Source organism: Clostridium sp. AF29-8BH (assembly GCF_003478145.1).
Lineage (GTDB): Bacteria > Bacillota > Clostridia > Lachnospirales > Lachnospiraceae > Otoolea > Otoolea fessa.
Window position 1 is genome coordinate 115,344 of record NZ_QUEL01000001.1, and the last position, 115,343, is coordinate 230,686.

At 46.5% G+C, this 115,343-nt stretch carries 101 protein-coding genes, 4 tRNA genes and 6 pseudogenes (2 of these 111 cut by a window edge); 105 read left to right on the forward strand and 6 right to left on the reverse strand.

Features of this window, described 5'->3' with window-relative positions:
- The 7 genes from DWZ16_RS00475 to addA form a co-directional block, all read left to right on the forward strand.
- Positions 1-571, forward strand: partial view of a TRAP transporter large permease subunit gene (locus DWZ16_RS00475; protein WP_118472093.1) — the 3' portion only. It extends 2,792 nt beyond the left edge of the window; 571 of the gene's 3,363 nt are visible here — the last part of the coding sequence; its start codon lies beyond the left edge, outside the window; it ends in the stop codon at positions 569-571.
- A gap of 221 nt (positions 572-792) precedes the next feature.
- The gene (locus DWZ16_RS00480) at positions 793-1,413 is read left to right on the forward strand and encodes a cob(I)yrinic acid a,c-diamide adenosyltransferase (RefSeq protein ID WP_333489812.1); all 621 of its coding nucleotides are present in this window, start codon (positions 793-795) and stop codon (positions 1,411-1,413) included.
- Between the two features lie 14 nt (positions 1,414-1,427).
- On the forward strand, positions 1,428-1,961 hold the full coding sequence (locus tag DWZ16_RS00485; RefSeq protein ID WP_118467928.1) for a hypothetical protein: 534 nt from the start codon (positions 1,428-1,430) through the stop codon (positions 1,959-1,961).
- 298 nt (positions 1,962-2,259) lie between these two features.
- Positions 2,260-2,598 (forward strand): DUF1292 domain-containing protein, encoded by a 339-nt coding sequence (locus tag DWZ16_RS00495; RefSeq protein ID WP_022358993.1) that lies wholly within the window; start codon positions 2,260-2,262, stop codon positions 2,596-2,598.
- Positions 2,599-2,688: 90 nt separating this feature from the next.
- Positions 2,689-4,191, forward strand: coding sequence for an RNA polymerase factor sigma-54 (gene rpoN, locus DWZ16_RS00500; RefSeq protein WP_118522071.1), 1,503 nt, complete (start codon positions 2,689-2,691; stop codon positions 4,189-4,191).
- A 34-nt stretch (positions 4,192-4,225) separates the two neighbouring features.
- The gene (locus DWZ16_RS00505; protein ID WP_412694255.1) at positions 4,226-7,597 is read left to right on the forward strand and encodes a PD-(D/E)XK nuclease family protein; all 3,372 of its coding nucleotides are present in this window, start codon (positions 4,226-4,228) and stop codon (positions 7,595-7,597) included.
- 161 nt (positions 7,598-7,758) lie between these two features.
- A complete protein-coding gene (addA, locus tag DWZ16_RS00510) occupies positions 7,759-11,586 on the forward strand; it encodes a helicase-exonuclease AddAB subunit AddA (RefSeq protein WP_118522072.1) in 3,828 nt (1,275 codons plus the stop codon).
- 234 nt (positions 11,587-11,820) lie between these two features.
- Here the strand turns inward: addA and DWZ16_RS00515 are convergent, their stop codons facing one another.
- Positions 11,821-12,606 carry a MerR family transcriptional regulator gene (locus DWZ16_RS00515; protein WP_181357168.1) on the reverse strand — a complete coding sequence of 262 codons (786 nt, stop codon included), beginning with the start codon at positions 12,604-12,606 and terminating at the stop codon, positions 11,821-11,823.
- 525 nt (positions 12,607-13,131) lie between these two features.
- Here DWZ16_RS00515 and rsmH point away from each other — a divergent pair.
- From rsmH to DWZ16_RS00550, 7 genes are all read left to right on the forward strand, one after another.
- The gene (rsmH, locus tag DWZ16_RS00520; protein WP_107000320.1) at positions 13,132-14,190 is read left to right on the forward strand and encodes a 16S rRNA (cytosine(1402)-N(4))-methyltransferase RsmH; all 1,059 of its coding nucleotides are present in this window, start codon (positions 13,132-13,134) and stop codon (positions 14,188-14,190) included.
- 309 nt (positions 14,191-14,499) lie between these two features.
- Complete coding sequence (locus DWZ16_RS00525) at positions 14,500-15,345, forward strand: tyrosine-type recombinase/integrase (RefSeq protein WP_118472132.1); 846 nt, start codon at positions 14,500-14,502, stop codon at positions 15,343-15,345.
- 245 nt (positions 15,346-15,590) lie between these two features.
- Positions 15,591-16,256, forward strand: coding sequence for a hypothetical protein (locus DWZ16_RS00530; protein WP_118522073.1), 666 nt, complete (start codon positions 15,591-15,593; stop codon positions 16,254-16,256).
- 48 nt (positions 16,257-16,304) lie between these two features.
- Positions 16,305-18,161, forward strand: coding sequence for a VWA domain-containing protein (locus DWZ16_RS00535; RefSeq protein WP_182427271.1), 1,857 nt, complete (start codon positions 16,305-16,307; stop codon positions 18,159-18,161).
- Positions 18,077-20,524: a VWA domain-containing protein gene (locus tag DWZ16_RS00540; RefSeq protein ID WP_147353395.1), complete on the forward strand. Its 2,448-nt coding sequence runs from the start codon at positions 18,077-18,079 to the stop codon at positions 20,522-20,524. Before DWZ16_RS00535 ends, DWZ16_RS00540 begins: the two co-directional genes overlap by 85 nt.
- Positions 20,525-20,723: 199 nt before the next feature.
- On the forward strand, positions 20,724-21,524 hold the full coding sequence (srtB, locus tag DWZ16_RS00545) for a class B sortase (protein WP_182427272.1): 801 nt from the start codon (positions 20,724-20,726) through the stop codon (positions 21,522-21,524).
- A 34-nt stretch (positions 21,525-21,558) separates the two neighbouring features.
- Positions 21,559-25,773, forward strand: a complete 4,215-nt coding sequence (locus DWZ16_RS00550; protein ID WP_182427273.1) for a Cna B-type domain-containing protein — start codon at positions 21,559-21,561, stop codon at positions 25,771-25,773.
- 105 nt (positions 25,774-25,878) lie between these two features.
- Here DWZ16_RS00550 and DWZ16_RS00555 read toward each other — a convergent pair whose 3' ends face one another.
- Positions 25,879-26,703, reverse strand: a complete 825-nt coding sequence (locus tag DWZ16_RS00555) for an EFR1 family ferrodoxin (protein WP_117796381.1) — start codon at positions 26,701-26,703, stop codon at positions 25,879-25,881.
- 362 nt (positions 26,704-27,065) lie between these two features.
- Between DWZ16_RS00555 and DWZ16_RS00560 the strand changes: the two are divergent.
- The 21 genes and pseudogenes from DWZ16_RS00560 to hgdB all read left to right on the forward strand — a co-directional run.
- Positions 27,066-28,040, forward strand: a pseudogene (locus DWZ16_RS00560) (FAD-binding protein); the annotation flags it as partial.
- A 204-nt stretch (positions 28,041-28,244) separates the two neighbouring features.
- Entirely contained in the window at positions 28,245-29,096 is an 852-nt protein-coding gene (gene nadC / locus DWZ16_RS00565) for a carboxylating nicotinate-nucleotide diphosphorylase (protein ID WP_107000312.1), read from the forward strand.
- 47 nt (positions 29,097-29,143) lie between these two features.
- Complete coding sequence (locus tag DWZ16_RS00570) at positions 29,144-29,683, forward strand: transcription repressor NadR (RefSeq protein WP_333489813.1); 540 nt, start codon at positions 29,144-29,146, stop codon at positions 29,681-29,683.
- 187 nt (positions 29,684-29,870) lie between these two features.
- Positions 29,871-29,944, forward strand: a tRNA-Arg gene (locus DWZ16_RS00575).
- A 27-nt stretch (positions 29,945-29,971) separates the two neighbouring features.
- Positions 29,972-30,044, forward strand: a tRNA-His gene (locus DWZ16_RS00580).
- A 22-nt stretch (positions 30,045-30,066) separates the two neighbouring features.
- Positions 30,067-30,135: transfer RNA gene (locus DWZ16_RS00585), tRNA-Gln, on the forward strand.
- A gap of 11 nt (positions 30,136-30,146) precedes the next feature.
- Positions 30,147-30,219, forward strand: a tRNA-Lys gene (locus DWZ16_RS00590).
- A 138-nt stretch (positions 30,220-30,357) separates the two neighbouring features.
- Entirely contained in the window at positions 30,358-31,161 is an 804-nt protein-coding gene (locus DWZ16_RS00595) for a YitT family protein (protein WP_412694256.1), read from the forward strand.
- A 266-nt stretch (positions 31,162-31,427) separates the two neighbouring features.
- A complete protein-coding gene (locus DWZ16_RS00600; RefSeq protein ID WP_118522078.1) occupies positions 31,428-31,997 on the forward strand; it encodes a DUF3793 family protein in 570 nt (189 codons plus the stop codon).
- Positions 31,998-32,038: 41 nt separating this feature from the next.
- Entirely contained in the window at positions 32,039-32,467 is a 429-nt protein-coding gene (locus DWZ16_RS00605; RefSeq protein ID WP_022359957.1) for a flavodoxin, read from the forward strand.
- Positions 32,468-32,726: 259 nt separating this feature from the next.
- A complete protein-coding gene (locus tag DWZ16_RS00610; RefSeq protein WP_118467955.1) occupies positions 32,727-34,427 on the forward strand; it encodes a glutamine--tRNA ligase/YqeY domain fusion protein in 1,701 nt (566 codons plus the stop codon).
- A gap of 466 nt (positions 34,428-34,893) precedes the next feature.
- The gene (locus tag DWZ16_RS00615) at positions 34,894-35,190 is read left to right on the forward strand and encodes an OadG family protein (protein WP_022359955.1); all 297 of its coding nucleotides are present in this window, start codon (positions 34,894-34,896) and stop codon (positions 35,188-35,190) included.
- Between the two features lie 46 nt (positions 35,191-35,236).
- On the forward strand, positions 35,237-35,656 hold the full coding sequence (locus DWZ16_RS00620; protein ID WP_118467957.1) for a biotin/lipoyl-containing protein: 420 nt from the start codon (positions 35,237-35,239) through the stop codon (positions 35,654-35,656).
- 183 nt (positions 35,657-35,839) lie between these two features.
- The gene (locus DWZ16_RS00625) at positions 35,840-36,286 is read left to right on the forward strand and encodes a biotin/lipoyl-containing protein (RefSeq protein ID WP_118522079.1); all 447 of its coding nucleotides are present in this window, start codon (positions 35,840-35,842) and stop codon (positions 36,284-36,286) included.
- Between the two features lie 11 nt (positions 36,287-36,297).
- A complete protein-coding gene (locus DWZ16_RS00630) occupies positions 36,298-37,437 on the forward strand; it encodes a sodium ion-translocating decarboxylase subunit beta (RefSeq protein ID WP_022359952.1) in 1,140 nt (379 codons plus the stop codon).
- A 141-nt stretch (positions 37,438-37,578) separates the two neighbouring features.
- The gene (locus DWZ16_RS00635) at positions 37,579-38,634 is read left to right on the forward strand and encodes a CoA-transferase (RefSeq protein WP_412693818.1); all 1,056 of its coding nucleotides are present in this window, start codon (positions 37,579-37,581) and stop codon (positions 38,632-38,634) included.
- Between the two features lie 65 nt (positions 38,635-38,699).
- Entirely contained in the window at positions 38,700-39,509 is an 810-nt protein-coding gene (gctB, locus tag DWZ16_RS00640; RefSeq protein ID WP_107000305.1) for a glutaconate CoA-transferase subunit B, read from the forward strand.
- Positions 39,510-39,654: 145 nt separating this feature from the next.
- Entirely contained in the window at positions 39,655-41,421 is a 1,767-nt protein-coding gene (locus DWZ16_RS00645) for an acyl-CoA carboxylase subunit beta (protein WP_107000304.1), read from the forward strand.
- A 436-nt stretch (positions 41,422-41,857) separates the two neighbouring features.
- Positions 41,858-42,652, forward strand: coding sequence for a (R)-2-hydroxyglutaryl-CoA dehydratase activase HgdC (gene hgdC, locus DWZ16_RS00650; RefSeq protein ID WP_107000303.1), 795 nt, complete (start codon positions 41,858-41,860; stop codon positions 42,650-42,652).
- A gap of 34 nt (positions 42,653-42,686) precedes the next feature.
- Positions 42,687-44,126, forward strand: a complete 1,440-nt coding sequence (hgdA, locus tag DWZ16_RS00655) for a (R)-2-hydroxyglutaryl-CoA dehydratase subunit alpha (protein WP_107000302.1) — start codon at positions 42,687-42,689, stop codon at positions 44,124-44,126.
- A gap of 2 nt (positions 44,127-44,128) precedes the next feature.
- Positions 44,129-45,280, forward strand: a complete 1,152-nt coding sequence (hgdB, locus tag DWZ16_RS00660; RefSeq protein WP_107000301.1) for a (R)-2-hydroxyglutaryl-CoA dehydratase subunit beta — start codon at positions 44,129-44,131, stop codon at positions 45,278-45,280.
- A 102-nt stretch (positions 45,281-45,382) separates the two neighbouring features.
- Here the strand turns inward: hgdB and DWZ16_RS00665 are convergent, their stop codons facing one another.
- From DWZ16_RS00665 to DWZ16_RS00675, 3 genes are read right to left on the reverse strand one after another with little or no spacing between them, the layout of a single operon-like run.
- Positions 45,383-46,060, reverse strand: a complete 678-nt coding sequence (locus tag DWZ16_RS00665) for a choline-binding protein (protein WP_107000300.1) — start codon at positions 46,058-46,060, stop codon at positions 45,383-45,385.
- 15 nt (positions 46,061-46,075) lie between these two features.
- On the reverse strand, positions 46,076-46,840 hold the full coding sequence (locus DWZ16_RS00670) for an IclR family transcriptional regulator (RefSeq protein WP_107000299.1): 765 nt from the start codon (positions 46,838-46,840) through the stop codon (positions 46,076-46,078).
- An 18-nt stretch (positions 46,841-46,858) separates the two neighbouring features.
- Positions 46,859-47,317: a hypothetical protein gene (locus DWZ16_RS00675; RefSeq protein ID WP_107000298.1), complete on the reverse strand. Its 459-nt coding sequence runs from the start codon at positions 47,315-47,317 to the stop codon at positions 46,859-46,861.
- Between the two features lie 239 nt (positions 47,318-47,556).
- Here DWZ16_RS00675 and DWZ16_RS00680 point away from each other — a divergent pair, with 239 nt between their 5' ends.
- The 58 genes and pseudogenes from DWZ16_RS00680 to DWZ16_RS00955 all read left to right on the forward strand — a co-directional run bounded on the left by DWZ16_RS00680 (position 47,557) and on the right by DWZ16_RS00955 (position 102,380).
- Positions 47,557-49,671 carry a diguanylate cyclase gene (locus DWZ16_RS00680; RefSeq protein WP_333490942.1) on the forward strand — a complete coding sequence of 705 codons (2,115 nt, stop codon included), beginning with the start codon at positions 47,557-47,559 and terminating at the stop codon, positions 49,669-49,671.
- Positions 49,672-49,683: 12 nt separating this feature from the next.
- The gene (locus tag DWZ16_RS00685; protein ID WP_107000297.1) at positions 49,684-50,040 is read left to right on the forward strand and encodes an Hpt domain-containing protein; all 357 of its coding nucleotides are present in this window, start codon (positions 49,684-49,686) and stop codon (positions 50,038-50,040) included.
- Between the two features lie 184 nt (positions 50,041-50,224).
- Positions 50,225-50,509: a co-chaperone GroES gene (locus DWZ16_RS00690; RefSeq protein ID WP_022359940.1), complete on the forward strand. Its 285-nt coding sequence runs from the start codon at positions 50,225-50,227 to the stop codon at positions 50,507-50,509.
- 74 nt (positions 50,510-50,583) lie between these two features.
- Positions 50,584-52,208: pseudogene (gene groL / locus DWZ16_RS00695) on the forward strand (chaperonin GroEL).
- 381 nt (positions 52,209-52,589) lie between these two features.
- Positions 52,590-54,044, forward strand: coding sequence for an IMP dehydrogenase (gene guaB / locus DWZ16_RS00700; RefSeq protein ID WP_022359938.1), 1,455 nt, complete (start codon positions 52,590-52,592; stop codon positions 54,042-54,044).
- 429 nt (positions 54,045-54,473) lie between these two features.
- Complete coding sequence (gene nusB, locus DWZ16_RS00705; RefSeq protein WP_107000295.1) at positions 54,474-54,917, forward strand: transcription antitermination factor NusB; 444 nt, start codon at positions 54,474-54,476, stop codon at positions 54,915-54,917.
- 3 nt (positions 54,918-54,920) lie between these two features.
- Positions 54,921-56,132 (forward strand): exodeoxyribonuclease VII large subunit, encoded by a 1,212-nt coding sequence (gene xseA / locus DWZ16_RS00710; protein WP_118522080.1) that lies wholly within the window; start codon positions 54,921-54,923, stop codon positions 56,130-56,132.
- A gap of 109 nt (positions 56,133-56,241) precedes the next feature.
- Entirely contained in the window at positions 56,242-56,451 is a 210-nt protein-coding gene (gene xseB / locus DWZ16_RS00715; protein ID WP_107000293.1) for an exodeoxyribonuclease VII small subunit, read from the forward strand.
- Positions 56,452-56,456: 5 nt separating this feature from the next.
- The gene (locus DWZ16_RS00720; protein WP_117796477.1) at positions 56,457-57,347 is read left to right on the forward strand and encodes a polyprenyl synthetase family protein; all 891 of its coding nucleotides are present in this window, start codon (positions 56,457-56,459) and stop codon (positions 57,345-57,347) included.
- Between the two features lie 61 nt (positions 57,348-57,408).
- A complete protein-coding gene (dxs, locus tag DWZ16_RS00725; protein ID WP_118522081.1) occupies positions 57,409-59,289 on the forward strand; it encodes a 1-deoxy-D-xylulose-5-phosphate synthase in 1,881 nt (626 codons plus the stop codon).
- Between the two features lie 42 nt (positions 59,290-59,331).
- A pseudogene (locus DWZ16_RS00730) lies at positions 59,332-60,179 on the forward strand (TlyA family RNA methyltransferase).
- Entirely contained in the window at positions 60,176-60,319 is a 144-nt protein-coding gene (locus DWZ16_RS15730) for a hypothetical protein (RefSeq protein WP_243021873.1), read from the forward strand. Before DWZ16_RS00730 ends, DWZ16_RS15730 begins: the two are co-directional and overlap by 4 nt.
- Positions 60,316-61,044, forward strand: a complete 729-nt coding sequence (locus tag DWZ16_RS00735; protein WP_243021874.1) for an NAD(+)/NADH kinase — start codon at positions 60,316-60,318, stop codon at positions 61,042-61,044. The genes DWZ16_RS15730 and DWZ16_RS00735 overlap by 4 nt, the downstream gene beginning before the upstream one ends.
- 14 nt (positions 61,045-61,058) lie before the next feature.
- On the forward strand, positions 61,059-61,508 hold the full coding sequence (argR, locus tag DWZ16_RS00740) for an arginine repressor (RefSeq protein WP_022359930.1): 450 nt from the start codon (positions 61,059-61,061) through the stop codon (positions 61,506-61,508).
- Positions 61,509-61,567: 59 nt separating this feature from the next.
- Positions 61,568-63,235, forward strand: a complete 1,668-nt coding sequence (gene recN, locus DWZ16_RS00745; protein ID WP_107000289.1) for a DNA repair protein RecN — start codon at positions 61,568-61,570, stop codon at positions 63,233-63,235.
- Between the two features lie 675 nt (positions 63,236-63,910).
- Positions 63,911-64,687: a hypothetical protein gene (locus DWZ16_RS00750; RefSeq protein WP_147353396.1), complete on the forward strand. Its 777-nt coding sequence runs from the start codon at positions 63,911-63,913 to the stop codon at positions 64,685-64,687.
- Positions 64,688-64,770: 83 nt separating this feature from the next.
- A complete protein-coding gene (locus tag DWZ16_RS00755) occupies positions 64,771-65,547 on the forward strand; it encodes a CpsB/CapC family capsule biosynthesis tyrosine phosphatase (protein WP_107000287.1) in 777 nt (258 codons plus the stop codon).
- 153 nt (positions 65,548-65,700) lie between these two features.
- Positions 65,701-66,489 (forward strand): YveK family protein, encoded by a 789-nt coding sequence (locus tag DWZ16_RS00760; protein ID WP_118522083.1) that lies wholly within the window; start codon positions 65,701-65,703, stop codon positions 66,487-66,489.
- A 6-nt stretch (positions 66,490-66,495) separates the two neighbouring features.
- The gene (locus tag DWZ16_RS00765; protein ID WP_118522084.1) at positions 66,496-67,215 is read left to right on the forward strand and encodes a CpsD/CapB family tyrosine-protein kinase; all 720 of its coding nucleotides are present in this window, start codon (positions 66,496-66,498) and stop codon (positions 67,213-67,215) included.
- Positions 67,212-68,240 (forward strand): LCP family protein, encoded by a 1,029-nt coding sequence (locus DWZ16_RS00770; RefSeq protein ID WP_118522085.1) that lies wholly within the window; start codon positions 67,212-67,214, stop codon positions 68,238-68,240. Before DWZ16_RS00765 ends, DWZ16_RS00770 begins: the two co-directional genes overlap by 4 nt.
- A gap of 41 nt (positions 68,241-68,281) precedes the next feature.
- The gene (locus tag DWZ16_RS00775) at positions 68,282-68,920 is read left to right on the forward strand and encodes a hypothetical protein (protein WP_118522086.1); all 639 of its coding nucleotides are present in this window, start codon (positions 68,282-68,284) and stop codon (positions 68,918-68,920) included.
- Positions 68,921-69,232: 312 nt separating this feature from the next.
- On the forward strand, positions 69,233-70,693 hold the full coding sequence (locus tag DWZ16_RS00780) for a sugar transferase (RefSeq protein WP_118522087.1): 1,461 nt from the start codon (positions 69,233-69,235) through the stop codon (positions 70,691-70,693).
- A 473-nt stretch (positions 70,694-71,166) separates the two neighbouring features.
- A complete protein-coding gene (locus DWZ16_RS00785) occupies positions 71,167-72,291 on the forward strand; it encodes a glycosyltransferase family 4 protein (protein ID WP_118522088.1) in 1,125 nt (374 codons plus the stop codon).
- Between the two features lie 299 nt (positions 72,292-72,590).
- Positions 72,591-73,172: an acyltransferase family protein gene (locus DWZ16_RS00790; RefSeq protein ID WP_118522089.1), complete on the forward strand. Its 582-nt coding sequence runs from the start codon at positions 72,591-72,593 to the stop codon at positions 73,170-73,172.
- Entirely contained in the window at positions 73,169-73,600 is a 432-nt protein-coding gene (locus tag DWZ16_RS00795; protein ID WP_243021880.1) for a hypothetical protein, read from the forward strand. The genes DWZ16_RS00790 and DWZ16_RS00795 overlap by 4 nt, the downstream gene beginning before the upstream one ends.
- 11 nt (positions 73,601-73,611) lie before the next feature.
- Entirely contained in the window at positions 73,612-74,661 is a 1,050-nt protein-coding gene (locus DWZ16_RS00800; protein ID WP_118522090.1) for an NAD-dependent epimerase/dehydratase family protein, read from the forward strand.
- 21 nt (positions 74,662-74,682) lie between these two features.
- Positions 74,683-75,932, forward strand: a pseudogene (locus DWZ16_RS00805) (nucleotide sugar dehydrogenase).
- Positions 75,933-75,936: 4 nt separating this feature from the next.
- A complete protein-coding gene (locus tag DWZ16_RS00810) occupies positions 75,937-77,178 on the forward strand; it encodes a glycosyltransferase (RefSeq protein WP_118522091.1) in 1,242 nt (413 codons plus the stop codon).
- Positions 77,175-77,702: an acyltransferase gene (locus DWZ16_RS16405; protein WP_118522092.1), complete on the forward strand. Its 528-nt coding sequence runs from the start codon at positions 77,175-77,177 to the stop codon at positions 77,700-77,702. Before DWZ16_RS00810 ends, DWZ16_RS16405 begins: the two co-directional genes overlap by 4 nt.
- 55 nt (positions 77,703-77,757) lie before the next feature.
- Positions 77,758-78,936 carry a radical SAM protein gene (locus DWZ16_RS00820; protein WP_118522093.1) on the forward strand — a complete coding sequence of 393 codons (1,179 nt, stop codon included), beginning with the start codon at positions 77,758-77,760 and terminating at the stop codon, positions 78,934-78,936.
- A gap of 4 nt (positions 78,937-78,940) precedes the next feature.
- Positions 78,941-80,107 (forward strand): glycosyltransferase, encoded by a 1,167-nt coding sequence (locus DWZ16_RS00825; RefSeq protein WP_118522094.1) that lies wholly within the window; start codon positions 78,941-78,943, stop codon positions 80,105-80,107.
- Between the two features lie 15 nt (positions 80,108-80,122).
- Positions 80,123-81,085 carry a deacetylase gene (locus DWZ16_RS00830; RefSeq protein ID WP_118522095.1) on the forward strand — a complete coding sequence of 321 codons (963 nt, stop codon included), beginning with the start codon at positions 80,123-80,125 and terminating at the stop codon, positions 81,083-81,085.
- A 262-nt stretch (positions 81,086-81,347) separates the two neighbouring features.
- Positions 81,348-82,481, forward strand: coding sequence for a hypothetical protein (locus DWZ16_RS00835; RefSeq protein ID WP_118522096.1), 1,134 nt, complete (start codon positions 81,348-81,350; stop codon positions 82,479-82,481).
- Positions 82,482-82,670: 189 nt separating this feature from the next.
- The gene (locus tag DWZ16_RS00840; RefSeq protein WP_182427274.1) at positions 82,671-83,783 is read left to right on the forward strand and encodes a glycosyltransferase family 4 protein; all 1,113 of its coding nucleotides are present in this window, start codon (positions 82,671-82,673) and stop codon (positions 83,781-83,783) included.
- A gap of 32 nt (positions 83,784-83,815) precedes the next feature.
- A complete protein-coding gene (locus DWZ16_RS00845) occupies positions 83,816-84,823 on the forward strand; it encodes a kinase (protein ID WP_118522098.1) in 1,008 nt (335 codons plus the stop codon).
- Positions 84,820-85,440, forward strand: a complete 621-nt coding sequence (locus DWZ16_RS00850) for a hypothetical protein (protein ID WP_243021875.1) — start codon at positions 84,820-84,822, stop codon at positions 85,438-85,440. The genes DWZ16_RS00845 and DWZ16_RS00850 overlap by 4 nt, the downstream gene beginning before the upstream one ends.
- A gap of 18 nt (positions 85,441-85,458) precedes the next feature.
- On the forward strand, positions 85,459-86,100 hold the full coding sequence (locus tag DWZ16_RS00855; RefSeq protein ID WP_118522099.1) for an SIS domain-containing protein: 642 nt from the start codon (positions 85,459-85,461) through the stop codon (positions 86,098-86,100).
- A 25-nt stretch (positions 86,101-86,125) separates the two neighbouring features.
- Positions 86,126-87,379 carry a hypothetical protein gene (locus tag DWZ16_RS00860; RefSeq protein WP_118522100.1) on the forward strand — a complete coding sequence of 418 codons (1,254 nt, stop codon included), beginning with the start codon at positions 86,126-86,128 and terminating at the stop codon, positions 87,377-87,379.
- A complete protein-coding gene (locus DWZ16_RS00865; protein ID WP_118522101.1) occupies positions 87,360-88,439 on the forward strand; it encodes an acyltransferase family protein in 1,080 nt (359 codons plus the stop codon). The genes DWZ16_RS00860 and DWZ16_RS00865 overlap by 20 nt, the downstream gene beginning before the upstream one ends.
- Before the next feature lie 84 nt (positions 88,440-88,523).
- On the forward strand, positions 88,524-89,624 hold the full coding sequence (locus DWZ16_RS00870; protein WP_118522102.1) for a WavE lipopolysaccharide synthesis family protein: 1,101 nt from the start codon (positions 88,524-88,526) through the stop codon (positions 89,622-89,624).
- Between the two features lie 12 nt (positions 89,625-89,636).
- Complete coding sequence (locus DWZ16_RS00875; protein WP_118522103.1) at positions 89,637-91,286, forward strand: capsular biosynthesis protein; 1,650 nt, start codon at positions 89,637-89,639, stop codon at positions 91,284-91,286.
- Entirely contained in the window at positions 91,286-91,681 is a 396-nt protein-coding gene (locus DWZ16_RS00880; RefSeq protein WP_118522104.1) for a capsular biosynthesis protein, read from the forward strand. Before DWZ16_RS00875 ends, DWZ16_RS00880 begins: the two co-directional genes overlap by 1 nt.
- 14 nt (positions 91,682-91,695) lie before the next feature.
- Positions 91,696-92,415 carry a glycosyltransferase family 2 protein gene (locus DWZ16_RS00885; RefSeq protein ID WP_118522105.1) on the forward strand — a complete coding sequence of 240 codons (720 nt, stop codon included), beginning with the start codon at positions 91,696-91,698 and terminating at the stop codon, positions 92,413-92,415.
- Between the two features lies 1 nt (position 92,416).
- On the forward strand, positions 92,417-92,659 hold the full coding sequence (locus DWZ16_RS00890; RefSeq protein WP_118522106.1) for a hypothetical protein: 243 nt from the start codon (positions 92,417-92,419) through the stop codon (positions 92,657-92,659).
- Positions 92,640-92,963: an acyltransferase gene (locus tag DWZ16_RS00895; RefSeq protein WP_118522107.1), complete on the forward strand. Its 324-nt coding sequence runs from the start codon at positions 92,640-92,642 to the stop codon at positions 92,961-92,963. The genes DWZ16_RS00890 and DWZ16_RS00895 overlap by 20 nt, the downstream gene beginning before the upstream one ends.
- Positions 92,964-92,992: 29 nt before the next feature.
- On the forward strand, positions 92,993-94,438 hold the full coding sequence (locus DWZ16_RS00900; RefSeq protein ID WP_118522108.1) for a lipopolysaccharide biosynthesis protein: 1,446 nt from the start codon (positions 92,993-92,995) through the stop codon (positions 94,436-94,438).
- 246 nt (positions 94,439-94,684) lie between these two features.
- A complete protein-coding gene (locus tag DWZ16_RS15365; RefSeq protein WP_182427275.1) occupies positions 94,685-94,822 on the forward strand; it encodes a hypothetical protein in 138 nt (45 codons plus the stop codon).
- A 145-nt stretch (positions 94,823-94,967) separates the two neighbouring features.
- On the forward strand, positions 94,968-95,849 hold the full coding sequence (locus DWZ16_RS00905) for an acyltransferase family protein (protein ID WP_118522109.1): 882 nt from the start codon (positions 94,968-94,970) through the stop codon (positions 95,847-95,849).
- Between the two features lie 38 nt (positions 95,850-95,887).
- Positions 95,888-97,219 (forward strand): D-glycero-beta-D-manno-heptose 1,7-bisphosphate 7-phosphatase, encoded by a 1,332-nt coding sequence (gene gmhB, locus DWZ16_RS00910; RefSeq protein WP_118522110.1) that lies wholly within the window; start codon positions 95,888-95,890, stop codon positions 97,217-97,219.
- Positions 97,220-97,277: 58 nt separating this feature from the next.
- Positions 97,278-98,179 (forward strand): annotated as a pseudogene (locus tag DWZ16_RS00915) (sugar phosphate nucleotidyltransferase).
- 3 nt (positions 98,180-98,182) lie between these two features.
- Complete coding sequence (locus DWZ16_RS00920; RefSeq protein ID WP_412694257.1) at positions 98,183-98,797, forward strand: VanZ family protein; 615 nt, start codon at positions 98,183-98,185, stop codon at positions 98,795-98,797.
- 197 nt (positions 98,798-98,994) lie between these two features.
- On the forward strand, positions 98,995-99,783 hold the full coding sequence (locus tag DWZ16_RS00925; protein ID WP_118522111.1) for a TIGR04255 family protein: 789 nt from the start codon (positions 98,995-98,997) through the stop codon (positions 99,781-99,783).
- A gap of 2 nt (positions 99,784-99,785) precedes the next feature.
- The gene (locus DWZ16_RS00930; protein WP_118522112.1) at positions 99,786-100,274 is read left to right on the forward strand and encodes a hypothetical protein; all 489 of its coding nucleotides are present in this window, start codon (positions 99,786-99,788) and stop codon (positions 100,272-100,274) included.
- Between the two features lie 2 nt (positions 100,275-100,276).
- On the forward strand, positions 100,277-100,714 hold the full coding sequence (locus DWZ16_RS00935) for a hypothetical protein (RefSeq protein ID WP_118522113.1): 438 nt from the start codon (positions 100,277-100,279) through the stop codon (positions 100,712-100,714).
- Between the two features lie 38 nt (positions 100,715-100,752).
- On the forward strand, positions 100,753-101,082 hold the full coding sequence (locus DWZ16_RS00940) for a hypothetical protein (protein ID WP_118522114.1): 330 nt from the start codon (positions 100,753-100,755) through the stop codon (positions 101,080-101,082).
- Between the two features lie 140 nt (positions 101,083-101,222).
- Positions 101,223-101,606, forward strand: a complete 384-nt coding sequence (locus DWZ16_RS00945) for a VOC family protein (protein WP_118522115.1) — start codon at positions 101,223-101,225, stop codon at positions 101,604-101,606.
- Position 101,607: 1 nt separating this feature from the next.
- Positions 101,608-102,027 carry a hypothetical protein gene (locus tag DWZ16_RS00950; protein ID WP_118522116.1) on the forward strand — a complete coding sequence of 140 codons (420 nt, stop codon included), beginning with the start codon at positions 101,608-101,610 and terminating at the stop codon, positions 102,025-102,027.
- A complete protein-coding gene (locus DWZ16_RS00955) occupies positions 102,024-102,380 on the forward strand; it encodes a hypothetical protein (RefSeq protein WP_118522117.1) in 357 nt (118 codons plus the stop codon). Before DWZ16_RS00950 ends, DWZ16_RS00955 begins: the two co-directional genes overlap by 4 nt.
- A 346-nt stretch (positions 102,381-102,726) precedes the next feature.
- Here DWZ16_RS00955 and DWZ16_RS00960 read toward each other — a convergent pair whose 3' ends face one another.
- Positions 102,727-103,002 carry a hypothetical protein gene (locus tag DWZ16_RS00960; RefSeq protein ID WP_118522118.1) on the reverse strand — a complete coding sequence of 92 codons (276 nt, stop codon included), beginning with the start codon at positions 103,000-103,002 and terminating at the stop codon, positions 102,727-102,729.
- A gap of 210 nt (positions 103,003-103,212) precedes the next feature.
- Between DWZ16_RS00960 and DWZ16_RS00965 the strand changes: the two genes are divergently transcribed.
- From DWZ16_RS00965 to DWZ16_RS01015, 12 genes and pseudogenes are all read left to right on the forward strand, one after another.
- Positions 103,213-103,740: a VanZ family protein gene (locus DWZ16_RS00965; RefSeq protein ID WP_118293292.1), complete on the forward strand. Its 528-nt coding sequence runs from the start codon at positions 103,213-103,215 to the stop codon at positions 103,738-103,740.
- A 39-nt stretch (positions 103,741-103,779) separates the two neighbouring features.
- A complete protein-coding gene (locus tag DWZ16_RS16410) occupies positions 103,780-103,848 on the forward strand; it encodes a hypothetical protein (RefSeq protein ID WP_333489826.1) in 69 nt (22 codons plus the stop codon).
- Positions 103,849-104,102: 254 nt separating this feature from the next.
- Positions 104,103-104,432: an MATE family efflux transporter gene (locus DWZ16_RS16415; protein WP_347475003.1), complete on the forward strand. Its 330-nt coding sequence runs from the start codon at positions 104,103-104,105 to the stop codon at positions 104,430-104,432.
- Complete coding sequence (locus tag DWZ16_RS00975; protein WP_412694258.1) at positions 104,414-105,463, forward strand: MATE family efflux transporter; 1,050 nt, start codon at positions 104,414-104,416, stop codon at positions 105,461-105,463. The genes DWZ16_RS16415 and DWZ16_RS00975 overlap by 19 nt, the downstream gene beginning before the upstream one ends.
- A gap of 148 nt (positions 105,464-105,611) precedes the next feature.
- Positions 105,612-106,627: pseudogene (locus DWZ16_RS00980) on the forward strand (alpha-hydroxy-acid oxidizing protein).
- A 49-nt stretch (positions 106,628-106,676) separates the two neighbouring features.
- The gene (locus DWZ16_RS00985) at positions 106,677-107,864 is read left to right on the forward strand and encodes a phosphopentomutase (protein ID WP_118522119.1); all 1,188 of its coding nucleotides are present in this window, start codon (positions 106,677-106,679) and stop codon (positions 107,862-107,864) included.
- A 43-nt stretch (positions 107,865-107,907) separates the two neighbouring features.
- Entirely contained in the window at positions 107,908-108,690 is a 783-nt protein-coding gene (udp, locus tag DWZ16_RS00990) for a uridine phosphorylase (protein WP_118293288.1), read from the forward strand.
- Positions 108,683-109,105 (forward strand): cytidine deaminase, encoded by a 423-nt coding sequence (cdd, locus tag DWZ16_RS00995; RefSeq protein ID WP_118293287.1) that lies wholly within the window; start codon positions 108,683-108,685, stop codon positions 109,103-109,105. Before udp ends, cdd begins: the two co-directional genes overlap by 8 nt.
- A 231-nt stretch (positions 109,106-109,336) precedes the next feature.
- The gene (locus DWZ16_RS01000; protein WP_118522120.1) at positions 109,337-111,313 is read left to right on the forward strand and encodes an RsiV family protein; all 1,977 of its coding nucleotides are present in this window, start codon (positions 109,337-109,339) and stop codon (positions 111,311-111,313) included.
- A gap of 236 nt (positions 111,314-111,549) precedes the next feature.
- Entirely contained in the window at positions 111,550-111,876 is a 327-nt protein-coding gene (locus DWZ16_RS01005; protein WP_118522121.1) for a cupin domain-containing protein, read from the forward strand.
- A gap of 186 nt (positions 111,877-112,062) precedes the next feature.
- Positions 112,063-113,247, forward strand: coding sequence for an exonuclease SbcCD subunit D (locus tag DWZ16_RS01010; RefSeq protein WP_118522122.1), 1,185 nt, complete (start codon positions 112,063-112,065; stop codon positions 113,245-113,247).
- A protein-coding gene (locus DWZ16_RS01015; protein WP_118522123.1) for an AAA family ATPase crosses the window boundary here: on the forward strand, positions 113,244-115,343 show its 5' portion. The gene runs 702 nt beyond the window's last position; only the first 2,100 of its 2,802 coding nucleotides appear in the window; it begins with the start codon at positions 113,244-113,246; the stop codon falls past the right edge of the window. Before DWZ16_RS01010 ends, DWZ16_RS01015 begins: the two co-directional genes overlap by 4 nt.

The window sequence follows — 115,343 nt, forward strand, 5'->3', positions numbered from 1 at the left end:
GGAAAATGGTTTCCGTCAGCTCACTAACGGCGTGCGCCCGGTTCGTTCCGTGGAAGATATGAAGAACCTGAAAGTGCGTGTGGCTGGTTCAAACCTTCTGATGAAGTGCTACGAGCTGTGGGGCGCAGATGCGACCAACATGAACTGGTCCGAGACTTACACGGCATTGCAGCAGGGGACGGTAGACGGACAGGAGAACCCGCTTCCGGCGATTGATGCGGCAAGCGTACAGGAAGTACAGAAATACGTTTCCATGTGGAATGCAAACTATGACTGCCTGTTCTTCTGCATCAACCAGGATATTTACGACAGCCTGACACCGGAGCAGCAGGAGGTAGTCGATGAGTGCGGCAAACTTGCCGTTCAGTACGAGCGCGAGATCAACCGCGCAGGCGACGATGAGATCCTCTCCAGATGGCAGTCCAAGAATGGTGTCGAGGTCATCCCGTATGAGGATCTGGATATCGATTCCTTCAAGGCGATTGTAGAACCGGTAACCGAGTGGTATATCGGGGAATTGAAAAAACAAGGTTATAAGGATGCGGAAGAGCTGGTTGCTGCATTCAAATAGGAAAATTAGAAGTTTGAAGTTAGAAGTTTGGTAAAATTGAATCATTGAGTTTGGTTTTCTGGCGGTTCTGGTCCTTGGGATCAGACCGCCAGATTGCGTATATGGGGAAATTTACGTTACTGGGCACGTATGCGTGAACAGTAAGATGCCAAATATTTCAATGTAAATTTTCAATCGGGCAAATATTGTGGTTGGCAGTTTGATATGATAAGATAGTTGGTATGAGTGCGATGAAAAGCGAGATAAATAAGGAAGAAAAGGAAAAATATATGGGATGTGTACATCTGTACTGCGGCGATGGAAAAGGAAAGACGACGGCGGCGATCGGTCTGGCGGTCCGGGCGGCAGGAACGGGAAAACAGGTAGTTGCTGCCCGCTTTTTAAAAACGGACCAGTCTGGGGAGGTGGAGATTTTAAAGCGGCTCCCGGAGGTGACGTTGATTCCCTGTGAAAAAACATTTGGATTCACGTGGAAAATGACCGATGAAGTGAAGCAGGAGGCAGCGGATTATTATAAAAGTATGTTTGAGACAGCGTGCCGTGAGGCAGTGAAGCGGTGTGGGAAAACGGAGGATTCAAGAAGCAGGAAAATACAGAATAATGAAACCTGCGATGTTCTGCTGGTGTTGGATGAGGTCTGCGCTTCTCTTTCTTCGGGACTTTTGGAGCTGGTGGATATAGTGGATTTTCTGGATCACAGACCAGCGGGGCTGGAGGTTGTGATGACGGGGCGGAAACCGCCGGAGGAGCTGCTTTTGCGGGCTGATTACGTGACAGAGATGGAAAAAATCAAGCATCCGTTTGACCGGAAAATCCTGGCGCGGCGGGGAATTGAATATTAGAGAGGGGACTCTGAATGGGATTTATAAAGAGAAAGCATCGTCCGGAGTACGCTGCAGTGCAGCGGGAATGGGCAATGTGGGTAAAACAGATGGAAAAAACACTTCCGGGTTACGGGGAGCAGAATGAGGCATTGCACTGGATGGTACGGATTCTGACGGGGGTGCGGGTTCTGTACTGCCTGTTTTATCTGATTATGACATTTGTCTATGGAATGGAGAAAACAAATGCGGTCATGACGCTTTTGGGACCGTTTATTTTTTATGGCTGGTATATGCTGATGCTGCGGGAGAGCCCGGTGCTTACGGTGTTGATGCTGATCGGGCGTGGGGCGAGTATCGTGTGGGGCGGCGTATCGCTGCTTCAGATGAGCTGGTGGCTGCCATTTCCGCTGGTTTTCATGCTGGTGACGGCGGCGGCAATCGAATTTATCGAGGCGGTATTCTGCATCTATATGCTGTTTAACCCGCTGGCACGGCACACAATCCGCTTAAACCGGGCATTTGCACGTGGAATGCGCGTACAGGTGCCGGATGAGGGGCTGGAATAGATGGCGGCGTATCGGAATGAAGCGGCGATACTGTACACGGGTAGGCACTTTTGGAACCGAAAGTGCCGTAAGAAAACGTGGCGGCAGCAGGAATTTTCCGTATTTAAATGCGAAGCCACGGCAAATTCCGTTACTGGGCACGTATGCGTGAACAGTAACGAGGCGGCAGATGAAGAGGACAATGAGGAAGTCAAGTCTTGATTTTTACAGAATACTCTGATACAGTGGAGTCAAGACAGGATTCCGCCAACGGATCTTGTGGGACGTAGAAAAGGCATAGAAAAGAAAGAGGTAAAATATGGCAGATAATAAGAATATGACGCAGGAAGAGATCGACAACGGCGAGGAGATGACCGTGACTCTGACATTGGATGACGGCAGAGAGATTGAGTGTGTTGTTCTGACGATTTTCCCGGCAGGCGGCAAGGATTATATTGCCCTTCTTCCGATGGATGACATCGAGGCAGAGGACGGAGAGGTATATCTGTACCGTTACAGCGAGGATGAGAACGGACAGCCGAACCTGGAAAACATCGAGGACGACGATGAGTATGAGATCGTGGCAGATGCGTTTGACGAGCTTCTGGACGAGCAGGAATATGATGAGCTGGTCGGCGAGGACGAGCTGGATCAGTAATTAGGCAGGCAAAAGACAGGACGCCCAGGTACTTCGCAGGCAGAAACGGCGAGGCATCTGGGCGTTTTACATCTTTTCAGGGGTGGTACGATGGAACTGAAACAGGAGTTAAAGCTCAAACAGACCTTGTCCCAGAAAATGATACAATCCGCAAATATTCTTCAGATGGGGCAGATAGAGCTGAAAGAGTACATAGAAGAGATGGCGCTGGAAAATCCAGTGGTGGATCTGGAAGAGCGGGAGCCGGAGAACGGACGGCTGGAAGAAAATGGAGAGCTGAACGAGAAAATCCGCAGATTTGAAGAACTTGCCAGCCTTGACCGCCAGAACCAGACCTATTATCAGGATGAGGAAGAAGAGGCGGGGCGATTAGAGCCGGGACGAAGCCAGGATGGGCTTTTGGAATCGCTTCTGGAACAGGCGTGTATGCTGCATCTGACGAAAAGAGAAGAAAAAATATTCCGCTATATGATCAAAAATCTGGATGCAAGCGGATATCTCAGCGTGAATTTTGGAGAACTCTGCGCTGGGCTGGGAATTGAGGAGACAGAAGGGGAGCGTATCTGGAAAAATTTTGGCAGGCTGGAACCGCGCGGGATCGGGGCGCGGTCGCTGAAGGAGTGCCTGTTGATGCAGTTGTCTTACCTGGCAGAGGACGGCAGCGTGGTGATTGATATTGTTCAGAATGAAACGATGCGAACCGAAATGCTGGCAGCACATATCATTTCCAACCATCTGGATCTGCTTGGAAAAAACCAGATGAAGCAGCTTGCCCGTGTATGCTCCTGCAATCTGGAGGAAGTGCTTCTGGCAGCAGCGCGGATCCGGGAGCTGAATCCCAAACCAGGAAGCGGATATGGGGATGAGAGCTATGATAAATATATCGTACCAGATATAATTATTACCCAGACGGAACACGGATTTGAAATGCAGCTTTCCGATGAGACACTGCCGCAGATTGCCATCAATCCGTATTATCTGTTATTGATGAAGCAGAAAGATACCGAGACGGAGGCAAAGGACTACATTGAGGAGAAAATCCGGCAGGCTGAATGGGTCTGCCAGTGCATTGGGAAGCGCAACCAGACATTGTTGCGGCTGGCAGAAGAGATTTTGTGCGTACAGGGGGAATTTTTCGCAAAAGGAAGTGGAAAACTGGCTCCGTGGACGCAGAAACAGGCGGCTAAATCGCTGGGGGTCAGCGAGCCGACGCTGAGCCGGACAGTGCGTGAAAAATATCTGCAATGCCGCTGGGGGATCTTTCCGCTGTCATATTTCTTTTCAAGACACATGGCTGCGGGGGGATTCGGGATGACGGATAAGGGAAGACTGGCAGATCGGGAAGAGGCGGCGAATCAGGAAGAAACGGCGGTTCAGGCAGAAGTGGTGAATCGGATGGAAACAGGCAAAGATCCGCGGGAGGCAATCCGCCATCTGATCAAAACGGAAAATCCGAGAAAGCCGTTCAGCGACCGCGTGCTGTCAGAAAAACTGGCGGAAGCGGGGATCACGCTGTCGCGGCGGACCGTGGCGAAATACCGGGAAGAAATGGGAATCCGGGATGCATCCGGGCGGAAGTGCTTTGGTATCTGACAGAAAACATAGACAGAAAGACAGAGGGAAAACTATGTCATTGCAATTTATAATCGGTGGTTCCGGTTCGGGAAAGACACGGACATTGTATGAAAATCTGATCCGTCAGTCGATGGAAGAGCCGGACGGACGTTTTTTTGCTCTGGTGCCGGAACAGTTTACGATGCAGACGCAGAAAGAGATCGTGATGCTGCATCCGAACCATGGCGTGATGAATATCGATATTGTCAGTTTTGAGCGTCTGGCATACCGGGTGTTTGAGGAACTGGCGATTGAAAATCTGGCGGTGCTGGATGATATGGGAAAATCGATGGTTCTGCGGCGCGTCTCATCGGGCGTCCGGGGAAATCTGCACCTGTTTGGAGGGCATCTGGACAAGGCGGGCTTTATCAGCGAGATCAAATCGATGCTGTCTGAGTTTTTCCAGTACGGCATCACGGAGGAAAAGCTGGAGACGCTGATCGGGGAGACGAAAAGCCCGCTGCTGCGCCAGAAGCTTCTGGATATGCAGGTTTTATACCGGGCATTCCAGGCGTATACCGAGGAAAAAGTGATCGTAAAAGAAGAAATTTTAAGCCTTCTCTGCCGGGTGCTGCCGCAGTCACAGCTCATCCGCGACAGCGTTGTGACGCTGGATGGCTATACAGGCTTTACGCCGATCCAGTATGAGCTTCTGGAACTCTTATTCCAGTGCTGCCGGAAGGTGATCGTGACGGTCACGATGGATCCGGAGGACAACCCGTACCGCGAGAGCGTGCAGCAGAAGCTCTTTTACATGAGCCGTCATACCGTCTGCCGTCTGATTGACCGTGCTGCAGCTGCCGGATGCAGCCGGGATGAGGATATTTTGTTGAAAGAAAAACCAATGTGGAGATTTAAGGACAGCCCGGAACTGGGATTTATTGAAAATGAATTGTTCCGATATAGAGGAAAGGTGTATCATTCTGGGAGCGGGAACGAAAGCGGGGCTGCGGCTGAACACGGTCGGGAAAACCTGCGTCTAATTGAAGCAGCAACCCCGCAGGCGGAAATCTCTTTCTTATGCGGAGAAATCCGGCGTTTGGTGGCATCGGAGGGCATCCGTTACCGGGAGATCGCGGTGATTACCGGCGACTTGGAGACATATTCCCGGGAGATTCTGAGGCAGTTTGAGAAGAATCAGATCCCGTGTTTTATTGATTATAAGAAAAATATTTTAAGTAACCCGATGGTGGAACTAATCCGGGCGGCGCTGGAGGTGCTGCAATCGGGCTTTTCCTATGAATCGGTGTTTCGATTCCTGAAAACAGGGCTGGTGATGCCGCTTGCGGGGCTTTCACCGGAAGTGATCTATCAGGCGGAAAATTATGTGATTGCGCTTGGAATCCGCGGGTTTAAGCGGTGGAACAGCACATGGGAGCGCGTGTACCGGGGGGCTGAGCTTATCAATCTGGATGAGTTAAATCAGTTCCGTGAGGCGGTTGTCACACCATTTCTGCCGTTTCGGGAGGTGTTTTCCAACCGCAAAGCAACGGTGCGCGAGCGGACGGAGGCGCTGGTCCATTTTCTCGAAGCACTTGAGATGGAGCAGAAGCTGGCGGCGATGGCGCAGCAGTTTGAAGAAGTGGGCGATATGAGTCTTGCCAAGGAGTACGGGCAGGTGTATGGGCTGGTGATGGATCTGTTTGACCGGATTGTGGCGCTTCTCGGCGAGGAGATCATGGGACAGCGGGAGTATGCAGAGATTCTGGACGCCGGTTTTGCGGAGATCAAGGTAGGACTGATCCCCGCGGTCGTGGACCGGATCGTGGTCGGCGATATCACGCGAACCCGTCTTTCCAATATAAAAGTGTTGTTTTTTGCCGGAGTCAATGACGGGATAGTGCCGTCTGTTTCGGGACGCGGCGGGATCCTTTCGGAGGCGGATCGCCGGGCGCTGCGGGAAATGCAGGTAGAATTGGCGCCGACCGCGCGGGAGGAAAGCTTTTTGCAGCGATTTTATCTCTATCTGGCGCTGACAAAGCCGTCGGACTATCTCTATCTGTCGTGTGCGGCGTCCTCTGCCGAGGGAAAAGCGATGCGTCCTTCGAGTCTGATGCTGCAGCTGCTTAAATTATTTCCGGAGAAACGTCTGGAACAGCCGAAGGAAGAGAAGGAAGCGCTCTGGTCGCCGGAGCTTGGCATGAGCTGGGTGCTTCGGGGACTGCAGGATGAAAAAAGCGGGGAAAATGACCAGTTTATATCGCTGTACCGATACTTTATTCAGTCAGAATCGTACCGGGATGAAATGCAGGCGCTCTCGGATGCTGCATTTTATACCTATCAGGATACGGGCATCGGGAAGGCGGCGGCGCGGGCGCTCTATAGCCCGATTCTGCGGGGCAGTGTGACGCGTATGGAGCTGTATGCGTCGTGTGCGTATGCACATTTTCTTTCGTATGGGCTGGAATTGTCGGAACGGCAGATGTACGAGATTGCCCCGTCGGATATCGGAAATCTGTTCCATGCGGCGATCGACATGTATTTCACGCGGATGAAAGAGGAAAATCGCCGGTTTTCCGGCATTTCGGAGGAAGACCGCCAGAAAATGGTGGCGGAGTGCGTGGCGTCGGTCACGGAGGAATACGGCAATGCGATTCTGGGAAGCTCGTACCGGAATCAGTATCTGGAACGGAAGGTATACCGGATCACGGATCGGACGATCTGGGCACTGACGGAACAGCTAAAAAAAGGTGATTTTGAGCCAGCCGGGTTTGAGGTCAGTTTTTCACCGATGGATCACCTGAGAGCGATGCGGATTCCGCTTTCAAGCGAGGAGGCGATCCATCTGCGCGGGCGGATTGACCGAATCGATCTCTGCGAGGATGGCGACCGGCTGTATCTTAAGATCATTGATTACAAGACGGGAAAAACGAAATTTGACCTGACGGATATTTATTATGGATTGCAGCTGCAGCTGGTCGTCTACATGGATGCGGCGATGGAGAAGATCGGGCGGGAATACCCGGATAAAACGGTGGTTCCAGCGGGGCTTTTCTATTATCATATCGAGGATCCGATGGTGGAGCGCAAGCCGGTGGAGTCGGAGGAGGAGACGAATGCCGATATTTTGAAGGCACTGCGGATGAACGGGCTGGTAAACGGCGATCGGGAGGCACTGGCACATCTGGATAACCGGCTGGGCGAGGAGGCGACGGCGGATTCGGATGTTGTGCCGGTTTCGATTAAAAATGAGGCGATCGTTGAGCGGCGTTCGCAGGCGGCAGGGGAAGAAAAATTCCGTGTGCTGGGCGCGTATGTGAACCGAAAAATGAAGCATATGGGGCGGGAGATTCTGGATGGAAACATTGCGGCGTCGCCGTACAAAAACGGTCAGAAAACGGCGTGCGATTATTGCCCGTACACAGTGTGTGCGGATTTGATTTGAAAACGGACGGCTACCAGTTCCGGCGTTTTGATAAGCTGAGCCCGGAGGAGATCTGGGGGAAGATGGAAGAAAAGGATAAGGAAACGGAACGGTAGGTTTGTGTTTGGCTGTGACTGTGGGAATGAAAGAAGAACCAGTCATGAAAAAGGAAAGGGCGAGAAATGGCAGTAAATTGGACCAGGGAACAGAAGCAGGTAATTGAGGGGCGGGAGAAAAGCCTCCTGGTGTCGGCAGCGGCCGGAAGCGGCAAGACCGCGGTGCTGGTTGAGCGGATCATCCAGATGATCACGGAGGGGGAGAACCCGAAGGACATAGACCGCCTGCTTGTCATGACTTTTACCCGGGCGGCAGCGGCGGAGATGCGGGAGCGGATCCAGGCGGCGATTGAGAAAAAACTGGAATCGGAGCCGGAAAATGAACATCTCCAGCAGCAGGCAGTTCTGGTTCAGTTTGCCCAGATCACGACGATCGACAGCTTCTGCCTGCATGTCATGCGGGAACATTTTGACCGGCTGGACATCGATCCAGCATTCCGGGTCGGCGATGAGGGCGAAATGCTTCTGATGCGCGCTGATGTGATGGATGGGCTGCTGGAAGATTATTACCGCGACGGCGGGAAACGGTATGAGGAGTTTGTGGACGCGTATGCGACGGGCAAGGCGGACGGTGGAATTGCCGAGTATGTGATGCAGGTCTACAATTTCGCCCAGAGTAACCCGTGGCCGGATGCGTGGTATGAAAAATGCCGTGAGGAGCTGCTCCTGACCGAACAGGGAGAGCTGGAGCAGACGGAGTGGATGCAGTTCCTTTTGCGTGATATTGCATTGCAGGCGCAGGAGTGGGAAATACAGCTTCGGGAGGCGTGGGAGATCTGCCAGGAGACGGGAGGACCGATGCCGTACCTGCCGATGATCGAGGAAGATCTGCGCCATGCGGAGGCAGTCTGCGGGGCAGCCGGTTCGTTTGAAACGATCTCGGAGGCATTGGAACAATTTACGTTTTCGCGTCTGGCGGCGATCCGCGGCAAAAACGGGGAGGTCGATCCGGAGAAAAAGGCGCTTGTTTCCGACTGCCGCGGTCGGGTCAAAAAAGCAGTTGAAAAGTTAAAAGGAGAGTACCTGTTTGCCTCCCCGGAGCAGATGCTTACGGATATGGAAGCCGGAAAAGAGCGGATTTTGGAACTTTTGGAGCTGGCGCAGGAATTTGGACGGCGGTTTAGGGCGAAGAAGAAAGAGAAAAATGTGGTGGATTTTCATGATCTGGAACATTTTGCGCTGGAGATTCTGACAGAACCGGAATCAGAATGTTCCGAGGCGGAGGAAACTTCAAGTGCAGAAGAAACCGATCAGATGCAAGGGAAAAATGCCTGGACAGTGCGCGTACCAGGCACAGTCGCGGATGAGCTCGCCGTGCAGTACGACGAAATTCTGGTGGACGAGTACCAGGACAGCAACCTGGTTCAGGAGACGCTGATCCAGTGCATCAGCGGTGAACGTTTTGACCGCCCGAATGTGTTTATGGTGGGCGATGTCAAGCAGAGTATCTATAAATTCCGCCTGGCGAGACCGGAATTATTTCTGGAAAAATACAGCACATACACGTCGGAGGAGAGCGCGCACCAGAAGATCGAGCTTCACCAGAACTTTCGAAGCCGGGATCACATACTGGAATCGATCAATGCGATTTTTTACCGTATCATGACGGAAAAGCTGGGAAATATATCCTATACGGAAGATGCGGCACTGCATCCGGGCGCAGCCTTTGAAGAGCGGGATGGCCTGGATGAGTTAAAGACGGAGCTTTTGCTGGTGGATTTGTCGGTGCAGCCGCAGAAAGAGACGGAATCCCCCGAGTTAGATGATGAGGCAGCCGATTACACCGCCAGAGAGCTGGAAGCGCGCATGATCGCCGGAAAGATCCGTGAGATGACGGATAAAGAATGGGGGATCACGATCTGGGATAAGGAGCTTGGCGCTTACCGTCGGGCGCAGTACGGGGATATTGTGATTCTGCTTCGAAGCGTCAGCGGATGGGCGGAAGAATTTATCGAGGTGCTGGCGACGCAGGGGATTCCGGCGGTCGCAGAGTCTCGGACGGGATATTTTAATACGCTGGAAGTCGAGACGGTGCTGAATCTTTTGGCAGTCATCGACAATCCGATGCAGGACATTCCCCTGGCGTCGGTGCTCAAATCGCCGTTTGGCGGCGTTTCTGATGAGGAGATGGCGTGGATTGTGGCGGAACATAAGGCGGGCGTTGACCGGTCGCGGGATGCAGGGCTTTACCGGGCGGTTGTGGAGTATATGAACGAGGATGGACCGGTGAAGTCGAATGACGAAAGTGACGAGTCGTCGATCGCGGATGTGTTTCGTTTTCAAAAAAATAAATTAATTCAAAAGAATAACCTGCGCCGAAAACTCCAAAAACTCTTTACTCTTCTGGATACATTCCGCCAGGAAGCTGTTTACCTGCCGATGCACGAGCTCCTCTACCGGATTTACGACAAAACGGGCTATTATCGCTATGTATCGGCGCTTCCGGGCGGGGCGGGACGGCGCGGCAATCTGGATATGCTGGTGGAGAAAGCGGCAGCCTATGAGGCGACGAGCTACCGGGGCGTGTTCCATTTTATCCGGTATATTGAAAAATTGAAAAAATATAACACAGATTTTGGCGAGGCGCCGGTGGCGGATTCCGAGGGAACGGTGGTGCGGATCATGAGTATCCATAAGAGCAAGGGACTGGAATTTCCGATCGTGTTTGTGGCTGGAATGGGAAAAAATTTTAACAAGCAGGATACGCGGGGGAAACTTCTGATCGACGCGGATCTGGGAATCGGAACCGACTATCTGGACAGCGAGAAGCGCATCAAGGGACCGACGCTCAAGAAAAATGTGATGAAACGCCGGATGGAACTGGAGGCGCTGGGCGAGGAACTGCGTGTTCTTTACGTGGCGCTGACGCGTGCGAAGGAAAAACTGATTCTGACGGCGTCCTCCCGGAAATTGGAGGATCGGATTGCGAAGTGGAGCGCAGTGGCAACCGAACACGGGGCGATTCCGTATACGATTCTGACGCTGGCTTCCTCGTATCTGGATTGGATTTTGATGAGTATTCCGGAAAAAAATCCGTGGATTTCATATCAGATGGAAACGCTTTCCGACCAGATCGACCGTGAGATCGGCACGCAGATACGCCAGACGTTATCGAGAGAGTGGCTGCGGTGGCTGGCGGGGGAGGACAGCCATTTGTCGAATGACGAGAATCATCCAAACACGCAAAATCGGCTCGAAAATATCAGGCAAATAGAATCGATTATCAGCAGCAACTACCATTTCCAGTACCCATACCTGGACGATCTGAGTCTCAACACCAAGATGTCCGTTTCTGAACTCAAGAAAAAGGGCATGGAGGAAGAAGAGGAGGAGATGGTATTTCTGCCGACGCTGCCAGTGTTTATGGAGAAGGAGCAGGAAGAAAAAGGCGGCGCGACGCGCGGTACAGCGTACCACCGTGTGTTGCAGTTGTTGCCGTTTGAGCGGGCAATGTCGAGACAGGAGTTAAATGCATTTCCGGCGAAGCTGGCGGCTGAGGGGCGGATGGATGCCGAGGCGGCGGCGTTGGTGCGCGGCTCAGATCTGGCAAAACTGACAGCCAGTTCATTGGGAAAACGCATGCAGAGAGCGGCAGCAGCCGGGAAACTGTACCGGGAAAAACAGTTCGTCATCGGTATTCCGGCGCGCGAAATGGGCGACTGGGATTCGGATGAGCGGATTCTGATACAGGGTATCATCGACGCCTTTTTTGAGGAGGATGGCAAGCTGGTTCTGGTGGATTATAAGACAGATTATGTGGAAAATTCAGACATTCTGATCCGCCGCTATGAGGCACAGGTGCGCTACTATACCCGCGCACTAGAACAGATGACAGGAAAAAGGGTGGCGGAGCGCTACCTGTATTCGTTCCGGTTTGGGGCGATTGAAGTGTAAGGCAGTGATTCTGGATACAGATAGGCACGTTCGGAGCCGATCGTATTTCCAGTCAATACGCCGGGATATGCGGCGCAGGAGGATCTGACGGAGTACCGGAGTTTTACGGATTATACGGATCAGGGCTTTGTTTATGTCCATGCGGGCTGCCGCGGCCGATAACTTTATAGAGTGGGTCAATGCGTGCTGCGCCCAGAGGAATTAAAATAATAAAATTAGAGAAATAAGTTTTGGTTAAAGGGTATCATCCGCCATCAGAACCGCTACCTGCGTCAGAAAATTCTCAGGATTTTTGTGCTGGGGCGGTCCCTCCAGATAGAGGTGGCGGGCGGTGCCCTTTAATGGAATCTGATATTTGTTTGCATACGCACAAAGATGCTTCACAATTACAGGAAGACCTTCATAGGCACCGTGATAAAAGATACAGAGCGCTTTCTGGCAGGGCAGGGTGACGAGATGTTCACCCCGGCTTTCCGGCGGGACGGCGATGCAGCAGGTAAAATCGCCCGGATTCGAAAGGTTGTATTCGGTGAAAAACATATGCTGGGTGGTGTCAGAACCATATTGACGGATCGCCTTGATGAAGACGCCACGTAATTGCTCTTTCTTGTCTTCAAGTTCTGTCGAATGCAGATCCTGGCAGTAAACGGTCTGGGCGGGAAGTTCTATCTGTCGGATTTCAAAGTCATTGTGCCCTTTTGAATGTTCTTTTAATTTCTCAATATTCCGGCTGATCTCGTCACGCAGATCTTCCAGACGAGTGATCAGCGGCTCCAGATCCGTCGTGCCGTGATAATAGGCATAGATATCATCCAGCGACAGACCGAGATTCTGCAGAATGCGGATGCTCCGGATGCGCGAGACGGTGTCTGCTGTATAGTAACGGTTTCCATTGATACCGTCTCTCTGATCCGGCAGAATAAGACCCTTGTCTTCATAATTTAAAATCATGCGCCGGGTCACTTCCAACGCTTTGGCTGCCTCGCCGATCGAGAGCAGCCGTTTTTTATCGTGCGTCATAAAACCTCCTGTTAGATATCCATAAGATGTGCAATCATGTATATTTGTCATGTAGGATTCTGGTGCAATTTTTTACACTCATAGTTGTGTATAATTACATGAAAAATAAGTAAAAATTATATAAATTAGCTAAAAAGGGATTGTATCGTACATCAATGTACGGTATATAATCATTTTATTGAAAGCGGGATGCCGTGTCAAGTATCCAGCCGATGCAAAACACCACACAATTTGTCATACTATGCACGTTGAAAAGGAGTATCCGGGCAGGCAGGAGCGTCAGACATTGGGGAGAATGAGTATTTTATATACAGAAAGATTTGATGGCTCATCTGCAAACATCTGCCCGGAGAAACATTTCAACCAAAACGCCTTTATTGTATACCTATGATGCTGCGTTTTATCTGGAAAAATCAAGAAAGAATTGACATTTGAACGCCTTCCATATATGCTTGAACCAATATGATTTTCGATTTGACAGATGGGAAAATCAATGGAAAATCTAAGCAGATATGGGAGGCTTTTATGGATCAGGAAAATCAGACACCACACAAACGGCGTGTCAGATATAAAGGAAAATATCCAAAGAAATTTGAAGAAAAATATAAAGAGCTGCAGCCGGAGAAGTATCAGGACACGATCCAGCACGTGATTCAGAAGGGAAATACACCAGCGGGCATGCATATTTCCATTATGGTGCAGGAGATTCTGGACTTTTTGCAGATCCAGCCGGGGCAGGTCGGATTTGATGCGACGCTAGGATACGGCGGACATACGAAGGCAATGCTGGCCTGCCTGAAAGGGCAGGGACATATGTATGCGACCGATGTTGATCCGGAGGAATCCGCCAAGACGCGGAAACGCCTGGAAGAAGCGGGCTATGGCGAGGACATGCTTTCAATCCGTCTCCAGAACTTCTGTACAATCGATGAGATTGCCAAAGAAGCGGGTGGTTTTGATTTTATTTTAGCCGATCTGGGCGTGTCTTCGATGCAGATTGACAATCCGAAGCGAGGCTTTTCGTTCAAGGTAGATGGACCGCTGGACCTGCGCCTGAATCAGGAAAAAGGCATCAGCGCCGCCGAGCGCCTTGACACGATCGAGCGTGAGGAGCTGGCGGGCATGCTGTACGAAAATTCAGACGAACCGTACTGCGAGGAGCTGGCAAAAGCGATCACGGATGAGATCCGCCGTGGAAATCGGATCGATACGACCACGAAACTCCGTGAAATCATTGAAAAAACATTGGATTTCCTTCCGGAAAAGGAGAAAAAGGAGACAGTCAAGAAGACCTGTCAGCGTGTTTTCCAGGCGCTCCGGATCGATGTAAACCAGGAATTTGAAGTACTCTATGAGTTTATGGAGAAGCTTCCAAATGCGCTTCGACCGGGCGGACGGGCAGCGATCCTGACCTTCCATTCCGGAGAGGATAAACTGGTGAAAGCGGCGCTCAAAGAGGGATATCGCGCCGGTATCTATAAAGAATATTCCAAAGATGTGGTGCGCCCGTCCGCGCAGGAGTGCGTACAGAACCCGCGTGCCCGCTCGACGAAGATGCGCTGGGCGATCCGGGCGGACGAGTAAAATGAATATAAAAGAAAATATATGAAAAAACAGGGCAGCTGTTCCGAGCAATATGGGAGCGGCTGTCCTGTTTTTATTGTGAAGATCAAAGAGAGTCCATGTGAAAAATTTCGGGCGCAGTGATGTCTGGTTCTGCAAAAATCCGATTAAAAGAGCAAAAATGTTTTTTTTGCGAGATTTCTGTTTCCGGTGCGTATACTATAAGATTACTTTTCAGAAAATAGAAAAGTGGTCACAGTTGTGAAAGAAAAAACAGCTGCGAAAAAAACAAATACGCGAGAAAGTTTCGTGAGAAAGAGAGGAAACGCATTGAAACAGGAAACACAAAATGAATTGGAACGATTTAGGGATTATTTGAGAGAACAGGAAAAAAGCAGCCACACGATCGAAAAATACTGCAGGGACGTGAGAAAGTTTTTGATGTTTGCTGATGAAGACTGGGATAAAAATACAATTATATCTTTTAAGGAATATCTGCAAGCTCATTATAAAACGTCCAGCGCCAATTCGATGCTTGCGTCTCTGAACAGCTACTTTCATTTTATCGGAAGACAGGAATACTGTGTCCGCACGTTCCGGGTGCAGAAGCGGATTTTCTGTGATGAGAGACAGGAAATGACGCGCAGCGATTATCAAAAGTTAGTTAAGGCGGCGCGGGAGCGCGGCGATGAACGCCTCTGTGCGATATTGCAGACGATCGCGAGCACGGGCATACGAATCAGCGAGCTTTCATATATTACAGCGGAATCGCTGGCACAGGGGGAAGTAGTGATCGACTGTAAGGGAAAACAGCGGGTGATCCTGCTGCCGCAGTCGCTGATGCTGTATCTGACGCAGTACTGCCAGAAGCAGCGGATTGTGAGAGGCAGCATCTTTGTCACAAAAAACGGGCAGGCAGTCCGCAGACAGAATGTGTGGGCGGACATGAAATCCGTCTGCACCGAAGCGGGTGTTCTTCCGAGCAAGGTATATCCGCACAATCTGCGCCATCTGTTTGCCAAGATATTTTATGAGCGCGATCACGATCTGGTCCGTCTGGCAGACTATCTGGGTCACAGCAGCGTGGAAACGACAAGACGTTATACGATCATCAGCAGCCGTGAAGCGTGCCGCAGACAGCTGGAATTAGGTTTGTTGATTGATAGGGAAAATTGACGAAAAACATAATGGGAATTATGTCATGAAATGAAAAAAATCTGCATACATATCTAAATATATGATTTTATTATCAAGTTTATCACTTCTGAGAAAAAATTTCAACCTACAAAGACGTTAAAAAACAGTACTTGAAAGTACAGATATTTTATCCAAAATCCGACAAAAACCTTGCAAATTAAAGAAAAAACAAAACAGGTGGATATGACATAATTCCCATTATGTCAGCCGGGGAGGTGGAGTATGTGAGAGAAGATCTGACGGGGCGCCGGTATGGACGCCTGACCGTCTGCCGGGAGATAAAACAGGCAGAAAAAAGCCGCCGCCATTACTGGCTGTGCCGGTGTGACTGCGGGAAAGAAAAAACCGTGGAGGAGTCCCATCTGAAAACAGGGCATACGAAAAGCTGCGGGTGCTATCGGAAGGAACTTCCGTCCAGTCGGCGGATCGATCTGACAGGTCGTCAGTTCGGACGTTTGAAAGTGCTTGAAGAGGCGGATAATTCCAACCGGACAGGTAAATATTGGAAATGTGTCTGTAGCTGCGGACGCCTGATTGAGGCATCCAAAGAAAGCCTGTGCGCGGGAAAAACCAAGAGCTGTGGGTGCCTGCAGGCGGAGACACGAAAGAAAAACATGAAAAAAGCGATTCATTTTGTAGGCGGAACCTGCCTGGAACGAATCGCCAACCAGAAAAATACGGCAAACAATACAAGCGGCTACCGAGGCGTCTACCAGCGGGAAAATTCCCGGTGGCGGGCAGCGATCGGCTTTCAGGGAAAAGTGTACAACCTTGGAACCTTCGTAAACCTTGAGGATGCGGTGGCAGCGCGGAAAAAAGCAGAAGAGGAATTGTACGAGCCATTTTTGCGGGAACATGGCGTGAAAGCGGTTCAGAATGGAGGTATTTAAATCCGCATAAGGGGACCTGTGTTGATGATAAGACGGGAGGCAAAAAGAATGAAAAAAGCGAAGAAAAAGGGGAAAAGTTACAGTCAAGGCTGGTTTGAACGTCAGTCAAGGCGTTTCATGTCAGTGCTTTTGTGCAGCAGTATGTTGAGCACAAGCGTGGCAAATACAGCCGCATTTGCAGCAGCCACATCCGAAGGAGGGGATGAAAGACAGGAATTTTCATTGGAAAAAGAAGTCCTCAGGCAGGCAATCCGGGATGCTGCTAAAAAAGGAAAGACAGTAAAAGAGGATGCATTTACGTTTTCCGGCGATGAGGAAGAAACCTACGAGGGACTGTTTGAAGAAGGAAATCTATATGAACTGCATCCAGATTTTGAGAAGAAAAACGACCGGCTTACTTTGAAAATGTATGCCCGCTTAGAGGATGAAGAGGACATGGATCAGTATACGATCAGCGGAAATGAAGAAATTATTTTCCTGATGACCAATTCTTCTTCAAAAGAGCGCACCGGACGGATTCTGGTGGATGGAAGAGCCAGCGCATGGATGACGGTTGCGCCATTTGGTGAAGTAAAAAAGCAGGTTGAGCTGGAGACGGAGGAAGCGGTTCCGGCCGAGATAGAAAATGAGGTAAAAGAACCAGAAAGTGCAGTTTCGGCAGGAAGTGAAGATATCACAGAAGAGGATACGGCTCTGGAGGACGATGTAAAAGAGCAGGAAAATGCTTCAGATACAGGTAAGAATCAAATAAAAGAAGAAACCTCGGATCCAGAAAAGCAGGACGAAACAGAGCAGAAAGCTCAGGAACCGAATACAGGAGATTCAGAAGATACCTCGGATATAAAAGAAGAACCGGAAGCAGCGGATGACAAGAAAGATTTATCGGAACCGGATTCTGAGAACGAGAATGAAAAAGCAGACATGGATGCGTCCGATGCAGATACATCGGATTCAGAAAATGACAGCGCCCAGGACGAAGATTCAGTTCAGGTATCACGTTCGGCTCATTTTTCGATGTTTTTGACTTCAGCTGCAATGGCATCTCCGCCTGATGCAGAAGAAGAGGACGAGAACGATGAAAATGAAAAAAATAAGGCGATTGTAGGCGACGAAGCAGAAGAAGACAATTTCGAACGCATTCTGGGGGATTCATATGAAACGGTAGGCATTAAGAATGCATCCGCAGCCGCATTTGTAACTTCCGCGATGGAGCTTGGTCTGACAGACGTAGCTGTTTTGTCGGCAGTGGAAGTGGAAGAAATTCCACACTGGCAGATTTCGAAGTCTAAAAAAGCTACCAATCTGGACGAAAATTTTGAATCCCAGGTAACACTTTCCCTTCCGTCAGCGGAGGAAAAACTGGAAAATGACATTGTGTTTGTGCTGGATAAATCTACCAGCGTGCAGCTGGAAAATGAGGCGTTAGAGATGCTTAAGGAGCTGCAGGCGCAGGCAAAGGAAAATGGCGCAAAAGTAAAGGTTGGAGTCGTTATTTTCAATAAAGAAGCGCACAAGTCTGACTTTATGGATTTGGGAACCCAGTATGATGCGATTGCGGCAGCGATCCGTGAGAATATTAGCAGCGGAACGAATCTTTCGGCTGGAATCCTTGCAGGCAAGAAAATGCTGGATGAGGATACGCAGGTGGCAGCAGGAAGAAAGAGCCTGGTGCTTTTAAGCGATGGCATTACCTATATTTTTGGGGAAAAACCGACGGCGGTTGCCTGGGGATTTGAGAATGATGGTTCAGAACATTCCTGGGCGGGACCGGATAACTGGATTCTTAAATATGGGAATAATAAAGCATTATCGGAGGATGAGTGGAACGAGCGCCTGGGTACAATCAAAGCGCAGATGGATGCACAGGCGATGAATTTGACCATTCATATGAGCCAGGAGATTTAACGCCATGTACCCCACCTGATGAAGGAAAAAAATATGCCAATAGCGTTGATAAAGCGCTCTATCTTTCCTATGAGGCATATCTGGAAGCGGCGAAGGAACAGTATCACTGCTATGCGATGCCGATTGGTTCATCTGCTGGTGAAAGCTATCCATGGGGACCGAGCTTTGTGAAATATCTGGCAGACGGAAAAACGGTAAGTTTTGAAGATATCAAAAATGATATCCTTTATGCCGTCGATCGGGACTCGACTGTGGAAGATTATATGGGTTGGGTCAAGGATGACTACAATTTTGACTTAAAGAGCATCGACCGTCTGACTGTTGGCGGCAGGGAGCTTTCTAAATGGAAAGATGGAAATACCGTTTATTTTGGAAATGAAGACGTGAATGCAGCTCAATATCGTTTTAAGGTGGAATACGATCCGTCGGATAAGGAAGGAGGAGAACATTTCATCTGGACGATGAATGAGGCGGTAAAAAATAATGAACCGGTGCAGCTGACCTATACGGTAAAACTGGTAAATCCGAAGAACAATCCAGGAGAATCGTATGGACGGTACGATGAAGACGGAAGCGAAGAGTATGATGGACTTTATACGAACCAGAAAGCAGTGCTGCATCCGGTTGGAAGCGATCAGGAAAAAGGAAAAACGGAAGTATTTTCGAAACCGACTGTATCATATACGATTCCGGGAGGAGAACTTCCGACGATTCCAGAGGGAGGAACTTCTAAATCGAAGACAGCGGAACAGCTGGATGAAAATTTTAAGTCTCAAGTGGCTTTGTCCTTGCCGTCAGCGGAGGAGCAGCTGGTAAGTGATGTGGTGCTTGTCTTAGATAAATCAACCAGCACGGGACTGAAAGAGCAGGCATTGGAAATGCTTCAGAACCTCAAGAAAGAAGTGCAGGAAAAGGGAGCAAAGGTCAAAGTGGGAGTAGTGCTCTTTAACAAGGAAGCCCATACGGATGGATTTATGGATTTGGAGACCCAATATGAGGCGATTGAAGCAGCCATTTGTCAGGAGATTAAGAGTGGAACCAATCTTCACGCAGGTATTTTAGCGGGTAAATCGATGTTAGACCAGGATACAGGAGTGGCAGATGAACGCAAGACACTGGTAGTTGTCAGTGATGGTATTACCTATATGTTTAATGAGAATCCGACGGCGGTTGCCTGGGGATTTATGGCAGATTCTCCGAAACATTTTGCAGGACCGGATAACTGGAAATCCAAGTATGGAAATAATCAGGCACCGACGGACTGGAATGCATGGCTGACCGGCATAGGAGCCAGACTTTCAGAGCAGAAGGATACACACGACTATCCATATGGAACGGAACCGGATGCATCGCTTATTACACCGGTGGAGAAAGCAGGAAATTATGTGAATTCGATCGATAAGGCATTATATCTTTCGTACGAGGCGTACGCACAGGCAGCTTCGGAAGGATATCACTGCTATGCGATGCCGATTACGCCGCCCGGAACGGCAAGTAACTATGAGTGGGGAATGAATTTCATGCGGTACCTCGCGAATGGAAAGCAGGTTTCATTTGACAGTATAGAAAATGATATTTTGTATGCCGTTGATAAAGGTTCTGTTGTGAAAGATTATATGGGCTATGTGAAAGAGGATTATAACTTTGATTTCGATCACTTAGACCAGCTGACAGTAGGGGGAAAAGCGCTTTCTATGTATCAGGAGGGCAACACCTGGTATTTTGGAGACGGAGAACCGGGACCGCAGAATTATCGTTTTAAAGTGGTATATGACGCGGGAAATAAGGCAGAGACAGAGATGTTTACCTGGTATATAAATGAACCAGTTTCAAACTTTGCACCGGTGCAACTGACCTATACCGTAAAACTGATAAACCCAAAGACGGCGGATGGAACCTATGGAAAATATGACCGGGACGGCAGCCAGCACTATGAAGGGCTCTATACCAATCAGGAGGCGGTCCTGTATCCGGTAGACAGCCGTGGAAATGAGTATCGGCCAGAAGAATTCCCGAAGCCGACCGTATCATATGTGGTAGAACATGGAAGCCAGGAACCGGGATCTGATCCTACCCCGACCCCGAATCCAGGCAATAACGGAGGCGGAAGCCACGGCGGTCACGGAGGCGGAAGTAGTTCTGGCAGTAAAAAGTCTTCGACCACAACCGCGTCGGGACCGGCAGCCCAGCCGACGGAACCGGTTACGCCGGTTGTACCAGAACCTCAGCCGGTTGTACCGGCAGAAGGACTTCCGAAGACAGGGGATACGGATCGGATGGATGTGCCGATGGCTCTGCTGGCAATTGGAATGATGGCAGCAGCTTATGTATTAATGACGGGCAGAAAAAAGACGGAAGAGTAAGACGAGACATAGAAAAATAAAAATTGCCCGGTTATAAGAGCAGGTTTTTAGGGCGGCGCCAGAAATAATGGCGCTGTCCTAAAACTATGCTGTTATCTGTTTCGTTTTGTATGCAAATTAATACATCATTTATAAAAATATATAATTTGCTTAATAAATAAAGGCGCAGAACGTTTCACGGGCAAAGATGGAGGGATCGATGCAAAAGTGGACACGGAAAGCAGCGGCTGTGATAGCTGTCATCTGTCTGGCGTTCGGTACAGCAGGGGTGGTAATGCATAAATGGGATGAAATGCGTCAGGAGAAGGCGCAGGAAGAGTTGACTGCCCAGGTTGTGGGAATGTCAGAAGCAGGGACGACGGGAGAAACAATGCCGGAGAAAAAAGTGCCAGAAGTGGAAAATGAGATAGGTGAGACGAATGCAATAAAGGAGACAGAATATGTGTCAGCAATTGATTTTTCAGCGCTGGATTTCCAGAATCCGGACGTCGTTGCCTGGATTCAGATTCCGGGAACTCAGATCAATTATCCGGTGGTTCAGGGGAAGGACAATGATTATTACCTGCACCGTGACCTGAACGGACAGAAGAGCACGGCGGGCACGATTTTTCTGGACTATGCCGATCAGGCAGATTTTTCGTCCCTGCATAATGTGCTGTACGGCCATCACATGAAGAATGGAAGTATGTTTAAGGACATTTCCAGATACAAGGATCAGGGCTATTTCGATCAGCATTCAGAAATCATTCTTTATACGCCGGAGCGGGAGATTCATTTAAAAGCCCTGGCGGCTGTCTGCACATCGCCGGATGCGATCCGCCGGAAAACGGAGTTTGCATCGGGAGAAGAATTTGCGTCATATATTCAGCAGATGACAGCGGGCGCGAGCGCGTCCGCGCCGGTCGAGGGGACGATCGTGCGTTTGTATTCATTTGTGACATGCAGCTATGAATTTAACAATGCCCGGACAATTCTATATGCGTATGAGGCGGCAGAATAGAATGGGAAATAGATCTATAACAGGAGGTAAGAATATGAAGAAGTTAGAGACAAAGGGGAGGAGCCGGAAACAGAGGCATCATTTGTTTCATAAAGAAATGAAGCAGATGAAGCGTCTTTTGTCTGTCTGTTTGTGCACCAGTATGATCAGTACCAGTATTGGAAGTACGACGGCGCTGGCAGCAACGGCTCCGCTGTTGGAAAAGAATGAGGCGGAAGAAGAAAATCAGAATTTTGTCCTGGATCAGGAAGAGCTGAGTGAGGCACTATTAAAAGCGGTGAAAGGAAAACCGGTCAAGGAAGATGCCCTAACCTTTGAGGGAGAAGAATCAGAAGCGTATGAGACACTGTTTCAGGAAGATGGTTCCCTCTTTGAATTGCATCCGGATGTGAAAGCACCGGACGGAAAGGTAAATTTAAAGGTCTATGCGAGACTGGATGAAAAAGAGGATCTGGATCATTATACGATCACGGGCGAGGAAGAAATTTTATTTCTGCTGTTAAATCGTTCTTCTGAGAAAGAATATGGGCAGATAGAGGTAGATGGAAAACGAAGCGGAAAAGTTTCGATTCTCTCATCTAAAGAGTTAAAGAAGCAGATCCAGGATGAAGAAATGGAAGCAAGCGAAGAAACGGGAGTTTCCATTTCGAATGGTGCGGAAGAAAAATCAAATAAAACGGCTGGAGAGTCTGAGAAGAAAGAAAATGTAAAAGAGACAGATTCGCAGGAACCAGAAAAAGAGAATCCGGTGGAAACTCCGGAAAAGGTGGACAAGTCAGAGAACCCGGCAAGTGAACCGGAAAAAGGTTCAGAGGCGGAAAATCCGGCGAATAAAGCAGAAAACGGGGCAGAAGCAGAGAACCCGGCAAACGAGCCGGAAAAGAGCCAGGAAGCAGGCTCGGGTGCGGGTGATGCGGGAAAAACAGGTACCCCAGAAGAAAAGGACAGTCAGCCGGATGCAGATTCGGGCTCAGAAAAGGAAAAGAATGATTCTGCAGGCAGCGAAGCAGGGGACGTGGCGCAGGTATCGCGATCGGATCATTTTAAGATGTTTCTGACAGCGGCATCGGCGACGGCGAGCGAGATACAGACGGAAGATGAGACATCGGAGAAAGAAACGAATACAGCCGACCAGCCGGATGCGGAGACGGAAGTCGAGATAGAAGACGGAGCAGAGCGGCTAGAGGGCGAGACATATGAGAGCGTTCTTCTTAAAAATACGGCAGCTGCTGCATTCGTGACGACCGTTGCAGAGCTGGGACTTTCCGGCAGTGTGGATGATGCGGTCTACACGGTCAATACAGATTCCGCTGTACTTACCCTGACGGTACCGGCGGGTGCGTTTGAAGAAAAAGTAAAGCTGAAAGCAGAAGAGATCAAGGACGGAAGCGAAGAACATCAGACATTGAGCGATCAGATCCATGAAGAAGGATACCGCGCGGATTCCTTTACAGCCTTTGATGTGAAATTTGTAAACGAGGCAGGAGAGGAAGTCGAGCCATCCGAAGAAGTCAAGGTCAGCATTCAGTTTAAAAAGAATGCAGTTGAAAGTGAGACAGGAGAAAATTTGGAAGAGACAAAAATCCTGCATATTCATGAGGATGTCATCACAGAACTTTCTGAGGTTGAAATCCAGGATAGCACAGAGGACAGTGAAAAGACAGCAAAACTGACCTTTGGCGTCAACGAATTTTCTATTCTGCTGGCTTTAAACGAGGCAGCTGCCGGTGTGGCAGAGGTAAATGGGACAGCGTATGATACGCTGGAAGCTGCATTCGCGGCAGCAGACGATGGGGATACGGTGAAGGTGCTGAAAAACTGTGGACTGTCAAAAGCCGTTTCAGTTGATAAAGCTCTTACACTTGATTTGAATGGAAAAGTAGTAAAAGTAAAAGTAGTTCCGGAAGCAAAAGCAAAACAGACAATCAGTGCATTTGCGGTTGCGGAATCGGTAACCTTTACGGTTTTGAATGGTCTGCTTGGCGGAAGCGGCAAGGGTGCAGATAACCGTGCGATCGAGGCAAACGGCGGAACAGTCATTCTGAGGAATACGATTCTGGCAGGTTTTCAGGCGTTATCTGGAAACGGCGGCGCTGTTTTGATGAATGGAGGTACGCTGGAAGCAGAGAAATGTAATTTCGGTTATTTTACAAGAGAAGATAATAATTACAAAGAATATAGTGGACAGGGAAATTTCGCCCAGAGCGGAGGTGCTGTCTATACTTCTCAGGCAGCGGTTAAAATGGAGAAGTGTAATTTGTTTTATAACAGCGCGATTGATATGACAGGAACGACCGGACAGTATTGGTTTGGCGGCGGTGCGCTTTTTGCAGATCGCGGAACGGTGACACTGAATGAAAATTATTTCTTCTCTAATACATCTAAGGATTATGGTGGAGCAATCCATCTGGATGCGGTGCAGACGGCAGAATTGACAGGCAACCGGATTCGAAATTCACATGCTTATAACCATCGGATTACAGAGATGGCAGCCAGAGGCGGCGATGGCGGTGCGATTTACAGCCGTATATCGAAAACAGTTACATTGAAGAACAATGTCATTACAGAAAATAGCAGCATGGGAAATGGCGCCGGGCTGTGGGTACTTGGAGCGGCTGATTGTGTTCTGACATTGGAAGGAAATACCATTGCTAAGAATGAAGCGGGTCAGCGTGGCGGCGGTATGAAGCTGAATATGGATAAGAACAGCCAGGTGAATTTAATCAGTGGTTTGATCAGTGAAAATAGATCGTCTGGCTTTGGCGGCGGAATTGATTACACGAATCACGAGAATCCAACGCTTCATCTTACGAATGTTCTGATAACAGGAAATCGGGCATCGCGTGGTGCAGGAATCTGGGCGTGCCCGACCTCTGAGACAGAGGTTTATTCAACTTTGGGCGGCGCTTTTTATGGAAATAAGGCAACTGGGAAGACAGGCGGCATTTCCTATTCTTATGAAGCATCAGGAGATGAGATCCGCTATGAAGGAACCGATACACCGGATAAGTTCTCGATTCAGAGCAACCCGCCGAGCGCAACTACCCACATTTCTGTTTCCGGTCGTTCTCTGGGCGGCGGTGTGATCAGATGGTATTCTGATGAGGCGGAAAATCGCTATCAGGCTGGAAATCCAGAAGCGGATCCGGCTATTTATACCAATACAAATAAGTCATTTGGTTTACATGGAGAGTTGAGTGAGGAGCACCAGAAATTGGCGTCTTCGGAGGCGCAGCTTGTTATCAGTGACAATGTTTCCAAGCGTGGCGGCGGTATTGCAACGAACAGTCCAGTCGTGATTGGTATGGAATATGCAGATGTGGCGGTAGAAGTAACCAAAAAATGGACCGAAGAAACTCATCCAGACCACGTGTACGTGGATCTCTACCGCGTAGGCGATACGAGCGGTGAAAAAGTGAAGCTCGACAGTCACGCAGAACTAAATGCGGAGAATAACTGGTCGGCGTCGTTTGAGGATCTTCCGTCAAAATGCGTTTCGAATGGAGAGGTGGAAGATTGTCACTATATTGTGGAAGAAGAAACGCTGGAAGGATGGAAGGGAAGTTCCAGTACAGAATATGACAAGGAAAACAAAACCTATCACATTACACTGACCAATGCACCAATCCGGTACGGCAGCCTGACGGTTTCCAAAGAGGTCACCGGAAGCGGAGACAAGGAAAAAGCGTTCACGTTTAAAGTAACCTTGCAGGGCGGCACTGCATTGAACGGAAATTATGGCGATATGGAATTTGTCGATAATGTAGCAACATTTACATTAAAGCACGGCGAGAGCAAGTCAGCAGCCGGTCTTCCGGAGGGAACTGCTTACACGGTGGAAGAGAGCGGAAATGAAGGCTATACCGTGACGAAAACAGGAGATGTAGGAACAATCGCTGGTGGAGAAACAGCAGTTGTAAAATTTGTCAATGCCATGAGCGGAGGCGATAATCCAACTCCAACACCAGATCCGACCCCGGATCATAATGGCGGTGGAGGTCATGGTGGTCACGGCGGTGGAAGTGGTTCTGGCAGTAAAAAGTCTTCGACCACAACCGCGTCTGGTCCGGCAGCAGAACCGACCGAACCGGTTACACCGGTTGAACCAGAACCTCAGCCGGTCGTACCGGAAGAGGGACTTCCGAAGACTGGAGAGGATCAGATGAATGTGCCGATGACTGCACTTACAGTTGGAATGATGGCAGCAGCCTATGTATTAATGACAGGTAGAAAAAAGACAGAGGAATAGAACGGGACATAGAAAAATAAAGACTGCACGGTCATAAAAGTAGGTTGATAGGGCGGCACCAGTAAAATGGCGCCGCCCTAAAACTATGCTGGAATGTGGATATCCTTAGATAAAATACTCCGCCTCACTTCTGCGTGTATAGTTCTGCTCCAGCATCGCAACGTGGGACAGAAAAGCCTCGTTGTCGAAGTATTTGGCGCCAGCCGGGCAGATCTTGATGCACGCCTGACATTTAATGCAGATACCGGTGCAGGTGTCCGGTGCATCTGCCGGGATAGAGCCCATCGGACAGACCGTTGCACAGATGCCGCAGCCAGTACATTTTTCCGGATCGGTGACTGGTTTGGCTTTCAGGAAGACAGCTGGTTTTCCGTCGGTGCCGAGCGGGGTGTAATATGGTCCGACCGGATCATCGCCGCGCACGGCAATCGGAGCTGGGATTTCGGTCAGGGAAGTGATCTTTTCAGCTGCTTTGATGCCGAATGCATGGATCTGTGCGAGATCATCTGCATCTGGACGTCCGGTTGCCAGCTTGTCGCTGAATACGTGCTCGGTCGGGATACCGGCACCCGCAATGGTGTGGAAACCGTGCGCCTCTAATTCATTGCGAAGCTCGATGAGCCCATTGTCGAAGTTGCGGTTTCCGAAGACAGCCACCGGAACGGCGAGCGCGCCATTTCCCTCAAAATGGGTCTGTACAAATGGGAGCATCTTGTTCGGGATGCGTCCCGCGTAGACCGGGGTGCCGATGACGAGCAGATCGTCTGCCCCATATGTATGAACTTTTTCGCGGCTTTCCGGCAGCGTGAAATCATAGGAATCCATCGGGACGCCGAGTGTATCCGCGATGGCCTGCGCCAGCGTGGTAACAACCTTTTTCGCGTTGCCGGTCGGGCTGAAATAGACTGCGTGTACGTGATTGATTTTCATGAAAATACCTTCTCTTCATATGTTTAAATTTAATTCGGCAAAAACCTTATTATAGTAGGTATTTTAATGGATTTATGGTGGACTGTCAATGAAACTGGAGTTTTTTGGTTACTGGGCACGTATGCGTGAATAGTAATATGTTTTTTGCAGAATCGACCAAAATATCATTACATATGTCTTGTCACATGAAAAAATATGTGCTATACTGGTGCGGATGCACAAATGAAGTTTTGGATTGAAAGAGAACTCTGTTTGCGATAGGAGCATAGAGTGGCAGATAGTATTTTGCGATTTGAAGGCTGAACTATCTGCAGGATAAAAAGATAAGTGCAAACGTATGGTATAGAAAGGAAGGCAACAAAATGGTCCGGGAGGAAAATTATGATGTGGTCATCGTCGGGTGTGGCGTAGGCGGTCTGTACACCGCTTTAAACCTGCCGTCGGAAGACCGGATCTTAATGATTTGCAAGGAAGATATAGAGAGCTGTGATTCCATGCTGGCGCAGGGAGGTATCTGCGTGCTGCGGGATGAGACAGATTATGATGCGTATTTTGAGGACACGATGCGCGCGGGACACTACGAGAACCGCAAGGAGAGTGTGGATATCATGATCCGTTCCAGCCGGGATGTGATAAATAATCTGCTGAAATTAGGCGTAGGGTTTGACAAAAATCCAGATGGCAGTTTAAAATATACAAAGGAGGGCGCGCATTCGCAGCCGCGTATCTGTTTCCATGAGGACATCACGGGAAAAGAGATCACGACGACCCTGCAGACGCGTGTAAAAGAACTTCCGAATGTAGAAATTCGGGAATATACCGTTATGACAGATATTTTGGTTGAAAATGGTATCTGCACCGGCATTCTGGCAAAGAATGCAGCCGGCGATATTTTAAAGCTCCATGCGAAAGACACGGTTCTGGCGACCGGCGGCATCGGCGGGCTTTACAAGCATTCGACGAACTTCCCGAGCCTGACGGGCGATGGACTGGATGTGGCAAAGAAACACGGCGTGCGTCTGGAGCATCTCGATTATGTCCAGATTCATCCGACCAGCCTGTACAGCAAGAAGCCGGGACGCAGCTTCCTGATTTCAGAATCGACCCGCGGCGAGGGGGCAGTTCTGTTAAATGGAAAGGGCGAGCGCTTTGTCGATGAGCTTCTGCCGCGTGATGTGGTGACGCAGGCGATCGAGAAGGAGATGGAAAAAGAAGGCAGCGATCATGTATGGCTGTCGTTTAAGGCAGTTCCGGAGGAGACGATCCGGAACCATTTTCCGCACATTTATGAGGAGTGCTTAAAAGAGGGCTACGATATCACGAAGGAACCGGCTCCGGTCGTACCGGCGCAGCATTATTTTATGGGCGGTATCTATGTCGATCATTTTTCCGAGACGACGATGGACACCTGTATGCGGTTGGTGAGACGAGCTGCAACGGCGTACACGGAAAGAACCGGCTTGCCAGCAACAGTCTGCTGGAAAGCCTTGTATTTGCAGAGAGAGCGGCAGGCAAGATCGCCGGACGGGAGGACGAAGAGTATGAATCCAATTACGATGCAGCTTGTTGCGGATGAGTATATCCGCATGGCGTTAAAGGAAGATATCAACAGTGAGGACGTTTCGACGAACGCGGTCATGCCGGAATACCGCAAGGGCGAGGTACAACTCTTAGCCAAGGCAGACGGTATTATCGCCGGTTTACAGGTGTTTGAGCGCGTGTTTAAACTTCTGGACGAGGCGACCGAGACAAAATTTGAGGTAAAAGACGGGGATACCGTCACAAAAGGGCAGTTTTTAGGCGTGATCACCGGCGACATCCGGGTGCTTCTTTCCGGCGAGCGGACGGCGCTCAACTATTTACAGCGGATGAGCGGCATTGCGACCTATACGAATCAGGTGGCGAAGCTTTTAGAAGGAACGAAGACGACGCTTTTAGATACGCGCAAGACGACCCCGTGTATGCGTGTATTTGAAAAATATGCGGTCAAGGTTGGCGGCGGCAGCAACCACCGTTACAACTTATCGGACGGCGTGATGCTCAAGGATAACCATATCGACGCAGCCGGCGGAGTTAAGGCGGCGGTTGAGGCGGCGAAGAAATATGCCCCGTTTGTCCGCAAGATCGAGGTGGAGACGGAAAATCTCGATATGGTGCGCGAGGCAGTGGAAGCGGGCGCTGATATTATCATGCTGGACAATATGACCCCGGACGAGATGGCGGAGGCGATCCGCATCATCGACGGACGCGCCGAGACGGAGTGTTCCGGAAATATGACGAAGGAAAATATCGCAACGATCACGAAATTAGGCGTAGATTATGTGTCCAGCGGCGCGCTGACGCACTCGGCACCAATTCTGGATCTGAGCCTCAAACATCTGCGGGCATTATAAAAATTTAAAAACTAAGAAAGGACAGGGAAAACAGGATGGAAACAACGATGACAGGAGTACAGCGGAGAAAGAAAATACTGGAAATGCTGGGACAGTCATCCACACCGCTTTCCGGCGGGGCGCTGGGGCGGGCAGTCGGCGTGAGCCGTCAGGTGGTGGTGCAGGATATCGCGCTTCTGCGTACCGAGGGACACCCTGTCCTTGCGACTGCCCGCGGTTATGTGCTGGAGGTGCCGCACCAGACGGAACGCCTCTTTAAAATGTGCCATACGACCGAGCAGACGCGCGAAGAGCTGAATACGATTGTTGATCTGGGCGGCGAGGTGCTGGATGTCATGGTCAACCACCGCATCTATGGAAAGGTATCGGCGCCGTTAAATATCCGCAGCCGCCGCGATGTTGAGGCATTTGTGGAAAATATCCGGACTGGGCGTTCCACGCCGCTTTTAAACGTGACATCGGGCTATCATTTCCATCACGTGGCTGCCGATCAGGAGGAGATTCTCGACGAGATCGAGGCAGCGCTGCGGGAAAAGGGATTTCTGGCGGACTTCCTGTCATACGAGCAGGAAGAGGTGGAAAAATAGGGGGAAAGTCAAAAGAAATGAATTTTTGAAATTATTTTAAAAAATATGAAATTTCCTGTTGACATTCTTTTTCAAATGTTATATACTATCTTTGCTGTCGATGAGACAGACAAGCAGTTGGCTGAAAGGTCAGGTGCGGGAAAGGTTACAGTGCCGGATAAAACGGTCAGAATCGCAAAATGAATATGAGTCTGTAGCTCAGCTGGATAGAGCAACGGCCTTCTAAGCCGTGGGTCGGGGGTTCGAATCCCTTCAGGCTCGTCGAATCTGTTTCGACAGATTCCTATGGTGGATATAGCGCAGTTGGTTAGCGCGCAGATTGTGGCTCTGGAGGCCTAGGGTTCGAATCCCTATATCCACCTTCTTTAAAGGATCTTTTGCTGATGGCTATCGCCAAGCGGTAAGGCACAGGACTTTGACTCCTGCATTCGTTGGTCCGAATCCAACTAGCCCAGTTAAATATGGGGTATTAGCTCAGTCGGTAGAGCACTTGACTTTTAATCAAGTTGTCCGGGGTTCGAATCCCCGATGCCTCATTACGAAGACACATTGCAGACGCGATGTGTCTTTTTGTGTAATAGGAAATACCTTGAAATTCTCTATTACACAAAAAGGCGCTAACGTGCCAAAGATGCGCGCTCGCGCGAAATTGTAATATGAGGAGGTTTTAAGTTATGGCCAAAAAGTCCATGCGCGTAATCGGGGAGTACACAATGATCACAGCGGCGACCTTTGTCGTGGCGGCAGCCGTCTATTTCTTTCTGATTCCGAGCGGTGTATCGGTGGGAAGTATTTCCGGTCTGGCGATGCTTTTGGGAAATGTGATACCGCTGCCGATTTCAGTGCTGACCTTTATTTTAAATGCGGCGCTTCTGGTGGTGGGCTTTCTTTTTATCGGACGCGAGTTCGGCGTCAAGACGGTATATACGTCACTGATTCTGCCGGTTTTTCTGTGGGTGTTTGAGCAGGTTTTCCCGGATTTTGTGTCGATCAACCAGGATGCGATGATGGATACGGTCTGCTATATCTTTGTTGTCAGCGTTGGTCTGGCTCTTTTGTTCCGGATGAATGCCTCGTCGGGCGGTCTGGACATCGTGGCAAAGCTCTTAAACAAATATTTCCATATGGAGCTGGGAAAAGCGATGGCGCTTCCAGGCATGTGTGTGGCGCTCTCATCCGTGTTTTTCAGCGATAAAAAACTGGTGGTGCTGGGCATTCTGGGTACATACGTAAACGGAATTGTGCTGGATCATTTTATTTTCGGTCTGAATCTGAAAAAGAGAGTTTGCATTATCTCGGAAAAAGAAGAAGAGATACGCCAGTTTATCCTGCATACGCTTCACAGCGGCGCGACGATCTATCAGGGATTCGGCGCGTTTGACAATGAGCCGAAGACGGAAATTATCACGATCGTAGATAAAAACGAATATGCACAGCTCATGCCGTATATATTAAAAACAGATCCGAGGCATTTGTGACGGTGTATACGGTGAATGAGATTATTTATCGTCCCAAAAGATAGAAAATGATGTTACTGATAAAAAAACTCAGTAAGCAAAAATGAACAAAATTTGCTTGACGTGGTAAGTGATTCATGATATAGTCTCATTGAAGTTAGATAAGACTAACCCGTGAAAAGGAAAATAGAAGGCAGAAAAAGCCTTTTATTTTTTAAAAGATAGTTAGCCATATCTAACTAAAGGTAGATATGGCTAACTAAGAGAAGCAGTCAGGAGGCAGGAAGATGGAACGATTGTTTGAAGAAGTATTCGTAGAGGTGTGTGCGCCGACTCTTCGTGGCATCAAACCGTCGAACTTGTTCCGCTATCAGCCGCAGAACCGTGATAAACTCCTGGAAGCGCTTGATTTCTGGAACCGGGAACTGGAACCGTCGGGGCTTCAGGTGCGGGCGCTTAAAGAGTGCAGCCGGACGGGCGCGTTTCTGATTCTGGTGTACCGCGAGGAATGGCTTCGCTTTATTCTGGGTAAAATATCTGTACAGCACTTTTTAAAAAAGTCTGGTTACCAGATGCAGAAGACGGTCGATGGCTTTTTGAAGCAGCTTTCCAACCGGCTTTGTCTGGAACATGATTTTCCACATGAGATTGGCATTTTCCTGGGGTATCCGCTTGAGGATGTTGTTGGATTCATTGAAAATCGGGGAAAAAATTATACCTGCAGCGGTTACTGGAAGACGTATGGCGACCCGCAGGAAGCAAAACGGCGGTTTGATTCATACCGGGAATGCACGGAAGTGTGCCGGGAGAAATACCGTCAGGGGACACCGATTATTCAGCTTGTAAAAGCCGCATAATAAATCTAAGTAAGTAAATTATTCACAAGGAGGAAATAAAAATGAGCAAGGTAGCAATTGTATACTGGAGCGGAACGGGAAACACAGAGGCTATGGCAAATTACGTAGCAGAGGGCGTTAAGAAAGCGGGTGGCGAGGCTGATTTATTTACTTCCGCAGAGTTTGGCGCTGACAAAGCTGGCGAGTATGACAGAATCGCATTTGGCTGCCCGTCTATGGGGGCTGAACAGTTAGAGGAGTCTGAGTTCCAGCCGATGTTCGACGAGGTTAGCCCGGTTCTCTCTGGCAAAAAGATTGCATTATTCGGTTCTTACGGATGGGGCGACGGCGAGTGGATGCGTACCTGGGAGAGCGACTGCATGACTCTGGGCGTAACCATGGCTTGCGAGCCGGTAATCTGCAACGCAACGCCGGACGAGGCAGCAGGTGCTGAGTGCGAGGCACTGGGCGAGGCTCTTGCAAACGCATAAGTAAAATCGCATAAAAACACATATATAATAAGAAGAAGTACAATTACCTGCGAACGCAGGACATCTTAAATTGCCATAATAAAGATGCTTAAAAATTGAAAATCAGAAAAGGAAGTGTCCTCCCGCGGCGCTTCCTTTTTTGTGGGCAAATATCCCCTTTTCGAAAACTCCAAAATGTGATATGATAAAAAATAAAACTGTTTGATTTGACTCAAACAACAGTATCAATTTACGAAAAGAAACAACGGAGGGAATGTATATGGAAGAAAATAAAAAACCATTGGCAGAGGGAGAGGAGAAGGAAGAGGCTGTCTCCAAGAACTTTATCGAGCGCGAGATTGACAAAGATCTGGCAGAGGGCGTTTACGATCATGTCCAGACGAGATTTCCTCCGGAACCGAACGGATATCTTCATATTGGACACGCTAAATCGATTATTCTGAACTCTGGACTGGCAAAAGAATACAACGGAAAATTCAATCTCCGTTTTGATGACACCAACCCGACGAAGGAGAAGACGGAGTTTGTTGAGTCAATCATCGAGGATGTAAAATGGCTGGGCGCTGATTTTGAGGACCGCCTGTTTTTTGCATCCAACTATTTCCAGCAGATGTATGAGTGTGCAGTTCTTCTTATTAAAAAGGGAAAAGCATTCGTCTGCGATCTGACAGCTGATCAGATCCGCGAGTACCGCGGTGATTTTAACAATCCTGGTAAGGAAAGCCCATACCGCAACCGCAGCATCGAGGAGAACTTACAGCTCTTTGAGGAGATGAAAGAAGGCAAATATGCGGATGGCGAAAAGGTACTGCGTGCGAAAATTGATATGGCATCCCCAAACATCAATATGCGTGATCCGGTTATTTATCGTGTAGCCCATATGCATCATCACAACACCGGGGACAAATGGTGCATTTACCCGATGTACGATTTCGCTCATCCGATTGAGGATGCGATTGAGCACATCACGCATTCGATTTGTACGCTGGAATTTGAGGATCACAGACCGCTCTATGACTGGGTCGTAAGAGAGTGCGAGTTTGAGAACCCGCCGCGCCAGATTGAGTTTGCGAAGATGTATCTGACCAACGTCATTACCGGAAAACGTTATATCAAGAAACTGGTAGAAGATAAGATTGTAGATGGCTGGGATGACCCGCGTCTGGTAACCATCGCAGCGCTGCGCCGCAGAGGTTACACGCCGGAATCCATCCGCCGCTTTGTAGAGCTGGCAGGTGTCTCCAAAGCAGATAATTCCATCGACAGTGCAATGTTAGAGTACTGCCTGCGCGAGGATCTGAAATTAAAGAAGTCCCGTGTGATGGCAATTCTTGACCCGGTCAAGCTTGTTATCGACAACTATCCGGAAGGACAGATCGAGGAGCTGGATGCACCAAACAATATGGAGAACGAGGAACTTGGTTCCAGAAAGATTCCATTTGGCAGAGAACTTTACATCGAACGCGAGGACTTTATGGAAGAACCACCGAAGAAATACTTCCGTCTCTTCCCGGGCAATGAGGTCCGCCTGATGAACGCGTACTTTGTTACCTGCACCGGATTCGAGAAAGATGCAGACGGTAATGTAACGGTTGTTCACTGTACCTACGATCCAGAGACGAAGAGTGGTTCCGGCTTCAATGCAAGAAAGGTAAAAGGTACGATTCACTGGGTAGCAGCACAGACTGCACTGAAAGCAGAAGTACGTCTCTATGAGAACCTGGTAGACGAGGAAAAGGGCAAACTCAATGCAGATGGAACGCTGAACTTAAATCCGAATTCCTTGCGCGTTCTGAAAGAGTGTTACTTAGAGCCGGGTCTGAAAGAGGCAAAAGCATTTGAGAGCTTTCAGTTCGTCCGCAATGGATACTTCTGCGTGGACTGCCGCGACAGCGAGCCGGGCAAACCGGTTTTCAACCGGATTGTTTCGCTGAAGAGCTCTTTCAAGCTTCCGAAATAAATCGAGAACAACTCTTGAAAATGTATAAAAAAATACAGAAAAAAGCGGCTTTGTTCTGATGAAAAAAGGAGAGAACGGGACTTTCAGAATACATTTTAGAATATGAGCAAAATGCTTGAGAGGTCTTGGCGATTCTTCCGGGGGTTATTAAGAAAAATGTAGAAAAATGTAGTAATAACCTATAAAAAGCAGGTTGTTTTTGCTAATAAAACACCCTGCTTTTTGTGCATAATTTATGAAAGGCTTGGTTGACAATCAGGGGGGTTACTGTTATAATTTAAGTAAAGTGAGCTGATCATGTCAATCTGTGGCTTCACTTGTTACAGTTAAGGGGAAAAGCCCCTTATAAATTGCTTTCAAAAATGGAATGCATTCCACAATACGGAATCTTACTGGTGGAATTTTATAAGTATAATTTTTCACAAAGAAAGCAGAACCTAAAATAAATAAGGAGGTGCAATGCACAATGTGGACTGAACCAACTATGCCTTTCGGGCAGTCAGTTATCGTTTCTCTGCTGGGTCTTTCGGTAGTTTTCCTGGCTCTGATCTGTCTGGCTCTGGCAATTATGGTAATTTCCAAGATTCTCCGCTCCGTTGTTTCTGATGGTGCTAAGGCCCCGGCCGCAGCACAGAAAGCAGCACCGGCTGTGTCGGATGAAGCTGATAAGGAATTACTTGCCGTGCTGATGGCAACGATCGGGGATGACCTCGGATTGCCGACAGACAAGTTTAAGATCTTGAGCGTGACAGAAGTTAAGTAATGAGAAACAGGAATGAAAGGAAATCGAAAGGAAGGTTAGAGCAGTTATGAAGTATACGGCTACCCTCAATGGAAAACAGTACGAAGTAGAACTTGAAAGAATCGATGCATACGAGCCAATGCCGCGTTACGGCGAGGCTCCGGCAGCAGCACCGGCTCCAGCAGCAGCACCGGCAGCTCCAGCACCGGCGCCTGCACCAGCAGCACCGGCTCCTGCACCAGCAGCAGCTCCGGCGGCAGCACCGGCAGCAGGTGCAACTACCGTAGAGGCTCCGATGCCAGGTAAAATCCTGAACATCAAAGTATCTGCAGGACAGGCAGTTAAGTTTGGTGAGACCGTCATCGTGATGGAAGCTATGAAGATGGAAACTGAAATCGTTGCTCCGGCAGACGGTACAGTAGCACAGATTCTTGTCAAAGCAGGCGACGCCGTTGACACAGGTGCAGCACTGGTTACCCTGAACTAATAGACGATACTATGATAAATAGCAACTGTTTACAAAAAGGAATTTTCGGAACTGAAAATTCTGTATGATACAGTTCAGGCAACAGATTTTGCCGATTTGGAATACAAAGCATCGGCAAAATCCCATTACTGGGCACACATGTGTGAACAGTAATGATAAACATTCGAAAGGACGTAAAGAATTATGAAATATGTTGCTACGATCAATGGAAAGAAATACGAAGTTGAAGTAGAAAAATTAGAAGCTTACAAATCTCTGGATCGTAATGGTGTAGCAGCTCCGGCAGCTCCGGTTCTTCCGGCATCCGCACCGGTACAGAGACCGGCAGCACCGGCTCCGGCTCCAGTTGCAGCAGCACCGGCTCCAGCTCCGGCATCGGCAGCAGCTCCGGCTCCGAAGGCAGCAGCTCCGGCGGGCGCAACTACCGTAGAAGCTCCAATGCCAGGTAAAATCCTGAACATCAAGGTATCTGAAGGACAGGCAGTTAAATTTGGCGAAGTAGTAGTTATTATGGAAGCCATGAAAATGGAGACTGAGATCGTTGCTCCGGCAGACGGTACAGTCAGCAAGATCCTTGTTAAGGCTGGCGATTCTGTTGATACAGGAGCTGCTCTGGTTGCTCTGAACTAGGAGGTTAGGTAATGAACTTTTTTGAAATATTAAAAGAGCTTCTTGCACAGTCGGGTTTCGCAGCATTGACCTGGAGAAGCTGTGTAATGATTCTCATTGCTTTTGTATTATTATACCTGGCAATTAAAAAGCAGTTCGAGCCGCTTCTTCTGCTTCCGATTGCATTTGGTATGTTCCTGGCAAACCTGCCGTTGGCTGACCTGATGAAGGAAAGCGAGCCGTGGTATACCGCAGGTGTTCTGCGTATCATCTACGGCGGTGTTAAGTCCAGTTTGTTCCCGTGTCTGATCTTCATGGCAGTAGGTGCCATGACAGACTTTGGTCCGCTGATTGCAAACCCGGTGAGCCTTCTGCTTGGTGCAGCTGCTCAGTTCGGTATCTACATTGCATTCATGCTGGCTAACGCAACTGGTCTGTTTACAGTAGGTGAGGCAGCTGCTATCGGTATCATCGGTGGTGCAGACGGTCCGACCGCTATCTATGTAGCTAACAACCTGGCACCGGATCTGGTTGCTCCGATCGCCGTTGCCGCTTACTCCTACATGGCGCTGATTCCGCTGATTCAGCCGCCGATCATGAAGCTTCTTACCACTAAGAAAGAGCGTTCCATCGTTATGAAGCAGCTCCGTAAGGTAAGCAAGGTTGAGAAGATCGTATTCCCGGTATTCGTAGTACTGTTCTGCTCCCTGCTTCTTCCGTCCGTAGCTCCGCTGCTTGGTATGCTGATGCTTGGTAACCTGCTTCGTGAATCTGGTGTTACAGAGCGTCTTTCTGATACAGCTCAGAACGCACTGTGCAACATCGTAACTATCATGCTTGGTACTACCGTAGGTGCAACCGCAAACGGCGAGATCTTCCTGCGTGTTCAGACCATCGCTATTATCTGCATGGGTCTGCTTGCATTCGCATTCGCTACCATCGGAGGTGTTCTCCTTGGTAAGGTGCTGTGCGCTGTAACCGGCGGCAAGATCAACCCGTTAATCGGTTCCGCTGGTGTATCTGCTGTACCGATGGCTGCCCGCGTTTCTCAGACAGTTGGTGCAAAAGAGAATCCGACCAACTTCCTTCTGATGCACGCTATGGGACCAAACGTAGCAGGTGTTATCGGTTCTGCCGTAGCAGCAGGTTTCTTCATGCTGATTTTCGGTTAATCGAATATTGATTTTTGGCTGTTGCAGCCGGGATCTGGCTGCATCTGGCCTGCGAAAGACCGCAGCGCCGGAAGTACCGGATCCCGTTTTTACTTATTTATATAGGTAGTTATAGAAAATTTTTTTAAAGGAGGCTTTATTGTGGCTAATAAAGTAATGTCTTTACACGATGCCGTAGAAAAGTATGTATGTGACAACGATGTACTTTGTCTCGGCGGATTTACAACAAACCGTAAACCGTATGCAGCAGTTTACGAGATCCTTCGTCAGGGTAAAACTGGTTTTGTAGGCTGGTCTGGCCCGGCAGGTGGTGACTGGGATGCGTTAATCGGTGAGGGCCGTGTGAGAGCCTACATCAACTGCTATACTGCAAACTCTGGTTACACCAACGTAGCTCGTCGTTTCCGTGCAGCTATCGAGAAGGGTGAGCTTACATATGAGGATTATTCTCAGGACGTTCTGATGCTTCAGCTTCATGCTGCATCTCTGGGTCTTCCGTACCTGCCGGTACGTATGATGCAGGGCTCCGGACTTGTTAAGTTCTGGGGTATCAGCGAAGAGAAGAGAAGAACCATGGAAGGTGTTGACAACCTGAAATGCGTAGAGATCGAGAACCCGCTTGAGCCAGGCGAGAAGCTGCTGGCTGTTCCGGTTCCGAAGCTTGACTGCGCTATCATCCATGTTCAGCAGGCATCTCCGGATGGAACCTGTATCATCGATGGTGATGAGTTCCATGACGTAGATATCGCTGTAGCTGCAAAACGTTGTATCGTTACCTGCGAGGAGATCGTAAGTGATGAGTATATCCGTCGTGACCCAACCAAGACAAGAATCTTTGGTGAGTGTGTAGACGCCGTTGTTCGTGCACCGTACGGTGCTTGGCCGGCACAGTGCTACGGCTATTATGATGATGATGATAAGGGCTTGAAAGAGTACGACAAGGCTTCCAAGTACCTTGACGCTGAGGATGCTAAGGCACAGCTTCAGAGGCTGCAGACAAAGCTGCTAAGGCTGCTGCTGCTAAGCCGGAAGATGAGAAGCTTGCAAAAGCTGCAGAAGTTGCTGCACAGGCTGCAAAAGATGCTGCTGACGGCACCAAGATTCCGGAGACCTTCAAGGATTACCTTCAGAAGTATGTATATGGATGCAAGGATCAGGATGATCTGCTCAACGTACTGGGCGGCGCTCGCCTCATGAACCTTAAGAATGAGCCGCATCTTGGCTATTCTACCAGACATTAATTGAGGGAGGGAAAATCTAAAATGGCTGATTATACAAAGTATACAAAGCAGGAAATGCAGGCTTACGCCATCGCAAAAAATATTAAAGAAAATCAGATCGTTATCGTTGGTACCGGTCTTCCGTTAATCGGTGCATCCCTGGCAAAACGTGTTGTTTGCCCGAGCTGCCATCCGATCGTAGAGAGTGGTCTTATGGATTGTTCTCCGATCGAGGTTCCGCGTTCTGTAGGTGACAACCGTTTCATGGCTCACTGTGCAGTACAGTGGCCAAACGTTCGTTTCGTAGGTTTCGAGGCTAATGAGTGGTTACATGATGCTGATCGTATGATCGCATTCATCGGTGGCGCTCAGATCGACCCGTACGGAAACGTTAACTCTACCTGTATCTTTGGTAAGGGTGATTATGTTAAACCTACCACACGTTTCACCGGTTCTGGCGGTGCAAACGGAATCGCTACTTTCTGCAACACCATCATCATGATGCAGCATCAGAAGAGAAGATTCATGGAGCATGTTGACTACATCACAAGCTGTGGCTGGATGGACGGCCCTGGCGGACGTGAGAGAGCAGGTCTTCCGGGCAACCGTGGACCGCAGATGGTAGTTACCGATCTTGGTATCATGAAATTCGACGAAGAGACCAAGAGAATGTACCTGGCTTACTACTATCCATTCTCCTCTCCGGAAATGGTTCAGGAGAACACTGGTTTCGAGATCGATACCTCCAGAGCTCAGCTGATGGAAGGTCCGGATCCGGAGATCATCCGCGTTATTCGTGAAGAGATCGACCCAGGTCAGGCATTCATCAAAGTTCCGAAGGAGACTAAGTAATTAGCCTTCCATAGGGAATCAAGACAGATATCATTTCTGTCGATTAATTAGTTACTGATTGCAGGCGGGACAGGAGACGAACTGTCCCGCAAGCAATTCATTTATAACCATTTTTATTTTTTATTTTATAAGGAGAAAAGAAGACATGAATATGTATTCAATGCCAGGATATTTCCAGAATATGCCTACCGTTGGTAAAGCTCTGGTTAATCCGAATCCGGAAAACGAGCAGGAACTGAAGGCTGTTGAGAACGACATCCATGAGTCCATTAAGCAGGCTCTTGATGCTGGTATCACAACCGAAGAGAAGTTAAACGCACGTGGACAGCTTTCTGCTACACAGCGTATCAACGCCCTGATCGATCCAGGTACATGGTGCCCGTTAAACAGCCTTTACAATCCGGAAGACAACCGTTTCCAGACAACTAACGTTCTGAATGGTCTTGGCCGTGTAAATGGCAAATGGGTTTACATCATCGCTTCTGATAACAAGAAGATGGCTGGTGCTTGGGTTCCGGGACAGGCAGATAACCTGCTCCGTGCTGCAGATACCGCTAAGATGCTGCATCTGCCGTTAGTATACCTGTTAAACTGCTCAGGCGTTGAGTTCCCGAATCAGGACAAAGTATACCCGAACCGTCGTGGTGGTGGTACACCGTTCTTCCGCAACGCTGAGTTAAACCAGCTTGGTGTTCCGGTTATCGTAGGTATCTACGGAACCAACCCGGCAGGTGGTGGTTACCACAGCATTTCCCCGACTATCCTGATCGCTCATAAAGATGCGAACATGGCAGTTGGTGGCGCTGGTATCCTTTCCGGTATGAACCCGAAGGGTTACATCGATGAGGAAGCAGCAGAGCAGATCGTTAACGCTCAGATCGAGAACAGCAAACATCACGTTCCGGCTCCGGGTTCCGTGCCGATCCACTATGATGAGACCGGATTCTTCCGTGAAGTTTACGAGGATGATTTAGGCGTTATCGAGGGAATCAAGAAGTACATCAACTACCTTCCGTGCTTCAACCTGGAGTTCTTCCGTGTTGACAGCCCGAAGGCTCCGCAGCTTCCGGCTGAGGATCTGTACAGCATCATCCCGATGAACCAGAAACGTCCGTACGACATCTACGATGTAATCGGCCGTCTGTTCGATAACAGTGAGTTCTTCGAGTACAAGAAAGGCTACGGTCCGGAGATCGTTGCTGGTCTTGCAAAAGTTAACGGCCTTCTGGTTGGTGTTATCGCTAACGTACAGGGCTTACTCATGAACTATCCGGAGTACAAACAGGGTTCTGTAGGTATCGGTGGTAAGCTGTACCGTCAGGGTCTGATTAAGATGAACGAGTTCGTTACTCTGTGTGCTCGTGATAAGACACCGGTTATCTGGCTGCAGGATACCACAGGTATCGATGTAGGCGATGACGCTGAGAAGGCAGAGCTGCTTGGTTTAGGTCAGTCCCTGATCTACTCTATCGAGAATGCTAAGCTTCCGTCTCTGGAGGTTACTCTTCGTAAGGCAAGTGCTGCTGCTCACTACGTTCTGGGTGGTCCGCAGGGCAACAACACCAACGTATTCTCTATCGGTACAGGTGCTTGCGAGTACTACGTAATGCCGGGTGAGACCGCTGCAAACGCTATGTACTCCAGAAAGCTTGTTAAAGCTAAAAAAGCTGGCGAGCCGCTTCAGCCGATCATCGACAAGATGAACGCTATGATCCAGATGTACACAGACAAATCTCGTCCGAAATATTGTACAAAACAGGGTATGGTTGATGAGATCGTAGATCTGACCGATCTTCGTCCGTACATCCAGGCATTTACCGAGGCTTATTATCAGAATGCTCAGGCTATCTGCCCGATGCATCAGATGCTGGCTCCGAGATCTACTCGTGAGTTCATCAACTACGGTAAATAATTATCAAATTAAAACGGCATTGTGATAGGTGCCGCTAAGATAACATTTTAAAAAGAGAAGGCGCGTAAGTACGCGGCTGACAGTGATAGTGTAAATAGTGATAAGTAACAAATTGATAGTGTGAATAGTGTGAGGCTCTGGCGAAGCGGCTTGTCTGTATGACTGTAAATGAACCGTTTTGCCGGATGCTTGCAGATAAATCGGGCAAAGGAACTGGAACCTTTGCTCGATTTATTGGTATACTCAGGCAGATAAGTAATAAGTAATAGTTTTGTTAAGAATTATTTTATAACATTTTCAAGATTTTACAGCGACTTTTAGTTGATTTTGTGGTATTATGATGGGTGGAGACGATGTGATAGCACGGATCTGCCAAAACATCGTTGAAACAAAAATCAGGCATAGAAAGTCAGTATTGAAAGGAAAAAGATACATCATGAGCGAAATTTTCACTTTAGGTATCGACGTAGGCTCTACAGCTTCCAAATGTATCATCCTGAAGGATGGCAAGGAGATCGTAGGTAAGTCTCTGATTGACGTTGGAGCAGGTACCAGCGGTCCAAGCCGTGCCATCGAGGCAGTTCTGGAAGATGCAGGCCTCAAGAAAGAAGATATGGCATTCACACTGGCTACCGGTTATGGACGTACATCTCTGATGGACGGAATTGCCGATAAGCAGATGAGTGAGCTGTCATGTCATGCAAAGGGCGCTTATTTCCTTTTCCCGAAGGTTCATACCGTAATTGACATCGGCGGTCAGGACGTGAAGGTTCTTCGCGTTGAGGACGGTGTCATGACAAACTTCCAGATGAACGATAAGTGTGCAGCCGGAACCGGAAGATTCCTGGATGTTATGGCTCGCGTTCTCGAAGTTGAGGTAAGTGATCTAGGCCGTCTTGGCGCTATGTCCAAGAAGCAGGTAGGAATCAGTTCCACCTGTACGGTTTTTGCAGAGAGTGAGGTTATAAGCCAGTTGTCGATGGGAACGGATAAATGTGATATTATTGCCGGTATTCATCGTTCAGTGGCTCATCGTGTCACGGGTCTTGCCCACCGAATCGGTGTAGTGCCGGATGTCGTTATGACAGGCGGTGTGGCTCAGAACCAGGGCGTAGTAGATGCGCTTGAGGCTGAGCTTGGCGTAAAGATTTGTACATCCCCGCTGACACAGTATAACGGCGCGCTTGGCGCAGCCCTGATGGCATATCAGGTAGCCAGCCGTCAGAAGTAACTAAGTTAATTTTTAAGAATGGAGGATAATTATTATGGCAAAACAAGTTAGTCCTGGTGTTCTTGCGCTTCGTAAAGTCGTAGATGACGTACACAAAGAGGCGCGTGAGGCCAAAGCAAGAGGCGAGTTAGTTGGATGGTCTTCTTCCAAATTCCCGTGTGAGCTTGCAGCAGCATTTGATTTACACGTTATGTATCCGGAGAACCAGGCAGCTGGTATCGCAGCTAACCGTTACGGTGAGCTGATGTGCCAGGCAGCTGAGGATCTTGGATATGACAACGATATCTGCGGTTACGCTCGTATCAGCCTTGCATATGCAGCTGGTGTACGTGTATCCCGTAAGTATGATCCGGAGACTGGTGAATACATCATCGATCCGAGCACAGGTAAACCATTAAAAGATGCTGACGGCAACGTAGTGATGGGTGAAGACGGAAAACCGAAGAAGGATCCGAAGACTCAGACTCCGTATCTGCAGCTGGACAACCTGCTTGAGATTGAAAAACTCCCGGATGGTCCGGAAAAAGAGAAACGTCTTGAGGCTATTTCTCCGATTCGTCAGATGCGTATTCCGCAGCCGGATTTCGTTCTTTGCTGCAACAACATCTGTAACTGTATGACAAAATGGTATGAGAACATCGCTCGTATGTGCAACATTCCGCTGATCATGATCGATATCCCGTACAACAATACAGTAGAAGTTCATGATGAGAATGTTAAATACGTTCGCGCTCAGTTCGACAAAGCGATCAAACAGCTGGAAGAGCTGACAGGCAAGAAGTTCGACGAGAAGAAGTTCGAGCAGGCTTGTGCAAACGCTAACCGTACCGCTAAGGCTTGGCTGAAAGTCTGTGATTTCCTGCAGTACAAACCGGCTCCATACAGTGGATTTGACCTGTTCAACCACATGGCAGACGTTGTAACTGCACGTGCTACTGTAGCTGCTGGTGATGCTTTTGAATTACTTGCAAAAGACCTGGAAGAGACAGTTAAGAAGGGTGAGACCACAACTCCGTTCCCGGAGAAATACCGTGTTATGTTCGAGGGTATTCCGTGCTGGCCGAAACTGCCGGCTCTGTTCAAACCGCTGAAGACCCACGGTGTAAACGTTACTGCCGTTGTATATGCTCCGGCATTCGGTTTCGTTTACAACAACATCGATGAGATGGCTCGTGCTTACTACAAAGCTCCGAACTCTGTCTGCATCGAGCAGGGTGTTGACTGGCGTGAAGGCATCTGCCGTGATAACAAGGTAGATGGCGTTCTGGTTCACTACAACAGAAGCTGTAAACCGTGGAGTGGTTACATGGCTGAGATGCAGCGTCGCTTTACTGCTGACCTGGGTATCCCGTGTGCTGGTTTCGACGGCGATCAGGCTGACCCGCGTAACTTCAATGCTGCTCAGTACGAGACTCGTGTAGAGGGTCTGGTTGAGGCAATGGAAGCAAATAAGCAGGCAAAGGAGGCTAAATAACCATGAGTGTTAACGCATTATTAGAAGAATTTAAGGTAAAAGCTGCAACTCCGAAGCAGCAGCTTGCTGAATATAAAGCTCAGGGCAAAAAAGTAGTTGGTGTTCTTCCTTACTACGCTCCGGAAGAGCTTGTATATGCCGCTGGTATCGTTCCGATGGGTATGTGGGGTTCCAACACTAAGACCATCAGCCGTGCAAAAGAGTACTGCGCTACTTTCTACTGCACCATCGCTCAGTTAGCTCTGGAGATGCTGCTGGATGGAACTATGGATCAGTTAGACGGTATTATCACACCTACTATCTGTGATACTCTTCGTCCGATGAGCCAGAACTTCCGTGTAGCTATGGGCGACAAGATGAAAGTTATCTTCTTAGCTCATCCGCAGAACCGTTTCGAAGAGTTTGGTCTTCAGTTCTGTATCGATCAGTACAACCATGTAAAAGCTGATCTGGAAGAGATCGCTGGAAGAAAGATTACTGATTCTGACATCCAGGATGCTATCGTTGTATACAACAAGAGCCGTGCAGCTCGCCGTGAGTTCGTAAAACTGGCTAACGAGCACTGTGATGTTATCACACCAACCAAACGTTCCGCAGTTCTGAAGGCATTCTACTTCATGGAGAAGCCGGAATACACTGCAAAGCTGAACGAGCTGAACGCAGAGCTGGCTAAACTTCCTGTCTGTGACTGGAAGGGAACCAAGGTTGTTACCTCCGGTATTATCTGTGATAATCCGAAGCTGCTTTCTATCTTCGAAGAGAACAACATCGCTATCGCTGCAGATGATGTAGCACATGAGACACGTTCCTTCCGTGTAGACGCTCCGGAAGACGAGCTGGATCCGGTTAGAGCACTGGCTAAACAGTTCGCTAACATCGATTACGAAGTACTTCTGTACGATCCGGAATCTGACAAGAACCGTCGTGGTGAGTTCGTAGCTAACATGGTTAAAGAGAGCGGCGCTCAGGGTCTGGTACTGTTTATGCAGCAGTTCTGTGATCCGGAGGAGATGGAGTATCCATACCTGAAGAAAGCTCTGAACGATGCAGGCGTTCCGCACATCAAACTGGGTATCGACCAGCAGATGAGAGACTTCGGTCAGGCAAGCACTGCTATTCAGGCATTCGCTGACGTTCTTGCACTTCAGAAATAATAGAAGATTCGTTTGGGAAACTGAATGATGAGATAGAAACGCCCCCGCAGGAGATTTTCTTGCGGGGGCGTTTGTTTGGTGCGCCTTGCGGCATACATTTATTTATTCCTTAGTGGAGTCAGAAGAACTATTATTTGCAATTTGCTCATCCGTCACAGACCCCTGGCGGTAGCCGCTGCCTGGTTCCTGTTTGGAGTTCTTCTTTGGAGCATCCGGCTTTTTGTCTCCGGAAGTAGAAGAGGTTTCTTTGGACGGACCGGAGCTTCCGGAATTGCTGTGGCTGCCGGAGCTTCCGTTGGAATTGCTGCTATCATCGCTGGAAGAATCTTCGGATGAGCCGGTGCTGGAGTCAGAGCTTCCGGAATCTGGCGTCCTGCTGGAGCTGGTGGCTGTTTTTTTCGTCTTTTTGGAGGAGCTGTTCTGGAAATCGTCCCAGCTTTCGTTATCGAATTCATTGGAAGCCGCGGTCTGGCGGCTCTGAGCGATGCCGTTTACCGTCCAGGCGCCGTCTGCGTTTACAGTGTAGCCGTCCGGTGTCGTGGTGGAGGTTAGAAGCCAGCCTTCGGCGTCGAAATAGTAGCATTCGCTGACGCCGTCCTGGTTGCCGTCGATCCAGCGCCAGCCATTTGCCGCCCAGGTGTTGTCACCGTTGTCGTACCACCAGCGGGCAGCATTGTCACCAGCTCCATTTTTCCAGCTTCCTGCCATCGCCGGGAAAGCGGCGGAGAGGGAGAGAAGACCGGTTGTTAAGCCTGCTAAAAATAAGCGTTTATTAATCATAAAGTGAAATCTCCTTTATTTCTCCTGCTTAAATGTATGTCCCATATAATAGGATAATTCTGCCGCACTGTGGCGGACCTGATCCTGCAGGTGCAGAAGATGTGTGTCATCTTCAATACGGGAATACGGTGCGATGATTCCGACCGAAGCGGAAATGCGTCCGTCAATACCGTAAATGGGAGCACCGATCCCGACTGCATCCGGGACGTATTCGCCGTGGGAAACGGCAATGCCCTTCTCACGGATGGTGCGGAGTTCTTCTGCCAATTCTGCGGGATCCGCCTTTGGAAATGCCTCAGGACGGGTTAAGCGTGTGTCCAGATAGCGGCGGATGTATTCGTCGCTCTGGAAAGCCAGAAGCGCTTTGCGGATCGCACCGCAGTGCAGATCCATCTCATAGCCAAATTCTTCGACGACCTTGAGGTGGTTCGGACCGTCCGTTTTGTCAAGTACCAGTCCCTTGTCGCCAACCTGGATGATCAGATAGGAATCCTCACGGGTACAGTAGGAGAGGTTCTTGAGAATCGGAAGCGCCGCATCCTGAATCCGCACATTGTCAGCCGCCGCCCGACCGAGAGAGATGAGGGCGGGACCAAGCTGGTAGGTGTGCGCGTGTTCATCGCGGATCACGTATTTTTTTTCACAAAATGTCTGCAAAATCCGGTGGATTGTGCTGGGCGGAAGCCCGGTTGATTCGGAAAGTTCTGCGATGGAATATTTGTGGTTGGCTTCTTTTAAAAGTTCCAGAAGTTCCATCGCGCGGAGAAGACTTTGTATCATGCAAAGAATCCTCCTGTGTTATTCTGTGATTTCCTCAACCGTCACGGTTGTGCTGTCATCCGGGGCTGCGTCGGAATCTTCTTTCTCGGAAGAAGATTCGCCGTCCTCGGAAACCGGAGCATCTGCGCGGACGGTTTCTGTTTTGACTGGTTCTTCGGAAGAGACATCTGCATCAGCCGGAGCTTTTTCGCTTTCCTCAGAATGTTCAGAAGTTTCCTCTGGAGTCTCAGCCGGAGCTTCCTTTTTCTCCGGATTTAAGGAAACATAGCTGCGTTCGGAGGCAGCTGTATCAGAAGCCTTGGAAGCTTCTTTATCGCCGGCATCGTCAAAATCATCGAAATCATCTTCAAAGTCGTGGAAATCCTCATCCAGTTCCTTGTGGAATGATTTATACTGTAAGACGTAAGAAACACCAGCTGCTGCAGCGCCGACGATAGCTGCCAGTGTCAGTAATTTACCAAAATGTTTTTTTGCCATGTTGATACTCCTCTCTATACGATTCGATATCCTTATTGTAATACGAAACGCCTAAAAAATAAAGGGAATCTTTTGTGAACAACGGGAAGTGTGTGAATCACGTGTTACGGGGTACGTATGCGTGAACAGTAACACAGGGGCGGTAATTATGTACAGGAAGCATGAGAAAAATGCTTGTTGTCATACCGGAAATCATGTAGAATAAAATTATATATTTGCTAGGTGGTGATAAAAATAAAATGATGAATTTGAATACAAAGATGACGGCGCAGGAATTGGAACAAATGATTGCACAGATGGAAAGGATATTTACGGTTGTACGTATTTTAGATAAAGATCTACTCCATAAGATGGACGTGAGGAACGGGGAACTCCGATCCGAGGACTGCAAATGCTATTCGTTCTGGGAAAAAGGAAAGAATTGTGAGAATTGTGCGGCACAGCGCGCGCTTGCGATGAAGGGACAGTGCATGAAGCTTGAATTTATCGGTCTGAAGATGTATCAGGTCATCGCGAAGTATCTGGAGGTGGATGGAGTTCCCTGTGTGGTGGAGATGATTTCCTGTCTGGATGATGAGACACTTCTTGACGCAGAGGGAAGAGAAGCACTCGTTAAGAAATTTGCACACTACAGGCGCGAGCTGTATGCGGATGCACTGACGAGGAGCTACAGCCGGAGATATTTTGAAGATCAGTTAAAAGAGCAGCGGATGGATGCCGGTATCGCGATGCTCGATCTGGATGATTTTAAGACCTACAATGATATATATGGGCATGTGGCGGGCGATAAAGTGCTGGTGACGGTGTCGGCGGCGATTATAAGCTGTATCCGTAAGACGGACCGCTTGGTGCGTTATGGCGGGGATGAATTCCTGCTTGTGATGCCGGGCATCAGTCTGGAGGCATTTGTTGAGAAGCTGCATCGGATACAGGATCTGATCTGCAACATGAGTGTTGAAGGATATCCGCAACTGAAATTGTCAGTCAGCATCGGCGGTACGCTGACGAACGGGGAGACAGTCGGGAAGGCGATGTGCCGGGCGGACGAATTTATGTATCAGGCGAAGACCTCCAAGAACATGATTGTGACTGAGAAAGATGGACAGTGGACACCGGAGGAGATCGTGGTAGCCGGGCGGCGCAATGCGAGTCGTTACCGCATTTTGATCGTGGACGATTCGGAGATGAACCGTATGATTCTCTCAGAAATGCTGAAAGGCGAATTCGAGATTCTGGAGGCAGAAAATGGTTCAGCATGTCTCGACATGCTGAACCGTTATGAGACGAAGATTTCCCTGATTCTTCTCGATATCGTCATGCCGGGGATGAACGGCTTCGGGGTTCTGGAATACATGAACCGCAACAACCTGATCGGGGATATCCCGGTTATCATGATTTCGGGCGAAGATTCGGGCGAGGTCATCAAGCAGGCGTATGAGTGGGGAGTTTCTGATTATATCAAGCGCCCGTTCGATATGGAGGTTGTACACCGGCGTGTCTTAAATACGATCAAATTGTATGCGAAACAGCGCCGCCTGGTGGCAATGGTGACGAACCAGGTTTTTGAGAAAGAGAAGAATAGCCGGATGCTGATCAGTGTTCTGAGCGAGATCGTGGAATTTCGAAATGGCGAGAGCGGTATGCACGTACTCAATATTAATATATTGACGACGATGATTCTGGAACAGCTCGTCAAGAAGACGGACAAATATCCCTTGTCCTGGTCGAACCGGATGCTGATCAGCACGGCATCATCCCTGCATGACATCGGAAAGATCGGAATTGACGAGAAGATTTTGAATAAACCGGGTCGTCTGACGCCGGAGGAGCGTAAGATCATGGAAAAACATACAGTGATCGGTGCGGACATGCTTGCGAATCTTCAGATGTATGAGGATGAGCCGCTGATGAAAGTGGCGTACCAGATCTGCCGTTGGCACCATGAGCGCTATGATGGAAAAGGATATCCAGATGGTCTAAAAGGGGAGGAGATCCCGATCTCAGCGCAGGTGGTGGCGCTGGCGGATGTGTATGATGCGCTGACAAGTGAGCGCGTCTATAAAAAGGCTTATTCTCATGAGGAGGCGGTGCAGATGATCTGCAACGGAGAGTGTGGTACATTTAACCCGCTCCTGCTTGAGTGCCTGTGTGAGATTCAGGATCCTATTAAAAAGGAGCTGCAGGAGGCAGCATACCGGAGTGAGATGAGTGATCCGGAGCGAAAAAATAAGAAATTTGAACATTATGACAATTCACAGAAGAAGTTTTTCGGCGCGGTGACGCAGGCGATTGAAAAAGAGTATGGAACTGCGGGCGAGGAGCTGAGCCGTATGAAAACTGAGGAAGAGAAATAACAGGAGGCTGTCATGACAATTCAGGAATGCTACAAAGAAATGGGCGGGGATTTTGAAGGAGTTCAGAAACGCTTTGGAGGTGTGGCGCTGGTGGAAAAATTTGCCATCAAGTTTCTGAGCGATTCCAGCTTTCAGGATCTGGAGGATGGATTAAAAGAAAAGGATGCGGAGAAAGCATTCCGCGCGGCACATACCCTGAAAGGAATCTGTCTGAACCTGGGCTTTGATGCCTTCTATGAGGTAAGCGCAGCGCTGACCGAAAAACTGAGAGGCAGAGAACTGACCGGATACGAGGCAGATTTTGCATCGGTAAAAGAGTGTTATGAGAAAACGGTTGCGGCGATTAAGGCATTTGAGGAGAGCAATTAATAGAACGGGGAGAAATGGAATATTTCAGTTCTCCCCGTAAAATTTACTAAAATTTTAGCACTCAACACTTGACGGTGCTAACAGAACGTGTTATAACATACTTCGTAAGAAGAAGATACATATCTGATTACGAAAGAAAAGCAATCAGATGGAATAAATTTGGATGGATAAGGAGGAGCCAATAATGAAGTTAACACCATTATTTGACAGAGTTGTATTAAAGCAGTTAGTTGCAGAGGAGACGACCAAATCAGGTATCGTTCTTCCGGGTCAGGCAAAAGAGAAACCGCAGCAGGCAGAGGTAATCGCGGTTGGTCCTGGCGGAGTGGTAGATGGAAAAGAAATCACGATGCAGGTAAAGGTTGGCGATAAAGTTATCTATTCGAAATACTCAGGCACAGAAGTTGAGCTGGACAATGAGAAATATGTCATTGTAAAACAGAATGATATTCTGGCTGTTATCGGTTAATCGATGGGCAGGATGTCTGGAAGACAGATGCTGATCGGAACGTTTATTCAAGAAAATTATGGAGGTTGATAACCATGGCAAAGGAAATTAAATATGGCGTAGAAGCCAGAAAAGCCTGGAAGCGGGCGTAAATCAGTTAGCAGATACCGTAAGAGTTACATTAGGACCGAAAGGCAGAAACGTAGTTCTGGATAAATCCTTCGGCGCTCCGCTCATTACCAACGATGGTGTGACCATTGCGAAGGAGATCGAGCTGGCAGACCCGTTTGAGAACATGGGCGCACAGCTGGTGAAGGAAGTAGCAACCAAGACCAACGATGCAGCTGGTGATGGTACTACAACCGCAACCGTTCTGGCCCAGGCGATGATCAACGAAGGTATGAAGAACCTGGCAGCAGGTGCTAACCCGATCATTATGAGAAAGGGTATGAAGAAAGCCACAGATGCAGCCGTAGAGGCAATCAAAGGCATGAAGAAGGACGTTAAGAGCCAGGCAGATATCGCAAGAGTCGCTGCTATCTCTTCCGCTGATGAGGAAGTAGGCCAGATGGTAGCAGACGCGATGGAGAAGGTTTCCAAAGACGGCGTTATTACCATTGAAGAGTCCAAGACTATGAAGACTGAGCTTGATCTGGTAGAAGGCATGCAGTTTGACCGTGGCTATGTATCTGCATACATGGCAACTGATATGGAGAAGATGGAAGCCGTTCTGGACGATCCGTACATCTTAATTACCGATAAGAAGATCTCCAACATTCAGGAGATTCTGCCGCTGCTGGAACAGCTGGTACAGTCTGGTTCCAAGCTGCTCATCATCGCTGAGGACATTGAGGGCGAGGCGCTGACCACCCTGATTGTCAATAAGCTGAGAGGTACTTTCACCGTTGTTGGTGTGAAGGCTCCGGGTTACGGCGATAGAAGAAAAGAAATGTTAAAGGATATCGCAATCCTGACCGGCGGTACTGTTATTTCCGAGGAACTGGGACTTGAATTAAAGGATACCACCATGGATCAGCTTGGTCGTGCGAAATCCGTTAAGGTTCAGAAAGAGAACACCATCATCGTAGATGGCTGCGGCGATAAGAAAGCCATCGCAGACCGTGTGGCTCAGATTAAGGCTCAGATTGAGGAAACCACTTCTGATTTTGATCGTGAGAAACTGCAGGAGAGACTGGCTAAGATGGCTGGCGGCGTAGCTGTTATCCGTGTTGGTGCAGCGACCGAGGCTGAGATGAAGGAAGCTAAGATGCGTATGGAAGATGCCCTGTCCGCAGCAAAGGCAGCTGTTGAGGAAGGCATCATCGCAGGCGGCGGATCTGCATATGTTCACGCAGCAGCAGAAGTTCAGAAGGTAGTAGACGGACTGGAAGGCGACGAGAAGACCGGCGGCCGTATCGTCCTGAAAGCTCTGGAAGCTCCTCTGTTCCACATCGCAGCAAACGCAGGTCTGGAAGGCTCTGTTATCATCAACAAGGTAAAAGAGTCCCCGGTAGGCGTAGGTTACGATGCTTACAATGAGGAATACGTAGATATGGTAGAAGCAGGCATCCTGGATCCGGCAAAGGTAACCAGAAGTGCCCTGCAGAACGCAACCAGCGTTGCATCTACCCTGCTTACAACCGAGTCCGCAGTTGCCAACATCAAAGAAGATGCACCGGCAGGTCCGGCAGCAGGCGCTGGCATGGGCGGCATGATGTAAGTAAGAGAGCCGGAAAATGACGGAAGATGTTACATCAGAGATGCAGTATCGAATGTAGAAAATAAAAATGGTAATTTATAGAAAGAATCTCTGACAGGCAGCTGCCAGGGGAGAGAAGGACTGCTATGCGAAGGTGTGGCAGTCCTTCTTTTTGGGTGAAAAAATTGGCAGGGAAATGAGGCTAAGGATGACTGCATTATTAATACTTATCTGATTGACATTATTTATAAGACACACTAATTAAATAGCGTAAGTAAATTCTATCGTCAACCCCTTTATTCTCCGGTTGACATATTTCAAAAAACTTGCTAAAATCAATTATTAACATCAGACAGTTTTCAATGTCCGGTGTTTAAAATTTACGAAAGTGAGGGTAATATAATGGGTAAGATTATTGGCGATGGCATTACATTTGATGATGTCCTGCTTGTGCCGTCCTATTCTGAGGTTATTCCGAATCAGGTAAACCTGACGACACATCTGACCAAGAAGATTCAGCTGAACATCCCCCTGATGAGTGCCGGCATGGATACGGTTACAGAGCACCGCATGGCGATTGCAATGGCAAGACAGGGTGGAATTGGTATTATTCACAAGAACATGTCGATCGAGGCGCAGGCTGAGGAGGTCGATAAAGTAAAACGTTCTGAGAATGGTGTAATCACTGACCCGTTTTATTTATCCCCAGAGCATACATTAAAGGATGCGGATGAGCTGATGGGCAAGTTCCGGATTTCCGGTGTTCCGATCACAGAGGGAAGAAAACTGGTTGGTATTATCACAAACCGTGACCTCAAGTTCGAGGAAGATTTCTCCAAGAAGATTAAAGAGTGCATGACTTCTGAGCATCTGGTTACCGCTCCGGAGGGCATCACCCTGACGGAGGCAAAGAAGATTCTTGCCAAGGCACGTGTCGAGAAGCTTCCGATCGTGGACAAGGATTTTAACCTCAAGGGTCTTATTACTATCAAGGATATTGAGAAACAGATCAAGTATCCGTTCTCTGCAAAGGATGCACAGGGACGTCTGCTCTGCGGTGCGGCAGTAGGTATCACTGCAAACGTGCTGGATCGTGTGGAAGCCCTGGTGAAAGCAAAAGTAGACGTAGTTGTTCTCGACTCTGCACATGGACATTCTGAGAATGTTCTTCACTGTGTCAGAATGATCAAGGAAGCATATCCGGATCTGCAGGTAATAGCAGGTAACGTAGCGACCGGAGAGGCAACAAAAGCTCTCATCGAGGCAGGCGTTGACGCGGTCAAGGTTGGTATCGGACCGGGTTCCATCTGTACGACCCGTGTCGTAGCAGGTATCGGCGTTCCGCAGATCACCGCTGTTATGGACTGCTACGCAGTTGCCAAAGAGTACGGCATTCCGATCATCGCAGACGGCGGTATCAAGTATTCTGGCGATCTGACGAAGGCGATCGCAGCAGGCGGCAGCGTCTGCATGATGGGTTCCATGTTTGCAGGATGCGATGAGAGCCCGGGAACTTTTGAGCTGTACCAGGGAAGAAAATACAAAGTATACCGCGGCATGGGTTCCATCGCAGCGATGGAGAACGGCAGCAAGGATCGTTACTTCCAGAGCGATGCGAAGAAACTCGTTCCGGAGGGTGTAGAAGGACGTGTTGCATACAAGGGAATGGTAGAAGATACCGTATTCCAGATGCTCGGCGGTCTGCGTGCTGGTATGGGTTACTGCGGCGCATCGGATATTCCGACTCTTCAGGAGACCGGACGTTTCATCAAGATTTCCGCAGCATCCTTAAAAGAGAGCCATCCGCATGATATCCACATCACAAAAGAGGCTCCGAACTACAGCGTGGATGAATAAAAATTGGATAGCATAAGCAATCGATAAGATTGTAAACGATATAAAAGCGGCGTTTCTGCTTCAGCAGGGATGCCGCTTTTTTGGCGGGTTACTGTTCACGCATACGTGCCCAGTAACGGAATTTGCCGTGGCTTCGCATTTAAATACGGCAAATTCCTGTTGCCACCACGTTTTCTTACGGCACTTTCGGTTCCAAAAGTGCCTACCCGTGAACAGTAACTTTGGCGTATTCTTTTTCTCAAACTCTTGTGAAAAAACCGGGGATACGGTATAATGATACATTAGAATAGTAGAAATATAACAATTATGCAGGAAAGACTGTGGATATTCAGAAAACGATTGCAGCGGATTACGAAAGGGATATTTGCGATACCGAGGCAGCAAATCGGGCGTATCAGACGGATAGAAACAGGTAACAGGAGGATTAGTATGACCAGAAGAGAACTGAGAGAACATTGCTTTAAGCTGCTTTTCTGTGCGGATTTTTACCCGACGGATGAGATGCAGGAGCAGGTGGATGTATATTTTACAGAGCCGAAAGAGGAGGACGATGTTCCGAGCGGAATCGGCGATATCATCCATAATCCGATGTTAGACACCTTTGACGGCGGATACGTAAAGAGCAAGGTTGAGAAGATTCTGGATGTGCTTCCGGAGCTTGACAAGGCAATCGATGGGGTTGCACAGGGATGGACTACCCGCCGTATGGGCAAGGTGGAACTGACGATCCTGCGCCTGGCATTATACGAGATCAAGCACGATGACGATGTACCGGAGAAGGTAGCGATCAATGAGGCGGTCGAGCTGGCGAAGAAGTTCGGCGGCGATGATTCACCGGCATTTATCAACGGCATTTTAGCGAAGTTGGTATAAGCGATGGCTGGCGTATATTCGGTTTCGCAGGTTAATGCATACATTAAAAATATGTTCGCACAGGACTTTGCCCTGAACCGGATTTCGGTCAAGGGCGAGGTTTCTAACTGCAAATATCATACGTCCGGTCATATTTATTTTACCTTGAAAGACGGTCTGGGAGCGATGCAGGCAGTTATGTTTGCCAGTAGGCGGAAGGGACTTACGTTCCGTCTGGAAGAAGGACAGCAGGTGGTCGTCAAGGGCAGTATCGAAGTGTATGAGCGGGATGGAAGATACCAGCTCTATGCCAGCGAGATCACGCTGGACGGCACGGGCGATTTATTCCGGCGCTTTGAAAAACTGAGAAATGAATTAGAAGAAATGGGGATGTTTTCCCCGGAATATAAAACGCCGATCCCAAAGTATGCAAAAACGGTCGGTATCGTGACGGCTAGCACCGGCGCAGCAATCCGGGATATTATCAATATCTCGGGACGGCGGAACCCTTACGTGCAGCTTGTCCTCTGCCCGGCACTGGTGCAGGGAGCAGGGGCAGCGCCGAGTATCGTGCGGGCGATCCAGACCCTGGATGCGCTGCATCTGGATGTGCTGATCGTCGGGCGCGGAGGAGGTTCGATTGAGGATCTGTGGGCGTTTAATGAGGAGAGTGTGGCGCGGGCGATTTTTGCGTGCCGGACGCCGGTAATCTCGGCGGTCGGGCATGAGACAGACGTTACGATCGCGGACTATGTGGCGGATCTGCGTGCCCCTACTCCTTCGGCGGCGGCAGAACTGGCGGTTTTTGATTACCACCTGTTTGAGCAGCAGTGCATTGCGGCGGCACAGCAGATGACGAAGCGGATGGAGCAGAAGGCGGAGCAGTATGCCTATCGCCTGGAGCAGTTTCGTCTGCGCCTGCAGCTTCACAGTCCGCAGAGCCAGTTAAATGAGAGACGGCAGTATCTGGAAGATGCGAGAGTTAAGATGGCGCGCCAGATGGAGAAAAAGATGTCCGATCTGCGCCATCGTCTGGAACTGGTGTGCAGCCGGATGGATGGTCTATCCCCGTTAAAAAAGATAAGCGGCGGATATGGGTTCGTGACGGATACAGATGGAAAACGTGTGGAGACAGTGACAGGATTGCAAGCTGGGGATACGCTGACCGTCCGTCTGCCGGATGGACGCGTGGAGGCGGAGATCCGGGAGGTTTATCAGGAAAACCTGCCTGGGTAAAAAAGTGGTTCATTGTGTTGCGTGTGAATCATAACAGAGAGATTTGAGAACACGTTTTCTTTCAGGAAAGATTCCGAGAGTATATTAGATAAAACAGGAGGCAGGATCGATGGAAGAAAATAAGGAAGAACTTTCGATCGAGGAAATGTTTGACCGTCTGGATGGCATTATGCGGACGCTGGAGGACAGCCGCAGCACGCTGGAAGAATCGTTTGCGTCGTATGAGGCGGGAATGCGTCTGGTCCGCGCCTGCAGTGAAAAGATAGATAAGGTTGAAAAACAGATTATGGTCGTAAACGGCGAGGAGACGGAGGCGTGACAGAGATGGAAAATGCAAAGGAACGGCTGGCACAGGCAGTCAAAGAAGCGGAAGAGATTGTATATTCTTATCTTCCGGCAGAGGAAGGGCATCAGAAAACGATCTTTGAAGCGATGAATTACAGCGTGAAGGCAGGCGGCAAACGCCTTCGTCCGATTCTGATGCGTGAGGTATACCGTCTGTTTGGCGGTCAGGGAAAAGAGATTGAGCCGCTGATGGCGGCGATCGAGATGATTCATACATCTTCCCTGATTCATGACGATCTTCCGTGTATGGACAATGATGAGTACCGCCGTGGCAAAAAGACGACCTGGGTTGCATATGGGTATGATATGGCAGTTCTGGCGGGAGATGCCCTTCTGATCTACGCGATCGAGACGGCGGCAAAGGCATTTGCGATGACGCCGGATGCGGCAAAGGTGGGACGTTGTATCCAGATTTTATCCGAAAAAACGGGTATTTACGGCATGATCGGCGGTCAGACGGTGGATGTGGAACTGACGAATCAGCCGATTCCGAAGGATAAGCTGGATTTTATCTACCGTTTAAAGACGGGAGCACTTTTGGAGGCTTCGATGGTGATCGGAGCCGTGATGGCGGGCGCGAGCGAAGCTGAGTGCGGGACAGTAGAGCGTATGGCGGCGGCGATCGGTCTGGCGTTCCAGATCCAGGATGATATTCTCGACGTTACCAGCAGCCAGGAGGTGCTTGGAAAACCGGTTCTGAGCGATGAGAAAAACAATAAAACCACTTATGTGACATTGGAGGGAATCGAGAAATCGAAGCATGATGTCAAACAGCTTTCGGAGACGGCGGTTGATATTCTCTATTCCCTGCCTGGAAAGAATGAATTCCTCGAAGAGCTGATCGAGATGCTGGTCAGCCGTGAAAAATAAAAAATCCAATCGAAGGCCGGGGACGACAGCGGATGTGGAAAACGGTTTGGGGGATGAAAGAATGGTATTAGATACGATGAAAGGACCGGAGGATGTAAAACGGTTGAGCGAGGAAGAACGCAAGGAGCTGGCGGCGGAAATCCGAGAGTTTCTGATCGAGACGACAAGCCGGACCGGCGGTCATTTGGCGTCCAATTTAGGCGTGGTAGAACTGACGATTGCAATGTTCTGCGCGCTGAATCTTCCGAAGGATAAGATTATCTGGGATGTAGGGCACCAGTCCTATACGCACAAGATTTTAAGCGGGCGGAAGGATAATTTTGATGGGCTGCGCCAGTATGGGGGCTTGAGCGGTTTCCCGAAGCGGAAGGAAAGCCCGTTTGATGCATTCGACACGGGACACAGCTCGACTTCGATTTCGGCGGGGCTTGGTATGGCACAGGGGCGCGATCTGCTGGGCGAGGATTATTCGATCGTTTCCGTCATCGGGGACGGCGCGCTGACCGGCGGCATGGCATATGAGGCGCTCAACAATGCGGGACGGCTCAAGACGAATTTTATTATTGTTTTAAATGATAATAATATGTCCATTTCGGAAAATGTCGGCGGTATGTCGCGGTATCTGAATAATCTTCGTGCAGATGAGGGCTACAATCTGTTGAAGAAGAATGTGGCGGGCACGTTATCGCGGATCCCGATGATCGGTTCGGATCTGGTCGGCACGCTGCTCCGGACAAAGAACAGCATCAAGCAGCTTCTGATTCCGGGCATGTGGTTTGAAAATATGGGAATCACGTATCTGGGACCGGTGGATGGACATGATATTAAGGGGTTGATCCGTATTTTCAGCGAGGCGAAAAAGATCAACCGCGCGGTGCTGATCCATGTGATTACGAAAAAGGGCAAGGGATACCGTCCGGCGGAGAAGAATCCGTCGGCATTTCACGGAGTTGAACCATTTGATATTGAAACGGGAAAACCGCTCCGGAAAAAGGAACATCCGGGCTATACAGATGTATTTTCCAGAGAAATCTGCCGTCTGGCAGCGGAAAATCCGAAGATCGTGGCGGTGACAGCGGCGATGCCGGATGGAACGGGGCTCAAACGGTTCTCGAAAGAATATCCGGACCGCTTTTTCGATGTGGGAATCGCGGAGGAACACGCGGTTACCTCGGCGGCGGGTATGGCGGCAGCCGGTCTGAAACCGGTGGTGGCGGTGTATTCGTCCTTTTTACAGAGGGCATATGATCAGGTCATTCACGATGTCTGTATCCAGAATCTTCCGGTTGTGTTCTGCGTGGATCGCGCGGGACTGGTCGGAAGCGATGGGGAGACGCATCAGGGTATTTTTGATTTGACATTTCTCTCCTCTGTGCCGAATATGAGCGTGATGGCGCCGAAGAACCGCTGGGAACTGGAAAAGATGCTGCAGTTTGCCATCTCCTACGATGGACCGATTGCGATCCGTTATCCGAGGGGCGAGGCCTACCGGGGCTTGAAGGAATTTCTGGCACCGGTCGAGTATGGCGTCAGCGAGATGTTGTATGAGGAGAGAGGGACGGCGCTTCTGGCAGTCGGAAGCATGGTCAGCACGGCAGAGCATATCCGGGAAAAATTAAAGAGTGCCGGGCAGCCGTGTACGCTGGTCAACGGGCGGTTTGTGAAACCGATGGATACCGACGTGATCGACCATCTGGCAGGAACGCACCATACGATCGTGACACTGGAGGAAAATGTCCTGCGCGGCGGTTACGGCGAGCGGGTGACGGATTATGTACAGAAGCATTATCCGCAGATCAAGGTAGTTAATATAGCGCTGCCGGATGCCTACGTCGAACACGGAAATGTGTCGGTGCTCCGGAATGAGCTGGGAATTGACAGTGATTCGATTCTGGCGCAGCTGAAACGTGAAGGTGTGCTGCAGACTGACGCGGAAGCATGATGGGAAACAAAAGAGTGGCAGCAGCGGAAGGAAGAACATAGAATGAAAGAACGGTTAGATGTACTTCTCGTCAAGAGAGGTCTGGCAGAATCCCGTGAGAAGGCGAAAGCGATCATCATGTCCGGGATTGTATATGTAGAAGATCAGAAAGAAGACAAGGCGGGTACGACCTCGATGAAAATGCGAAGATCGAGGTACGTGGATCTACCTTAAAATATGTGAGCCGCGGAGGTCTGAAACTGGAGAAGGCGATGACGCATTTCGGAGTGACACTGGATCAAAAGGTCTGTATGGATGTCGGCGCGTCCACAGGCGGATTTACCGACTGTATGCTGCAGAATGGCGCGGTCAAGGTGTTTTCGGTCGATGTAGGACATGGACAGCTGGCGTGGAAACTTCGCAATGATCCGCGTGTGGTCTGCATGGAGAAGACAAACATCCGTTATGTGACACCGGAGGATATCGGCGAGCCGGTAGATTTCTCTTCGATCGACGTTTCCTTTATTTCCCTGACGAAGGTTTTAGGTCCCGTCAAGGAGATTTTAAGCCCGGGCGGCGAGGTGGTTGCATTGATCAAGCCGCAGTTCGAGGCGGGACGTGAGAAAGTCGGAAAGAAGGGCGTTGTCCGCGAGAAGAGCACGCATCTGGAGGTCATTCAGATGGTGATGGCATATGCGGCGGAGATCGGTTTTGAGATCCGGAATCTGGAATTTTCCCCGATCAAGGGACCGGAGGGAAATATCGAGTACCTCCTGTATCTGCATAAACCGGAGCAGGCATCGGAGGAAACTGTGACTGGTGAGGAAGCACTTGCAAAAGCGGAAAAAGAGTGTCCGGTTTCACCGGAACAGGTTGTTGAGGAAGCTCACATGGAGTTAGACAAAACATGAGAAATTTCTATCTGATTGTAAACCGCGAAAAGCCGCGCGTAGAGGAGGCCGCCGATCTGATTTGCAGCTTTTTTGCAGAGCAGGGCTGCCGCTGCATCCGTCTGGACCGTCATGACGGCTTCGCCGGGATGCTGGGGTGATACCGGCGTATCGCTATACGGATCGTCGGACCGTGCCGGAGGACACAGACTGTGTGATCTGTCTGGGCGGTGATGGAACGTTGATTCAGGCGGCGCGTGATCTGGCGGGACGGAAGATTCCGCTGTTTGGCATCAATATGGGGCATCTGGGGTATCTGACGCAGATTGGGCATGAGGAGGACATTCTGCCTGCCATGCGGGATCTGATGGAAGACCACTACCGTCTGGAAAGTCGGATGATGATCAAGGGGTGCGTGATTTCTGGCGGGAAGGTTGTTATGGAGGATATCGCCCTGAATGATATCGTCCTGAACCGTATGGGAATTGATGCGTTCCGGTTTGAGCTGGCTGTCAATGGACAGCTGTTTAACGAATATTCGGCGGACGGCATGGTGGTTGCGACCCCGACCGGTTCGACGGCATACAACCTGTCAGCGGGCGGTCCGATCGTGGCGCCGGAGGCGGAACTGCTGGTATTGACGCCGCTCTGCCCGCATTCACTCAATTCGCGCAGCATCGTTCTGCCGCCGGATAACCATTTGAGTCTGCAGATTCAGACGACCGGGCGGACGAAGGTTTCGCTGAGCTTTGACGGCGATACGGTGGTTGATATTGAGCCGGGCGATACAATCGAGATAGCAAAATCAGAGATCGAGACGACTTTGATTCAGCTCAAACAGGTGCCATTTTTGGAAAATATACGGAACAAAATGAAACAGATATAAAAGGAGTCAGAGCCATGAAAATGGAACGTCACAGCAAGATTGTGGAATTGATTGGAAAATATGAGATTGAAACGCAGGAAGAGCTGGCGGAATATCTGAATAAAGAGGGATACAATGTCACGCAGGCAACGGTTTCCAGGGACATCCGGGAGTTAAAGCTGTCTAAGATCCAGACAGAAAACGGCGGACAGAAATATGCGGTTTTCCATCCTCAGACGGCGTTCAATGATAAATATACCCGTATTCTGCACGATAGCTTCGTTTCCATGGATATGGCGCAGAACATCCTTGTCATCAAGACGGTGTCAGGCATGGCGATGGCAGTCGCGGCAGCGCTCGACGCCATCCATTTTTCAGAGATTGTCGGCTGCATCGCCGGGGACGATACGGTCATGTGTGCAGTCCGTACGGTGGACGATACGATCGTGCTGATGGACAAGATCCGCAAGCTGATTGCGGGATGAGGGAAGGTGGGTTCACGCATTTTTTGCGGGAACCGCTGATAAGGAGGAACGGAAAGCGGATGCTTTATCATTTACGAGTGAAAAATCTGGCTCTGATCGATTCGGCGGAGGTGGAGTTCGGGGACGGACTCAACATTCTGACCGGTGAGACGGGAGCCGGAAAATCGATCATCATCGGTTCGGTCCAGATCGCGCTGGGCGGAAAAGCACCGAAAGAGATGATCCGCCGGGGCTGCGACAGCGCCTACATTGAATTGGTTTTCTCCATCGATGATGAGAGAAAGCGCGAGCAGTTGAAGGAACATGATGTTTACCCTGATGAAGAGGGAATTTTAATCATTTCTAAGAAAATCACACCGACCCGGAGCATCAGCCGCATCAACGACGAGACGGTAACGGCGGCAAGGCTGCGGGAGATCACGGGTCTTCTGATCGATCTGCACGGACAGCATGAACACCAGTCGCTGGTGAATGCGTCAAAACATCTGGAAATCCTCGATGCGTATGGCGGGGAGAAACTTCTCCCATTCAAACAGAATACGGAAGCTGCCTATCGCTTGTATATGCAGTTAAAACAGAAATGTGCCGCATTTGCATCCGATCAGGAGACGAGACTGCGGGAGATGGATTTCTGCCGGTTTGAGATCGAGGAGATTGAAAATGCCGCGTTAAAGGATGGCGAAGAGGAAAAGGTGGCAGCCGATTTTAAGCGGTTTTCCAATGCCAGACGGATCGCTGAGAGTCTTTCACAGGCATATGACGCGGTGTCCGGCGATGCGATGTCGCGGGCGTTCCGTGAGATCGATGGTGCGATGGCATTTGACGAGGGATTGAAGGGGATCCGTGACGAGCTGTGCGATGTAGATTCCCTTCTTTCGGATCTTTCCAGGGAGATCGCCGGATATATGGACGATATGACCTTTGACGAAGCGGCATTTCAGGAGACACAGGAGCGGCTTGACCTGATCCGGAGCCTGGAAACCAAGTATGGGAAGACGATCCCGGAGGTACTTCAAGCGTTGGAAGAAAAGAAAGCGCGACTGCAGGAACTGGAGAATTACGATGAACTTCGGGAACGGGCGGAAAAAGAACTGGAACAGGCGGAAGCAGTACTGAAAGAACATTCCGAGGCATTGTCAGCAGCGCGTAAGCAGTTTGCCGGGGAGCTGGTGGAGAAGATCGCAGACGGGCTTCGGGAACTGAATTTCCTTGATGTGCAGTTTGAGATGGAGTTTAGGCGGCTGGATCATTTCACGGCGGGCGGTATCGACGAGCCGGAATTCCTGATTTCCACGAATCCGGGCGAACCGGTTCGGCCGCTCGGTATGGTGGCGTCCGGCGGTGAGCTGTCGCGTATCATGCTGGCAATCAAGACGGTGCTGGCGGAGACCGATCAGGTTCCAACGTTGATTTTTGATGAGATTGACACCGGTATCAGTGGGCGGACTGCACAGATGGTATCGGAGAAGCTGCGGATCCTCTCTAAATGCCGTCAGGTCATCTGCATCACGCACCTGCCGCAGATCGCGGCGATGGCGGACCAGCACTTCGAGATCCGCAAATCCGCGTCCGATGGACGGACGGCAACCTCCATCCGCGCCTTAGACCGCGAGGCGATGGTGGACGAGCTTGCGAGACTGCTGGGCGGCGCGGAGATCACCGAGACCGTGCGGCAGAATGCGGAGGAGATGAAGAAGCTGGCAAAGAAGCGGAAGCTGGAGGTGTGATTATAAATTAAATATAAGATTCGGATTCAGAAAAATGTCGCGTAAGGCGGCATTTTTTTGATCCCCAGATACCAATTAGGTCGAAGTTTGACCGTTTGCGTCGAAGTGGTTTTGGAATAGATGTATATATGATAAAGTTAAAATAGAAAGTTTTGGGGATAAAAATAAGAACGGCAGAAATCTTAACTGGAACAAAGACATTTCAAAAAGCAAAAACATGTATTTATAATACGGATGGAATGCCCGTTTATGTGGATATTCCGGCCGAATATGGAAAAACATGGTTGAAGGATCTGGTCACAGGAAATGCATCCTTTTTTGATTTTGTAGCAGTCAGAAGGTTGAACAAGATAAAAATAAAGAAAACCACACAAAATCAACTGTACAAAATATAAATGTGCTATAAAAATGTAATGAATCATTATTGCACAAAATACAAGGCATGATAGAAGCCTCCATTTTTCTGGGATTTTGTTTTATATTGTCAGAAAAACAGGACGACATAATATGTATTATGTGGCACATAAGGGGAATACAGAAATAAGCAGAGGTATTTCTTTTTCAAAAATGCTGGATTTTACTGAATTTTTCAAAATCCCTGCAACTCATAAGTTTATAAAATTATGCTGATATGCTTCTAAGGGATTGATTTTTTTGTCTTTAGATGGTAGTATCATGTTGATTATAAAAACAGGAGGAGACCGCGCACCACATAATACATATTATGTGGTACAGTGGGAGTATATGGGACGTGAAAACCTCGTTGGGATGAAGTTCGATCATCTTCTGGTTTTAAAAAGAGATGATACGAGGAAAAGCATACATTCCTACTGGCTTTGTCAATGCGACTGCGGAACTATATGTTCTGTAGCCGGGACGCATCTGAAGACAGGACACACCAAAAGTTGCGGCTGCTATCGAAAAAGAAAACAGGTACACGGCTGGCTGGATCTGACAGGCAAGCGCTATGGACGCCTACAGGTTCTTGGTCCGTGGGAGAAATATTCTCCTCTTTTAGAGGTGGTAAAAGAAGGCGGGGCTTCTGCAGAGGGAGGCAAACTGGCAGCCCAGGGAGACCTGTGGTTCTGCCAATGTGACTGTGGCAAGCTTTGTGTCTGTCAGAAAGAAAACCTGCACTTGGGAAAAACCAGAAGCTGTGGCTGCCTTAGGCAGGAACAGAGAAAAGTAAATATGCGCAAATCCATCCATTTTGCAGAAAATACCTGTCTGGAGCGGATCGCGAGCCGGAAAGAGGCAGTGAACAACACCAGTGGACACCGAGGTGTATACCGGAGAGAAAATGGAAAATGGCGTGCCAGCATCGGGTTCCAGGGAAAAGTTTATAACCTTGGGACATTTGTGGACTATGAGGATGCAGTAAAAGCCAGATTGGAAGCAGAGAAAAAGTATTATGACACATTTTTAGAGCAATATCAGAACAGGACGAAGTAGGTGGACAGCAAAAAACGATGGTGTAAGCTGTCTATTTCGCGTGTATTCAGACAGAAAAATGACTGACTAAGGAGAGAAGTGCAATGGCGCGCAAAACGCAGAGAAGACCGGACAAGATAGAGCTGGGTGTGGTGGATATCCATACACACGTGCTCCCGGGGATAGATGATGGGGCAGAGAAAATGGCACTCAGTTACCGGATGCTTCGGAGATCTTATAAGCAGGGCGTCCGGAAGGTGATAGCCACCCCACACTATGTAGCGTATCACTGGCGGACAAAACCGCAGCAGATACAAGAGCTTATGGAGAAGTTGGCGGCTCGTGTCCAGAAGGCGATGCCCGATCTTGAACTCTACCGGGGGCAGGAAATCCAATACTTCGAAGGCATGGTCGAGATGCTCCGGGAAGGAAAGCTTCTGACACTGGCGGGCAGCCGGTACGTGCTGACCGAGTTTCTGCCGACATCCTCCTGGAGCCAGATCGAGGGCGCTGTCCGGGAGCTGACGATGGCGGGCTATCTGCCTGTGCTGGCACATATCGAGCGGTACCAGTGTCTGCGGGAAAAAGGACGCCTGGAAGAGCTAATGAAGGAAGGCGCGTATCTCCAGATGAACTACGGAAGCCTCACGAAACTGAGCCATTTCTGGAAAATAAGGGAGCGCCTGGACCGGAGGTGGTGCCGCCGGACACTTCTAGCCGGTTACATCAGTTTCCTGGGAACCGACATGCATGGCAACCGCCACCGGGTTCCCAACAGTGCGAAAGCCATCGCATGGATCCGGAAAAAGGGAGGCAGTGAGCTTGCCAGACAGCTGTCGATCGAAAATCCGGAAAAGATCATACTGGATGAGAAATTGTAAAAGAATAGATGTTTGCGAAAAAATGCAAATGTTTTTCGAAATCACGTGGTTACAGAACATTGACAAATTCCGTTACCGAGCATGTATGCGTGAACCGTAACATTGTAACAATGTCTGACAGATAAAAACAATACGAAAAGGGAAAAGGAAGGTATGGAAAAGAGAAAAAATCAAGGACAAGAATGGGAAGACGAGGAAGTAATCGATCTGGGTGAAATCTTTTATGCATTACTCCGGAAACTCTGGGTCATCATTGCAGTGGCGGTGCTCGGAGCCGGAATCGGCGGAGCATACAGCTATTTTCTGCTCACACCGCAGTACAGCTCAACGGCGAAGATTTATGTACTGACGAAAGAGACAACGCTGACCTCGTTAGCCGATCTGCAGATCGGCACGCAGCTGACACAGGATTACAAGACGATCATCACCGGTCGTTCCGTTATGGAAGAGGTGGTTGATAAGCTTCATCTGGATATGGATTATAAAGAACTGGTCAGAAAAATTAAGGTGGAGAACCCGTCGGATACTCGTATTTTAAACATTTCTGCACTGGATCCGGATGCGGAGATGGCAAAAAAAATTGTCGATATGACCGCAAAGGTGGCATCCGACTATGTCGGCGAGATCATGGAAATGACGCCGCCGAAACTCATCGAGAGCGGTGAGGTGGCAAACCAGAAAACCAGCCCGAGCAATACGAAAAACGCGCTGATCGGCGCACTGATTGCCGCAGTGATCGTGTGCGGATACATTACACTGACGGTTATCCTGAATGATACCATCCGTTCGGAAGAAGATGTGGAGAAATATCTGGAACTGCCGGTACTGGCAGCGATCCCAGAGAGCAAGATCCACGGACGGGGCGAGAAGAAGGTAAAACGTACCTCTGGTATCTGGGATATCATCAATCCATTTGCCGGAAAAGATAAGAAGGAAAGGTAGGAGACCATGGCAATTCAGAACGGATTCATCCAGATCATACAGGATGAGAAAAGAGATTATCAGTATGAGGAAGCAATGAAGACACTCCGTACCAACATCCAGTTTTCCGGAAATGGGCTCAAGGTCATCATGCTGACCAGCGCAATGCCGGATGAAGGAAAGAGTGAGACCTCCTTCCAGCTTGCGATCTCGATGGCACAGACAGAGGGACGCGTGTTATTTATCGATGCGGATATCCGTAAATCCGTGCTGGTATCCCGTTTCGGGGGCGGACAGCAGATTTACGGACTGACACAGTACCTGACCGGGCAGCGGCCTTTAGGGGAGGTTCTGTATCACACGAACCTGCCGAACCTGGATATCATTTTTTCCGGTCCGATGGCACCGAACCCGGCAGAGCTTCTGAGCGAGGATGCATTTAGTAAGCTGATTGCGTGGGCGAGAAATGAGTACGACACGATCATCATCGATACGCCGCCGCTCGGAAGTGTCATTGACGGTGCGATCATCGCACAGCGCTGCGACGGCGCGATCCTGCTAGTTGAGAGCGGTGCACTCAGCTATCGTCTGGTGCAGAAAGCCAAAAGACAGCTGGAGCGGACCGGCTGCCGGATCCTCGGCGCGGTGCTGAACCGCGTGGACATGGCTGGCAGCGGCTACTATCACAGATACTATGGTAAATATTCGAAATATACAAAATATTATGAAAACGAGCCAGCCAAATGAAAAAACAAAAAATGATTCGGTGGCTCGCCTGGGCGGTGGCAGGAATCGCCTGTGTGGCGGGCGGCATTCATGTTAACCAGAAATATCAAGAAAGAGAAGCGGCAATCCGTGCGATTGAAGCCCGTGCTCAGGCAAAAAGCCAGGAGGAAGAAGACCTTGCAAATGGAATTTTGACCTGGAATGGCAAGAAATACCGCCGCAACACGGCGATTCGGGCGATTCTCTGCATAGGTGTCGATACCAAGGGGGAGATGGAAGCCCAGAACGTCGCTGGAAAAGGCGGAGACGCCGATGCACTCTTTTTAGTGGCGCAGGACGCTGCCAAGGATGAGGCACAGATTGTGTTAATTCCGAGAAATACGATGACAGAGATCGAGGTTTTTGACTATTTCGGAAACCCAATCGGAACCGAGACGAAGCAGCTGACACTTGCCTATGCGTTCGGGGACGGACGCGAAAAAAGCTGTGAGCTGACAGTGGGAGCACTTTCTAAGCTACTATTTGGACTTCAGATAGACGGATACTTTGCCGTCAATATGGACTCCATCCCCTATTTTAATGACGCGGTCGGCGGCGTACCCATCACGGTTGAAGATGAGATGATCGCAGAGAAATATCCGGACGATTTCAAGATGGGAGAAACCGTCACCCTGACCGGTGACCTGACGGAGAAATACGTCCGGTTCCGCGATATCAACGAAGATGGTTCTGCTACGGTGCGCCTGCACCGCCAGAAGGGGTATCTGAAATCCTTTATTCAGAGAGCCAAAGAAAGCCAGACAGCGGATAAAACAACGATTACGCGCCTGGTAGATGGCATCCAGGAAAAGGCGATCACCAATATGGCAAAAGACCAGTACATGGACATGGGACTTGCAATGTTAAACAGCCCGAAAACCATGGAGGACGGCGATTTTATCGAGCTGTCGGGAGAGATTTATCAGGGTAAATTCGAAGAATTTTATCCGGATATGGATGAGTTAAAAGAGATTGTTATCAATCTTTTTTATAAAGAAAAAGCTTAAAAGGCACAGGCTTAAAAAGCTGGAAAGGAAAGGGAAGTACAATGAAAAAGAAGTACGCAGCACTTCTGGTAGCAGCCGCTATCATGGCAGTGCCGGGCACTCTGGCCATGGCTGCCGGAAGCCCGAATACAAACGCGACGGTTAGTCACGGAGGAGGACATAGCTCAAGCGCGTCTTCCAAGTCTGCAGGTCTGAATGTGAATGCAGGAACCATCACAAACAAGACCACCACAGGTATCAAGAACAACGGACAGAATGGTTCCAACGGAATCACTGTTTCCCAGGGAACTTCTGGAAGCAACAATGCAGTTGGATTTGCATCCGATCAGCAGATCAAAGACGGCAACAGCTGGGCAGTTGCTGAGAAAGTATTTGAGATCAATGCAGGTATCCCACTGTATCGTGTAACCGGTGATCCGGCTCTGGTTGGATACTCTCCGCTGATGCCGGCACAGCAGCTGCAGGCAACTGATGCAAACGGCGCTGTAACGAAAGAAGCAGTGATTGTCAACATTTCAGTTGCAGCCCTGGGCAACGTTCAGAACATCCAGCTGTATTTCTACAATGAGACAACCCATGCATGGGAACTGGCAGCTGTAAACAGTGTTGATTATGCGACCAACACAATCAACGTTACTATGCCGGGCAACGCCATATTTACACTGGTTCATAAGAACTAATCTGTAGATAGGCGGAAAGCGGCAGGAACCTGTTTGGGAAAGCCTGCTGCTTCCCTAAAACAATAAAAATAATTTCTAAATTTCTAACTTTGAGTGGGACAGACCATTACAAGACCAATACAGATAAATGGTCGTGACCCGTCAATGTCAAATAAGAAAGTCAGATTCGTTAGATTATCGGAACGAAAACGAACTGGCGGAATATACCCGAAAACAAAATATCGTTGATTTTGCCGGAAACGGATAAGGGATTTATCTGGAATATAGGTTTCATCCAGAGAACAGGGCAAAAATTGACAAGGGGGAAGAAGTATGTACAAAAGAAATTCGGGCGGCTGGATGAAACACGTTGATTTTATCATCCTGGATATACTCTGCCTGCAGGCAGCACTGACGCTTGCATATGCGTGCAGTGGGTATGGATGGGATATATACACACCGATCTTATATCGGAATGTGGCTATGTTTCTGGGACTGGCAGATCTGATGCTGCTCATATGCCGGGAAACGATGAAAGGCGTTATACGGAGAGGACATTTCCGGGAATTTACCATGACGGTAAAGCAGGCAGTTTTTATAGAAGGAATTGCACTTTTATATCTGTTCCTTTTACAGGAAGGGCAGAACTATTCGAGGCCGGTATTGCTTCTGATGCCGGTATGCTACAGCGTTGTGGCATATGCAGTCCGGGAGCTCTGGAAATGGCACCTACAGAAGAAAAAGACGAGCGACGAGGGAAAAAGCGCCCTTCTGATTGCAGCGAGTGAAGATGTCGTCGAGCGCGTCGTCAAAACAATTAAAGAAAATAACTATGCACAATATATGGTTGCAGGTGTTTCTCTCATCGGAGGTGGAAAATATTCCGTCGGAGAGAAAATAGATGGAGTTCCGGTCGTGGCAGAGGAAGCGGGTATTCCGCACTATGTCTGTCAGGACTGGATCGATGAAGTCCTGGTGGTCACCTCAGACGAGGTGCCGTATCCGGGAAAGCTTTTAAGCCAGCTGATGGAAACCGGCGTGACGGTGCACCTGGGTCTGGCAAAGGTAATGAGTGAGCCGGGGAAAAAACAGTTTGTCGAAAAGATAGGACCGTACACGGTGCTGACAACCAGCATCAACTATGCGTCCTCCTTCCAGCTTTTCTTAAAGCGCGTAATGGATATCATGGGCGGTCTGGTCGGCTGCACAATTACAGTACTATTGCTTCCGTTTGTCGGCACAGCAATCTACCTGGCGTCCCCGGGACCGATCTTCTTCGCCCAGGAGCGTGTTGGTAAAAACGGAAAACGGTTCAAGATGTATAAATTCAGAAGCATGTACATGGATGCCGAGGCACGAAAAGCAGAGCTGATGAAAGATAACCGACTTGGCGATGGAAAGATGTTCAAACTTGATTTCGATCCGCGTGTTATCGGAAACAAGATCCTGCCGGATGGAAGCCACAAGACCGGAATCGGCGATTTCATCCGCCGTACCAGTTTAGATGAATTTCCGCAGTTTTTCAATGTGCTGAAAGGTGATATGTCGATCGTCGGCACGCGCCCGCCGTTGATTTCGGAAACCAATCTTTATGAGCTGCATCATAAAGCCCGGCTGGCGATCAAGCCGGGGATTACCGGGATGTGGCAGGTAAGCGGTCGGAGTGACATTACTGATTTTGAAGAGGTTGTAAGGCTTGACCGAGAGTATATCAGTAACTGGAATATCGGGATGGATATCAAGATACTGGTGAAGACGGTGATGGTGGTTTTGAAGGAGGATGGATCGATGTAATGACCGGTAGAAGAAGAGTCCGGAGACGGATTGGATGTTTGGATAATAAATGTCTACTCAACAAAATCAGTTGAGGTCTGATGGTCTATGGTGGAGTTGAATATGGACAACCAGAGAAAAGCCTGATTTCATGCGGGTTTGCGCGGCTTGACCTTTTCACCTCAACTTGTTTCTGCTTGTCATGGTGCGTTATGACCTGCGTGTTTTCGGGAGTTAATGGCTTCTGGTTGCGCTCTATACTTAACCCACCACAGCGAAAGCTGATAGAGCAGAAAACAGAATGAGGAGGTACGAGGACAAGCCTGCGTATAGATTGTTGCTGCAATCTGTATACAGGCTTGTTGTTGTGCTATGAAGTAGGAAAGGTGAATAGTGAAAGACGAGCATGACAATTTAAGAAAAAGAACTGCTGGGATTGGTGTATAAGCCTAGGACAAGAATAGAAACTATGGAATGACGGTTGGAGAGAAGTAATGGAAGAAAAAATCAGACTTGCGGTTTTCGGACAGAAACGTCTTTCGCGTGAAGGCGGGATAGAGATTGTTGTAAAGGAGTTATGCACCCGAATGGCACAGAATGGTTGTGATGTGACTTGCTACAATAGAGCAGGCCATCATGTAAGCGGTGCAGAGTATGACAAAACAATTGAATATGATGGTATCCGTCAAAAGGTTGTTCCGACCATTGAGAAGAAGGGACTTGCAGCGGTAAGCTCTTCCTTTTTTGCAGCACTTTGTAGTGCATTTGGAAGATACGATGTGGTGCATATCCATGCAGAAGGCCCTGCCTTTTTCTGTTGGATACCAAAACTTTTTGGCAAGCGTGTAATCAGCACTATTCACGGTTTGGACTGGGCCCGCGAGAAGTGGCGCGGAAGCGTTGCATCCAAGTTCATTCGTGGCGGCGAAAAAAACGCCGTGAAATATGCGGACGAAATCATCGTTCTAAGCAAAGGCGTTCAGAAGTACTTCATGGATACGTACGGGAGGGAGACGCATTTTATCCCTAATGGTGTCAATCGGCCAGAGGTTCGGGAGGCAAAGTTAATCACTGATAATTTTGGACTGAAAAAAGACTCATACATATTGTTCCTCGGTCGTCTGGTACCGGAAAAGGGCATTCGATATCTGGTTGAGGCCTTCAAGAATGTCAAGACGGATAAAAAGCTGGTCATCGCAGGCGGCTCCAGCGATACGGATTCCTTTATGGAGGAATTGAAAGACCTGGCAAAGGGCGACGATCGGATTCTCTTTACCGGGTTTGTACAGGGAGCAATGCTGGATGAACTATACAGCAATGCTTACATTTACACGCTGCCGTCCGATCTGGAAGGAATGCCATTAAGTCTGCTGGAGGCAATGAGCTACGGCAATTGCTGTCTGGTATCCGATATTCCAGAATGCGCAGAGGTTGTGGAAGATAAGGCATTGATTTTCAAAAAGTCAGATGTAGAGGACTTGCGAGAAAAACTGCAAGAGGCCTGTGACCATCCAGAAATGGTTATTAAAATGAAGAATCAGGCAGCTGACTTTATCTGCGAGAAATACAACTGGGATGAAGTTGTAAAGGAAACGATAAAACTGTACAGGAGAAAATAATAGATGAGAGTATTGATAATAAATAATCTCCTCTAACCGAACGCAGGTAGTGAGATGTACATAGTAAAAATGCCGGAAAAATGGCGTATTTACGGCACTTTTCGAGAGATGAGTAGAGCTGCGAGAGCAGTTTTTATCTCGCCACCTAGGTTCAGCAACAGCAGATGATTTTATCATAAGAACTTTCAGTATCACTACCTGCGTTTGTATGGAGCACTCTGGTTTATGAACAATACATTGGAAGTGCTTCATCTGAACAGGGGTAGTGAAATAAAGTAGAGCACATAAGGAAAAATAACATGAGTAAACAAATTGCAGCAAGAACAAGAGAAAAATGGGTAGATGATGTAAAAGTAATCGCCTGTATATTGGTTGTGGTGGGGCATTTCTTCCAAAGTATGGTGAAGGCAAGTATCCTGCCAGATAGTGGTTTATATGAGTGGTTTATTACTACAGTTTATTATTTCCATGTGCCGCTGTTCTTTATCTGTAGCGGATACCTTTATCAGAAGTACAGCAAGGTAACCAGTGTGGGAAGTTGGCGCAGAAATGTGGCGAAAAAGGTGTTGGCACTCGGCATACCCTATGTGACCTTTTCTACAGCTACTTGGGTATTGAAAAAGGCATTTTCGAGCAGTGTTAACAATCAAATTGGTGGATTGGGAGACACCCTGCTATTTAATCCTGCTTCGCCATACTGGTATCTGTACGCATTGTTCTTTATTTTCCTTCTTACACCAACTTTTAAGAGCGTAAAGATGGCTGTAGGAGGCTTAATTGTAGCAATAGCTATGAAAACCATTGCATTGAGTGGGGGGGGGACGGCGTTTACGCAGTATCAACAGTTCTCTCAAACGAAATTTGGTTTGTGCTCGGTATGAGCATTTGTGTATTTAATGTGCAGCTGAAGGGCAGAAAAGTACAAGGAACGATATGCGGATTGCTATTTATGATTTTGAGTGTGGTGGTGTATAAGGCAGAAATTAGTGGTGGTGTGATTCCTTTCGCAATGGGATTGCTGGCTTGTGTGGCCGTTATCCTGATGGTAGCGGGGGGTGAAAGAAGGTTTGGCAGAGGCATGGATTTTCTTGCAAAATACACAATGCCGATTTTTCTGATGCATACGTTGTTTGCGGCACCACTGAGATCAGTTTTACTGAAGTTGGGTATCGGAAGTTCTGTGATTCATGTGGTGTTGGGACTAGGAATTAGCTTTATAGGTCCAATCATTGCAGCTTGGATTATGAAGAAAACGAAGTGGTTAGAGTTCTTCCTGTATCCGAATAAATTTGTGAAGATAAGAAATTGAGGAGTAAAAATATGAGCACAGTAACTTTAGATAAAAAAACAATTTTAGTCACAGGCGCGGCGGGCTTTATAGGCTCCAACCTTGTGAAGAGAATTTACCAGGAGGCTCCTTCTGCTACGGTTATTGGCATCGACAATATGAATGCCTACTATGATGTGGCACTGAAAGAATTCCGCCTGAATGAGCTGGCCAAGTATCCCACATTCACTTTTGTAAAAGGCAACATCGCTGATAAGGCACTGATCACCGAGCTGTTCGAGAAGTACAAGCCGTCTGTGGTCGTCAACCTTGCAGCACAGGCTGGTGTGCGCTACTCCATCACCAACCCGGATGCTTATGTGGAATCCAACTTGGTCGGATTCTTTAATATCCTCGAAGCCTGCCGTCATTGTGAGAGTCTGGAGCATTTGGTTTATGCTTCTTCCTCCTCCGTCTACGGTTCTAATAAAAAGGTTCCGTACAGCACAGATGATAAGGTGGATAATCCTGTTTCCCTTTATGCAGCCACCAAGAAATCTAATGAGTTGATGGCACACGCATACTCCAAGCTCTACAACATTCCTTCCACTGGCCTGAGATTCTTTACGGTGTATGGCCCTGCAGGTCGCCCGGACATGGCTTACTTCGGATTCACCAATAAGCTGGTGAAGAGCGAAACCATCAAAATCTTCAACTATGGCAACTGCAAGCGTGATTTTACTTATGTGGATGACATCGTTGAGGGCGTTGTTCGTGTGATGAAGAAAGCACCAGACAAGAAGAATGGTGAGGATGGTCTTCCGATTCCGCCGTATGCAGTTTACAACATCGGCAATCAGAATCCGGAGAACCTGCTGGACTTTGTGCAGATTCTGAGCGAGGAGCTTGTTCGTGCAAAGGTGCTGCCGGGAGATTACGATTTCGAGGCTCATAAAGAGCTGGTCCCGATGCAGCCGGGTGATGTGCCTGTGACTTATGCAGATACGAGCGCACTGGAGCGCGACTTCGGGTACAAGCCGAGCACAAGTCTGCGGACTGGATTAAGAAAGTTCGCTGAGTGGTACGCTGAGTTTTATAAATAAAAGAATTAGAGGGATAGAGAAATGAGAGAGTTTAAAGATTTAAAGATTGCTGTTGCCGGAACGGGATATGTTGGTCTTTCTATTGCTACGCTGTTATCTCAGCACCACAAGGTGACTGCTGTGGATATCATCCCTGAGAAAGTTGAACTGATTAATAATAAAAAGTCACCGATTCAGGACGAATACATTGAAAAGTATCTGGCAGAAAAGAAGCTGGATTTAACGGCAACGCTGGATGCCAAGGAAGCATATAGCGACGCTGACTTCGTGGTAATTGCTGCACCTACGAACTATGATAGTAAGAAGAACTTTTTCGACACCAGTGCGGTTGAAGCGGTTATCAAGCTGGTTATCGAGTACAATCCGGAAGCTATCATGGTTATCAAATCTACGATTCCGGTTGGCTATACTGCAAGTGTTCGTGAAAAGTTCCACTGCGACAATATCATTTTCAGCCCGGAATTTTTAAGAGAGAGTAAGGCACTGTACGACAACCTTTATCCTTCTCGTATCATTGTCGGTACCGATGTGGATAATGCTCGTCTGGTAAAGGCTGCACACACTTTTGCAGAACTCCTGCAGGAAGGTGCTATTAAGGAGAATATCGATACTTTGTTCATGGGCTTCACCGAGGCTGAGGCTGTTAAACTGTTCGCTAACACTTACTTGGCTCTGCGAGTCAGCTACTTCAACGAACTGGATACTTATGCCGAGATGAAGGGGTTGAATACCCATCAGATTATCAATGGCGTTTGCTTGATCCTCGTATTGGTACTCATTACAATAACCCGTCCTTCGGCTATGGTGGCTATTGCCTTCCCAAGGATACAAAGCAGCTGCTGGCGAACTACGCAGATGTGCCGGAGAACCTGATTGAAGCTATTGTCGAGAGTAATAGAACTCGTAAGGATTTCATCGCTGACCGCGTACTGGAAATCGCTGGCGCTTATGAAGCCAATGACAGCTGGGATGAGAGTAAGGAAAAGGAAGTTGTGGTCGGCGTATACCGACTGACCATGAAGAGCAACAGCGATAACTTCCGTCAGAGTTCCATTCAGGGTGTCATGAAGCGCATTAAGGCAAAGGGTGCAACAGTTATCATCTATGAGCCTACGCTGAAAAATGGGGACACATTCTTTGGTAGCCGTGTTGTTAACGACTTGGAAGAGTTTAAGAAACAGAGCCAGGCAATCATTGCAAACCGCTATGATAAGAGTTTGGACGATGTGAAGGAAAAGGTCTATACAAGAGATATTTTCCAGAGGGATTAAAGATATGAGAATTTTACTGGTTAATTATAGATATTTTATTTCGGGTGGACCGGAAAAATATATGTTCAACATTAAGAAGATGTTGGAAGATAATGGTCATGAAGTGATTCCGTTCTCTATCCATTCTAACAAAAATGTTGAAACAGAGTATTCCAAATATTTTGTGGAGCCGATTGGAAGCCGTGACGCAACTTATTTTGAAGAGTGTAAAAAGACCCCAAAAGTCATCTGGCAAATGCTGACTCGCAGTATCTATTCCACTGAGGTTGAGAAAGCTATTAAGAAAGAAATCAAAGATGTAAAGCCGGATTTGGTATATATCATCCACTTTGTAAACAAGCTTTCACCGAGCGTGATTTGTGGTGCAAAGAAGATGGGTGTTCCGGTAGTGCTGCGACTGTCAGACTACTTTTTACTATGCCCGAGATTTGATTTTATGTACAACAAGAAACCATGCGAAGAGTGCCTTACGAAGGGGTATAGGACCTGCATAAAGAAAAGATGTGTAAAGGGGTCGTTGTTTGCATCGGTCGTTCGAGTTTTTTCTATGAAAGTACATAAGGCGATGAATGTATATAAAGGTGTGGATGCATTTATTACGCCGTCTGAGTTTTTAAAGAAGAAACTGATTGAGAATGGTTTTGATGAGAACAAAATTACCTGTATTCCGACATTTACTGCAAGCAAATCAGAAGTCGGCAAACCACAGGTTGGAACATATGGTTTGTATTTTGGACGTGTGACAGAGGAAAAAGGTGTTGACACTGTCGTCAAAGCATATGAGATGATGCCGGATCGCCATGTGAAAATAATGGGCGATGATACAACAGACGAGGCAAAAAGGTTAAAGGCATATATCAAAGAGAAGAACATTAAGAATGTTGAGTTCTTGGGCTTCAAAGCCGGAGAGGAATTGGAAGAGATCATCAAGGGCGCACGATTCACACTGATTCCGTCTATTTGGTATGATAACCTTCCAAATACTGCATTGGAGTCTTTTCAGTATTCAAAGCCGGTTATTGCAAGCAATATCGGAAGCCTACCAGAGCTTGTTTTGGATGGCGTTAATGGTTATCTGTTTAAGCCTGCCGATGCTCGGGAACTGTGCGAAAAGATTGCTTTGCTGGATGATGATGATGTTGTAAAGAAAATGGGAGCAGCAAGCCGGGATAGATTAGAAGATCGGTTTGCACCGCAGACTCATTATAACACTTTGATGAAAGTGTTTGATAGGGTAAGAAAATGAAACTTAAGAAGCTGAAGATATTAATGAATCTTTGGATTCTCACATTGCTGGGAAAACATACAAAAAAAGCAGATGTCATAAAAAAGGCCAATTTGTTTAAAAGCTATGGGGGGGGGTACTGGCATCCGTGCTGGATACCCACTCAGCCTGAACTAATTAGTATTGGAAACAATGTTACTATCGCAGCAGATGTACGATTCTATGAACATGATATGGTTAGACTCATGTTTGACGATGATCCTAATTATATAGGTCCATATATAAAGTACTACACGGGGCCAATAACCATAGGAGACAATGTTGTAATTGGCGCAAGAGCAATCATTCTTTACAATGTTACAATTGGAAAAAATGCATTGGTTGCTGCTGGAAGTGTTGTGACAAAGGATGTTCCACCCTATGCAATTGTTGGAGGAAATCCGGCAAGAGTGATAGGAAATACCAAAGATTTATTGAAGAAAAGAATGGAATACAGTGGAGTTAACACTGACCATTTTTGCTTTGAAGACAACTATAGAGAATAAAGAAAAAGCAGATTTTATTGCTAGAAAACCCTGTGTGGTTATAGGAGAGTTAATCATGTCTGAAGAAAAGAAGTTAAATGGTACTGTCATCGTTACATACCGCTGCAACGCTCGTTGCTCCATGTGCAACCGTTATAAAGCACCTTCCAAGCCGGAAGAGGAAATCAGCATTGAGACCATCAAGAAGCTGCCGAAGATGTATTTCACAAATATCACCGGTGGTGAGCCGTTCATCCGCACCGACCTGAAAGATATCGTGCGTGAACTGTACAAGAAGTCTGATCGTATCGTTATTTCCACGAACGGTTTCTTCACTGACCGTATCGTTGACCTGTGCAAAGAGTTCCCGCAGATTGGTATCCGTATCTCTATCGAGGGTCTGGAGCAGACCAACAATGAGATCCGCGGCCTGCAAAACGGCTACCAGCGTGGTTACGGCACACTGAAGAAGCTGCGTGAAATGGGTATGAAGGACGTCGGCTTCGGCATGACTGTTCAGGACAAGAACGCTCCTGACCTGGTTCCTCTGTACAAGATCTCCAACGAGATGGGCATGGAGTTCGCAACGGCATCTCTGCATAACAGCTTCTACTTCGTTGAGGCTAAGAACATCATCCACGATCGTCCGATGGTTGCAAAGAACTTCGAGAATCTGGTCAATGAACTGCTCCGCAGCAACAGCCCGAAGAAGTGGTTCCGTGCATACTTTAACCACGGTCTGATCAACTACATCTACGGCCAGAAGCGTCTGCTTCCTTGCGACATGAGCTTTGATACATTCTTCATCGACCCGTATGGCGATGTTATGCCTTGCAATGGTACCAAGGATAAAGAAGTCATGGGCAACCTGAATAACCAGACTTGGGATGAGCTGTGGAACAGCCCGGAAGCAGAGAAGGTTCGTGCGAAGGTTCGTTGCTGCGACCGTGACTGCTGGATGATCGGTAGTGTAAGTCCTGCTATGCATAAGTATATCTGGAAGCCTGCTACCTGGGTTCTGGTACATAAGTTCAAGGCTCTGTTCACCAAACATCCGTACAGCATGTATGAACTGAAGATCTGCCGTGACTATCGCGATGGCAAAGTTACCAAAGAGGAGCTGGACAAGTGTAGCACATGCGACATGAACTGCGTGATTAACAACGGTCTGAGTGAGGCATCCAAGGAACAGCTGAAGCATAAGACCGGCGAGGAAATTGTGGATGCTGATATCGCACAGCAGATGAAAGAATAAACATATGAAAAAGAAAATATTATTTGTCAATATTTCATTAGTAAATGGTGGGGCAGAGAAAAGCCTGGTGAACTTGCTGAATGAAATGCCGGAAGACCAGTATGAAATAGATCTTTTATTGTTTCGTAAGGAAGGAATGTTCTTACCTCAGGTACCACACTATGTGAACATTATTGAGGCACCGGACGCACTTAAAAATCTGTACCGTCCAGTAAAGGATTTCAATAAAAACACTATTACAAAAGTAATTGGAACTGCAATTTCAAAGACACTTACAAGTAATCCATATTTAATGCGTGAGTTCAGATGGAGAAATTTCTATAGAAGAAAAATTACTCGTTTGTCAAAGCATTATGATGTGGCAGTGGGATGCGTAGTGGGTGAATGTACTTATTTTGTCAATGACCTGGTGAGTGCAGATAAAAAATTATGTTGGGTACATACGGACTATGTGGGCGCTAAATGTGATCGAAGAGCTGACGAAAAGTATTACCAAAATATGGACTCTATCGTTACAGTATCGGATAAGTGCGCGGATGTTCTGAAAACGGTATTTCCTGAATTTCAAAACAAAATTATGTGGCTTCCAAACATCACATCCTCTGAGGTTTTGAGAAAACGAAGCAAAGAGGAAATCCCGGAACGTATTGATGAAGAAAAAAAATTGATTGTTTCAGTTGGCAGATTGATTCCGTTGAAGGGATTTGACATGGCAATAGATGCTGCGAAAATCATGAAGCAGGATGGCTGCCAATTTCAGTGGTTCATCCTTGGTAATGGTGAACTGTTTGATAAATTAAATGCACAAATTGAAGACCTCGAATTAAAAGATTGGGTAAAGCTGCTTGGACCTAAGGAAAACCCGTATGCTTATATAGCAAAAAGTGATGTCGTTGTTCAGTCTTCTAAGTACGAAGGAAAATCTGTAGTTTTGGATGAAGCAAAGATATTGGGCATTCCGATCGTTTCGACTAATTATGACACTGTTGTTGATCAGATCATTCCTGAAAAAGAAGGATTGATCGTTAATATGGATGCAGAAGATATCGCACACGGAATTGAAGAAATGTTCAACAATCAGATGTTGTACAAAACCATTAAAAACTATTTGAATGCACACGAATATGGTAATCAGGCAGATGTAGAAAAGTATATCAAACTTATTGGATAACAGGGAGGAAATAGTGTGAAAAAGCTGATTATTACAATTGATACTGAAGGAGACGACCTCTGGAGTTGGAAACAAGGGGATGCAATTACTACTAATAATACGCTTTTTCTTGATAGATTTCAAAGGCTGTGCAATAAGTACAACTTTTTTCCGGTGTGGCTGACTAACTATGAGATGATACAGGACGACAGGTATGTTGAGTTTGTAAAAAAGTACGCTCTGGAAGGAAAAGCTGAAATTGGAATGCATCTTCATGCATGGAATAATCCTCCTATGTATCAGCTCGAGGTTGCGCAAGAAGGAGCACCATATTTGATTGAGTATCCAGATGATGTAATGGAGGCAAAAATTAAATTTCTCACAGATTTGATCTTTGAAAGAACAGGAATCAAGCCTGTTTCACATCGAGCTGGAAGATGGGCAACGAACGAGAAATACTTTGAGCTCTTATCAAAATATGGGTATGTGGTGGATTGCTCGGTCACACCGCATGTAGATTGGAAAACTTCATTGGGCCAAACCGAAGGAAGTTGTGGAAGTGACTATTCGTCAGCGAAGGATAAACCATATTCGATTGATACATCCAACGGTTCTAGCGTTTTGGAGGTTCCGGTTACCATTCTTCGTTCACACAAGCTATTTCTTAAGACATCCAGTGCAAAGAACCTAGCTAGAAGCATTTGGCATGCTATGAAGGGGACGGAACTTTGGATTAGACCAAATGGTGATAATCTGGAAGAAATGAAGTATGTGTTAGATCAGACTTATGTGTCAGACAGGGATTATGCAATGTTTATGATTCATTCCTCCGAGCTTATGCCAGGTGGAAGCCCTACTTTTAAAGATGAGCGAAGCATTGAAAAACTCTACAAAGATCTTGAAGCGTTGTTTGCTTATGCAAGCGTGAAATATGAGGGGATTAGACTTCGGGATCTGTCAAATGGAAAGGAATCTTCAGCGAATAAGCGGACTTTATAGTAAATATGAAATATTGAAAAAACACAATGAACGACAGAAGGGGAATGTGTCGCAAATCATAATAATGTGAAAATATGGCTTTTATAGGAAAAAAGGTACCTGATTTGGAGTGTATTTCAATATTAAATTGTGCTATATCGCAAAAAATTCCATTAATAGTTATTGTGCATTTGTGTGCCTAAATAGCGATTCGTTGGTTAGAATTACAGCCGCTACATAAATAAATGGATTCATAAAGAAATACGGAGGTGGCATAAAGGAAATGAAAGTTGTCATTATTGGTGGCATTCACCACAATACATTGGGCGTTATTAGGTCGATAGGATCAGAAGGAATTTCTTCTGAAGATATTGCACTTTTTATTGTGGATGAGCATGGAGGAAAAAAAGATTTTGTTTCAAAAAGTAAATATTTGAAGAAAAGCACTATTCGATATTTAAAAACTTACGATGAAATACTGGAAGCCTTGTACAGAATTGCGGATAAAAATGAAAAGAAAGCTATTGTTTGCTGCGCAGATGGTGCATCTGAAGTAGTAATGAGCAACGCTGATAACCTGAAAGAGTTCTTCTTCTGTTCATCCATTGGAGTTAAGCCGGATTTCTTCTTTAATAAGAATGATCAATCCTTGTTGGCTAAGGAGAGCGGTTTTGCAATTCCAAGAGGCGAGATTATAGATACAAAGAAAGGAAAAGTAGATTGGGATATTTTTCCGTGCATTATTAAGCCGATTAAAAGTATTAAAGGTGCTGGAAAAAATGATATTAAGATAGCAAAAAATCGGGAAGAGTTATCGACACTGTTAGAAGAGGTTGTTTCCGAAACTGTGCAGATTCAAGAGTATATTGAAAAAAAAATGGAGTTTCAGTTGATAGGATGCTCGTTGGAGAAAGGAGAAAAAATTATTATCCCTGGGTTTACACAGATTATACGTCAGCCTGATAATACCAATACGGGGTATTTGCGATACTCTCCAATTTCTCAATTGGACATTGATATAAATCGGATAAATCTATTTTTTCAAAAGATAAAATACGATGGACTTTTTAGTATTGAATTTATCAGGGGTGAAAATAATGTTGATTATTATTTGGAAACAAATCTGAGAAATGATGGAAATGCGTATTGTGTTAAATCCGCTGGCATTAATCTTCCTTATATTTGGTGCTATTACCAAGTGAATAAAACTTTGCCTAAGAATGTAGCGCTTACATTTGAAAAGCCTGTTTTTTTTATGCCGGAATTTGCGGATATTAAAATGGGAATTAAATCAGTTGGTGTGCTGAAGTGGATTATGCAGATGGTGGGGGCAAAATCTCATGCAATTTTCAATTTAAAAGATATGAAACCTTTTTTTGCAAGGGCAAAATATTCTCTCGTGACACACCTACATTGAGAAGGATAAAGCTAATGGTATCCAGTTATAAATCTATGGAGGTTCCACGTTATTGCAAAACATGGATACTATCATTTATTTTGCTGTGCTTATAGTTGTATGGTGATTATATTGTTTTGTGACTACTAATGTTGGGGACCAATATTAGAATATTTGGAGATATGTTCATTATATTGAATGAGGGAGCAGATGAAAAAAATAGTATTGGTTACAGGAAATACAAAAGGTGGAATAATTCAGTTTCTTGAAACACTTGAATCAGTATTGAGTGAAATTGGTTTTGAAATAACTGTAGTAGCACCGGCTGAAATAGAAAAAAAGCTACAGAGTAAAAAAAATTATATTTATTATCAAACAATTGTAGAAAGTTCTGGATTTACAAGAAAGATAAATTCTTTTTTATCCAAGAAAAAGGCGTTTGTTGAAATCACAAAAAGAGTTAATACGCTAAAACCGGATTTGATCTGGTTGATAGATAATCCAATTAACACTGTTGTAATTGGGCTGAAATTAGTTTCGACAAAGATACCGATGTTATTGACATTACATGATGCGGGCGGAAATCATCCTACAAATCAAACAATCTATCAACAGTTACGAAATCATTATACAGATTTTTTGAGTGATAAGCTTGAACATAAGGTAAATTATATATTATTGTTATCAAAAATTTCCTATGAAAAATACGGGTTATTAAAACCGAAAAATACAGAAAAAAGAGTCTACTTCTGCTTGGGTGCGCATGTGCCAAATGTTAATGAACTAAAACCAGATGAGATTACGGAGAATCAATTTCATTTGTTTTTTGGAAGAATCGATAAATATAAGGGATTAGAAACTTTGTTTCGAGCGTTTTCAGAAGCTGATAATCCGAAGTACAAATTAGTTGTTGCCGGAAGTGGAGAATTAACAAAAAAGGAAGCTGAAGTATACAAGCTGATAAAAAAAGACGTGACATTAATTAATCGCTATATTCGGGATGAAGAAATGTTGTGGCTTTTTCACCATGCAAGATCAGTAGTACTCCCTTATATTGAGGCAACGCAAAGTGGAGTGATTCCGATTGCATATAAGTTTGGTGTGCCGGTAATTGTGTCGAACGTAGATGGGTTGACGCAATTCGTCGAGGATGAAAAGACAGGTTTTGTCTGTGAAAGTGAAATAGATTATATAACTGCATTAAAAAAGCTTGAAAATGATAATACTAGAAGCGCAATGTCAGAAGCGGCAATAGAATATCACTTGAGTAACATGGACTGGAAAAAGAATATTCTATCGGTTTTGGATGCTATATTGAACTAAAAATATCAAGCAGCTTATGAAGAGGAAAAAATATGATTATTACAAAAACGCCATTCCGCATGTCATTTTTTGGCGGCGGAACGGATATGGAAAGTTTTTTTAGAGAAAATGGTGGAGCAGTATTATCGACTACATTTGATAAATACTGTTATGTAAATGTTCGTCATCTGCCGCGTTTTTTTGATTATTCAACGGAGCTGTCTTATTCTAAGACGGAGCGTGTAACAAATATTGACGATATTCAGCACCCTGCGATCCGAAATGCAATGAAAATGTTAGACATGCACGAGATTCGTCTTACATATGAAGCAGACCTTCCAGCACGTTCTGGCCTAGGAACATCAAGTTCTTTCGCAGTTGGAATGCTGAATGCTTTCTATGCATTAAAGGGTAAGTATGCTGACAAGAAAAAACTAGCAGATGAAGCTATTTATCTGGAGCGTAATCTTTGTCAGGAAGCTGGTGGATGGCAGGATCAAATTGCTGCTTCTTTTGGTGGGTTCAACCGTATCAACTTTAATGCGGATGGATATGAAGTCCTGCCGGTTATTATTTCGCCGGAGCGAAAGAAGCAACTCAATCAGAATTTAATGATGTTCTTTACCGGGTTTACCCGTTTTTCTTCTGATGTGCAGAAAGCGAATGCAGCAGGCAAACAAGATAAGACAGTACAGCTGAAAGAGATGCTTGCTCTGGTTGATGATGCTGAACGTGTCCTGACAGATAAGAACGCGGATCTTGATGATTTTGGCAGAATGCTGGATCACACTTGGAAACTTAAGCGTCAAACTGGATCGGCTGTTTCTACGAATAGTATTGACGAACTTTATGCAAAAGGCGTGGCGGCTGGTGCATTGGGCGGAAAATTGCTGGGTGCCGGTGGCGGTGGATTCCTTGTATTTTATGTTCAGCCTGAGCGACAGGATGCAGTGCGATTGGCGATGCGTGATCTGATGCATATCCCATTTGCGTTTGAAGATGGTGGAACAAGAGTAATCCACTATACACCGGAAACTTATGAACCGAGGAATGGTGTATGAGTAAGAAGATGAGGATGTTGCAGATATTAAATCTGTGGAGGCTAATACCTGCATATTTGATTGTTTATGTATCCAATAATAAAGCAATTATTTTTGATGAAATACAGCATTGGAAAAAATGTACAGGACATACTGAAAAGGATGGATTTAATATTTTTAGCAGTTTAATGCTGGAGTTAAAAGAGTATCGTACATTATTGCAATATCGCCTGGGGGGGGGGTATAGCAAATTATTGCTAAAAATGTTGTTTCCAGGGATGGATACCCTATATATTAATACTCCTGAAATTGGTCCGAGGTTATTCATACAACATGGATTCGCGACAAATATAAGCGCAAAGCGAATCGGAAGTGATTGCTGGATTAACCAGCAAGTTACGATTGGATATACATTTGATTCGGAACCACCCGTGATAGGCAATGGAGTGAGAATATCAGCAGGAGCGAAAGTGCTTGGCCAAATTGAAATTGGAGACAATGCTATTATTGCTGCAAATGCAGCAGTTGTAAAGAGTGTAGAAGAAAATATGGTTGTTGGCGGTGTGCCGGCGAAAATAATTGGTGAGAATTCGAAGCATAAGCTGTTTGTCGGTGAGAACAAAGGTTCTCTCCAATAATAACCAAGAGGTAAGAAAATGAAAGATTTGACGAGACATATAGAACTGCTAATTAGTAGATATCCAGTTTTGGAAGAGTCAAAACAGGATATAGAGAAAGCGTATTCAGTATTAGAAAAGTGTTATGAAACAAAGCACAAGGTTTTGATAGCCGGAAATGGCGGGTCGGCAGCGGATGCGGAGCATATTGTCGGGGAATTGATGAAGGGATTTAAACTTTCCAGAAAACCTGATATGGGGTTTGCCAGTAAGTTAATTGAAAAAGATGAAGAGCTGGGACGTGTTTTGGCGGAAAATCTTCAAGGGGCACTTCCAGCTATTGCATTAGATGGCCATGTGGCATTATCTACGGCATACATGAATGATTGTGAACCCCTGCTCTGTTTTGCACAGCAGGTGAATGGCTATGGCGAAGAGGGAGATGTATTCTTTGGCATTTCTACAAGCGGAAACAGTAAAAATGTTTTGTATGCAGCTGTTACGGCACATGCAAAAGGAATGAAAGTTATTGGTTTGACAGGAGCTAAAAATAGCAAGCTTGAACAGATGAGCGATATTTGCATTAAAGTGCCACAAACAGAAACATATATGATTCAGGAACTGCACCTTCCAGTATACCATTGCCTATGCTTGATGCTGGAAGATAAATTTTTTAATTAAGTAAAAAAAAGGACGAGGAAAAAGCATGAAGATAAAATATAGCTCAATAACAAAGTTTTTAATATGTATACTGGTGTTGATGCACTTGTGCTTTTTCTTGATTCCATTAAGTGGCACTGCTATGTTTTCAACGTCCTACATACCCAAAATAAGAATGTTCTTATTTTTGGCGATGGTTATAATGGCGATGATATTTAGTATAGTGTATACTTGCCCAAGTGCAAATGGAGTTATCAAGTTTGAAGTAGCTCTTTTAGGAATATGCTGGGTGAGAGCGATTGTGGGGGCTTTGCAGTTGGGTACAGCATGGGATGATACATTAGCGATGATATGGCCATATTTATATTTGATTATTGCTATTCCATTAATTAACCTATTTAGTGCAGGCAAATGGAAACCACAAAAAGCGGCAAAATTTCTGGTGATAGTAACGAGTATCGATACTCTGGCAAAAGCTTTTATGTCGTTTTACGAATCAAAAACAGGAATTATGTTATGGCCAAACCTGGTGAATGGAGAAATGGGATATCGAAATGGGTTATACAGAATAAACCCATCGGCGCTTTCAATACTTGTGATTCCATTATCTTTTTGGCTTATTTCAAAGGCCAAAAGTAAAAGAGAAAAGTTAACATATGTTATTACAATAGTAATAGACATCTTTTATGCATATATCATCTGGCAAGCAAGATCTGCGTTGCTATATAAAACGATTATTATTATTATGTTGATTTTCCTACATCAGACAAATGATAAAAAGAAAGTTGTCATAGCATTTATAATGATGATAGGAGCAGTAATTTTGATAAATTCCTCTGTTTTTAATTCATTCGTTGATTCGTTTAGTGAAACAAATAAGATGTATGGAAATTCGACAGTAGCGAGAGTAAATGCATATGCCTACTATGGAGCAATGTATTTAAAGGAACCCTTTTGGGGAGTTGGATGCCTTACGACAAGTGAGAGATATGCGTTAGGCGGGGGAATGCTGGAAGATACAGGATTCTTCTATGGATTAGTTCAATTCGGAATTCCGATGATTTTATTTTACATCTATATCTTTCTTAGAGGAATATATGTTTCTATTAAAGTAAAACGAAGGAATATTGCGGATTCCCTATTATGTTTATCTATGACATTATTATTTATCATGTTTGGAGTTAATATGGATCCGTTTTATGCATTTGCACTTGCACTTCCGTTTTATGTGTCATTTGTTGAATATGTTAGATGGGATATTGTAAAAGAGGACGAATATAATGAAGAAACATGTCTATAAATATGATGTAATTAGAATTGTTTTAACGATGTTGGTAGTAATTGGTCATGCAAATTATTATAATGCTGGAAACGCATATGGCGGAATATATATCGCAGATCAAATGTCGGCTGCAGGCATAGCGGATACAGTATTTCATGGATTCGCAGAACAAATCAAACAACTGATTTATACATTCCATATGCCAGCATTTTTTGCTTTATCAGGAACATTGTTTTATAGTCAGCTGAAAAATGGAAGATTTAATTCTGTTACTGAAGTGGTGAAGAACAAAATTTCAAGATTAGTTGTTCCATTTGTATTTGTATATTTATTCTGGAATACTCCGATAAAAATTTTTTCTGGATATTACAGTCAGTCAGAAAATATATGGAAAGACATTTTGATGCAGATGTTTATTCCAACCAATATGTATTTATGGTATTTAGAGGCATTGTTTTTTGATTTTGTATTTGCTTACTTATTATGCAAGTATGCGAAGAAAACGTGGATGATTAACACGACTTCATTTGCAGTTTATATGGCAGTACTTTTTCTGGAAAGGGCAACGGCAGTTACGACACTGTTTGGAAATCCCCTGAGATATTTGCTCTGGTTTGTTTTTGGAATGAACTTGAATAAATACGACAAAGTGGCTAAGAACTATCTTAATAGATTTAAATGGGGGGGGGTACTGCTCCTTGCGGCGCTTTGGATCATTGGCTATTATGGACTAGAATACCTTCCACATTTGGTTTGGCTTGCAAAAGATTTATATTTGGCAAGTGTGGGAATTCTAATTGTGTGGGTGATTTGTGAATTAGTATCAGAACGATTGACAGATAAAGAAAAGCAACTGATCTCAAGACTTTCAGGGTATTCATTTGGTGTTTATTTATATGCTGAACCATTGAATTATTTATTTGTTGTGTTGTTTGTAAAATACTTTGGATTGAACTTCCTTGGTAATGAATGTGGAGCATGTTTTCTATGGGTATTAAGAATCATTGGAACTTCTTTGATTGCGGTTTTTATTGTTAAGTTATTAAAAAAGACTAATATGAAACTGACATTATATTGATGCGTTATCACATATTGACGTAGAGAAGAACTTTTATAAGATAAATAAGATGTGAATAATATTTGTCAGAAGTGGAGGAAAATAGTGAATCATAAAATTTTAAAGGCACTGGAATTTCATGCAAAAATGCCATACAGCGTCATAAATATTTTCAAAAGACAATCTCCTAACTTTGTTAATAGAGAAATGAAGGCGGCTTGTGTTGCAGCGGAGAGTAATACAGATTGTTATGTTACATACCGTCTTCGCTCCAAAGCGATGACAGATATCCCGATTTTACCGCACTTGAGCTGTGATTTAGATAACAAAATAGCGATTGTGATGCAGGGACCATTGATGGTTGAGAATGACTTTACGCTTGAAACAGCAAAATTTTATAGAAGGTGTTATCCACATGCAATAATTATCGTGTCAACATGGAAAGATAGTGACTCAGAGACAATTGAAAAATTTAAGCAACAGAATATTGTTGTTGTGCTTAGTGATTTGCCGGATAATTGTGGAAATCTGAACATTAATTATCAGACTGTGAATACTTTAGCTGGCGTAAAAAAAGCAAAAGAAATGGGTGCAGAATTTGTTTGTAAAACACGCACCGACCAGCGAATTTATCATACGGACGCAATGCCCTACTTAGCAAATCTGGTTAAGACATTTCCTGTAAATAATGAGGATTTTTGTGAGAGGCAAAAAGGACGTATTGTTACCATGTGTATGCCATATGGAGATATGTTTTATCCATATTGCTTGGCAGACTTTTTGTATTTTGGATATACCGAAGATGTAGAAGAACTCTTTTCTTTGCCGCTGGATAAGCGGCCAAAAGGAGGATATGGAAAAGGAAAAACCAGACGAAAAGTTGCAGAAGAAATGATTGCACCAGAAATTCAATTTTTGCGTGAGTATGTCCGTCGCATGGGTGGAAATAATGAATGCTCAGTGAAAGCATATTGGCAGTTTGCAAAAAATCATTTAGTGACGATAAATAAAGATGAAATAGGCTTGTTCTGGCCAAAGTATGAGGGAAGATACTCGGAGAATACTCAGAATGGTTCGTATTATTTAAATGAGGAGAAAAATGCCTTTCACTGCTACAATTTTGATTTTGTTCGGTGGTTGAGTCTTTATCAAGGAACGTTAGTGTATGATCAAAAATATGAAGAGTACGCTGAATTTATTTTATAAGGAGGAAGTGGGATGACTAATATGAAAGTCATTATTCCGGCTGCTAAAATTGTGCCTGAAGAACTTCAGAAACTTGGAAAGCTTCCGGGGATCATTTATCCAGTCAATCAGAAGATAACATTTGACTATTTGTATGAGGAATATAAAGAGCATTGCTCTTCAATGGATATTATTTGCTTTGAAAAGGCGGATAAGGTACAAAGAAGGTTAAAAAACTATCTTGGAGAGAAAGTGAGTATTAAGATTCTCCCAGAGTTAAGAGATTTAGGTCATACTATTTATTTTGCCTTAAAAGAAGTTGTGGATACGGTCATTATTAATTTTGCTGACACAATTGTTTTAGATAATGTTGCAGAAATCGAAGGAGATGCTTTTTTCTTTCAAGAAGACTATATGTCGGACACGTGGACATATTTCGATGAAAAAGATGGAAGAATTGTACGGATTTATGATAAAGAGCCTGTAAAGGAAGAGGTAAGGAAGAAACTGTTTGTCGGAGTATTTCAATTTACTGATGCTGCCTGCTTTAGAAAATGTTTAGAAAGTGCTTTTAAACAAGATTCTTTGCAGATAAGTACATTTTATTATGCATTGCAAGAGTATAGTAAAATGCATCCTATGAAACCGGTTTTGACAAACAACTGGTTTGACATTGGACATGAGGATAAATATTATAATTCAAAACTTGAGGTACGTGCTAGAGAATTTAATCATATCACAATTGATAAGAACCGCGGCATTCTAAAAAAGACAAGCGACGATAAGGATAAGTTTATCGGTGAAATTAAATGGTATTTAAAGTTGCCAGCGGACGTTGAGTATGTCAGACCTAGAATTTTTGATTATTCGACATCGTATGTTAATCCATATGTTTCTATGGAATATTATGCATATCATACCGTCCATGAATTGTTCCTCTATGGTGATTTGACATTACAGCAATGGATTGACATTTTTAATCGAATTCGTTTTGTATGTGATGATTTTAAACGTTACACGGTCCATGATGATAATATTCGCCAGGCACTGGAAGAAATGTACTTGACAAAAACTCTGCAGCGTTTTGAAAAGATGAAGAAAGATGAACGATTTTTAGCTTTCTTTGAGTCACCGATAACAGTGAATGAAAAGAAATATCAGCCTTTGGAGAAAGTCATTGTAGCATTAGAAACGGCAATACCAGAGATGCTATATGATGTGGATACTTTTAGTATTATTCACGGAGATTTGTGCTTCGCCAATATTATGGTGGACTCGAATTTCTCTTTTATTAAAGTGATTGATCCGCGCGGTAAATTCGGTACATACGATATTTACGGTGATTTCCGCTATGAACTCGCAAAATTGTTCCATAGTGTAGATGGAAAATATGATTTTATTATAAAAGATTTATTCGATCTTGATTATAATACTGAGACATCTTGCATTAATTATCACGTTCAAGATCGTAGAAGAGAATTTAATTTGTATAAAGTGTTCCTGGATACGTTTGCGGCAGAAATCGGCAATGATCTGAGAAAAATCGAACTAATAGAAGCGTTGCTTTTCCTAAGCATGATTCCGCTTCATGGTGAGAGCATTAGACACCAAATGGCTATGCTGGGAACTGGATTGGAAATTCTAAATAGAGTGGTTAATATACAGGTTGAAGGAGAAGAATGATGTTTGAAGAATATTCATTTGTTTTTGATATAGACGGAACATTGTGTCCAATAAAGAAAAAGGATGAAAAATATGAAGACCTAGTACCATACAAGGAAATGGTGGAGAAATTGAGATTTTACCATGATAATGGTGCTAGAATTGTTTTATTTACTTCTCGAAATATGAATTCCTATAATGGAAATATGGGTCTAATCAATAAAAATACTGCGAAAGTGTTGTCAGCGTGGTTAGACAAGTGGAACATTCCGTACGATGAAATTTTATATGGAAAACCGTGGCCAGGACATAAAGGATTCTATGTTGATGATCGGACTGTTCGTCCAGATGAGTTCCTAAATTGTTCAGTTGATGAGTTGAATGAAATTTGCAGTAAATCTAAATGCAAAGATTGAGAGGAAGAAGCTATATGGATATTATAATTACAATGGCTGGCTTGGGGAGTCGTTTTCGGAAAGTGGGATATAATTGCCCAAAATATATGATTGAAGCTAAAGGTAAGACGCTGTTTGACTGGTCAATGGATAGCTTGGTTGACTATAATAAGTATGTTGACAGATATGTGTTTGTTGTCAGAGCAGAGGATCACGCAGAGGAATTTATTAAGAAGCATTGTGCTACATATGGAATTCATGATGTGAAAATTGTTGAATTGGATCATATGACAGATGGACAGGCAACGACTTGTATGTTGGCAATTCCTTATTGTAATCCAAATGATGAAATCATGGTCTACAATATTGACACGTATGTCGAGCCAGGTGAAATGAAATATGAGTATATTTCCGGGGATGGACACATTCCTTGTTTCCATGCTGAAGGTGACCATTGGAGTTTTGTGAAACTGAATTCGGAAGGAAAAGCTATAGAAGTACGAGAAAAGAAACGTATCTCTGATAATTGTACATTGGGTGCTTATTATTTCTCATCCGCTAAATTGTATAAGGAACTCTATGAGGAGTATTACGCAGATGAGAGTCGTTTAGAGAAAAATGAGAAGTATATTGCTCCTCTTTACAATTTTATGATTGAAAAAGGCATGCCTGTAACAATTAGCATTGTTGATGCAAAGAAGGTTCATGTCTTGGGAACCCCGGAAGAATTGCAAGTTTTTTTACAGGAGAACTAAGATGTTTGAAAAAGTAATGAAAGGAATTCAGCGACGATTAAAGGAAGCTAGAAGAGGATCGCAGCTTATTTGTTCAGATCTTCTTCAAAATTGGCTTGCAGCAGGTGTGGTATGTCCTATTAAACTCAGATCCATTTTGTATCGGCTGGCCGGAAATAAAATTGGAAAAATTGTTATCTTTCTCCAAGAATCTTTCTCGGTCCTGAATCGGGAAAATTGTCCGTTTGGGGGGAACATTCATTAATTATAATTGCTGTTTTGATTTAGGAGACGACATTGAAATTGGTGAAAATTGTAATATCGCAATGAATGTTCATTTTATTAATGGAACACATGAAATTGGCGAGGAAAATAGACGTGCAGCTCAAGGGATTACAAAACGTATTGTAGTTGGTGCTGGTTCTTGGATTGGTGCGGATACAATAATAATGCCTGGAGTAACTATTGGAAAGGGTGTAGTTATTGGGACAGGTTCTCTTGTAACAACCGATCTTGAAGACAATGCCATTTATTTTGGAAGACCAGCACGTCTCTATAAAAAGTTATAATATAACAATGAAGAAATGAGGATAGATGGATGCAACACACAGTAGAAACAATTAAAAATAAGTATTTGGGAATGTCCAAACCTGTTAAAGCAGCATTTTGGTTTACCGTGTGTAGCTTCTTACAGCGTGGTATTAGCATGATAGCGACCCCTATATTTACGCGGTTGCTTTCAACAGAAAATTATGGCTTGTATAGTACATATCTTTCGTGGGAAACTGTATTGATGATGCTTGTAACACTTAGTCTATATAAGGCTATGATGAATTTGTATGTCAAATACGAGAATCAAGAGATGGTGTTATCAGCAGTATGTGGATTAGAGTTGGTATTGTCTTTAACATGGCTGGTTATTGGAATTAGCTTTAGAAATTTGGCTGCAGAATGGTTGGGATTATCTCCTCAACTTGTCTGCTGCCTTTTTGCTAGTTTTATTTTCCAAGCTGTTGTTCAATGCTGGTCATTATATAAAAGATATATCTATGATTATAAAACTCTCGTGGCTGTTACATTGTTGTCCACAGTTGGATCGACCTTATTTGGAGTTGTTGCAGTAGTTTTTGTCAGTCCTACTGCAGAAGCGAGAGTTCTTTCGAACACGATTGTAATGGCATTGATAGGAATCGCACTGTATTATTCAGTGTTAAAAAAAGGAAAGAAATTCTATGATAAAAGAATTTGGTTGTTTTCATTAGGATTTTGTATTCCGCTGATGCCACACTATCTGTCGGAATTCGTTTTACAAAGTTCCGATAAGATTATGATTAACTATTTATGTGGTCCAAGTGATGTGGCTCTATATAGTATTGCGTATTCCGCAGGAAGTTTGATAAACCTTATTACAAATGCCGTTAACTCTACTTTCGCACCATACCAATATCAGAAATTAAAATCTGGTGAATATAAAGTTATGGCCAAGAGAGCGGATCAGGTACTATTTTTTGTTGCTGCAATGCTGGCCGGCATTATGCTTTTTAGTAGAGAGATTGTATTGATATTTGGTGGAATGAAGTATATTGAAAGCGTTGATGTGATTATTCCGATTTGTATCGGTGTTTACTTTAACTATATGTTCCAACTGTTTGCTAGAGTACAGGAATACTATGAAAGAAAATTAACAGTTGTTATTCCGTCAATCCTATGTGCAGTGCTTAATTTGATTTTGAATTATATTTTCATAAAACTATGTGGATATCAAGCAGCAGCCTACACTACTTTCTTTTGCTATGCATTGTTTTGTTTTATTCATTATATGTTCTACAAAAAGGTCTGTACAGAAATTTTGAATGGTACGCAGTTATACGATGTCAAAGGACTTCTTGCAATCTCAGTAGGTGTAATGTTTTCGGGTGTTGTTATTACATTCATTAACAGGTTGCTATGGCTAAAGTACACTATTCTGGTCGTGGTCCTTGTTGCACTCATTATTAATAGAAAGCGCGTTTTTAGCGCGTTAAAGTCTGTTCTTGGAAAGTAAGAGGAAGTAAAATGAAAACAGTAATAATGGCCGGATGGCGAGGAACTCGAATATCTTAATTGTCTCCCGAAATTCCGAAATATTATGGTTCTATCGAAGATATTCCTGCTCTAGAGCGAGAAAGCATTTCGTTAAGAGATTCGCGGATGTCATTATGACAGTTCCCCATTAGGAAAGCAAAATTATGAACGATTTAAAGGTGAAGCGAATTGGTCAGAAAAACAAATTAAGCGGAGAAAAAATAAAATGATATCAGCAAAAGAAGATATGAAAAATGCAATAACACTTGAAGAAAAAAGATATGATGGTAATAGTTTAATAGAAGATACTTACGAGAATTCAGAATTGGTGAATACTATAAAAACGGGGGGTATGGAAATTTAGATATTTTAAAACTAGCACTTGCCATCCTTAGAATTGGTGAATACTATAAAAACGGGGGGTATGGAAATTTAGATATTTTAAAACTAGCACTTGCCATCCTTGTAATGTTAAGGCATATAAGGTCAAAAATTTCTTTAAAGATAATATGTTTTGGCGTATATATGTAATTAATACGATTAGTACAATTGGAGTTACTTCATTTTTTATAATATCAGGTTTTCTTTTATATAAAAAACCAGTCAATAAGGAAAGGCTCAAAAAACAGGTTTTTCGAATCTTAAAACTATACGGATGTTGGACTGTTGTTTATTTACCATTAATTTGTTATGAGTATTTGAAACATAGAGTAGATATTTCTTATGCGTTTGTAGAGTTTGCTCAGAGAGCGGTTTTTGATGGTACATATTACCATCTTTGGTATTTGCCATCGTTGATTGTTGCTATGTGTATCGTATATATAATGAGAAATAGACGATTCACTTTAATGGCGGTAACGATGGGACTAATGATTATTGGAATTCTTGCGAATACCTATGGATTAAGATTTCCAAAGATGTACTACACTATATTCCTTACTACACGAAATGGTTTGTTTATGGGGTCTTTTTTGGTCGCAATCGGAAAGTATTTTGCTGACTATGAAATTAAATTAAAAAATTATAAACACTGTAAACTGGTTTTATTGGTTGCAATCATGTTCTTGTATCTAGAAGGTGTTTTGGTAAGTAAATATGACAGTCAAATTACAATCAATATGACATTTAGTACGGTTATGGTTGCAGTTGTATTAGTGGGATTGATGATCAGTCAGTTACAAATGAATGTAAGCAAGACTGTAAGAAATGTAAGTACATTGATATACTTCATACATCCGTGGATTATTTTTCTAGTCGTTTTGTTGGAACATTTTGGGATTGTTTTAAACGCAAGCATTAAAGCAATTATTACTATGTTTATATCTGTTTTGGTGGCATTTGTCGTGGCGAAAATGACAAATATATTTAAAGTGTTAAATGAATTCATGTAATCTTAATGGGTTTGATTAGTAGATGGAGATTATAATTTATGAAAACAGTAATAATGGCCGGAGGGCGAGGAACTCGAATATCCGAATTGTTTCCTAATATTCCGAAGCCTTTGATTCAAATCGAAGGTGTTCCGGTTCTTGAACGGGAGATTATCTCGTTGAGAAATCAGGGATTTAAAGATATCATTATGACAGTTTCCCATATGGGAGACAAAATCATGAGCCGTTTTGGGGACGGTTCTAAGCTGGGTGTGTCAATCCAGTACTACAATGAAGTTACACCGCTCGGAAACGCCGGTGCGCTTTTTAAGCTGCGAGAGCAACTTGGGGATGAACCGTTCCTACTTTTGAATGCAGATGCCGTTTTTGATGTTGATTTCAACCGAATGGTTAGATTCCATCAGGAGCATGGTGGATTGGTGACATTGTTCACCCATCCGAATAACCATCCGTATGATAGCGGGCTCATTATTGCGGAAAAAGATATGTCGGTTCAATCCTGGCTGGCGAAGGAAGATATTCGCCCGACATATTATAAAAATAGAGTCAATGCAGGTTTGCATGTGATTGATCCTAAAGTCCTTGATATGGTATCGATTGATGCAGATAAAATCGGTACTGTGGATGAGATAACAGGAAAGACTGTAAAAGTTGATTTGGATCGTCAGCTTCTGAAACCGCTGGCGGGAACCGGTAAGATGTTCTGCTACGATTCGCCAGAGTATGTAAAGGATATGGGGACACCAGATCGCTTCCATCAGGTGGAAGAGGATTTCAAAGCAGGAAGAGTATCGGCTAAAAATCTTTCAAACAAGCAGAAAGCTGTGTTCCTCGATCGGGATGGTACGATCAACAAATATGTTGGTTTCCTTAGAAACATTAATGACCTTGAGTTGATTGATGGCGTGGCAGAGGCAATCAAGAAAATCAATGCGTCCGGTTATCTTGCAATTGTAGTCACAAATCAGCCTGTTATTGCTAGAGGAGAGGTGACGTTCCAAGAACTGGAAGAGATCCATAATAAGATGGAAACAGAACTCGGCTTGCAGGGAGCTTACCTTGATGCAATTTATTATTGCCCTCATCATCCACACAAGGGATATAAAGGTGAAGTCCCAGAATTGAAGATTGAATGCGATTGTCGTAAACCGAAGCCGGGAATGTTGCTAAAGGCGGCGGATGATTATAATATTGATCTGAGCCAGAGCTATATGATTGGCGATGGTGAAAATGATATTAAAGCTGGATTGGCGGCTGGATGCAAAGCAGTTCTGGTTAATGGAGATGGAACAGATGCCAAGAATGGAGATTTTGGACAGGTAGACACACTGTCCTCAGTACTGGAGTTCGTAGACAAGTGTTTGTGTTGAGAAAAGTTTAGAAGAATTTTTGGGTTTAATTAAATTGCGAGTACAGAGAGGAGAGAGTATGAATACAACATTACTTATCATGGCAGCCGGTATCGGTAGCGTTTTGGAACAGGAATCAAACAGTTGGAGCCGGTGGATGATGCTGGGCATATTATCATGGACTATTCAATCCATGATGCAATCGAAGCCGGATTCAATCATGTAGTATTTATCATCCGCAAGGATATCGAGAAAGAGTTCAAAGAGGTCATCGGTGATCGCATTGCCTCTATTTGCTCTTCTCATAATGTAACTGTTGACTATGCTTTCCAAGATATCAATGATATCCCGGGAACTCTGCCAGAAGGCCGGACAAAGCCGTGGGGAACCGGACAGGCTGTGCTTGCAGCGAAGAAGGTCATCAAGACCCCATTCATTGTGATCAATGCAGACGATTACTATGGCAAAAAAGGTTTCAAGGCTGTCCATGAGTATCTGGTGAATGGTGGCGAGTCCTGCATGGCAGGCTTTGTGCTGAAGAACACGCTGTCTGATAATGGCGGTGTGACCCGTGGTATCTGCAAGATGGATGATCAGAACAATCTGACCGAGGTTGTGGAAACTAAGAACATCGTAAAGACTACAGATGGTGCAGAGGCAGACGGAAAAGTGATTGATGTTGATTCTCTGGTATCTATGAATATGTGGGGATTAACTCCTGATTTTCTGGATGTACTGGAAGAGGGCTTTAAAGAGTTCTTTGAGAAAGAAGTTTTGGGTAATCCTTTGAAAGCAGAGTATTTGATTCCTATCTTCATTGGTGAACTGCTGGAGCAGGGAAAGATGAACGTAAAGGTTCTGAAGACTAACGACACCTGGTATGGAATGACCTACCATGAGGATGTCGCAGCAGTAAAGGATAGCTTTAAAAAAATGCTGGATAATGGCGTGTACAAGGCCGACCTGTTCTGTGATCTGTAAACAATGATGAAAGAAACGATTGATTTACTTGGAAAGATCCTCACAAATATCCTAACTGCTCTCTATGAGCCGTTTGGATTCTCGCTCCTGCTTTCCTTCCTCGCTATGTTTTTCTATCTTTATGCTTATGAATCTATTGGGGCAGGAAAAGGTTGGAAGATTGCCATGATGACATGGTATAAGAAATTCAAGGAGAGTGTGTTTTTCCGGAAGTTGTTCCTACTGGTGTTCGTAACTTCGATGATCTTATTTAGAACATTACTGAATCGGAACTTGTGGATGAATCCTTTATCCGATGTCATGGGCGGCTGGGGCATCTGGGAGACAGTGAACGGCGAACAGAAGCTGACAACGGAATGCATCGAGAACGTGATCATGATGGTGCCGTTTACCAGTATAGTTATGTGGACGTTCCAGGAGAAGATGGAGAAGAGCTGGAAGAAGATACTGTGCTATAGCGGAAAGATAGCATTTATCTTTTCTGTAAGTATTGAGATGCTGCAATTATTGCTTCGTTTGGGAACATTCCAGCTATCAGACATCTTCTATAACACAGTGGGTGGAATGATTGGCGGATTGATGTATTGCGCAGTGATGAAGGCAAGAAAACGTATGTAAAACTGGATGAAATTGTGATATACTGGGAGCGGAAGCTCCCTACGCTGCTCGGATAATCACACACCTCTTCGTGGTGAGCAGTAGGCAACGATCTATTATGATCGGCGAAGATGTGAACAATAAAATGAGATGGATTTTTGCAATAAGAACAGAACGCTTAATATTGTTATATGTAGTAGAAAAGGAGGAAAAGCACTGTGTGTCAAATTGAGAGAGTCAGGTATAGAAGGTGCCCATTAGTCGAGGTCGCATATCAGCTAAATTTTCCAACCATTCTATCTATTGAGGCTGAAATGCCTGTCAAATTTCAAAATGAAATAAGAAAAGCATTTCCACAGTATCAAATGCAAACTGAACAAGAAAATGAAATAACGGTGAATATCACTGGTGAAGATATAAATCCTATGTTTAGGCACCGCCCAGTAAGAAAGTTGCACCAATTTATTTCAGAAGATGGAATGTGGAAAATTACGCTGGCAAAGAATCAGTTGGCTATTTCAACATTAAAATATGAACAGTGGGAAGATATGATGAGACGCTTTGAACAACCTTTAAAAGCGTTTAGTGAAGTATATGATCAATCCTACTTTGAACGTGTTGGTCTGAGATATGTGGATGCCATAAAGCGTTCGGAACTTGGACTTGAGGGCGTAGAATGGAAGGAACTCATTAAGCCTCACTTGTTGGGATGTTTAAGCTTTTCACAAGAAGAAGTAGAAAAGGTTAACTTAAGCACGTTAAGAGCGGAAATTGTGATAGACGGAACATCTGTTAAAATATCTTCTGGTTTAGGAATCATTAATACCGATAATAAAGAACCGGATAATGCATTTATTTTGGACTGTGACTATTACCAAGTAGGAAAAGTTGATATAGATAAAATTGGTGGAGTTGCAGAAGGCTTACACCAAAAGTCAACAGAATTTTTTAGAAAATCAATTACTCGTAAACTTCATGAAGCAATGGACCCACAAGAGTTAAAATAAAAATGGAGAATAATTATTTTATAAAAACAGATTCGATGATTGAAAAGAAAAGTTATTTAAGTCAGCCAAATATGATTCCTTTGCAGGATATATACACAATGAGCATTGAATCAGAAGCTGACATATTTTCAGATATTCCACTATCACTTTTTTCAGAATCGTCTGGAAGACAGATATCAAGCGTAATGACAAAATTTAAAAGGGAGTATATTCGCTGTATCTGTCAAAAAGAATCAACCATTGTTATGCCTAAATTAAGGTGTTATGAGGATGAAGAAGGTGCGTTAGTAGTTCAGTTAGCGTCTTCATGGAAGAGTGGAAATGCATCCTTGTATTTTGCATTTGAGAAAGATGAAGATGAAAGTAGTTTTGGAATGGTTTGGAATGATGATTTGAAAAGAAATTTTGAATCAAGAAGCGGAAGTATAGTTTTAAATAATGTCGATGAAATTATCCATGAAGTTTTAGATTTTATTTTTAGAGTGTACTAATTATGGAGAATAGTAAAGAAGTTTACCCACAAAAAATGCTTCGTGGAATTTCTTCAAACAATTTTATTCTTGAAGGCGTTTTGACGGAGGAAGTATTTAACTTGGATCCAGTGAGGGACGATGGCTTTTGTGAAATATCAGTTACATGGTATGATAATCAAGAAGCTTTCGATGTTATAATGTCGCAAAAAAGCGATAGACGTAATGAAATACAATTTCAAGCAGGTGCAGCAGAGCTGGATCGAATAGAAATTGCTACAAAAATGAAGGCACATTTTTTAGCGGGAAGATTGAGTTATGAGAGACGACCTACGAACAATAATCAATATCATGGAAATTTATTGGTAAAAAATGATATATCAAAGCCCTTGAAAAGACTTATTAAGTATGGATTGGCAACATTAGCAAATGATAAAATCTATCCAAATCCTAATGTGTAATCTACATAAGCCACTAAAAAAGGAAAGAGGTTATCACCATGTCCAGAACGAAAGGCAGCAAAAACCGTCCCAAAACTACCCATACTGACTACGCATCCCAGATCGAAGAGAAGCAAGAATCTATTACTTCCCTGACTGCTGAGATTGCATCCATCACTGCAAACATTGACACTTTGAAGGCTGATCTGAAAGAGAAGAAGACTGCTCTGAAGAAGGCTGAAAAAGAAGTGGCATCCCTGGAATCGAAGAAGGCAAAGGCAGATGCTAAGGCCGCTGAAGAAGCAAAGAAGGCTGAAGCCGAGAGTGTACTGAAGAAGCTGCTGGCAAGCGGCATGAGTGCGGACGAGATCCTCGAAAAACTGAGATAAACAAGAACCCAAGAAAAAAATAAGTGCCGTGTGGACAAACTGAACTCCAGGAGTTCACACGGTATATTTTGAAGGTGAATATATAGTTTGTAACGGAAATAAAATAAGGACATAAACAAAAGAAACGGAGTGTGAGAAAAATGAACTTATCAAAAATACATCACATTGCGATCATCGTATCTGATTACGAAGCAGCCAAGAATTTTTATGTAAACAAACTGGGCTTCTCTATCATCAGGGAAAACTATCGTCCAGAGCGTAAGGACTGGAAGCTGGATCTTCGTGTTAATGAACACACGGAACTGGAGATTTTCGCCGAGGAAAACCCGCTGAAGCGTGTGAATCGCCCGGAAGCCTGTGGGCTGCGTCATCTTGCGTTCTGCGTGGATAGCGTGGAGCAGACGGTGAAAGAGCTGGCGGAGGTAGAAATTGAATGTGAGCCGATCCGTGTGGATGATTATACCGGTAAGAAGATGACTTTCTTCCATGACCCGGACGGACTGCCACTGGAGCTGCATGAGTAAAATGAAGAAAACAAGAAAACCCGGCGGTGGCCGGAAGAAGCTGAAGCCGGAGTACGATGCAGGGAAAAATCTGAAAGAGCAGATGGACTCTGCTGTGGCACTTTATAATTCTGAGATGTCCTTGCAGACCATCGGAGATGAGCTGGGATTAAATCCCATCAAGGTACGGAAGCTGCTCATCACGGCAGGTGTGTATGAATCAGAAGTGGCGGAAAAAGTAAAAAACACTTTTGAAGAATACCGAGAAACACAGGACTACAAAACCTCCATACTCTCAACTGCAAACACCCTGAAACTTTCCAAAGCTTCCGTTACCTCATATCTTCCGTATAAAAAAGGTGTGTACTTCCCCAGTACAGAAAAAGATAAGATCAGTGTTGGAGCAGAGCGGCAGCGGAGATACAGAGCGATGAAGCGGTGAAGGCTGATCCGACAGAAGAAAACTTCTGGGGTGTGGTTCTGACCTATGCTGGAGTGAAATTTAAGACCTACTCCGGGTTGCCATTCTCTTACGAAATTAAAAAGGGCAGGAATGGCGAGTATACAAAAGAACTGTGGATCGACCGCCGAGAGAAGAGTAAAAGTCTGGCGTGGAGTTCTATAGTTTTGGCGCTGAAGAATATTAAAGGGGAGGTAGTAGACCGCCCGAAAGCTCTGGGTGATATCCGGGGAATGACCTACATATACGGAATGTTCTATCGGTTCGGACTGATTGATGTGCCGGACAAGGTAAAGGAGAAGATGGGCCGTCCAAAAGACCGCAACTCAAAGTAATAAAACGTATTATGTATGGCAGAAATAGTTTTGAATTATTGAAGGCAAAAGTACTGCTTCATGAACAATTTCGCTGTGAAATCAACTAAGTGTGGAAAGAGCCCTTACTGCCTTTTTATCGTTATGTTCTAAAGCAAAAACCAGACAACCGTGCTTATATTACGAACGAAATAAGCACAATCGTCTGGTGGTAAAGCATAAAAATCCCCCAGTCGTACACAACTGGGGGAGAAAGACGGTGGCCTGGAGGTCATCTTCCCGGCCTCGGACCTCGCAAGGTTACCGAAACCTGATCACTGTTGAAAGTATAGCCGATGTAGTAGTGCTAGTCAAGCAGAAAGAAAACTTAGGCAGTCTTTTTAGAATTGCAATAGTCATAGAGATTCAGAAGATAGTCGGGGCTTTCTCTCCAAATTCCGGTATCATAGTCGAAAAGTGTTTCATATACCTTTGAATTTGTGAAGCGTAACAGTGCATCTTCATAGGAAATAGTATCACGCAAAGCGAGTTCTTTGACCGTATCGCGCATGAGACTGACAGCACAGCTTTCTTTCTGCGTATCTGTGAAGTTATAGTTTGACATCTCCATAGCGGTCACGCAGTCCGGACTGAAGGATGTCAACAAACTCCTGAAACTGGACCCTTCCAATACAGAACTGGTTGCCTATAAGCAGGAGAAAACGGTATAATTGAGGAAGGCAGTTGGGTATAAGGGGTACAAGTGGTGGAGATGAAAAATATTGTGAAGACGGAAAGAGGGGCTGTTGCATGCTTGTGAGTTAGTGATTTATGGGTATCATGATAAAACAAAAACAATAATTGGAGAACCTCATTGGAATTTTGGAAAATATTGTTAGACGATATAAAAGAACCGGTTTCGTACCTTCCCATGGGAGTCGGAGCGGCGATTATGATGCTTTTGTTATTGCGGCTGGTTGCCGGGGAGAAGGCATGGAAGCGACCGCAGGTGTATTATTATTTTTTATTGGGTGTATATGAAACGGTTGTGTGGATTCAGGCGTTTTTTTCGCGGGAGTCGGGTTCCAGAACGGGGATTGACTGGCAGCTGTTTGAGACATGGGGCAGAACCTGGCAGTCCAGGGCATATATGGTTGAGAATGTGATTATGTTTCTTCCGCTTGGAGTTTTGCTGCCGTTGGCAGAAAGGCGGTGTGCCAAATGGTGGAAGATGCTTTTGATCAGTATGCTGTTGTCGATGATGATCGAGGGGATGCAGCTTGTGACAGAAAGAGGATATTGCCAGCTGGACGATGTAGTTATGAATACATTGGGCGGTTGTCTGGGATATGGGGTGATGCGGATAATCGATGCGGTGCATCGCCGTTTGCATCATTCATAGAGGGCTGCGGTATTTGTTTCAAGGTTATGGCAAATTCATATCTTCGGGGAAGGCAATACGAGAACAACAGCAGTGTTCTTCATCAAATATTTGCCTGATACCATTTAAGGCGAAAGCGTGGCTGGATTTAAAAGAACGCAAGTTAAATGGAGATCAGGTTGACAGCAAAAATATAAAGAAACATAAAAACGATGTGTTCCGATTAGCACTGTTAATCACAGCCAATGGGCTACACACTCAGCGCAAGAAGTATTGAGAATTTGCTGGCAGTCGGCTATAATGAGATCGAGAACATATGCGTGCAGAGGGGCGATGAATAGTCATCGACTGTGTGCATAAATAGGATTCATTTTGGGGGTTTTATGGGGGCTGAAAGCAAAACGAGGATGACAGAGGGAAGTATCTCTAAGAAGATTATTTTATTTGCCATACCATTGTTTCTGGGGAATCTGTTTCAGCAGCTGTATAATACAGCGGATTCCCTGATTGTAGGTAATTATCTTGGCAGCAATGCGCTGGCAGCAGTCAGTTCGTCGGGAAACCTGATTTTCCTGATGGTAGGTTTTATTAACGGTATTGCCATGGGAGCCGGTGTGGTAATTGCCAGGTATTATGGGGCGAAAAACAAGGATTATCTCCAGAGAGCGATTCATACAACCACAGCCTCGGTCTGGTGGCCGGAATCACACTGACGGCTGCGGGAATGTATCTGGCACCGAAGATTCTGGTACTGATGGGAACACCGGCAGATGTACTTCCGGAATCGATAGTATATTTTCAAACCTATTTTGCAGGTTCTCTGGGTGTAGTCATGTACAATATTTTCGTTGGAATCCTGCAGTCGGTGGGGGACGGCCGCCATCCGCTGATCTATCTGATTATTTCCTCCTGTGTGAATGTGGTGTTGGATATCTTCTTTATCGCAGGACTTGGCATGGGAGTGGGATCGGCAGCCCTGGCAACGGCTATATCCCAGTTTGTCAGTGCGATTCTCTGTATGGTGCATCTGATGCGGGTGAAGGAAGATTACCGGCTGGAGCTTAGGAGGATTCGTTTTGACAGACATATGCTGAGGCAGATTATTCAGAATGGTGTACCTTCCGGTTTCCAGAACTCAGTCATTGCCATAGCCAACGTGTTTGTACAGTCCAACATCAATGCATTCGGTAAAATGGCCATGGCAGGCTGCGGAGCTTATTCTAAGGTAGAAGGTTTTGCCTTCCTGCCGGTGACCTGCTTTACTATGGCGATAACTACCTTTGTGGGACAGAATCTTGGGGCAAAGCAGTATGACAGAGCAAAGAAAGGTGCGAAGTTCGGTATCCTCTGCTCCATCTTCATTGCAGAACTGATTGGTATCACCATATATACGGCGGCACCGGTGCTGATTGCAGCATTCAACCGTGATCCGGATGTGATACATTATGGGGTGATGCAGTCCAGAACCATTGCGTTGTTTTATTGTTTATTGGCATTTACTCACTGTATCGCGGCTGTACTCCGGGGTTCCGGCAATGCTGCCGTGCCCATGATTGTTCTGCTCTGTGTATGGTGTCTGTTCCGGGTCAGCTACATCACACTGGCAGTGCGTCTGATTCCGGATATCCGGGTCATATTCTGGGCCTACCCACTGACCTGGAGCATCAGCTCCGTGATTTTCCTGTTTTTGTTTTTAAGGGGAAATTGGGTGCATGGATTTGAGAAGAGGCCGAAGAAGGGATAGGTTTTTATTATATCATATGTGAAATGGCTGTTTTGAGTGGTGGACAGCTACTTACCGGAAATGATGCGGCTGTCAAAAAATTTCTCGCAGAATCAAGTACAAAAGGATTTCGAGACCACATGAAAGTGACAGGGAGGTAACCAGATTAATGAATTATGCAGAATGTTTAGAACTGGCAAGAGGAAAAATGGGCAATTACTGTAAGGCCTGTCCGGAATGCAACGGAAGAGCCTGCAAGAATCAGATGCCGGGTCCGGGAGCCAAAGGAATCGGAGATACGGCGATTCGGAATTATGACAAATGGAAGGAAATCCGTGTCCAGATGGATACACTGGTGGAGAAACGTCCCATCGATACCTCTCTTTCGTTGTTTGGAAAGAATTTTCAGTATCCGTTTTTTGCAGGTCCGGTGGGAGCCGTGAATATGCATTACGGCGATTCACTGAATGATGTTTCTTACAATGATATATTAGTTTCTTCCTGCGCAGAGTTTGGAATTGCTGCTTTTACAGGAGACGGAATGGACAGCAATGTGATGGTGGCTGCCACGGAAGCCATCAAAAAGGCAGGGGGACTGGGAATTCCTACAGTGAAGCCATGGAATGTGGCGATGATTCGTGAAAAGATGGCGCTTGTCAAGGATGCAGGTGCTTTCGCGGCTGCCATGGATATTGATGCGGCAGGTCTTCCATTTTTGAAAAATTTCAATCCGCCGGCCGGAAGTAAATCAGTGGAGGAACTTCGTGAGATCGTGAAGGCAGCAGGAGTACCTTTTATTGTAAAAGGAATTATGACGGTAAAAGGAGCTTTGAGGCTAAAGAGGCCGGTGCAGCAGCTATCGTGGTATCTAACCATGGAGGAAGAGTCCTGGACCAGTGTCCGGCAACGGCAGAGGTTCTGGAAGAAATAGCAAAGGCAGTGGACGGTTCCATGAAAATCTTCGTGGATGGCGGAATCCGTTCCGGTACCGATGTATTTAAGGCATTGGCACTGGGGGCAGATGCGGTTATCATAGCCAGACCTTTCGTCACAGCTGTCTATGGCGGAGGCCGAGAAGGGGTCGAAGCTTATATTCAGAAGATCGGAAGTGAGCTTGCAGATACCATGGCTATGTGCGGAGTATCTTCCCTTGCTGAAATCACCCGCGACTGTGTGAGAGTGTAAAAAAGTAAACTATCAAATATAGCAAAAATTAGTAGAAAGGGTGAGTGATATGCGTTTTAATCGTGTATTTGTAATCGTACTGGATTCCCTTGGAATCGGGCCCATGGCGGATTCAGCCAGATTTGATGATACCGGTGCGGATACGCTGGGGCACATCTCAGAAACAGTGGAACATCTGGATATTCCGAATCTGCAGAGATTGGGACTTGCCAATCTCAAGGCCCTTAAGCAGGTTAAGCCGGCAGAACATCCGGAAGGATATTTCATGGCGATGAATGAGGCGAGCAATGGTAAGGATACCATGACCGGTCATTGGGAGATGATGGGCATTCGGACAGATAAGCCATTTATCACATTTACAGAACATGGATTTCCCAAGGAACTGATTGACGAACTGGAAAAGCGCTGCGGCAGAAAGATAATCGGCAATAAGGCAGCCAGCGGAACGGAGATTCTGGAGGAACTGGGCGAGCAGGAAGTCAATGAAGGAAAGCTGATTGTCTATACATCAGCGGATTCTGTGCTTCAGATCTGTGGCAATGAGGAAACCATGGGGCTTGAGACCTTGTATCATTACTGCGAGATTGCCAGAGAACTGACTATGCGGGATGAGTGGAGAGTTGGCCGTGTTATCGCAAGACCCTATGTGGGTAAAAAACGCGGCGAATTCAAACGGACAAGCAACCGCCATGATTATGCTTTGAAACCCACAGGACCGACGGCGCTGAATGCCCTGAAGGATGCCGGATATGATGTGATTTCCGTTGGAAAGATTAACGATATCTTTGTGGGAGAAGGGATAACAGAAAGCAATCATTCCGACAGCAGTGTACATGGCATGCAGCAGACCATCGATATCGCAAAGCGGGATTTCAAGGGACTTTGCTTTACCAATCTGGTAGATTTTGATGCGTTGTGGGGGCATCGCAGAAATCCGGTAGGATATGGGGAAGAGATCGAGAAATTTGATAAAAAGCTGGGCGAGCTTCTGCCGCTGCTCCGTGAGGACGATCTGCTGATTCTGACGGCGGATCATGGAAATGATCCAACCTACAAGGGAACGGATCATACGAGAGAGCAGGTCCCGTTTATTGCGTATTCACCATCGGATACGGAAAGTGGGAAGCTTGATACCAGTGACACCTTTGCTGTCATCGGTGCGACTATTGCGGACAATTTCGGTGTCAGAATGCCGGAGGGAACCATCGGAACTTCTATGCTGGATCAGATAAAATAAATGACATTGGACTTGAAGTTAAAAACAGAAAGGCGGCGATTATATGGTTGATTATACAGAAGGAACGGGAAAACAGTACCACACAGGAATCGGTCCGGAGGATATCGGCGGATATGTCATCATGCCGGGGGACCCCAAGCGATGCAAGAAGATAGCAGAACATTTTGAAAATCCGGTGTTAGTTGCGGATAATCGTGAATATACCACATATACGGGAACCATCGATGGGGTAAAAGTCAGTGTAACGTCAACCGGCATCGGTGGTCCGTCAGCGGCTATCGCTATCGAGGAGTTATCCAAGTGCGGAGCCCATACTTTTCTGCGTGTGGGCACCTGTGGAGGTATGCAGGAGGATGTACTGGGCGGAGATATCGTAGTTGCAAGCGGAGCTATCCGCATGGAAGGAACCAGCAGAGAGTACGCTCCCATTGAGTACCCGGCTGTTCCCCATGTGGATGTTATGAATGCCATGATCCGTGCAGCGAAGAATCTGAAGTTCCGCTGTCATGCGGGCGTTGTACAGTCGAAGGATTCCTTCTTTGGACAGCATGAGCCGGAGGTGATGCCGGTCAGCTACGAGCTTGAAAATAAGTGGCAGGCGTGGCTTCGGATGGGATGCCTGGCATCGGAGATGGAGTCAGCAGCATTGTTTATCGCAGGCAGCTTCCTTCGGGTGCGTGTAGGTGCCTGCTTCCTGGTTCTGGCTAATCAGGAGCGGGCGAAAAAAGGTCTGTCCAATGAACAGGCCCATGATACAGAGGCAGCGATCCGGACAGCAGTGGAAGCCATCCGTATCTTGATTCGGGAGGATGCGAAGAATGAATAATGAGAGGATAGAAACACTCATCGAGGAGGCATTTGCTGCACGGAAGATGGCTTATACACCTTATTCTCATTTTCAGGTGGGGGCGGCTCTGCTGACTGAAAAAGGCGGGATTTACCGTGGCTGCAATATTGAAAATGCGGCCTATACACCGACAAACTGCGCGGAACGCACTGCCTTTTTTAAGGCAGTCAGTGAGGGTGAACGCAGCTTCACAGCGATTGCAGTTGTGGGAGGCCCGGAAGGAGCTTCGGAATTTGACTGGTGTGCGCCCTGTGGCGTGTGTCGTCAGGTGATGAAGGAATTCTGCCATGAGGATGCGTTTCAGATCATTCTGGCACGTTCGGTGAAGGAATATAAGGTCTATACACTGGCGGAGCTTCTACCGATGGGATTCGGACCGGATAATTTGCAGTAGGAATGCCGATTGCCTCATAAAGCTGGTATGCAGGTGTCAAAGACCCGCGCACTGTAATCTTACAGTTTCATTAATATAACTTAATATATTGGAACACCTTTTGACATTGCAAAAAAAACAGGGTACACTGTATGACAGGCGGGGATGGATTCACCATTTCCGCCTGTATTCAGAAGAAAAAGCGGACGCAGGTCCGATGAAAAATAGAAAAAGTGTGGGGAGTTTGGACGGATGGCTCAGAAAGAGTGGAAACGGGAAGAAATGAAACAGAATCAGGGAAGAACAGAGCAGAACCAGAGAAAAAAGGTTCAGAAAAAGACAGGGTATAGGGCAGTGCTGGCGGCTTCGATGTTTTTGATTGCTGCTTCGGCAGCCCTGTCAGCGTGCAAAAAATCACCGGCGGCTGAGACAACAGCGCAGACACAGGCGGCAGAGGAAACGGAGGGCGCGGTCAGCACGGCGCTCGGAGCGGCGGATCGGGTGCTGGAGGAGAATGGCATGCTGTACCTCAAATACCGCACGGAGATCCGTTCCCTTTCGAAGGAGACAGGCGAGATGAAGACGCTCTGCCAGTTTGACACGGGAGATGAAAACAGCACCTTCTGGGTCTACGGAGGCGGGCTGTATTTTGATCGGATACAGGCGGAGAGTGGCAGCACACAGGGCACGGAGCTTTATGGGCTGTACCGGCTGGATTTGGAGAGCGGTGTGGAAGAGCATTTAGCGGATCTGACGGATCAGCCGTCGGTGCTCTATGCGTCAAAGAACCGCCTGTATGTCAAGGGTTACAACATGAATGTCATTTATACGCTCGATGAGAATGGCAAAACAGCGGGAGAGTTGTCACCGTCAGACACGATCTACGGGGAGATTCCGGCAGGCTGCAGCGAGCTGTTTAATGGGATTCTTCCATATTATACGGAACAGTTTGGGTATATGCCGGTGCAGAATGAAACCTGCCTGGTGATTGCGGATGTGGACGGCAGCCATCCGAGGGAGATTTCGGATATTACGAATACATCGTCGGTGCTGTTTGCGAAGGACGCATTTTTTGCCCTGCTTCGGGATGGCAATGGAAATACGCAGTGTTACCGCTATGAGGTCTCTGACCCGGAGAAACGGACGCTTTTATATGAGACGGCGGAAAATATCAGCCTGGTGCAGTATCAGGACGGATATTTGTACCTGATGGAAAATCAGGCGTCCCAGATCAGCACGGGAAAGTATTCGTTTAAGCGGATTGCGGCGGATGCTAAGGCAGATGCAGCGGCAAATGCCGCCGAGGCGCAGAATGCGCTTTTTACGGTCGAGGAAGAGCCGGGCATGACGAATGATTTTTCTATGTATGGTAATTTTTATGTGACGGGAAATCAGGCATACTGCCAGCAGTTTAAGGATTACGGCGTTTATCTGGGCGAAAAAACGCTGGATGATGCGGCAGGCGGGGAAGTGACGTTGTTAGAGCCGGTTCTGTTCCAGTCTCCGATCCGGGAGCTGGGGCATGTCGAGGCGCAGTCGGAGACGTTAAAGAGTGCGGATGGAAGCCGGGAGCTGGGAAGTGTGTACGCAGAACGGCTGGTATTTGACGGAGAGGGCGATGCGGTCGAGGCGATGAACCAGACGATGCAGGAGCTGCAGGCGTCGGTTCTGTCGGCGGCGCGGACGGATTCCATGAATCTTGATACGGAGATGAGCATAGATACAGCGGAAACGGACGGATCGGAGGAAGAGGTACTTCCGCAGGAGGCGGATGCGGCGCAGCCGATCTATTCGATGGCGCTTACGATCGACGGAGATGACGCGATTACGTATCTGGATGATCATTATGTCTGCGTCCGTGCGGATGGATACGAATATACGGGCGGCGCACACGGAACGCCGTTCCGCCAGTATTTTGTCTTTGACCGGAAAACGGGGGCACGCCTGTCTTTGAGCGATGTGGTTGAGAATCCGGTGGAGGAGCTGCAGGCGAAGGTTGGTGCGGCATTCCGGGAGCTGGCGGAAAAGACAAATTTTGCCTTTGAATCACCGGAGGATCTGGAACATACGGTGGCAGACGGCATCAGCTACGAATCGCCGTTTTATCTGAGCGAGACGGGCGTGGTTTTCTATTATGCGCCGTATGAGATTGCATCGTATGCGGAAGGATTCCCGGAGGTAACAATTCCGTACAGCGAGTTGGAAATGCGGATTGCGCTTAGCAAGTAGGAATTTTCTGAACTGAAAATTCCGTACGAAGTATTGAAGGCAGCAGATTTTGCCGATTTGGAATGCGAAGCATCGGCAAAATCCAGTTGCAGTTTGCACAAAGTGTGAACTGCAACAAATGCGGATTGCGCTTAAGTAGAGATCTTGAAGTTGAGAAAAAAATCGCTTATAATACTCCATAGAAAAATAGTGTCGAACGAATCTGAAAGAATGGCACAGGATGAGGAGGAAGCAGCATGAAGATAGTTGTTAAGGAAAATGCGAACGGCGGCAAAGGACAGGTAGTTGTAAAATACATTCTGGATGACAATGAGTTAAATGCAAAATGTAAGATGTTTGCCGAGGTAACGATCGCACCGGGATGTTCTCTGGGCTATCATGAGCACCACGGCGAGAGCGAGACGTATTATATCATCAAGGGACAGGGCGAGTACGATGATAATGGAACGAAACGTCCGGTTACCGTCGGCGATAAGACCTTCACGCCGGATGGCTGTGGTCATGGCATTGCCAATACCGGAGATGAAGATCTGGTCTTTATGGCATTGATCCAGCTGGATTAAGAGTGAAGAACAAAACAGAAAAAGGTAACGGTTCACAGTAACCAAAAAAGGCGCTGGCACGGGAAGTGGTTCGATGTGTCGGCGCTTTTTGCCATATATGTCCGGAAAATGTCTATATGTTTAAGCGGAAAAAATTGGAAATCAAAAAAACAGTGGATCAGAGAAAGAAAAAGGAGGTGTGCCTGCGTGAAACTATTTCATCTTTCTGATCTGCATATCGGGAAAATGTTAAATGGCTATAGCCTGCGCGAGAGCCAGAAGAATGCGTTTTTGCAGATACTTAAATATGCGGAGGAAGAGAAGCCGGATGCGATTCTGATATGCGGGGATATTTATGATAAATCGGTCCCGGCGGGAGAAGCATATACGCTTTTTGACTGGTTTCTGACCGAGCTATCCAGGCGCTGTCCGGGAACGGAGATCCTGATCATTGCGGGAAATCACGATTCACCGGAGCGGCTGGCGTATGGCGCATCGTTTCTGGCACGCCACCGGATCCATATCGCGGCGCTGCCGCCGGCAGATCGGACGGAGTATTTAAAGCAGGTCACACTTACAGATGAGTGGGGGTCGGTTCATTTTTATCTGGTACCGTTTATCCGTCCGGGTCATGTGCGCCATTTGTTTGACACCAATGGTTATACCGATGCATTCCAGAAACTCCTGGCGCGGGAGACGATCCGGAAGCAGGAGCGCAATGTGGTTTTGGCGCACCAGTTTTTTGTCTGGAACGGTCAGAATCCGGAAACCTGCGATTCGGAGACGGCGGTGCTGACCTCCGGAGGATTGGATGCGATCGATGCGTCGGTGCTGGAACCGTTTGAATATGCGGCGTTAGGGCATATCCACGGGGCACAGAAGGTAGGGCAGGAGCGGTTTCGCTATTGTGGGACGCCGTACAAATATTCGATCAGTGAAGAACACCATCAGAAGGGGATCACGGTGGTGGAACTGGGAGAAAAAGGAAGTGAGCCGCAGATCCGCCGTCTGCCGATTCTCTGCCATCCCGATGTAAAGCGCGTGCGGGGGACACTGGAAGAACTCAAGCTGCTTTCAGATACGATGGAAAAGATGCCGGATGGAAGCGGACGCGCGGACGCGTATGTGAGCGTGGTCCTGACGGACGAAAAAGAAATGTACGATTTCCGGGAGCGCCTGGAGGAGTTATTTGCGCATATTTTGGAGATCCGGGTGGACAATGAGAGGACGCGGAAACGACTGGAGGAAGAACCGGAGGAAAAAGGGGCGGTGACGCCGTTTCAGGCATTTGCCTCTTTTTATGAGGCGGTGCGCCACTGCCCGATGACAGAGGAACAGGAGACGATTCTGGCGCGCATGGTGGAAGAGGCAGAGGAGGAGGAACGCGTATGAAACCGAAGCTGCTTACAATGTCGGCGTTTGGCTCTTATGGGGGCGTGACGCAGATTGATTTCGAACGGGCGGGGACGGGATTGTTCCTGATCACGGGCGATACGGGGGCAGGCAAAACGACGATCTTTGACGCGATCTCGTTTGCGCTCTACGGGGCGGCTAGCGGTGCCGGGAGAGAAGGCGCGATGCTTCGCAGCCAGTATGCACCGGAGGACGCGGAGACCTGGGTGGAACTGACGTTTGAGGATAAGGGGCAGGATTATACGATCCGCCGCAGTCCGGCATACACGCGCCTCAGTAAGCGGAAAAATAAGGACGGCGCATACACGGCGACGAGTGTGGCGCCGAAAGCGTCTCTGCTTTTGCCGGATGGAAGTGAGATGTCCGGCCGGATCCGTGAGATCGATGAGAAGATCCGGGCGATCGTGGGCGTGGACCGCGATCAGTTTTCGCAGATCGCGATGATCGCGCAGGGCGAATACATCCGTCTGCTCCATGCATCCTCCAAAGAAAGAAAAGAGATATTTTCGCGCATTTTCCATACCGGGATCTACGGTAGAATCCAGCAGAAGCTGCGGGAGGCAGATCGGACGCTGTATGGAAGGCTGGAGGATAACAAGACCCGGTGCGAGGAAGTCATCCGGCAGGTGACGGTTCCCAGGACGGAGGAGGCGGTAGCTGCGGAGTGGGAAGAAAGATGGCAGTCTTTGAAAGAGCGGTACCGGACAAATGGAGCGGAACTGCTTGCATTTCTGCATCAGTTGTCGGAGGAAAGCCGGAGGCTCGAGGAAGAGGCGGGGAGACTGGAAGAGAATGCAATCCAGAAGCTTGCCGCCGGACAGAACCATCTGGAGCTTGTGAAAAAGGAAAAACGGGTACTGGAAGAAAAGAGCCGTTTGGAAGCATTTGGACGGGAGATGGAGGCTAGGCACCGGGAAGCTGCCGCAGCCTATGAGAGCCGGAAACCGGAGCTGGAGGATCAGATCCGGCGGATGCAGGATGCGCTTCCGCTCTATGCGGAGCAGGAGAAAAAACGGCAGGCATATGAAACTTTGGAACATCAGCGGACGGCTCTGACCCAAAACCTGAAAAAAATGCAGAATCAGCTGGAAACGTGCCGTACGCAGGAAGAAATACTTCGAAACCAGGAGCGGGAGGCGGTAGAGGCGCGCGCTGCCCTGGCAGAATGCCGGGGACGGCGGGAGCAGATGGAACGGCGCCAGGCGGTTTTTCAGGAGTTAGGGAAATGCTGTGAAGCGGAGCGGACATGGAGAAAGTCACTGGAAAAACGCCAGGAAAAATTTCAGGCAGCCGCGCGGGCGTATCAGCAGTCAGATCAGTTGTATCAGGACGCGTCCTGCCGCTTTCTGGCGATGCAGGCGGGACTTCTGGCGGCAGAGCTGCAGGAAGGAAAACCGTGCCCGGTCTGTGGCTCGCTGGAACACCCCGCTCCCTGCCGTCTGGAGACAGAGCCGATCCGGGAGGAACAGGTGGAAGCGCTGCGTGCCGGGCGGGATGATGCCGATCAGAAGCAGAGGACAGCCGCTGAGGCGTGCCAGGAGGCGCAGATCTCGCTGGAACATGAGAGCAGACGGCGGATAGAGATCCAGGGAAAACTGTACGGCCAAAATCAGGACAGCCCGGCAGCCCAGCCGGATGTGGATGCTCTGGAGAACGAGCTCCGGCAGATGGCACAAGAAATCCGGCGATGCAGGCAGGCGGAAACCACTTATACTGACCGGATTGCCATGGAAGAAACGATCCGGCAGAAACGGGAGGCGAACGGAGCCGGACAGAAGAAGCTGGAAGCTGCGCTGGAGCTTAAAAGAAGTGAGGTGCAGCAGGCGGCGATCGAGAGCCAGACGAGACGTAATGAGCTGGAGGAACTCTCGAAGCGGCTGGAGTGGAAAGACAGCCGGACACTCCGGGTGGAGCTTGAGAAGCGCAGCCGGGAGCTGGAAACACTTGCAGAGGCGGTGACAGCGGCTGATAAGAAAGCACAGGAGTGCCGGGAAAAATGCCGGGAGCTGGAGGGAAGATTATCTTCGCTCCGGGAACATATGGAAGCAGATTCGGAAACAGATCCGGAAGAAAAA

Excerpts from the sequence above, each read along its gene's own strand:
- DWZ16_RS00480 (WP_333489812.1), top strand. The coding sequence starts at position 793 with ATGAGTGCGATGAAAAGCGAGATAAATAAGGAAGAAAAGGAAAAATAT.
- DWZ16_RS00485 (WP_118467928.1), top strand. The coding sequence starts at position 1,428 with ATGGGATTTATAAAGAGAAAGCATCGTCCGGAGTACGCTGCAGTGCAG.
- DWZ16_RS00495 (WP_022358993.1), top strand. The coding sequence starts at position 2,260 with ATGGCAGATAATAAGAATATGACGCAGGAAGAGATCGACAACGGCGAG.
- rpoN (WP_118522071.1), top strand. The coding sequence starts at position 2,689 with ATGGAACTGAAACAGGAGTTAAAGCTCAAACAGACCTTGTCCCAGAAA.
- DWZ16_RS00505 (WP_412694255.1), top strand. The coding sequence starts at position 4,226 with ATGTCATTGCAATTTATAATCGGTGGTTCCGGTTCGGGAAAGACACGG.
- addA (WP_118522072.1), top strand. The coding sequence starts at position 7,759 with ATGGCAGTAAATTGGACCAGGGAACAGAAGCAGGTAATTGAGGGGCGG.
- DWZ16_RS00515 (WP_181357168.1), bottom strand. The coding sequence starts at position 12,606 with ATGACGCACGATAAAAAACGGCTGCTCTCGATCGGCGAGGCAGCCAAA.
- rsmH (WP_107000320.1), top strand. The coding sequence starts at position 13,132 with ATGGATCAGGAAAATCAGACACCACACAAACGGCGTGTCAGATATAAA.
- DWZ16_RS00535 (WP_182427271.1), top strand. The coding sequence starts at position 16,305 with ATGAAAAAAGCGAAGAAAAAGGGGAAAAGTTACAGTCAAGGCTGGTTT.
- srtB (WP_182427272.1), top strand. The coding sequence starts at position 20,724 with ATGCAAAAGTGGACACGGAAAGCAGCGGCTGTGATAGCTGTCATCTGT.
- DWZ16_RS00550 (WP_182427273.1), top strand. The coding sequence starts at position 21,559 with ATGAAGAAGTTAGAGACAAAGGGGAGGAGCCGGAAACAGAGGCATCAT.
- DWZ16_RS00555 (WP_117796381.1), bottom strand. The coding sequence starts at position 26,703 with ATGAAAATCAATCACGTACACGCAGTCTATTTCAGCCCGACCGGCAAC.
- nadC (WP_107000312.1), top strand. The coding sequence starts at position 28,245 with ATGAATCCAATTACGATGCAGCTTGTTGCGGATGAGTATATCCGCATG.
- DWZ16_RS00570 (WP_333489813.1), top strand. The coding sequence starts at position 29,144 with ATGACAGGAGTACAGCGGAGAAAGAAAATACTGGAAATGCTGGGACAG.
- DWZ16_RS00595 (WP_412694256.1), top strand. The coding sequence starts at position 30,358 with ATGGCCAAAAAGTCCATGCGCGTAATCGGGGAGTACACAATGATCACA.
- DWZ16_RS00600 (WP_118522078.1), top strand. The coding sequence starts at position 31,428 with ATGGAACGATTGTTTGAAGAAGTATTCGTAGAGGTGTGTGCGCCGACT.
- DWZ16_RS00605 (WP_022359957.1), top strand. The coding sequence starts at position 32,039 with ATGAGCAAGGTAGCAATTGTATACTGGAGCGGAACGGGAAACACAGAG.
- DWZ16_RS00610 (WP_118467955.1), top strand. The coding sequence starts at position 32,727 with ATGGAAGAAAATAAAAAACCATTGGCAGAGGGAGAGGAGAAGGAAGAG.
- DWZ16_RS00615 (WP_022359955.1), top strand. The coding sequence starts at position 34,894 with ATGTGGACTGAACCAACTATGCCTTTCGGGCAGTCAGTTATCGTTTCT.
- DWZ16_RS00620 (WP_118467957.1), top strand. The coding sequence starts at position 35,237 with ATGAAGTATACGGCTACCCTCAATGGAAAACAGTACGAAGTAGAACTT.
- DWZ16_RS00625 (WP_118522079.1), top strand. The coding sequence starts at position 35,840 with ATGAAATATGTTGCTACGATCAATGGAAAGAAATACGAAGTTGAAGTA.
- DWZ16_RS00630 (WP_022359952.1), top strand. The coding sequence starts at position 36,298 with ATGAACTTTTTTGAAATATTAAAAGAGCTTCTTGCACAGTCGGGTTTC.
- gctB (WP_107000305.1), top strand. The coding sequence starts at position 38,700 with ATGGCTGATTATACAAAGTATACAAAGCAGGAAATGCAGGCTTACGCC.
- DWZ16_RS00645 (WP_107000304.1), top strand. The coding sequence starts at position 39,655 with ATGAATATGTATTCAATGCCAGGATATTTCCAGAATATGCCTACCGTT.
- hgdC (WP_107000303.1), top strand. The coding sequence starts at position 41,858 with ATGAGCGAAATTTTCACTTTAGGTATCGACGTAGGCTCTACAGCTTCC.
- hgdA (WP_107000302.1), top strand. The coding sequence starts at position 42,687 with ATGGCAAAACAAGTTAGTCCTGGTGTTCTTGCGCTTCGTAAAGTCGTA.
- hgdB (WP_107000301.1), top strand. The coding sequence starts at position 44,129 with ATGAGTGTTAACGCATTATTAGAAGAATTTAAGGTAAAAGCTGCAACT.
- DWZ16_RS00665 (WP_107000300.1), bottom strand. The coding sequence starts at position 46,060 with ATGATTAATAAACGCTTATTTTTAGCAGGCTTAACAACCGGTCTTCTC.
- DWZ16_RS00670 (WP_107000299.1), bottom strand. The coding sequence starts at position 46,840 with ATGATACAAAGTCTTCTCCGCGCGATGGAACTTCTGGAACTTTTAAAA.
- DWZ16_RS00675 (WP_107000298.1), bottom strand. The coding sequence starts at position 47,317 with ATGGCAAAAAAACATTTTGGTAAATTACTGACACTGGCAGCTATCGTC.
- DWZ16_RS00680 (WP_333490942.1), top strand. The coding sequence starts at position 47,557 with ATGATGAATTTGAATACAAAGATGACGGCGCAGGAATTGGAACAAATG.
- DWZ16_RS00685 (WP_107000297.1), top strand. The coding sequence starts at position 49,684 with ATGACAATTCAGGAATGCTACAAAGAAATGGGCGGGGATTTTGAAGGA.
- DWZ16_RS00690 (WP_022359940.1), top strand. The coding sequence starts at position 50,225 with ATGAAGTTAACACCATTATTTGACAGAGTTGTATTAAAGCAGTTAGTT.
- guaB (WP_022359938.1), top strand. The coding sequence starts at position 52,590 with ATGGGTAAGATTATTGGCGATGGCATTACATTTGATGATGTCCTGCTT.
- nusB (WP_107000295.1), top strand. The coding sequence starts at position 54,474 with ATGACCAGAAGAGAACTGAGAGAACATTGCTTTAAGCTGCTTTTCTGT.
- xseA (WP_118522080.1), top strand. The coding sequence starts at position 54,921 with ATGGCTGGCGTATATTCGGTTTCGCAGGTTAATGCATACATTAAAAAT.
- xseB (WP_107000293.1), top strand. The coding sequence starts at position 56,242 with ATGGAAGAAAATAAGGAAGAACTTTCGATCGAGGAAATGTTTGACCGT.
- DWZ16_RS00720 (WP_117796477.1), top strand. The coding sequence starts at position 56,457 with ATGGAAAATGCAAAGGAACGGCTGGCACAGGCAGTCAAAGAAGCGGAA.
- dxs (WP_118522081.1), top strand. The coding sequence starts at position 57,409 with ATGGTATTAGATACGATGAAAGGACCGGAGGATGTAAAACGGTTGAGC.
- DWZ16_RS15730 (WP_243021873.1), top strand. The coding sequence starts at position 60,176 with ATGAGAAATTTCTATCTGATTGTAAACCGCGAAAAGCCGCGCGTAGAG.
- argR (WP_022359930.1), top strand. The coding sequence starts at position 61,059 with ATGAAAATGGAACGTCACAGCAAGATTGTGGAATTGATTGGAAAATAT.
- recN (WP_107000289.1), top strand. The coding sequence starts at position 61,568 with ATGCTTTATCATTTACGAGTGAAAAATCTGGCTCTGATCGATTCGGCG.
- DWZ16_RS00750 (WP_147353396.1), top strand. The coding sequence starts at position 63,911 with ATGTTGATTATAAAAACAGGAGGAGACCGCGCACCACATAATACATAT.
- DWZ16_RS00755 (WP_107000287.1), top strand. The coding sequence starts at position 64,771 with ATGGCGCGCAAAACGCAGAGAAGACCGGACAAGATAGAGCTGGGTGTG.
- DWZ16_RS00760 (WP_118522083.1), top strand. The coding sequence starts at position 65,701 with ATGGAAAAGAGAAAAAATCAAGGACAAGAATGGGAAGACGAGGAAGTA.
- DWZ16_RS00765 (WP_118522084.1), top strand. The coding sequence starts at position 66,496 with ATGGCAATTCAGAACGGATTCATCCAGATCATACAGGATGAGAAAAGA.
- DWZ16_RS00770 (WP_118522085.1), top strand. The coding sequence starts at position 67,212 with ATGAAAAAACAAAAAATGATTCGGTGGCTCGCCTGGGCGGTGGCAGGA.
- DWZ16_RS00775 (WP_118522086.1), top strand. The coding sequence starts at position 68,282 with ATGAAAAAGAAGTACGCAGCACTTCTGGTAGCAGCCGCTATCATGGCA.
- DWZ16_RS00780 (WP_118522087.1), top strand. The coding sequence starts at position 69,233 with ATGTACAAAAGAAATTCGGGCGGCTGGATGAAACACGTTGATTTTATC.
- DWZ16_RS00785 (WP_118522088.1), top strand. The coding sequence starts at position 71,167 with ATGGAAGAAAAAATCAGACTTGCGGTTTTCGGACAGAAACGTCTTTCG.
- DWZ16_RS00790 (WP_118522089.1), top strand. The coding sequence starts at position 72,591 with ATGAGTAAACAAATTGCAGCAAGAACAAGAGAAAAATGGGTAGATGAT.
- DWZ16_RS00795 (WP_243021880.1), top strand. The coding sequence starts at position 73,169 with ATGAGCATTTGTGTATTTAATGTGCAGCTGAAGGGCAGAAAAGTACAA.
- DWZ16_RS00800 (WP_118522090.1), top strand. The coding sequence starts at position 73,612 with ATGAGCACAGTAACTTTAGATAAAAAAACAATTTTAGTCACAGGCGCG.
- DWZ16_RS00810 (WP_118522091.1), top strand. The coding sequence starts at position 75,937 with ATGAGAATTTTACTGGTTAATTATAGATATTTTATTTCGGGTGGACCG.
- DWZ16_RS16405 (WP_118522092.1), top strand. The coding sequence starts at position 77,175 with ATGAAACTTAAGAAGCTGAAGATATTAATGAATCTTTGGATTCTCACA.
- DWZ16_RS00820 (WP_118522093.1), top strand. The coding sequence starts at position 77,758 with ATGTCTGAAGAAAAGAAGTTAAATGGTACTGTCATCGTTACATACCGC.
- DWZ16_RS00825 (WP_118522094.1), top strand. The coding sequence starts at position 78,941 with ATGAAAAAGAAAATATTATTTGTCAATATTTCATTAGTAAATGGTGGG.
- DWZ16_RS00835 (WP_118522096.1), top strand. The coding sequence starts at position 81,348 with ATGAAAGTTGTCATTATTGGTGGCATTCACCACAATACATTGGGCGTT.
- DWZ16_RS00840 (WP_182427274.1), top strand. The coding sequence starts at position 82,671 with ATGAAAAAAATAGTATTGGTTACAGGAAATACAAAAGGTGGAATAATT.
- DWZ16_RS00845 (WP_118522098.1), top strand. The coding sequence starts at position 83,816 with ATGATTATTACAAAAACGCCATTCCGCATGTCATTTTTTGGCGGCGGA.
- DWZ16_RS00850 (WP_243021875.1), top strand. The coding sequence starts at position 84,820 with ATGAGTAAGAAGATGAGGATGTTGCAGATATTAAATCTGTGGAGGCTA.
- DWZ16_RS00855 (WP_118522099.1), top strand. The coding sequence starts at position 85,459 with ATGAAAGATTTGACGAGACATATAGAACTGCTAATTAGTAGATATCCA.
- DWZ16_RS00860 (WP_118522100.1), top strand. The coding sequence starts at position 86,126 with ATGAAGATAAAATATAGCTCAATAACAAAGTTTTTAATATGTATACTG.
- DWZ16_RS00865 (WP_118522101.1), top strand. The coding sequence starts at position 87,360 with ATGAAGAAACATGTCTATAAATATGATGTAATTAGAATTGTTTTAACG.
- DWZ16_RS00875 (WP_118522103.1), top strand. The coding sequence starts at position 89,637 with ATGACTAATATGAAAGTCATTATTCCGGCTGCTAAAATTGTGCCTGAA.
- DWZ16_RS00880 (WP_118522104.1), top strand. The coding sequence starts at position 91,286 with ATGTTTGAAGAATATTCATTTGTTTTTGATATAGACGGAACATTGTGT.
- DWZ16_RS00885 (WP_118522105.1), top strand. The coding sequence starts at position 91,696 with ATGGATATTATAATTACAATGGCTGGCTTGGGGAGTCGTTTTCGGAAA.
- DWZ16_RS00890 (WP_118522106.1), top strand. The coding sequence starts at position 92,417 with ATGTTTGAAAAAGTAATGAAAGGAATTCAGCGACGATTAAAGGAAGCT.
- DWZ16_RS00900 (WP_118522108.1), top strand. The coding sequence starts at position 92,993 with ATGCAACACACAGTAGAAACAATTAAAAATAAGTATTTGGGAATGTCC.
- DWZ16_RS15365 (WP_182427275.1), top strand. The coding sequence starts at position 94,685 with ATGATATCAGCAAAAGAAGATATGAAAAATGCAATAACACTTGAAGAA.
- DWZ16_RS00905 (WP_118522109.1), top strand. The coding sequence starts at position 94,968 with ATGTTTTGGCGTATATATGTAATTAATACGATTAGTACAATTGGAGTT.
- gmhB (WP_118522110.1), top strand. The coding sequence starts at position 95,888 with ATGAAAACAGTAATAATGGCCGGAGGGCGAGGAACTCGAATATCCGAA.
- DWZ16_RS00920 (WP_412694257.1), top strand. The coding sequence starts at position 98,183 with ATGATGAAAGAAACGATTGATTTACTTGGAAAGATCCTCACAAATATC.
- DWZ16_RS00930 (WP_118522112.1), top strand. The coding sequence starts at position 99,786 with ATGGAGAATAATTATTTTATAAAAACAGATTCGATGATTGAAAAGAAA.
- DWZ16_RS00935 (WP_118522113.1), top strand. The coding sequence starts at position 100,277 with ATGGAGAATAGTAAAGAAGTTTACCCACAAAAAATGCTTCGTGGAATT.
- DWZ16_RS00940 (WP_118522114.1), top strand. The coding sequence starts at position 100,753 with ATGTCCAGAACGAAAGGCAGCAAAAACCGTCCCAAAACTACCCATACT.
- DWZ16_RS00945 (WP_118522115.1), top strand. The coding sequence starts at position 101,223 with ATGAACTTATCAAAAATACATCACATTGCGATCATCGTATCTGATTAC.
- DWZ16_RS00950 (WP_118522116.1), top strand. The coding sequence starts at position 101,608 with ATGAAGAAAACAAGAAAACCCGGCGGTGGCCGGAAGAAGCTGAAGCCG.
- DWZ16_RS16415 (WP_347475003.1), top strand. The coding sequence starts at position 104,103 with ATGGGGGCTGAAAGCAAAACGAGGATGACAGAGGGAAGTATCTCTAAG.
- DWZ16_RS00985 (WP_118522119.1), top strand. The coding sequence starts at position 106,677 with ATGCGTTTTAATCGTGTATTTGTAATCGTACTGGATTCCCTTGGAATC.
- udp (WP_118293288.1), top strand. The coding sequence starts at position 107,908 with ATGGTTGATTATACAGAAGGAACGGGAAAACAGTACCACACAGGAATC.
- cdd (WP_118293287.1), top strand. The coding sequence starts at position 108,683 with ATGAATAATGAGAGGATAGAAACACTCATCGAGGAGGCATTTGCTGCA.
- DWZ16_RS01000 (WP_118522120.1), top strand. The coding sequence starts at position 109,337 with ATGGCTCAGAAAGAGTGGAAACGGGAAGAAATGAAACAGAATCAGGGA.
- DWZ16_RS01005 (WP_118522121.1), top strand. The coding sequence starts at position 111,550 with ATGAAGATAGTTGTTAAGGAAAATGCGAACGGCGGCAAAGGACAGGTA.